Raw genomic sequence first — 99,459 nt, forward strand, 5'->3', positions numbered from 1 at the left:
GTTGCCGCGTTGTTCATGCGGCCGCCGCGCAAGACGGTCGAGGAGACCACGATCGCGCCTATACCCGCGCCAACGCCTGTCCTGCTGCGCGACGCGGCTTAGAAAACAGGGGACCAGGAGAGTAACGCCATGTTCCATCGTCCTTCGCAGCACAAGCATTTCGGGGTCTTTCTGCCGGTCGCCAACGGCGGCTGGATCATATCGAAGACCGCGCCGACCCTGGATGGCCTCTACGCGCAAAACCGCGCCGCGGCGGTGAAGGCCGACGAGGTCGGCATGGACTTCGTGATGTCGATGGGCAAGTTCCGCGGCTTCGGCGGCGAGACCGACCACTGGGGCACAGCGCTGGAGTCCGTCACCATGATGGCGGGCATCGCTGAGGCCACCAAGAACGTGAAGATTTGGGCGACCATCCATCCGCTGCTGCAGAACCCAGCCGTGGCGGCGAAGATGATCGCCACCCTCGACCACATCAGCGGTGGTCGCGCGGGGCTCAACATCGTGGCTGGCGCTTACAAAGGTGAGTTCGATCAGATGGGCGCGTGGGACGACGCCCTGACCCATGACGACCGCTACGCCCTGACCGAGGAATGGACGACGATCGTCAAACGCCTGTGGTCCGAGGACAGCGTCGACTTCCAGGGCAAGTACTTCACGATGAAGGATTGCCAGTCCAAGCCCAAGCCGTTGTCGCGTCCTCGTCCGGACCTCGTTTGCGCCGGAATGAGCGATCGCGGCTTCCAGTTCTCGGTGCGAGAGGCTGACGTCTGCTTTATCGGCGGGCGCACCCCGGACGAGCGTCGCGATGCTTCCCTGCGGGCCAAGAAGGCCGCCGAGGGCATGGGCAAGACGATCAAGACCTTCGCCATGTGCACCGTCGTCCATGGGGACACCGACGCGGACGCCGAGGCCAAGGTCGAGCACTACAAGAGCGGCGCCGACATGGGCGCGATCCTGGCCATGCTGGAGAGCTGGGGCGTGCCGGCCGAGAAGTTGTCCAGCGTCGCGGCGGCGCAGGGCGCCTTTATGACCCAGACCGTGGTCGGTTCGCCCAAGACCTGCGCGGCGCAGATCGAAGAGTTCGTGCGCTACTGCGAGCTGGACGGCCTGATGCTGATCTTCCCGGACTATGTCGAAGGCCTGACGATGTTCGGATCAGAGATCCTACCGGGCCTGAGGGCGGTGTTCTCGTGAACGCGATGACGACGGTGGTTTGCGCAGCCGATGATTTGAAGACCTGGATCGCGCCGTCGCGGACGGCGGTGCTGGTCATCGACATCCAGGTCGACTTCGCCTCGCCCGAGGGCGCTCTGGGCGCCTATGTCGACATGAGCGGGGTCCAGCCAGCGGTCGCGGCGGCGGCGAATCTGGTCGAAACGGCGCGGGCTGCGAATGTTCCCGTTGTCTTCGTTGGCCTGTTCACGACGCCCGAGACGGACTCCCTCAGCTGGCGCGAGCGCACGCGCCGTCGAGGGGGGGATCCCGACAATGAGAACGCCCTGTGCCGCCTCGGTGAGGTTGGCTCCGACTTCTATGGTCCCCAGCCCTTACCTGGCGAACTGGTGGTCAGGAAGACGCGCTACAGCGGCTTTGGCGGCACGGACCTGGATGCGCGACTGAAGACCTTGGGTGTCGACACGCTGGTCGTGGCGGGGGTGACAACCGAATGCTGTGTCGACAGCACTGTCCGCGACGCCTTCAGCCTCGACTATCACGTGTTCGTCGCCGCTGACGCCTGTGCGGCCTACGAAGAAGATCTCCATGTCGCCTCGCTGAAGATGATGGAGCTCAACAGCGCCATCCTGACCGACACGGCGCAGGTCGCGACGGCCTGGAGCGCTTGAGATGGCGGACGGATTTCCCAACCTCGGGGCCGTCGCGCCCTACGCGGTCACCGAGGCCGATCGCGCCGCCATCGCCGCCGCCATCGACGAAGATGAGATCGTCCAGCTGGCCCTGACGCTCGGCAACATCCCCGCGCCGTCTGGCAAGGAGCTGGAGGTTGCCAACTACGTCCATGACTGGATGGCGCGTGAGGGCTTCTCGCCGCGCAAGGTCGGGGCGACGCCCGAGCGGCCGAACATCATCGGGACCTATGGCGGCAAGGGCCCAAACACCATTGGGGGGAAGAACCTGCTGTTCACTGCCCACCTGGACACCGAGGCGCCGACCTGGAACCCGGACCTCGACGCCTATAAGTACGCACCCGAAACCCTGGCCAATCCCGAGTGGGAGAAATGCTGGCTGGAGGACGGAAAGCTCTTTGGCTACCCGATCGCCAACGATCGCGGGCCAATGAGCTGCTTCCTGATCGCGGCCAAGGCGCTGAAGAAGGCCGGCTATGAGTTGGCTGGTAAGATGTACCTGACGGCCTGTCCCGGCGAGATCGGTCCAGAGCCGATCGAGGAGCACCGGGGCGTCGCCTATATGGGCAAGGACATTGGCGCTCACTACCTGTTCCACCATGGCGGCGTCGCGCCGGACTACGCCATCGCGGCCGAGGGCTGCGACTTCGGGCTCACCTGGGTCGGCTGCGGCTATGCGGTGTTCCGGTTCCAGGTGTGGGGTGAGGGGGTCTTCACCCCGCTGCTGGAGCAGCCCGCGACCTCGGCCCAGCATCCGAACCCTATCTACAAGCTGGGGCGCCTGACCGACGCCATCCACGCCTGGAGTGGCGAATGGGAGAAGACCAGCCGCTACGAAAGCTCTGGCGGCGTCGCCCAGCCCAAGTCGCAGATCGCCTCGGTGCGCGGCGGTATCCCCTATGCCTTCGGAGCGGGGACGGAACTGGTGAACCTCTATCTGGAGGTGGGGCTCAGCCCCAAGCAGCGGGTGGCCGACGCCCAGCACTCGCTTGAGAAGATGGTGCGGGATGCAGGCCTTGGCCGAGTCGACATCGAGCCGGTCGTTGTGCGCCACGGCTTCGAGGCGAACGCCGCCGAGGTCGCGCCGCTGGTCGGCGCTGTCGATGTCGCTACTCAGCTGGGTCTTGGCCATCCGGTCGCGCTGGCCAATCCTGTCTATTCCAGCATGTGGCGCGACCACAACGTCTTCAACATGCACCGCATTCCGGCGATCACAACCGGCTTTCGCCGCTGGAGGCCGACGCCGAAGGACCTCGTCGACAGCGCCCTGATCTACGCCCTGACGACCCTGGCCGTCTGCGGTCGTGCTAGCCTGGAAGAGAGCGCTGCGCAGCCGGCGTCGGCGGTCTATCCCGACAATCCATTCGGGAGCGAGCCATGAGCATCGCGACCCAGGTTCAGACGCCCGAGCCGGACGACTTCCGCAGGGCCATGGGCAGCTTCGCGTCAGGCGTGACCGTGGTCACCGCCTGTCACGAGGGGCGGCTGGTGGGCACGACGGTCAGCGCGTTCAGCTCCGTGTCGATGGACCCGCCGTTGGTCCTGGTCTGCCTAAAGCGTGACAGCCGCACGCTGGCGGCCTTGCGACTGGCCGAGCGCTTCTGCGTCAACATCCTGGCGCGTGAGCAGGGCGACCTGGCCTACCGCTTCGCCAAGAGCGGCGCTGACGACCGTTTTGCCCTGACGGCCGTCGAGGCGGGGCTCTGCGGGGCGCCAGTGCTGGCTGGCTGCGTCGCTGCGGTCGAATGCGCCCTTCACGCCGCTTACGACGGCGGCGATCACGAGATTTTCGTCGGCCGCGTGCTGCGGGTCGTCACCGACGAGACCAAGACGCCGCTTGTCTATGCGCGCGGCGGCTTTCTGAACATCTAGTGGAGTTTCGCATGGCCTATGACGTGCTCGACGTGAAGCCCATGACGCGCCGGATCGGCGCGGAGATCTTCGGCGTCGATCTGGGCAAGCCGCTCAGCAACCGCCAGTTCGAGGAGGTCCATCAGGCGCTGCTGCAGCATCAGGTGATCTTCTTCCGCGACCAGGACATGTCGCACGAGGCGCATAAGGACCTGGGCCGCAAGTTCGGGGATCTGGCCATCCATTCTGGCGTGCCCGGACTGCCCGACCATCCCGAGATCGTCGCCATCCACGCCGACGCCAATTCCAAGTTCGTGGCTGGCGAGAACTGGCACTCGGACCTGACCTGCGATCCCGAGCCTCCGCTGGGCAGCATCCTCCACATGAAGGTCTTGCCCGAGGACGGCGGCGACACCTGCTTCGCCAGCATGTACTGGGCCTACGAGACTCTGTCGGACAAGATGAAGGCCTATTTGGAAGACCTGTCGGCGGTGCACGACGCCAATCCGGTCTACAAGGCCATCTTCCCTGATATCGACCGCAAGTATAATTGCTCGACCCACCCGATCGTGCGGACCCACCCGGTCACCGGCCGCAAGAGCCTCTTCGTCAATCCGTCCTATACGACCCATATCGAGGGCCTGCCCAAGGCCGAGAGCGCGGCGATCCTGAACTATCTCTACCAGCACGCCAGCAATCCCGACTTCCAGGTTCGCTTCCGCTGGCGGCCCAATTCAGTGGCCTTCTGGGACAACCGCTGCACCTGGCACCAGGCGATCTGGGACTACTTTCCCGATACTCGCACGGGCTATCGGGTGACCGTCGCGGGCGACAAGCCGTTCTGACGGCCACATGCGCAAAGCGCCGCCATGACGCATGGCGGCGCTCGGGCGTTTGGTAGGCCGCCGCGCTCCTGCAGGCGCGGCGTTCTGCTATTCGCGGGTGAAGCCAGCAGGGACCTGCGGATCCGGCCCGGCCTTGCCCCACAGCACGATCTCGTTGCCCCAAGGGTCGCGGAAGGCGTGGTTGTAGCCGTTGAATTCCTTCCAGTAGTGGTTCCGCCACAGGATCGAGGCGCCCAGGCTTTCGGCGGTTCCCAGGATGCGGTCGGCGCTGTCTTCGTCGCCGATCAGGACCCAGATGCGCGGCTTGCGGCCATCGGCGCTCAGCGTGCGCGGCTCGACGCTGGCGGGCTCGGGATGGGGGCGGGCGTTGGCGGCTTTGAAGATCCCAAGGTGCAGGTTGCCGATTTCGCTGTCGCTTCCGTCGGGCTTCTTGAAGAAGCCGCCGGGGACCATGCGGTGGTAGACGCCTTCGGGGCGCGCGTCGTTCTGCCAGCCGAACACCTGAGCGTAGAAATCCCCAGCGGTGGACGGATCTTCTGAGGCGAGGTCGACGAAGATAAGAGTGTTGGTCACTGAATAATCTCGCGTTTCGGGTCAGTCGTGGAAGCCGACGGAAAGGGAAAGGTCGTTCCAGGCGTCGATGTCGGCGGCCAGGGCTTGAGCGGCGTAGCGGGCGTACTTGAGGGCGTCGGCGCCCAGCAGCAGGTGCATCGGCGGGTTCGGTGCGTCGGCGATCGCCAGGATCGCTTGGGCGGCCTTGGCTGGATCGCCCGGCTCCTGGCCGGCGTGTTCGGCCATGATCCGCTCGGCCTCGCGGGCCAGGCCGTCGTACTCGGCGAGCTTCGTACGGACGATCGCTTTGGAGGCGGCCGCGAAGTTGGTTCTTAGGCCGCCCGGCGCGACGTTGACGACCTTGATCCCGAACTCGGCCACTTCCTGGGCCAGGCTCTGGGTCAGGGCCTCGAGCGCCCATTTGCTGGCGCAATAGACGCCCGTGCCCGCCCAGACCGCCAGCCCCGAGACCGATGTAATGTTGATGATCCGGCCGTCGTGTCGCGCCCGCATGGCGGGTAGGGCGGCCTTCAGAACGGCGAGCGGTGCTAAGATGTTCGTTTCGAACTGGGCGCGGACTTCGTCGAGCGAGGCCTCTTCAATCGCGCCGAACAAGCCGTAGCCAGCATTGTTGACGAGGACGTCGATCTTGCCAGTGACCCCTTCGGCCGCAGCGACCGCCGTGCCCACGGCTGTCATATCGGTGACGTCCAGGATCATGGCGTGGCCGCCCTGGGCCTTGAAGGCTGCGGCCGCCTCGGGGCGTCGCACCGTACCGATCACCACATCGCCACGAGCGATCGCCGCGAGACCGATCTCGCGGCCAAGGCCGCTCGACACGCCCGTGATGAACCAGGTCTTGGACATCGCCGGACTCAGTACGGCTTGTCGCCCTTGACCCACAGCCGCTGCATGGTCCGGAAGTACTTGGTGTCGTCGTACAGGGTGCCGGTGTGCAGGGTGCAGCGGTTGTCCCACATCAGGAGATCGCCGACCCGCCACTTGTGGCGATAAACGAACCGCTCCTGCGTCATGAACTCGACCAGTTCATCCAGCAGCGCCAGGCCCGCGGGGCCGGGCATGCCGATGACCTCGGTCACGGTGCCGGTGGAGGGCCAAAGCGCTTTGCGGCCGTCAGCGGGATGGGTGCGGATCAGCGGGTGTGTGACGTCGGGATTGGCCGCCTCCATCTCGGGCGACAGGGTCTGCTGCTCTCCAAAGGCGCGGGTCGCCATGAAGTGCTTGTAGCTGTGATGCAGCTTCAGGCCTTCCAGCAAGGCCTGCCGCTCGGCGGGCAGGGCGTTCCAGGCGGCGCAGCCGTCGGCCAACAGGGTGTCTGAGCCCTCGTCGGGCACTTCCACCGCATAGAGCATGGTCAGCATCACCGGCTCTGGCTTGTAGCTGTAGTCGGTATGCCAGCCGACGCCGTCGTTGTGGGCGCCGATTGGTTTGCCGTCGACGACGCGGTTCGAGAGGATGAAGATCTTCGGGTAACCCGGCAGCGTGAAACGCGTTTGGGTGTGATCCTCGGGCTCGCCGAACCGATTGATGAAGCGCATCAAGTCGTCGGGCGTCATCTTCTGGTCGCGCAGCGCGATCGCGCCGTGGCGGTGAAAGGTATCGACGACCTGATCGAGGGCCGCATCCGAAGCTGAGGCCAGGTTGATTCCGGAGATCTCGGCTCCGAAGTCAGCCTTCAGAGTCGTGATGGCGATGTCGGTGGCGAGCGTCATGGCGTCTCTCAGCTTGCTGTTCGAAATCCAGCCTATGCCCCCAGGCGCCGACGGTCTTGCCTCATCGCGCCTTCTGGCTTTCCGGTGATCGCGTCTGATGACCGTCGCTTGGGCGCCGAAGGGGGCTGTCGGACGCTATTCGCTCGCAAAGGGGGCGTCTGCGGCCTGGAGGGCGGTCGACGACCAACTCGTCGTGCGCGCTGAGGCAAGACCTCATCAGGATGCGGTCCTAGCGTAACGGTCGACATCCGCTACTCTTGAGCGCTTCACGATGAGCCTGAGCCCGACGAACGGTCTCTTCAGCGACGCCTTCTTCGAGGGGCTCTCGCGCTCGATACAGGGCGTCGAGGCCGCCGAGACCCTGCCCCCCGCCTGCTATACGGACGCCGAATTCTACGCGTTTGAGAAGGAGGCGTTGTTCAATCACGAGTGGCTGTGCGTCGGCCGTGTCGATTGGATCAAGGAGCCCGGCGACTACTTCACCACCCGGATCATCGGCGAGCCGATCATCGTCACGCGCAATCGTGACAACCAGATCAAGGCGATGTCGGCGGTCTGCCAGCATCGCGCCATGCTGGTGGCCGAGGGCAGGGGCAATGCGCGCGGCTTCGTCTGCCCCTATCACCATTGGGTCTATTCGCTGAACGGCGACCTGGTGAACGCGCCAGCCATGGAGCGGACCTGCGACTTCGACAAGAAGGCGGTCAAGCTGCCGACCTTCAAGGTCGAGATCTGGCTGGGCTTCATTTTCATCAACTTCGACGCGGAAGCGCCGCCGCTCGCGCCGCGCCTGGCTGCTGTCGAAACCGCGGTCGCCAATTACGATCTCGAGAGCGCCGATGGCTTGACCCCGCCCATGACCGGCCAGTTCGCTTGGAACTGGAAGGTCATGTTCGAGAACAACAACGACGGCTATCACGCCAGCAAGCTGCACCGCGGACCGCTGCACGACTTCATTCCCAGCGAACTGTGCAGCTTTCCGGAAGCTGGCGAAGGCGACGCTGGCTTTCTCCGCTACAACGCCACCCTGCACGCCGACGCCAGCTTCAACCCGACGCAGAAGGCCGTGCTGCCAGTGTTCCCGAAGCTGTCGGTCGAGGACCGCAACCGCGCGACCTTCGCCAACATCCCGCCGACGTTGTCGCTGGTGATGACCAGCGACATGGTCATCTATCTGATCCTGCGACCCACGGGCCCTGAGACGATGGAGCAAGACACCGGCTTGCTGGTCGCTCCGGGGGCGACCGAGACGCCCGGCTTCGAAGAGCGCCTGGAGATGATCATGACCTCTGCGGGCAAGATCATCGCTCAGGACATGCACGTCGACGAACTGGTGCAGCAGGGGCTGCGCTCGCGCTTCGCCATTCGGGGGCGCTACTCTTGGCAGGAGGGAGCCCAGGTCCAGTTCAACCGCTGGCTCACCCCTCGCTATCAGCGGGCCTGGGCGGCGATGAAGGCTGCCCCCGCGTCGCCTTCCGCCAAGACGGAGGCCGCCGCATGAGCCGTCTACCGGTCATCTTTTTTGGTCACGGCAGCCCGATGATCGCGCTGGAGACCAACGACACCACCCGCGCCTGGAGAGGTATGGGCGACGCCGTCGGCAAACCTAAGGCCATCCTTTGCGTATCGGCGCATTGGCTTACGCGCGGGGTCGCCGTCACGGCCATGGCGCGCCCCAGAACCATTCATGACTTCGGAGCTTCTTTTCCGAAAGCCCTGTTTGATCAGCAATATCCGGCGCTCGGCTCGCCTGGGCTGGCGGCGCGCGTGCGGGAGGTTCTGTCGCCGACGCCGGTCGTTCTGGACGAGCAGGGCTGGGGGCTGGATCACGGAACTTGGTCGGTGCTTTGCAAGGCTTTTCCCGACGCCGACGTTCCGGTCATCCAACTCAGCATGGACGCCACCAAGCCGCCGGCCTGGCACTTCGAGATCGGTCAGCGCCTGGCGAGGCTGCGTGACGAGGGCGTGCTGATCATTGGCACGGGCAACATCGTCCACAATCTGCCGGCCATGGACTGGGGCGACCGCGACTGCGCGCCCTACGACTGGTCCAAGCGCTTCAACGACTACATCAAGGCCGCGATCATTGAGGACGCGCCGCAGCGCGCTATCGACTTCGAGAGCCAGGGGCAGGACGCGAGGCGCTCGGTTCCGACGCCCGATCACTACTGGCCGCTGCTCTATGTGCTGGGCGCGCGCCTGCCTGGCGACGTCCCGACTTTCGCCCCCGACCATATCGAGCACGGCTCGCTCAGCATGACGAGCGTGACCCTGTCCGCCGCGTCCTGATCCGGAGACCCCGATGCCCTTCATCTGCGAACCCGGCCAGACTCGTCCTGATGTCGTCCCCGGCGCGCTGCACTATCTGCCAGCGACGCCGAAGACCGTGCACTGGGGCTATTTCGATCCTGGGATCGCGCCTGCGCTGCGGATCAAGAGCGGCGACCTCGTCCAAGCCGAGGCCATCACCCACCACGCCGGCGATGCGCCGGAGTTGATGATGGACGAAGGTGTCACTCGAATCTTCAAGGAGATCCCCGAGGACGATCGCAACCCCGGCGTCCACATCATGACCGGCCCCATCTATGTCGAGGACGCCAAGCCGGGCGACGTGCTGGAGGTGCGCTACCTGCGCATGGTCCCGCGCAACAACTACGGCTCCAACCTCGCGGCGAACTGGGGCTATCTCTACAAGGAGTTCGGCGAGAAGGAGCGCGTGACGATCTACGAGCTCGACGCCAACACCAACACCGCCAGCGCCCTCTACGCCTACGACTTCGAAGGCAAATATCTGATCCCGGGCACGATCACCCACTGCCCGGAATGCGATCGCCAGCCGGCTCTGAAGGGTGTGCGGGTTCCCGCTCGCCCGCACCTGGGCACCGCCGGGGTCGCGCCGGCCGTCGACGGCCGGGTCAGCACCATCCCGCCTGGCGAGCATGGCGGCAACATCGACAACTGGCGCATCGGGGCCGGGGCGACGATGTACTACACCGTTCAGGTCGATGGCGGTCTGTTCTCGATCGGTGATCCCCACGTCAGTCAGGGCGACGGCGAGCTGTCGGGGACGGCGATCGAGTCCTCGCTGAATGTTCTGATGCAGATCGTGCTGCGCAAAGACATCCAGACGCCCGGACCTTTGCTTGAGACGCCAAAGTGGTGGATTGTTCATGGCTTCGACGAAGATCTTAATGTAGCCATGCGCGACGCCTCGCTGAAGATGCTGAGCCTGCTGCACGACCAGGTGGGTCTTTCGAAAAACGACGCCTATTCGCTCATGAGCGTCGCCGCCGATTTCGGCGTCACCCAGGTGGTGGATGGCCGCCAGGGGTGTCACGTACGCATCCCTCGCGACATCTTCCCGAAAATGGAGGGCTAGCGGCGGTGAAGGCTTGGTCGTTCAGCACCGAAAGCCATCCTCGCGCGGAACGCGCCCAGGCCTGGCGCGAGGCGATGAGCAGGCTGGGTTTGCCGATCGAGGGGCTATCCGACGTCGAGCCTGCGGCGGCCTCGGTCGTATGCCTGACCTCGCCGCTTGGCATCGAGTTCGCTCTGGTGGAGGCTGGCGCCCAGACCATTTCCGGACGCCTCAGCGCCCAGCCGGCCGCCGTCTGGTTGGCGGTCCTTCTTTATGGCGAAGCGACGCTGGTGACCGACGATCTCGCCGTCAGCGTGGCCATGGGCGACATCGCCTTTGGACCGACGGGGCAGGCGGCGGCGTTGCGGTTGGACACCCGTTCGCGCCTTCTGTTCGTTCGCGCGCCGCGGGTGGCCTTAGACCATCGTTTGATCAAGCCCTTCAACCTGAGGGTCGGCTGGCTGGACGGATCCAAGGGCGTGCCCCGCATCCTGTCGGATCTGCTGCGGGCCACTGCCGAGGAATTGGAGAACCTGTCGGTCGACCAGTTGCGGCCGGTGGATCTGGCCCTGACCGAGTTCCTCGCCCAATGCCTGCTGGAACGCGGGGCGGCGGACGCCGACGCCTTCGACGCTTCGACGCCCACGGCGCATTTGCAGCGGCTGTGCCAGACGATCGAGACCTTGCTACCAGATCCGGACCTTTCCTTGCGCCGGGTGGCCAACGAGGAAGGCGTTTCGCCGCGATACGTCCAGAAACTGTTCGCCTCCGCCAACGAGACGTTCAGCCACTATCTGCGGTCTCGCCGCCTGGAGCGCTGTCGGATCGACCTCTCCAGCCCCCAGCATGCGCGTCTGTCGATCTCGGAAATCTGCTTTCGCTGGGGCTTTAACGGCTCGGCGCATTTCAGCCGCGCCTTCCGTGAGCAGTACGGGCTGTCCCCGCGCGAGTTCAGGCAGGGGCGGGAGCCCGTCGGCCTCTCGGCTGAGCGAGCGCTGAGCCAGCCCCGCATGTAGATGGGCCGGCGCGCTTGGCGCCGGCCCTTAGTAGGCTATTTGGCGACGCTGACCTTGAAGATCATCACGTTGCGATAGGTCTGGCCGGGATCGAGGCGCACCGGCGCGAACTGCGGCTTGTTCGGGGCGTCCGGGAAGTGCTGCGGCTCCAGCGCGATGCCGTCGCCTTGGCGGTAGAGCTTGCCGCTCTTGCCGATCAAGGAGCCGTCCAGGAAGTTGCCGGCGTAGAATTGTATACCCGGCTGGTCCGACAGGATCTCCAGCACACGGCCGCTCTTGGGGTCGGCCAGGCGCGCGGCTAGCCGCAGATCGCCACCCGACTTTCCATTCAGAACGTAGTTGTGGTCGTAGCCCTTGCCGACGATCAGCTGCGGATCGCTGGCGTCGCGAATGCGCTCGCCGACGGCCGTGGGCTTCCGGAAGTCGAAAGCCGTGCTGGCGACCGGCGTGGTCGCGCCCGTCGGGATCAGCTCGTTGTCGACGGGGGTGTAGCCGTCGGCGGGGATGGTCAGGACGTTGCCCATCGCGCCGTCGGGCGAGCCTTCGCCAGCGACGTTGAACAGGGCGTGGTTGGTCATGTTGACGATCGTCGGCTTATCGGTCGTCGCACCGTAGGTGATCGTCAGCTGGTTCTGTTCGTCGAGCGCATAGGTCGCCGTGGCGTTCACGGTTCCCGGATAGCCCTCGTCGCCGTCCGGGCTGGCATAGCCCAGCGTGACCGAGGCTGTCGGACCAGACTTCGTGTCGAGGACCTTCCAGACGACCTTGTCGAAGCCCTTCACGCCGCCGTGCAGGGCCGTGACGCCGTTGTTGTTCAGCGCCAGCTGATAGGTCTTGCCGTCGATAACGAAGCGACCCTTGCCGATCCGGTTGGCGAAGCGGCCAACGGTCGCGCCGAAATAGCTCGCGCTCTTCACATAGGCCGCCGCGTCATTGAAACCGAGTACGATATCGGCCTTCTTGCCGGCCTTGTCGGGCGCGATTAGCGACTGCAACGTGGCGCCGTAGGTGATGACTGTGACGCTGACGCCCTTGGCGTTGGTCAGGGTGAAGGCCTCGACCGCCTCGCCCGATGGCGTCTGGCCAAAGGCGCTGCGGGACAATTCGGCGGCCGTCGCCGTCGATGTCGCGACTAGGGCGAACGCGCCACACAGGGCGATCGTCTTGAATGTCATGTTTCCTCTCCGTCTTGTTCTGTTGGCGCGGGCGTTATTCGACGAACGGCGGCGCGACAACCCGCTCGCTGAGCAGGAAGGCGTCGGCCACGTGGCGTAGCGGCGCGACATCGACGTCGCTGGCGCCGTCCGCGATCAGGCGGGCGAATTCGTCGTAGAGGCCGGGATACTCGCGATCTGGGCCTTCGTGCATCAGTTGGCCGTCGATCCAGAGCTTGGCGCCGCCGTTTGTCAGCTTCAGCGCGCCTTCATCTGTATCGACTTCGATGTCCCAGCTTTGCGGGCCTGTCTGCAGAAAGTCGAGCTCGGCCCGGATCGGCGCGCCGCCGGCGTCGCGGAAGTCGAGCTCGGCCTGGATCGGCGACTGCCGATTCTCCGGAACATACAGCACGCCGCGCCATAGGAAGAAGGGTTGGGGCAGGATCCGGGTGACGATCGAGAGGGCGTTGATCGCTGGGTCGAAGACGCCGAGGCCGCCGGCCTCCCAGATCCATTCCTGACCGGGATGCCATACGCGCACGTCTTCCTTCCAGAAGATGCGCGCGGCCTTTACGGTCCGCTCCGCCAGCCAGGCGCGCGCGGGCTCAACCCCGGCGGCGTAGCGCGAGTGCCAGGTGGCCTGAAGCGTCAGGCTGCGGGCGGCGGCGGCCTGGCGCAGGTCCTCGACTTCGCTGAGCGTCGCGCCCGGTGGTTTCTCCAGCATCACGTGCTTGCCGGCCGCCAGCGCCATGTGGGCAAGGGCGTGGCGCGGCTGCGGCGGCGTGCACAGCGCCACGGCGTCCACTGCTACGTCGCTGGCGAGCAGGGCGGCCAGGTCAGTGAAGTGGGCCGCCCCGTCCAGCTCAGCGTTGCGGCTAACGACGGCGACCAGCTCGAAGCGCGAATTGGCGGCGATGGCGGGCAGGTGCTGGTCCCGCGCGATCTTGCCCAGGCCCACGAGCGCCAAGCGGATCGGGGTCACAACGCGCGCACCGCGACAGGCCGTTCGGCCGCTTGGCCCAGGGAATTGCGGACCGGATATAGGAAGGGCGCGGCCTCGATCTCGAACACGTCGCCGACCTTTGTCTGGAAGCCTTCCGAGAACGACAGGGTCGCGGTGCCGAAGAAGTGCACGTGCACGTCGCCTGGGCGGCGGAATAGGTCGTACTTGAAGTGGTGATGCTCGAGGTTGGCGATCGTGTGCGACATGTTCGCCTCGCCCGACAGGAAGGGCTTTTCCCAGGCCACCGACCCGTCCCGCAGTATGCGGCTGGCGCCGCGGACGTCCTCGGGCAGCGGGCCAGTCAGAAGTTCCGGGCCCAGCGCCGCCTGACGCAGCTTCGAGTGGGCCAGCCACAGATAGTTGCCGCGCTCGATCACGTGGTCGGAGAACTCGTTAGCAAGGCAGAAGCCCAGGCGATGCGGCGTTCCGTTCGGACCGATCAGATAGACGCCGGCGATCTCGGGCTCCTCGCCGCCGTCCTTGGCGAAGGCCGGTGAGGTGAGGGGCTGTCCAGGGCCGACCAACTGTTGGCCGTCGCCCTTGTAGAACCATTCCGGCTGGACGCCTTCCTGGCCCGGTGAGGGCTTTCCGCCCTCGACGCCCATGAGGAACATCCGCATCGAGTCGGTCAGCTGCTCACCAGCCTGAGCAGCCTTGTGCATCTTGTCGCGCCCCTCGGCCGAGCCGAGGTGGGTCAGGCCGGTGCCGGTCAGCAGCAGGTGGGCGGTGTCTGGGTGGTCGATCGGCGCCAGGACGCGGCCTTCGGTCAGGGCGGAGAGGATGTTGATGTCTTCGCCTAGCTCGCGCGCCTGCGCCGCCTCGGCCAGAGTGGCGTTCGCGCTGATGGCGGCCTGAGCCAGGTCGTAGAGCGTGTCGGCGACCATGACGCGCCGCGCGTGGCCGCCATCGTCCACCGCCGCCAGCCGCCGTTCGCCGTCGCCGGTCTTCAACTGCACGAATCTGAACACCATGGCGAACGCTCCCAGTTTGTAATAGTCTGACAAATATCGTCGACGGCGCGGCTGTCAAACCTCCTTTGAGGCAGACGCGCAAGGACTGTCGGTTTTGGGCCTTGGCTGTCTCACGCGCGCGGTATTCTAAGGCCTGGATTACCTGCGCTTGGCATGCTTCGTCGGCGCATGTCCTGGTCGAACGCTGCTCGCGATGATTGACGCCTTTCGGAAGCAACGATAGTCAGACAAATATTATAATATCAATCCGCCCTCCGGCTGGAACGCTATTCTGCGTCTGGTCGCGCGGCGGCTAGAGTCGTCAAGGAATGTCATGAGCGCCGACCCCGTCTCCCCCGCGCCCTTCGTTCGCGCGCCTGGTTTGACAATCCGGACAACATCGACATGACGGCGCTTTACCTGGAGCGCTATCTGAACTTTGGCCTGACGCTGGAGGAGCTGCAGTCGGGGCGCCCGATCATCGGGATCGCGCAGACGGGGTCGGACCTGTCGCCGTGCAACCGCCATCACCTCGTTTTGGCCGAGCGGGTTCGCGAGGGGATCCGGTCGGCGGGCGGCATCGTGCTGGAGTTCCCGGTCCATCCGATCCAGGAGACGGGCAAGCGGCCGACGGCGGGCCTGGACCGGAACCTGTCGTACCTGGGTCTCGTGGAGTTGCTGTACGGCTATCCGCTGGACGGTGTGGTGCTGACGATCGGCTGCGACAAGACCACGCCCGCCTGCCTGATGGCGGCGGCGACGGTGAACATCCCGGCTATCGCGCTTTCGGTGGGCCCGATGCTGAACGGCTGGCACAAGGGCCAGCGGACGGGGTCGGGCACGATCGTCTGGAAGGCCCGCGAGCTTCTGGCGGCCGGCGAGATCGACAACGCCGGCTTCATCAAGCTGGTGGCCAGTTCGGCCCCCTCGACGGGCTACTGCAACACCATGGGCACGGCCACGACCATGAACTCGCTGACCGAGGCGCTGGGCATGTCGCTGCCCGGCTCGGCGGCGATCCCCGCGCCCTATCGTGATCGACAAGAGAACGCCTACCGCACGGGTCTGCGCATCGTCGAGATGGTCAACGAGGACCTCAAGCCCTCGGACGTCCTGACCCGCGAGGCGTTCCTGAACGCCATCGTCGTCAACTCGGCGATCGGCGGCTCGACCAACGCCCCAATCCACCTGAACGCCCTGGCCCGCCATGTGGGCGTCGAGCTCTCGATCGACGACTGGCAGGAGAAGGGCGAGGAGGTGCCGCTGCTGGTCAACCTGCAGCCGGCCGGGGAGTATCTGGGCGAAGACTACTACCGCGCTGGCGGCGTGCCGGCCGTCTTTGGCCAGCTGATCGAGCAGGGCCTGATCCACGAGGACGTCAAATGCGTCTCGGGCCAGACCATCGGCGAGCAGTATCGCGGCGTCCAGATCGAGGACGAGGACGTGATCCGCCCGTTCTCGCGGCCGCTGGTCGAGCGGGCGGGGTTCGTGGTCATGCGCGGCAACCTCTTCAACTCGGCGATCATGAAGACCAGCGTGATTAGCCAGGAGTTCCGCGAGCGCTATCTCTCCAACCCCGACGATCCGGATGCCTTTGAGGGCGTTGCGGTCGTGTTCGACGGCCCTGAGGACTATCACCACCGGATCGACGATCCGTCGGTGGGTATCACCGCCAACTCGATCCTGTTCATGCGCGGGGCGGGCCCCGTGGGCTATCCCGGCGCGGCCGAGGTTGTGAACATGCGCGCGCCCAACTACCTGATCAAGCAAGGCGTCCATCAGCTGCCCTGCATCGGCGATGGCCGTCAGTCGGGCACCTCGGGCTCGCCCTCGATCCTCAATGCCTCGCCTGAAGCCGCCGTGGGCGGGGGCCTGGCCTTGCTCAAGACCGGCGACAAGGTTCGCTTTGATCTTCGCAAGTCGCGGGTCGACGTGCTGGTCTCGCCCGGCGAGATCGTCGAGCGGCGCAAGGCGCTCGAGGCGGCCGGCGGCTATCCCTATCCGGAAAGCCAAACCCCCTGGCAGGAGATCCAGCGCGCCGTCGTTGGGCAGCTCGAAACCGGCGCGGTCCTCGAGCCCGCCGTGAAATACCAGCGCATCGCCCAGACCAAGGGCCTGCCAAGGGATAACCACTAGCGCATAAGCCGCCGGCTCTCCCAAGAGCCGGCGGTTCTTTTATGTCCGAGAGGCGATGCCTGTTGGAACGTTATTGTACGACAAAATAACCGCTGCTATGCACGCGGTGAGAACAAGGCGGAGCCCTGAAGCATCCGCGCGTAACGGAGAGGGACAAGTAGATGGCGATGGCTAAAACGTTTCTAGGCGCGGCGGTTGCGCTGCTGGCGATGGCGGCGAGCGCCCAGGCCGGAGAGATTTCCGCGACGGCCACCTTGAAGGCCGACAAGCCCGGCGCGCCGATTTCGCGCTATATTTACGGCCAATTCTCGGAGCATTTGGGCGCGGGCATCTACGATGGCGTCTGGGTTGGTACCGACTCCAAGATTCCCAACGTTCGGGGCATCCGAACCGACGTGGTCACGGCGCTGAAGGACATCAAGGTTCCGGTGATCCGTTGGCCGGGCGGCTGTTTCGCGGACGAGTATCGTTGGCGCGATGGCATCGGCCCGCGCGACAAGCGGCCCTCGCGGAAGAACAACTGGTGGGGCGGCTCGCCCGAGAGCAACGCCTTCGGCACCCACGAGTTCATGGACTTCGCCGAACAGGTTGGCGCCGACGCTTACGTCTCCATCAATGTCGGTTCGTCCAATCCGACCGAAATGCGCGAGTGGATCGAGTACATGACCTCGCCGGGTGAAGACACCTTGGCGCAGGAACGCCGCGCCAATGGCCGCGAAAAGCCTTTCAAGGTCCCGTTCATCGGCATTGGCAACGAGAGCTGGGGTTGCGGCGGCGAGATGACGCCGGAGTACTACGCTAATGAATACCGCCGCTTCTCGGCCTTCTTCCACAAGAACGCCGATAATCCCGCCGTGCGCGTCGGCTCGGGCGCCAATTCGTTCGACGTGAACTGGACAGACGTGGTCACCAAGAACGCTGGCCGGTTTATGGACGCCATCTCACTGCACTACTACACGTTGCCGACCGGCAACTGGGACAAGAAGGGCGCGGCAACCGGATTCGACAAGGCTGCCTGGGGGCAGACCTTCTCGCGCACCCTGAAAATGGATGAGCTCCTCCAGAAGCACATCGCGGTCATGGACAAGAACGATCCCAAGAAGCGGATCGGACTCTATGTCGATGAATGGGGCACTTGGTACGATGTCGAGCCGGGCACCAATCCGGGGCACCTCTACCAGCTGAACACCCTGCGCGATGGCGTGCTGGCGGCGGCCAACTTCAACATCTTCCACCGCTATACCGACCGGGTGAAGATGACGAACATCGCTCAGACCATCAACGTCCTGCAGGCGATGATCCTGACCCAGGGCGACAAGATCGTCCTGACCCCGACCTATTACGCCTACAAGATGTATGTGCCGTTCCAGGATTCCACTGCGATTCCTCTGGACGTGACCGCGCCCGAGATCGACGTGGCCGGAACCAAGATCGCGGCCTTCAACGCCTCGGCCGCCAAGGGTAAGGACGGCAAGACCTATGTCGCCGTCGCCAACATGTCGCCGGACGATGGCGTCAAGCTGTCGGTGGCTCTGGGCGGTCTCAAGGCCAAGTCGGTTTCGGGTGAGGTCATGACCGCCGAAAAGATGGACGCGATGAACGCCTTCGGGGCCAAGCCGGCCGTGGCGCCCGTTCCGTTCAAGGGCGGCAAGATCTCGGGCGATACCTTGACGCTGTCTATCCCGGCCAAATCGGTCGTGGTCGTCGCGCTGGACTAAGGGGCGCTACGCCCATCTAAGGAGAGCCGGACGTGATCTGAAAAGGCGCGTCCGGCTCTTTGCATGTTAGGAGGCTCGCGCCTCGACCCTGACTGGAGAGCTTCGCAGAGAGGGTATGCTGCCCGCGGATGAGCCGCATAACGTCCGCATGGATGGCGTGGCGGACGACTTTTGGCTAAGACCCGCGCCATGCTGCGTATTTCGGAACTGAAGCTGCCGCTCGGCCATCCGCCAGAGGCCATGGCGCCCGCCATCGTCGCCCGCCTGGGGATCGAGGCCGACGATCTGGTGAGCTTCGCGGTCGCCCGCCGCGCCCATGACGCGCGCCGCAAGTCTGCGATCTTGATGGTCTATTCGGTCGATGTCGTGCTGCGCGACGAGGCGTCCGTTCTGCGCCGCTTCGAGAGCGACCATCAGGTCCGCGTCACGCCAGACACCGACTATCGCTTCGTGGCCAAAGCGTCAGAGGGTTTCGAGGGGCCGCGGCCGGTGGTCATCGGCGCGGGGCCTTGCGGTCTGTTCGCGGGTCTTATCCTGGCGCAGATGGGCCTGAAGCCCATCATCGTGGATCGCGGCAAGGTGGTGCGCGAGCGCACCAAGGACACCTGGGGGCTGTGGCGGCGGGGCGAGCTTAATCCGGAGTCCAACGTCCAGTTCGGCGAGGGCGGGGCAGGGACCTTTTCGGACGGCAAACTCTACAGCCAGATCAAGGACCCGCGCTTCCTGGGGCGCAAGGTGCTGGAGGAGTTCGTCAAGGCCGGCGCGCCGGAAGAGATTCTGACCGAGGCCCATCCGCACATCGGCACCTTCCGCCTGGTCCACATGGTCGAGAACATGCGGGCGCTGATCGAGAGCCTGGGCGGCGAGTACCGCTGGCAGCACAAGGTCGAGGACTTCGACATCGAGGTCGGCGCTGACGGCTCCCGCCGGCTGAAGGGGCTTCATATCGCCGGCGGCGACTACCTGCAGGCCCGCCATGTCGTGATGGCCTTGGGCCACAGCGCGCGCGACACCTTCCAGGTGCTGTACGATCGTGGCGTCCACATCGAGGCTAAGCCCTTCTCGATCGGCGTCCGGATCGAGCATCCTCAGTCCTGGATGGACAGAGCACGGTTTGGCGACTGCGCCGGCCATCCCGACCTGGGCGCGGCCGACTATAGCCTGTCGCACCACTGCAAGAACGGCCGAACCGTCTACAGCTTCTGCATGTGTCCGGGCGGCACGGTGGTGGCCGCGACGTCGGAGGCCGGCCGCGTCGTCACCAACGGCATGAGCCAGTACTCGCGCAACGAGCGGAACGCCAATTCCGGCTTCGTCGTCGACATCAATCCCGAGCAGGACTATCCGGGCCACCCGTTGGCCGGGGTGGAGTTCCAGCGCAAGTGGGAGAGCCTGGCCTTCGAGGCCGGCGGCGGGACCTACAAGGCGCCAGGCCAGCTGGTTGGCGACTTCTTGGCGGGCAAGCCCTCGACCGAGTTCGGCGCTGTAACCCCGTCCTACAAGCCGGGCGTGCACCTGACGGATCTGGCCAAATGCCTGCCGCCGTTCGCCATCGAGGCCATGCGTGAGGCGTTGCCGATCTTTGGCCGCCAGATTCCGGGTTACGATCATCCGGATGTGGTGCTGACTGGCGTCGAAACCCGCACGTCTTCGCCCGTGCGGATCACGCGGGGCAAGAATCTCCAGAGCTTGAACACCGCCGGGCTGTATCCCGCCGGCGAGGGCGCGGGCTATGCTGGCGGCATCCTTTCGGCCGCTGTAGACGGTATCAAGGTCGCCGAGGCCGTGGCCGCGCAATACGTGGCCGGGGGCCTGATCGAAGCCTGCTGACAGGATCTGGCCGAAAGACTGTTCTAAGGCGGGCATGAACTCCGTCCTTGAGCTCCGCCAGTACAAGATCGTCCCTGGTCGCCGCGACGAGATGATCCGCGTCTTTGAGCGCTGGTTCGTCGAAAGCCAGGAGGCCGAGGACATGCGCCTATTTGGCCAGTTCAGAGACCGCGACGATCCCAATCGCTTCACCTGGATCCGTGGCTTTCCGGACATGGAGGCGCGCGAGCGGTCGCTGAACGCATTCTACTTCGGCCCTGTCTGGATGGCGCATCGCGATGAGGCCAACCGGCTGTTGCTGGATAATGACAACGTCCTGCTGCTGAAGCCGCTGGCGCCGCGTCTGGCCTTCGCCGAGCCGGATACGCCCGCGCCAAACGGCGAACTACCAGCGAGCCTCATTGTCGCGACCGTCCTCTACCTATGGAAGGATCCGGCCGAAGGATTTGGGGGCGTTTTCGCCAATCGAATCGCGCCCAAGCTGGAGGCGGCAGGTCTGCCCGTGCTGGGCGCCTATACGGCCGAGACAAGCGAAAACACCTTCCCGCGCTTGCCGGTCCGGCAGCACGAGAAGGTGCTCGTGTGGTTCACGCGGGTCGGGGACGAGGCGATCTGGCGCGAGGCTTGGGGTGACTTGGCCTCGGATCCAGAGTTCGCCGACGCGCAGGAACGCCAGGGCCAGGTGCTACGTCTCGACCCGACGCCTCGTTCGCGTTTGCGCTAGAGCCTTGCGCGTCAAAACGGAATCGTTTTGGCGCGATAACAAGGCTCTAAATCAAACACTTAGAGCGTGACTCGTGCCGAAACCGGTTCCCACTTTCGGCGTCACGCTCTAGGCTGGCTCGCCCAGTGGCGGCGAGGTCGCTGTCGCCCATCGCGTGGCTGTCGGCGCGCGGCGCGAGGTGAACGCCCACGCGGTCGGCGCCCCAGACCGAGATCGCCGCCTCGGATCGCAACCGGAGCTGCTACTGATCTATCTGAAGGCGACGTGGCGTTTCCCTAAAGCGAGGACACGCCGCGTAGCGTCGTGAAGGCCTGATCGAGATCAGCCTTCAGGTCCTCGACGCCTTCCAGACCCGCATGGAAGCGCAGCAATGGCCCTTCCAGGTTCACCGGGATCGAGCGGAACTTCAGCTGCGGATCGCAATGCAGGGCCAGGCTCTCATAGCCGCCCCACGAGAAGCCCAGGCCGAATAGCTTCAGGCTGTCGAGGAACGCCTTGGCCGCGCTCTGGGCGCACGGCTTCAGCACCACGCCGAACAGGCCGCACGCGCCGGTGAAGTCGCGCTTCCAGATCGCATGGCCGGGATCGTCGGGCAGGGCGGGATACAGCACCCGCGACACCTCGGGCCGCGTCTGCAGCCAGCGGGCGACCGCCAGTCCGTTCTCCTGGTGGCGTGGCAGGCGCGTGGCCAGGGTCCGCAGGCCGCGCAGCATGGTGTAGGCGTCGTCAGGCGACACCGACCAGCCGATGTCCCACATGGCCTCGCCCAGCAGCGCCGCGACGGTCTTGTCCGAGGTCGCCACCGAGCCCATGAAGCAGTCGGAGTGGCCGCCGACATATTTGGTCAGGGCCTGGACGCTGAGGGTGACGCCGTGCGCCAGCGGCTTGAAATAGAAGCCGGCCGCCCAGGTGTTGTCGATCAGGGTCATGATCCCGCGCGTGTTCGCGGCCTTGGCGATGGCGGGGATGTCCTGCATCTCGAAGGTCAGGGAGCCCGGCGCCTCCAGCACGATTAGCCGCGTGCGGGGCGTGGTCAGCGCTATCAGGGCGTCGGCGTCGAGGGCGGGGTCGTAATAGGTCGTGCTGACGCCGAAGCGGGCCAGCAGGCGGTCGCAGAAGCGGCGGGTCGGCTTGTAGGCGCTGTCGACCACCAGGACCTCGTCGCCAGCCTTCAGCACCGCCAGAAGCGCGCCAGTGATCGCGGCCAGGCCGGACGGATAGAGCGTGACGTCCTCGGCGCCTTCCAGCTCGGCCAGGGCGGCCTGCAGGGCGCTGGGGGTCGCAAGGCCCGTGATGCCGTAGGTCAGCTGGTCGTCGTCGTACAGCGAGGCCGCGTCGCGCAACAGCACGGTCGATCCTCGCTGGATCGGCGGATTGACCGTCTTCGCCAGCGTATGATTGGCGGAGCCCTTACGGATCAGGCGCGTTTCTTCGTGCATGTGGGGGCTCTTGCTAGGCTGCGGGACCCGTGACGACGGGGGTGTCGGCGAGGCCGCCCCATTCCGTCCAGGAGCCGTCGTAGACCGCTGAGCGCGGCTTGCCCATGCGAGCCAGAGCTAGGGCGACCACCGAAGCGGTGATGCCCGAGCCGCAGGTCGAGGCAATCGGCTTGTTGATGTCGACGCCGGCCGCCTCGAAGACAGTCTTCAGCTTGTCGGTCGGCAGCATCGTACCGTCCGGCGCCATCATCGCCGCCAGGGGAATGTTACGGGCGCCGGGCATGTGGCCGCCGCGCAGACCGGCGCGCGGCTCGGGATCGCGCGCCTCGAAGCGACCGGCGGGACGGGCGTCGATGATCTGCTCGCGGCCACTGGCGATGATCTCGCGCATCTGCTCCAGCGAGCGATAGATGTCGGCCTGGTAGCGCGGCGTGAAATGGCGCTCCTGCGGGGCGGCGGGGCCGTCCTCGATGGGCCGGCCCTCGGCGATCCACTTGGGCAGACCGCCGTCCAGCACCACGACGTCTTCGTGGCCCATGGCGCGGAAGTGCCACCAGGCGCGGGCGGCGGGCAGGATGCCGGTGGTGTCGTAGACCACGATCCGCGAGCCGTCGCCCAGGCCAAGCTTCTTGACCCGCGAGGCGAACTTCACCGCCGTTGGGATCATGTGCGGCAGGTCGGTGGTCTCGTCAGAGATGTCGTCGATGTCGAAGAACACCGCGCCCGGGATGTGGGCGGCCAGGAATTCCTTGTACGGCTCGCGCTGCGCGGCCGGCATGTGCCATGAGGCGTCGACGACCCGCACGTCCGGCGCGTCAAGGTGCTCGGCCAGCCAGGCGGTGGAGACCAGCGGATCGGACGGAGTGCTCATGTCGACGCCTTTCTGGGGGCTGACTCGCCCCAGTTTCGAGACGCCGGCAACATCGCCGCCGACGCGCTCCGCCGCAAGCTACATCCAGGGCGGCGTCGGCAGGCCCTTTTCCTTAAGGAAGTCGGGGTTGAAGAGCTTGGACTGATAGCGCGAGCCGTGGTCGCAGAGGATGGTCACGATGGTGTGGCCGGGACCGAGTTCCTTCGCGAGTTTGACCGCCCCGGCGATGTTGATCCCCGCCGAGCCGCCCAGGCACAGGCCCTCGTGCATGACGAGGTCATAGAGCACCTCAAGCATCTCTTCGTCCGAGACGCGGAAGGGGTGGTCGATCGTCAGGCCCTCGAGATTACCGGTGACGCGGCCCTGACCGATCCCTTCGCTGATCGAATTTCCCTCGGACTTCAGCTCGCCGTCCCTGTACCAGCTGTAAAGGGCCGCGCCGTGCGGGTCGGCGAGGCCGATCTTCACCTCGGGCTTGCGTTCGCGCAGGGCTGCAGCGACGCCGGCCAGGGTGCCGCCCGAGCCCACGGCGCAGATGAAGCCGTCGACCTTACCCTCGGTTTGCTCGAAGATTTCCGGGCCTGTGGTCAGGTAATGCGCCTGGCGGTTGGCGGTGTTGTCGAACTGGTTGGCCCAGATCACGCCGTTGGATTCCGTTGCGGCAAGTTCCTCGGCTAAGCGCCCGGAATAGCGAACGTAGTTGCCCGGGTTCGAGTACGGGACGGCGTCCACCTCGACCAGTTCAGCGCCCAGCAGACGGATGGCGTCCTTCTTCTCCTGGCTCTGGGTTCGGGGGATGACGATGGTGGTCTTATAGCCGAGCGCCGAAGCGACCATCGCCAGGCCAATACCGGTATTCCCGGCGGTGCCTTCGACGATGCGCCCCCCAGGCTTCAGCAGGCCTTTTGCTTCGGCGTCGCGGATGATGCCCAGGGCCGCGCGGTCCTTGACCGACTGGCCGGGGTTCATGAACTCGGCCTTGCCCAGGATCTCGCAGCCGGTCGCCTCGCTGGCGCGGCGCAGGCGGATCAGCGGCGTGTTTCCGATGGCGTCGAGAACGCTGGGAAGAATGGTCATGATTTCACCTGCGTGGCCGGGCTGGCATGGTAGATCGTGCGCGGGCCGCGCGACGCAAGCCCAGTTTTCCTAAAGGCGAGAGGTTCGGCGTGAGCAATTCGCAAGGCGCTCTGAGGTTGGTGCTCGGCGATCAGCTCTCGGAAAGCCTGTCGGCGTTGGACGACGCCGATCCCGCGCGCGACGTCGTGCTGATGATCGAGAGCATCGCCGAAGCCACGGCTTGGAAGCACCACAAGCAGAAGCTCGTCCTGGTCTGGTCGGCCATGCGCCAATTCGCCGAGCGCCTGGGGGCGAGGGGCCTGCAGGTGCGCTACGTGACGCTGGACGATCCGAATAACAGCCGCACCATCGTCGGCGAGGTGAAGCGCGCCCTGAGCGAAGGCGCCTTCGACCGCGTCGTAAGAACTGCCTGCGGCAAGTGGGGGCTGGAGCAGGCTCTGCTCTCGCTGGAAGTCGGCGTTCCAATCGAGACGCGCGAGGATGACCGCTTCCTCTGTTCGCGGGCCGAGTTCGCCGGCTGGGCCGAAGGGCGACACGAGCTACGGATGGAGTTCTTCTACCGAGAGATGCGCCGCCGGACAGGCCTTCTGATGGACGGCGACAAGCCGGCCGGCGGGCGCTGGAACTTCGATCCAGAGAACCGCAAGAAGCTGCCCAAGGGCGTGCGGCCGCCCAAGCGCCTGAGGACCCCGCCGAACGCGACGACTCGGACGGTGATCGAGGTGGTGTCGACCGGCTTCGAGGATCATTTCGGAACGCTTGAGGCCTTCGGCTGGCCGACCAACGCCGAAGAGGCGGAGGTGGCGCTGCAGCACTTCCTGGACCACATGCTGCCCGAGTTTGGCGACTGGCAGGACGCCATGGCCTGGGAGCAGCCGTTCCTATGGCACGGTCTGATCTCGCCGGCCCTGAACATCGGCCTGCTCGACCCGCTGGACGTCTGCCGGCGCGCCGAAGCCGTTTGGCGCGAGGGCCGTGCGCCATTGAACGCCGTTGAAGGCTTCATCCGCCAGATCATCGGCTGGCGAGAGTTCGTGCGCGGTGTCTATTGGCTGAAGATGCCGGAATACGGCCGCCGCAACGCCCTGGAAGCGGAAGGCAAGCTGCCCTGGTTCTACTGGAGCGGCGATACCGACATGGCCTGCGTCGCCGACGCGGTGCGCTCGGCTCGGGACCACGCCTACGCCCACCATATCCAGCGGCTGATGGTCACCGGCAACCTCGCCATGCTGCTGGGCGTGCATCCGGACGCGGTCGACGACTGGTATATGGTTGTATTCGCCGACGCCTATGAGTGGGTCGAGATGCCCAACACGCGCGGCATGGCCACCTTCGCCGACGGAGGCATCGTCGGCTCCAAGCCCTACGCGGCCAGCGGCGCCTATATCGACCGGATGAGCGACTACTGCAAAGGTTGTCGCTACGACGTCAAACAGCGGCTGGGCGACGACGCCTGTCCGTTCAACGCCCTCTATTGGGACTTTATCGACCGCCACGCCCAGCGCCTGGCCGGCAACGGGCGGATGATGATGCCGCTGAAGACGCTGAAGGGGATGGACGAGGCCGAGCGCCGCGCTTTCCGGGAAAAGGCGGCGGCGCTCCGCAGCGCTATGGGTGTCTAGGTGCGGCTAAGGCCTAGCTGGATGACGTTGGTCCGTTCGGTGCGGAACCCAGCCTCGCAGTAGCTGAGATAGAACCGCCATAGGCGCCGGAACCGCTCATCGAAACCGTCCTTGCGGATCTCGTGCCAGGCCGCCTCGAACTGCCGGCCCCATTCAGCGAGAGTGTCGGCATAATTTTGGCCGAAGCGCTTGAGATCGCTCCATTCTAGCCCGGCGCGCTCAGTCTCTTCCTTAAGACGCGCCTCGCTGGGCAGCATGCCGCCCGGGAAGATGTAGCGCTGGATGAAGTCGGTGCGGCTGCGATAGTCGCTGAATAGCTCGTCGCGGATGGTGATGATCTGCAGGCCCGCGCGACCGCCGGGGACTAGCACCTCGCGAATCTTGCCGAAATAGGCGGGCCAGTATGCCTCGCCCACCGCCTCGAACATCTCGATCGAGGCCACAGCGTCGAAACGGCCCTCGACATCGCGATAGTCGACCAGGCGGATGTCGGCCTTTTCGGAAAGTCCCTGTTCGAACAAGCGCTTGCGGGCGAAATCGTGCTGCGCCTGGGAGATGGTGATGCCGGTGACCTTGGCGCCGACCTCCTTGGCGGCGAACTCGGCGAAGCCGCCCCATCCGCAGCCGATCTCCAGCACGTGTTTGCCGGGCGCCAGGTCGATGGTCTTGGCCAGCGCCGCGTACTTGGCGCGCTGGGCGTCGGGCAGCGGCTGATCGGGGTGCTCGTACAGCGCCGACGAATAGGTCATCGTCGGGTCCAGCCAGCGCGAATAGAAGGTGTTGCCCAGGTCGTAGTGGGCGTGGATGTTCCGTTTGGAGCCAGAGCGGCTGTTGCGGTTGAATAGGTGATAGATCGCGTTCAGCGCCCGCATGATCGGGTTGCCCGAGGCCAGACCCGCCAGGCGGTCGAAGTTCAGCGAGAACGCCTCCAACACCGTCGACAAATCGGGCGTGTCCCATTCGCCGGCCATGAAGCCTTCGGCAAAGCCGATATCGCCCGAGAGCAGGGCGCGGCGCACGAAGTTATAGTCGCGGATACGGATCGTCGCGTCGGGACCATCCTTGCGGCCCTTTACCGTCAGAACCTTGCCGGTTGGCAGGATGAAAGTCAGCGATCCGGCCTCCCAATTCTCGGCCGCGATGCGGACGGCGGAACGGAAGGCGGCCGGAGCGGCCTTCAGGTCGGGATCATTCCAGAGCGCAGTTTCCAAGGCGGTGCCTAGCTTCCGGTGACGCGTTACTTAACGCCGTTGCCCACCGCCTCGTAAAGCCCTCGCTCATCTAGAGGCTGTGGTAGGCCTCAAGGGCGCGCTCGCGCGCCTTAGCGTGGTCAACGATCGGTTTAGCGTAGATACGCCGCGCCGCCGGAGACAGATGGAGCGGGCGCTCCCATGGCTTGTGGATAACATCGTCTGGAACAGCTTTTAGTTCCGGAACCCAGCGCCTAACATAGTCGCCGCGCGGATCAAACTTCTCGCCCTGGCTGATCGGATTGAAGATCCGGAAGTACGGCGCGGCGTCTGCCCCGCTGCCTGCGGTCCACTGCCAATTGCCGACATTGTTGGCCAGATCGGCGTCGACCAGGGTGTCCCAGAACCATGCCTCGCCTTCTCGCCAGTCGATCATCAGGTGCTTGATCAGGAACGAGGCGACGATCATCCGCACGCGATTATGCATAAAGCCGGTGGCCCAAAGCTCGCGCATACCGGCGTCGACGATCGGATAGCCGGTCTCGCCTCGGGTCCAGGCTTCGAAGGCCGGCTGATCCTTGGTCCAGGGGAAGCTGTCGAACTCGGGCTTGAAGTTGCAATCTGGCAGCGTTGGCCAGTGGAAGAGGATCGAGTGGTTGAACTCGCGCCAGCCAAGCTCCGACAAGAACTTGTCGGCCTGGGCCATGGGGATGTCCCCAGCGTCGGCGGCGCCGCGCGCGGCTAGCCAGACCTGCCGCGGGCCGATCTCGCCAAAGTGCAGGTGGGGCGATAGAGCCGACGTCGCGGGCTTGGATGGGATGTCGCGGTTTTCGCCGTAGCTTGCGACTGGTCCGGCCAGGAAGGCTTGCAGCCGCTTGTTCGCGCTGGCTTCGCCCGGGGTCCAGATGTCGAAGCCCTTTGACCAGTCCGGCTGGGTTGGATGTAGCCCCCAAGCGGCGAGGCCGTCGCTGCGAACGCTCTTATCGAGCGCTCTTAGGCTATTGGGCGTACGGGCCACCGTCACGTTGTCCAGATGGGTCCGGGCCGCGCGCCAATAGGGCGTGAACACCTTGTAGGGCTGCCCGGAGCCGTTCTGGACCGTCCAGGGTTCATTCAGCAGGCCGGCGTTGAAGCTCTGGCCATCGACACCGGCGTCCTTCAGGCGCGCTTTGATGTCTTTGTCGCGATCGACGCTGGCCTTGTCGTATAGGCGGTTCCAGACCACGCTGGTCGCGCCGGTCTCCTCGATCAGAGCGGCGAGCGCCTCGGCGGCGACGTCTCGGCGGAACACCAGTCGATTGCCAAGCTTTTCAAGGTCTTGCGCGAGGCTCTTTAGCGACTTGTCCAGCCACCAGAGCGAGGCCGCGCCCATGGGACGGACGCCCGGCGTCTCGTCGAGGATGTAAAGGCAGACCACCGGCCGGCCGCTGTCGGCGGCATGGCGCAGCGCGGGATTGTCGGCTATGCGCAGGTCCTTGCGGAACCAAACGATGACGGCGCCGGGGCTCGCCTCGCTGTCGCCAGAGTCTTTCCGCACTTGCACCGTCCCGCCCGAAGGGTCACCTCTTGGGCGCCCAAAGCCTCTAATACGCTGGAAGTCTCGCCTTGGATCAGCCGCAAGCCGTCGCCCCCAACGCCGTCGTCGAGATCAAGACTCCGACCGGCGCGCCCGTTCGTATCGGCAATCGCGAGCGGCTGTCGATCATCGCCGGGCCGTGCCAGATCGAGAGCCGTCAGCACGCCCTGGAAACCGCCCATGCGCTCAAGGAGATGGCGCAACGTCTTGGCGTGGGGATGATCTACAAGACCTCGTATGACAAGGCCAACCGCACCTCGGCCAACGCCCAGCGCGGCATCGGCCTGAGGGACAGCCTGCCGATCTTCCAGGAAATCCGCGAGGCCACCGGCCTGCCGACCCTGACCGACGTGCATGAGACCAGCCATTGCGAGATCGTGGCCCAGGCCGTCGACGTGATCCAAATCCCGGCGTTCTTGTGCCGCCAGACGGACCTTCTGTTGGCCGCCGCCGCGACCGGTCGGGCGATCAACATCAAGAAGGGTCAGTTCCTGGCGCCCTGGGACATGAAGAACGTCATCGCCAAGGTAACGGGCGCGGGCAATCCCAACGTCATGGCCTGCGAGCGCGGCGTCTCGTTCGGCTACAACACCCTCGTCAGCGACATGCGCTCGCTGCCGATCATGAAGGAGATCGGCTGTCCGGTGGTGTTCGACGCCACCCATAGCGTCCAGCAGCCGGGCGGGCAGGGAACCTCGTCAGGCGGCCAGCGCGAGTTCGTGCCGGTGCTGGCCCGCGCGGCCGTGGCCGTGGGCGTGGCCTGCGTCTTCATGGAAACCCACCCCGATCCTGACAAGGCGCCGTCGGACGGTCCGAACATGGTGCCGATGAGCCAGTTCGAGGCGCTGATCGCCAACCTGCTGGAATACGACTCCCTGACCAAGCGCGCGGCCTAAGCCATGAGCCGGCGTATCGTTCTCGTCACCGGCGGGGCCGGCTTCATCGGCTCCAACATCGTCGCGCGCCTTTGCGAGGATCCGGCGCTGGACGTCGTGGTCTGCGATCGCCTGCGAGATGCGGCCAGCGGCAAGTGGCGCAACATCGCCAAGCACCCGATCGCCGACTTCGTCGCGCCCGAGCAGCTGTTCGACTGGCTGGCCCGGCGCGGGTCCGAAGTCGAACTGATCGTCCACATGGGCGCGGTCTCTTCGACCACCGAGACAGACGCCGACAAGATCGTGCAGTCCAACTTCGTGCTGTCGCGCGACCTGTGGGACTGGTGCGTGGAGCACGGCAAGCGCCTGATCTACGCCTCGTCGGCGGCGACCTACGGCGATGGTGTGCTGGGTTTCGACGGCAAGGACGACCTGGCCTCGCTGAAGGCCCTGCGCCCGCTGAACGCCTACGGCTGGTCCAAGGCCCTGTTCGACATCCACGCGGCTCGCGAGGCGGCTCGTGGTCGTGCGCCGACCCAGTGGGTCGGCCTTAAGTTCTTCAACGTCTATGGCCCCAACGAGGACCACAAGGGCGGCATGAAGTCGGTGGTGGCCCAGATCTGGCCGCGCATCGCCGCGGGCGAGGGGGTGAAGCTCTTCAAGTCTCACAATCCGGACTACGAGGATGGCGGGCAACTGCGCGACTTCGTCTATGTCCGCGACGTGGTCGACGTGGTCGGCTGGCTGGCCAAGAGCCCAGCCGTAAACGGCGTCTTTAACCTGGGCTCAGGCCAGGCGCGCTCATTCCGCGATCTGGCCGTGGCGACGTTCGAGGCGGTCAGCCGCCAGCCGGACATCACCTATATCGACATGCCCGAAGTGCTGCGCGGCAAGTACCAGTACTACACCCAGGCCGACATGAGCCGCCTGCGGGCTGCCGGGTACAATGCGCCGATGACCTCGCTGGAGGACGGCGTCGCCGACTATGTGGCGGGCTATCTGAACACCGACGACCCCTATCGCTGAGACGTGTCCCCGGTGACCCCGGGGAACACTTGTCCTTGCCTGACGCGGGCGTAAGCTGAACGCCGATAAGTCGAGAGTGAACTCGATGGCAGGGAGCAAAGCATGGTCGGCATCGCCGCCTGGGGCGCCTATGCGCCGCGTCTTCGTCTGAGCCGCAAGGCCGTGACCGAGGCTAACGCCTGGGTCGCGCCGAACCTCAAGGCCAAGGGCAAGGGCGAACGGTCCATGGCCAATTGGGACGAGGACGCTCTGACCATGGCGGTCGAGGCGGCGCGCGACGCGCTGGGCCCCGACGATAACCGCTCCCAGATCGACGCCCTCTACTTCGCCTCGACCACGGCGCCGTTTGCCGACCGGCTGAACGCGGGAGTCGTCTCTGCGGCGCTGACGCTGGAGAAGACGATCGCGGCCAGCGACGTCACCGGCTCGCAGCGCTGCGGCCTGACGGCCTTGGCCCAGGCCCTTTCTGCGGTTGCCGGCGGCGGGGCAAAGACTGCGCTGGTCGCCACCGGAGAGCATCGCAAGGCCCGCGCGGCCTCGGCCCAGGAGCTGGACTTCGGCGATGGCGCGGCAGCCTTCGTGATCACTGAAAATCCGGGCGCGGCGGAGTTGCTGGGGCGCGGCAGCGTCACGGACGACTTCGTCGACCACTTCCGCGGCGACGATGGCGGCTTCGATTACTACTGGGAAGAGCGCTGGATCCGCGACGAGGGCATCGTCAAGCTGGTCCCGCCAGCGATCAAGAGGGCGCTTGAGGTTGCTGGTTTAAGTGCTTCTAAAGTAGATCATTTTTGCTTTCCATCGACCTTCTCGGGTATGGCCGCGAGCGTAGCCAAGGCCGTAGGGATCAAGCCGGAGGCCGTCCGAGACAATCTCGCCGCTGTCATGGGCGAGGCGGGCTGTGCGCATGGTCCGATCATGTTGGCGCACGCGCTTGAAAATGCTCGTGAAAACGAGGTGATCCTCGTGGCCCAGTTCGGGCAGGGCGCTGAGGCCCTTGTGTTCCGCGTCACGGGTCAGGGGCAACGCCCCCAGCGCGGTGTTACGGGTTCGCTCGCCGACCGAAAAGAAGAAACCAACTATCTGAAATTCCTAACCTTCAATGGCCTCGTCGAATGGGACAAGGGGATGCGGGCCGAGAAGGACAACAAGACGGCGCTGACGACCCTCTACCGTAACGAGGACATGATCCTGGGTTTGGTCGGCGGCCGCTGCCGCGAGACCGGCGTCGTTCAGTTCCCGCGCACACGCATTTCCGTCGCGCCGAACAATCCCGCCGTCGACACCCAGGAGCCGTACAGGTTCGCCGAAAGGCGCGCGAGCATTCTCAGCTACTCGGCTGATTATCTGACCTTTTCCATGGCGCCGCCGAACCACTACGGCATGGTCGTCTTCGAAGGCGGCGGGCGGATCATGATGGACATCACCGATGTCGCGCCGGGCGATGTCGAGACCGGTCTGCCGGTGCGGATGGTTTTCCGCATCAAGGAGGTCGACGAGAAGCGCGGCTTCGTCCGCTATTTCTGGAAGGCGACGCCCGACCGCGCCGCCGTCGCCGCACACTCCGCTCAAGCCGCCGAATAGGGAGACCGCACATGCCACAGGGTATCCGCGACAAGGTCGCCATCCTCGGGATGGGCTGTAGCAAGTTCGGCGAGCGCTGGGACTGCGGGCCCGACGACCTGATGGTCGAGGCCTATATCGAGGCCATGGCCGACGCCGGCATCGAGCCTAGTCAGCTGGACGCGGCCTGGTTCTCGACCCATGTCGACGAGATGGGCACAGGCAAGGGCGGCACGCCCATGTCGATCGCCTTGCGCCTGCCCAATATCGCGGTCACCCGTGTCGAGAACTTCTGCGCCTCGGGCTCAGAGGCCTTCCGGGGCGCGGTCTACGCCGTCGCTTCGGGCGCGGCCGACATCGCCATCGCCCTGGGCGTCGAGAAGCTGAAGGACACAGGCTATGGCGGTCTGCCGGTCGCCAATCCTGGCACTCTGACGCCCCAGGTCATGCCCAATGGCTCTGCTCCGGGCAACTTCGCCCAACTGGCCAGCGCCTACCGGGCCAAGCATGGGGTCTCGAAGGACGACCTCAAGCGGGCCATCGCCCATGTCTCGGTCAAGAGCCACGCCAACGGAGCCAAGAACGCCAAGGCCCACCTGCGCAAGGCGATCACGGTCGACCAGGTTCTGAACGCGCCGATGATCGCTGAGCCGCTGGGCCTATTCGACTGCTGCGGCGTCTCGGATGGCGCGGCGGCGGCCATTGTCACGACGCCCGAGATCGCCAAGGCGCTGGGCAAGAAGAACCTGACCATGGTCAAGGCCATCCAACTATCGGTCTCGAACGGCTACGAGAGCCAGTACAACGGCTGGGACGGCAGCCACTTCCACACCGCCCGCATCGCCGCCGGCAAGGCCTACAAGGAGGCCGGCATCGAGCGGCCTCGCGAGCAGATCTCGATGATGGAGGTGCACGACTGCTTCTCGATCACCGAACTGGTGACGATGGAGGACCTCTTCATCTCGCCGGAAGGCCAGGGATGGCGCGATGTGCTGGACGGCTTCTACGATGCCGACGGCGGCGTGCCGTGCCAGATCGACGGCGGCCTGAAGTGTTTCGGTCACCCGATCGGCGCCTCGGGCCTGCGCATGCTCTATGAGATGTACCTGCAGCTGCAGGGACGCGCGGGCGAGCGGCAGTTGTCCAATCCCGTCTTCGGCATGACCCACAACCTGGGCGGCGCGCCGGCGAGCAATGTCTGCTCGGTTGCGATCATCGGCCAAGAGGGGGCTTAAATCCTTCCGACGCTTGCTGTACCGAGAGGTCATGGCTCTCAAAGGCTTCAAGCGCTGGATTTTCGCGGGCGTCGTCCTGGTCTTGGCGCTGATACTGTCGGCGGCTTTCTTTTGGCGCTATGACATCCTCAGCAACGCCTTGGATCCCAAGGTTCCGTTCCTGACCTATCATCCGCCGCCCGCGCCGGACTACGGCAAGCGGGCGTCGTGGGCGTTGCTGCCGCGCAATCCCGATAGCGTTCCTCCCGTCGACCAGCCGGTGGATATCTTTTTCGTACATCCGACCACCTTCGACGGCGGGCGCGACTGGAATGGCGGCATCGACCAGCCCAAGGCGATGCGGTTCCTGTCTCGGGTGGTGCTGCCCAACTATGCGGGCCCCTTCGACCGGGTTGGCCGCCTCTTCGCGCCGCGCTATCGCCAGGCCAGCCTCTATACCTACCTGACCCTGCGCGACGATGCCCGCGAGGCGCGGCGCTTCGCCTACGGCGACGTGCTGCAGGCCTTCCGCGCCTATCGGGTCCGCTACGGCCAGGACCGGCCGTTCATCGTCGTCGGGGTGGAGCAGGGTGGCTCTCTCGCCGCGCGCCTGCTGAGCGAAGAGATCGCCGCCAAGCCAGAGCTCAAGCGCCGCCTGGTTGGGGCCTATCTGATCGAGACTCCGGTTCCCGCCGACGAATACGGCCAGAACGCGCCGTTGGCGGCCTGCGAGCGTAAGGGGCAGACTGGCTGCGTCGCCGCCTGGATTTCCGCGCCAGAAGGCGATTTCCAGCGTGTCCAGGAGCTGATCGGCCGCTCGCTAATCTGGGACCCGTCGGATCAGCTGGTGAACCTGGAGGGGCGCACGCCGCTGTGCTTCAACCCTCTGTTCGGCGGAACCTCGCTGGAGCGCGCGCCGGCGAAGCTGAACTTGGGCGCGGCCAACGCCACGGGGCTCGACTGGGGCGCTCGGCCGCCGTTCTTGCAGCGCCAGGTGTCGGCGCGCTGCGAGAACGGGATCCTGCGCACCAGCAAGCCGAAGTCGAGTTCGCTGCGCGACAGCGGTTCTTGGGCCGACCGCCGCAAGGTCGACGCCTTCAATCTGTTTTACGCCGATTTGGAGGCCGATGCGCTGGAGCGCAGCAGGCCGGCCGCCACGAAGGCTCAGTCGGAGGCCAATAGCGCCTCCAGCCCGCCATAGCTCGGTTGGTCGATGCGGATTTGACCGATCGCGGTCGCCCGCAGATGGGCGAGCAGCGCCGGATCGCGCGTGGACATGCCGCCGCTGCGCAGCGCCTCGCACAGGTCCGCATTCAGCTTGGTGAAATCGCCCTCGCATCCGAGCAACGCCTTGAGGCGCTCGATAGCCTCAGTCTCCAGTTGTGCGCCTTGCTCGGCCTCGCGCGCCACTGTGGCGCGGGCGTTGTCGGCGACGCGGGCCAGGAAGGCATGGCGGGCGTCGCCTGGGGCGGGGGCTTCCGCGTCGAAGGCCGCGATCGCCTCGGAAAGCTCGGTTAGGGTCGGATGGCTGATCATGCGGCCTCCATCAGGGCGACGAGGTCGATCTCGGTCTCGCTGGTCCGCCGACCGATCATGGCGCGCTCGATCGAGCGATCCGCGCCGGCGGCGAAGCTCTGGTACATCATCAGGCACATAACACCCCATTTCAGCGAGCCCAGGGCCTGCCAGAACTTCACCCGCTCCAGGGTGATGTCGCCCCCGTGGCCGGCCAGCAGGTCGGCATAGTCCCCGAACCCGCCAACGGGTCTGCGCCACTCGCCGAAGCGCCAGGAATTGACGCACATCCAGCCAAGATCCTCGGCGGGGTCGCCCAGGTGGGCCAACTCCCAATCCAGCACGCCAACCAGGCCGTGGCCCGGATGGATCATCAGGTTGCCATTGCGAAAGTCGCCGTGGACCAGGACGGGGCGTTGGGGCGCCGGCGGCGCGATGCTCCCCAGCCAGCGAAAGGCGGCTTCCAGGATCGGCCTTTGCGCGTCCATCTGCCGATAGAGCCGCTCGTAACGCGCCAGTTCGCCCTTTGCGTCGGAGGTCGCCAGCGGCGGCAAATCGTCGATCGGAACGGCGTGGATTCGCGCCAGCACCTCGCCGCAGCGGCGGGCGAGACCCGGCCGGACGCGTGCGAAGGCTTCATCGCGGACGATCCGACGGCCGAGCGTCTCGCCCTCCAAGCGGTGCATGACATAGGCCTCGCCAAGGTCATCGCCTGGCTCACAGACGTGGACGACGCTGGGTGCGGGCGCGCCGGCCGTGTCAGCGGCGCGGATCAGGGCCGCTTCGCTGCTGAGCGGCAAGGCGGTGTCGCGCGGCAAGGCGCCGTCGGGCCGGCGACGCAGGATCAACGGCGATCCGTCGTCCAGGTCAAAGGCCCAGGTTTCCAGGCTGGCGCCGCCCGACAGACGGCGGGCGTTACGGGCCACGGTCGCCGTCGGCGACAGGCGAGGAGCGAGGCGGTCCAGGGCGGCGGCGACATCCATGGCGGTAAGGTTCCCGCCTTGACCCGGCGTCACGCAAGAGGTCCTCATCTTTACGGCGAGCCCGGCGCGCCTTAGGCACGGGGCAACGTTCGCCTTTCCAGGATTTTCCATGCCCTCCGGTCTCGCCGCGCTGCTCGATGACGTCGCCGGCATCACCAAGCTTGCCGCCGCCTCGCTGGACGATGTGACTGGCGCCGCCGGCAAGGCGGGCTCCAAGGCCGTGGGCGTCGTGGTCGACGACACGGCCGTGACGCCGGGCTACGCCATGGGCTTCACGCCCGACCGCGAGCTGCCGATCGTCTGGAAAATCGCGCTGGGCTCGCTACGCAACAAGCTCCTGTTCCTGCTGCCTGGCGCCATGCTGTTGTCGGCCTTCGCGCCCTGGGCGGTGACGCCGATCCTGATGTGCGGCGGCGCCTATCTGGCCTTCGAGGCGACAGAGAAGATCCTGGAGGCCTTCACCCCTCAGCATGAGGGCGAGGCGATCGAGGAACTGGCGCTCAGCGGGCCCGAACTGGAGAAGCAGAAGGTCGCAGGCGCGATCCGCACCGACTTTATCCTGTCGGCCGAGATCATGGCGATCGCCCTGGCCGACGTTTCCGACCTGCCGCTGGCGACGCAGGCGGCCGCCTTGGCTCTGGTCGGGGTGCTGCTGACCATCGGCGTCTATGGCGTCGTGGCGCTGATCGTGAAGATGGACGACATCGGCCTGCACCTGTCGCGTGGACAGTCGCGCGGTTTGAGAGGACTCGGCCGTGGCCTGGTCAAGGCCATGCCCTGGACGATGGAGGCCCTGACCGTGATCGGCACGGCCGCCATGCTTTGGGTCGGCGGCGGCATCATCGTCCATGGTCTGGAGAAGTTCCATCTGACGCCCGTGCCCCATTGGGTCGAAGGCTTCTCGCACTGGGCGGGGCAGGCGCCGGGCGTTGGGGCGCTGACGGGCTGGCTGGCCTTCGCGCTAGGCTCGGCTGTGGTCGGTCTCGTGATCGGCGGCGCCCTGGCGGGCGTGATGCACCTTTGGCATCACCGCAAGAGCGCGGCGGCCCACTAGCCCGCTTCGTTCAGCGACGAGGCCGGCTTCCAGTCGAACAGTTCCTGCAGCATCCGTAGCGCCTGGCCGCGCGGGGAGATGAGCTCGGGATCGCGCGCCAGGATCAGGCGGGCGTCGTCGGCGGCCACGGCGATCAGGTCGCGGTGCGCCACCGGATCGGCCAGGCGATAGGCGGGGAAACCGCTCTGCTTCAGGCCTAGCGGGTCGCCGCCACCGCGCAGCTCCAGATCCTTCTCGGCGATCTCGAAGCCGTCGTCGCTGCGGCGCAGGATGTCGAGGCGCTTCTGGGCCACCTCCGACAGCGGCGGATCGTAAAGCAGCACGCACGAGCTCTCACGCGTGCCCCGGCCGACGCGGCCGCGCAGCTGGTGCAACTGCGCCAGGCCAAAGCGGTCGGCGTGCTCGATGACCATGATGCTGGCGTTGGGGACGTTGACGCCGACCTCGACCACGGTGGTGGCGACCAGCACGCTGACTTCGCCATCGACGAAGCGCTGCATGACGGCGTCCTTCTCGGCCGGCGGCATCTGGCCGTGGACCAGGCCAACGCCGGGCAGTTGGCGGGCCAGGTCGGCGGCGCGGTCCTCGGCCGCGCGCAGATCGACCTTGTCGGACTCCGAGACCAGCGGGCAGATCCAGAAGGCCTGGGCGCCGCCGGCGATCGCCGCGCGCAGGCGTTCGATGATTTCGGGCACGCGCGGGGTCGGCGCGGCGCGGGTGGCGACCGGCGTGCGCCCCGGCGGCTTCTCGTCGATCCGCGAGACGTCGAGGTCCCCGAACACAGTCAGCTCCAGGGTGCGGGGGATCGGCGTGGCCGACATCGCCAGCAGGTGGACGCCCCAGTCGACGTCGGGCGGGCCCTTGTCCTGCAGCCGACGGCGCTCGTTGACGCCAAAGCGGTGCTGCTCGTCGATGATGGTCAGGGCCAGGGCTTTGAAGGCGACGTCGTCCTGGAAGAGCGCGTGGGTGCCGACCGCGATGTGGTGCGTTCCATCGGCCAGGCCGGCCAGCTTGGTCGCGCGGCCCGCGCCCTTGTCGCGGCCGGTCAGCAGGACCACCGACAGACCCAGGGCCTCCAGCGGCGCAGCGATGGTCTCGAAGTGCTGGCGCGCCAGGATCTCGGTTGGAGCCATCAGGGCTGATTGCAGGCCGGCGCTGGCGGCGTCGGCCATGGCCAGCATGGCGACCACCGTCTTGCCCGAGCCAACATCGCCTTGCAGCAGACGGCTCATTCGCTCGCCGGAGACGAGGTCGCCACGAATCTCCGACAGCGATCGGATTTGGGCGCCGGTCAGCTTGAAGGGCAGGGCCTTTTCGGCGACTTCCGACAGCGGTCCTGAGGGTATCGGCGGACCGGGATGCGAGCGGCGTGCGGCATTGCGCTGGGCCAGCGCGAGTTGGTGGGCCAAAAGCTCGTCATAGGCCAAGCGGCGGCGGGGCCGGGCGAGGGGCGACAGGTCCGCTTCGCCGGCGGGCGCGTGAAGGGCCGCCAAGGCCTCGCGCCACGCCGGCAGGCGCTCACGCTCGCGCCAGGCGGCGTCTTGCCATTCTGGAAGCTCCGGCGCGCGCCCCAGCGCCTCTAGGGCGAACTTGCGGAAGGTGCGCGAGGGCAGGCCGGCTGTGGCCGGATAGACCGTCTCGACCTCAGGGATATCGCCAGCGCGCTCCTCGGCGACGATGTAGTCGGGATGGGCGATCTGCAGTTCGGAGGCGAAAACCTCAGGGCGCTCGACCTTGCCGCTGACCGCCCGTCGCGCGCCCTTGGGATGCTGTCGCTCCAGATGCGGGCCGTGGCCCTTGAACCAGACCAATGTCAGGAAGCCCGTCCCGTCCCAGGCGCGGATTTTCCACGGGTGCCCCAGGCGGCTCGGCGGCTGGTGGGCGTCGATCGTGACGATGAAGGTCTGGACCTGTCCCTCTACCGCCTGGTCCACCATCGTGACGCTTCGCCGGATCAGGCCGGTTGGGGCGGTGAACAGCACGTCGCGCACGATCGGCCCCGCCAGCTTCTCGACCAGCGGCGCGACGCGCGGGCCCACGCCCTTGAGCGTGGACACCGAGGTGAACAGGGGGAAGAGAATCTCCGGGCGCATCTTTCGCGACCTTAGCCGCGTCTGCGCCCGTCCGCAGCTACCGGCCTCAGTCGGCCTTGTTCATCACCGGCTGCAGGGCGATCACGATGTCGGAATATTCGTCCGCGCGCGAGGCGCCCGAGACGTTCAGGCGGGTGTAGAGCCAGGTCGCGCCGTGACGGGCATAGGCCTCCGACCAGCGATTCTTGGCGTCGACGAGGTTGTTGGCCTCGCCCGCGAAGACCACGGTCCCCTTGGAGTCCAGATAGACGTAGTTGCCGGCGATCGTGGTCGCCGGTTCGCCGTTGTCGGCGAGCTTGTAACGGTAGACGGCGCCCGAGGCGCCCTTGAGTTCGATGTAAGGCTTCACGCTGTCCTCGCCATGGAAACACTCGGCGTAGACGCAAACGTCGTGAAGCGTCCCGTGGGCCAAATTATGGCTACCAAAGAACTACTGCAACACGCCCGATCTGGCCAGAAAGCGCCGAGTCCGCTCCTCGCGCGGCGAGGCGAGGAGCTGGCGGGAAGGTCCTTGCTCTACGATGACGCCGCCGTCCATGAAAATCGTACGGTCTGCGACATCGCGCGCGAAATCCATCTGGTGGGTGACGATAACCATCGTCCGGCGCTCGACCGCCAAGTCGCGGATTACCGCCAGCACTTCGCCGACCAGTTCGGGGTCGAGGGCCGAGGTCGGCTCGTCGAACAGGATGACTTCTGGGTCCATGGCGAGCGCCCGGGCGATGGCGCAGCGCTGTTGCTGGCCCCCGGAGAGGGCTGCTGGATAGGCGTCCGTGCGATCGCCAAGTCCGACCTTCTCCAGCAGCGCCAGGCCCTTAGCGCGCGCTTCGGCGGCGGGTGTCTTGCGGACGACGATAGGGCCCTCGATGACGTTTTCCAGCGCGGTGCGGTGCGGGAACAGGTTGAAGCCCTGGAAGACGAAGCCGACCCGGCCGTTCAGGGTCTTGGCCAGCGACGCCTTACCGCCGGCCGTAACGCCCGCGATCGTCAGGTCGCCGCCGTTCAGGGGCTCCAGGCCCGCCAGGCAGCGCAGCAGGGTGCTCTTGCCCGAGCCGCTGGGACCGATGATCGCCACCACCTCGCCTGGGGAGACGGTCAGGTCTACGCCGGCCAGCACGGGCGTGTCGCCGAAGTTCTTTTTCAGGCCCTTGGCGTCGATGGCGCTCATCGACGCCCCTCCGAGGCGCGGCGCTCCAGGCGGTTCTGACCCGCCGCAAGCACGGTCGAGACGACCCAGTAGATGGCGGCCGCGGCCAGGTACATCGTGAAGATCTCGTAGGTGCGCGCGGTGATCAGCTGGGTCTGGCGGAACAGCTCCGGCACCTGGATGGTGGCGGCCAGCGAGGTGTCCTTGACCAGGCTGATAAAGCTGTTCGACAGCGGCGCGACGGCGGTGCGGGCGGCCTGCGGCAGGATCACGCGCCGCAGCGCCTGGCTCCGGCTCATGCCCAGGACCGTTGCGGCTTCCCACTGGCCCTTGTCGACGGCCGCGATCGCGCTGCGAAGGATCTCGCAGGCGTAGGCGGCTACATTGAGCGAGAAGCCGATGCCGGCGGCCACCAGGGCGGGCATCTCGATCCCGAACTGCGGCAGGCCATAGTAGATCAGAAATAGCTGCACCAGGAGCGGCGTGCCCCGGAACGCCGAGACATAGACACCGGCGGGCCAGCGCAGCAGCGGCGTCCGCGACAGCCGCATCAGCGCCAGGCCAAAGCCCAGTACGACGCCCACGCCCATGCCGATCACGCTCAGCAGAACTGTGTAGCCGGCGCCCTTCAGAAGCAGCGGCGCGGACTGGCGCAGAAGATCAAGGCCGGTGTCCATGCCTACTGGGTGACGTCCATGCCGAACCACTGCTGCGACACGGCCGAGAGCTTGCCGCTGGCGCGCAGGGCGTTGATCGCCTGGTCGATGATGACCTTCAGCGCCGCGTCCTTCTTCATGGCCACGCCCGCGCCCTGAGCGGCGAAAGGCGGACCGGAGGCGACGAATTCGGGCGATGTCTTGACGAAGTCGGCGGCGACCAGGCGATCGTTCAGCACCGCGTCGATGCGGCCGGCCTTCAGGTCCTGGTACTTGGTGGGATCATCGTCATAGGTGCGCACGTCGGCCGTTGGCACGTTGGCGCGTAGCCACTGCTCGTAGTTGGTGCCGAGACCCACGCCGACCTTCTTACCGGCCAACTCGTCAGGGGTGCTGGGACCGGGCTTGGCCTTCAGCGTGATGATCTGGATGCCCGAGATCGTATAGGGTTCGGAGAAGTCGTACTTGGCCTTGCGGTCCGGGGTGATGGTGATCTGGTTGATCACCACGTCGACACGGCCGGACTCCAGCGCCCCCAGCAGGCCCGCGAAGGGGGCGGGGCGGAAGTCCGGCTTCAGGCCCAGTTGCGCGGCCAGCGCCTTGGCGAAGTCGACCTCGAAGCCGGTCAGCTGACCGTCGGCGCCCTGGAAGTTGAACGGCGGGTAGGTGCCTTCCAGGCCGATGCGCAGGGTTCCTGAGGCCTTGATGCGCTCCCAACCGCTGGCGCCGCTGTCCGGCTTTTTGGCGCAGGCGGCCAAAAGGGCGAGGCCGAGGCCGGAAACGACGGCGCGGCGGGAGGGGAATCGCATCGAACGGACCCTTGGGCGGAACAACTCTCGCGCAGTTCTATACAGGCGCGCGCTGTTCGCCAGTCCGAACCCACGCCGCGACATCGCGAGCGCTCAAACGGCTAGCGCTTACGCACGAACACCGTGCCGGCCGAGTAGCCCGCGCCGAAGCTGCAGATCAGGCCCGTCTCGCCCGGCTGGAAGTCGTCATTGGCCGTATGGAAGGCGATGATCGAGCCGGCCGAGCTGGTGTTGGCGTATTCGTCCAGGATGATGACGTTCTCGCCCGGCGCCGGGTCACGGCCCAGCACCTTGCGGCCGATCATCTCGTTCATGTTGATGTTGGCCTGGTGCAGCCACAGGCGCTTCAGCGTCGACGGATCAAGGCCCAGGTCCTGGGCGTGTTCGACGATCATCTCGCTGACCATCGGCACCACCTCGCGAAACACCTTGCGGCCCTCCTGGACGAACAACTTGTCCTTGGCGTCGATCCCTTCGGGCGCGGCGCGGTTCAGGAAGCCGAAGTTGTTGCGGATGTTGTTCGAGAACTGGGTCTTCAGGCGAGAGCCCAGTATCTCCCAGCCGTCCTTGGCCTGGTCGGCGTCCTCGATGATCACGGCGGTCGCCACGTCGCCGAAGATGAAGTGGCTGTCGCGATCCTTGAAGTTCAGGTGACCCGAGCAGATCTCGGGATTGACCATCAGCACCGCCTTGGCGCTGCCGGTCGTGACGAAATCGGCGGCGGTCTTGATGCCGAAGGTGGCCGACGAGCAGGCGACGTTCATGTCGAACGCGAAGCCCTCGATGCCAAGCGCCTGCTGGATCTCGATGGCCATGGCCGGGTAGGGGCGCTGCATATTCGAGGCGGCGCAGATCACCGCGCCGATCTCAGAGACGGGCTTGCCCCAGCGCTCGATCGCCTCCTTGGCGGCCTCGACGGCCATCTCGGCCAGGATCGAGAGTTCCTCGTTCGGTCGCTCGGGGAGGATCGGGCGCATGATCTCGGGATCGACGATCCCGGCCTTGTCCATCACGAAGCGCGACTTGATGCCCGAGGCCTTCTCGATGAACTCGGGCGAGGACGGGGCGAGGGCGGCGACCTCGCCGACCGCTATGGCCAGCGCGTTGGTGGCGTTGAAGCGCTCGACATAGGTGTTGAAGGCTTCGACCAGCTCAGTGTTGGAGATGCTGTGGGGCGGGGTGAACAGCCCCGTGGCGGCGATGACGGCTTGCGGCAAGACGGCGGTCCCGATGATGCGCGCGGACCTCATCCTGGCATAAGGGCGGGCCCGCGTTCTGACGTTTGTTTGAACCGTAGATAGCATGGATGACGGCCTCGTCATCCAGCGCCTTTTGCGCTTGGCCACGCAATGGCCCCAAACGCGACCGTGAACCGCCGCATGGCCGCCGCGTTGTCCGCTTAGCCCTAGGCCGGCTGAGGGAGCAAAGACTACGCGTAGAATAGGAGTACAAAAATGAAGACTCTCATCGCCGCCACCCTGGTCGCTGGTTCGGTTCTTGCGGCCCCTATGTTCGTTCAAGCTCAGACTTCGACCGAGGTTTATGGCTCTATCAACTACGGCCAAACTCGGACCAAGGGCGCCGATACCGGCGCTATTCAAGGGCGCGTGGGCGCCAAGTTTACGCCTAATTTCGGCGTCGAGGGTGAGCTGGCCGGCGGCGTCGACGGCGACACCACCTACGCGCCGGGCGCGGCTAAGGTAAAGATGCAGCATCAGGCCGCCGCCTACGCGGTCGGCTATCTGCCCGTGACCCCTAATCTCGACCTTCTGGCCCGCGTCGGTTACGGCACGACGAAGTTCGACACCAAGAACCCAGCGGCGACAGATTTCGACGGCAGCCGTGAAAGCTGGAACTACGGCGTTGGCGCCGAGTACAAGTTCGACGGCAAGAACGGCATTCGCGCCGACTGGACCAAGTCCGAATACACCAAGAGCGACCTCAGCTCGAACACGGTGTCGGTCGGTTACGTCCGCCACTTCTAAGCGCTGATCGCACGATCCTTGGAGAACGGCGCGTCCTTTGGGCGCGCCGTTTTCGTTTTGGAGCGTTGAACCTGGCGCTTGACGCTGGCCGTTCGCACCCTCCAATCTGAACAACAATAAGATAAGGGGAGGCGCGTCGGTCTTGGACAAGGCGCTGTTGATTCAGCTGGGTGGCTCGGTCGTGGCCGTCGCCTTGCTGGTGGCGTTCGCGGCCTGGCTGGGCGTCGCGCGACCCACGCCGCCGCTGGACGCGCAGGCGGCTCGCGATCTCCTGGCCGTGGAGTTCCCCGACCATACGCCCAGCGCCGTCTGGATCGCTGCCGATGGCGTGGGCCTGATCGCGCGCGCGAAGAACCAGGCCCTGGTGATCTGGCGACGCGGTGACAGCTATGTCGCGCGCGAGGCGGCTTGGAGTGAGGTCTCGGGTCTTCAGCCCCGCAGGGGACGCATTTCCATTCGGCTGGGCGATGGCCGCCCCGTCTTCGCCGTCGCCGACGATGTCTGGCCGCCCAAGGAGCTCGTCTGATGCTGACCGCGCCGTTTGATCCCGTTCAGCTGGCGATCCCGTTCTTCGTGCTGGCGATCGTTCTTGAGATCCTGCTGGGGCGCTTTGGCAAGGCCAAGGCCAACTACGAGACCCGCGACACGGCTATGTCCCTGACCATGGGGCTGGGCAGCACCGTGGCCGGAATCCTACTCGGCGGCGTGGTCTTCGCCGCCACGGTCTGGGTCTGGAACCATCGGATCTTCACGATCCCAATGACCGCGGTCTGGGCCTGGGTCGCGCTCTTCCTGCTGGAGGACCTGACCTACTACTGGTTCCACCGCATTGCCCACGAGCGTCGGTTCTGGTGGGCCAGCCACGTCAACCACCACACCTCGACCCACTACAATCTCTCAACCGCGCTGCGGCAGACCTGGACCGGCGGCGTGGCGGGGACCTGGCTCTTATGGCTGCCGCTGTCGTTCATCGGCTTCCCACCAGCCATGGTGGCGATCCAGAAGGGCGTCAGCCTCGTCTACCAGTTCTGGATTCATACCGAAGCGATCAAACGCATGCCGGCCTGGTTCGAGGCGGTGTTCAACACGCCCTCGCACCACCGCGTGCACCACGCTCGCAACGCCCGCTACCTAGACGCCAACTACGCGGGCATCCTGATCATCTGGGACCGGCTGTTCGGCACCTTCATCCCGGAGACCGACGAAGAGCCCTGCCGCTATGGCACGGTCAAGAACCTCGGCAACTTCAACCTGCTGCACAATGTCTTCCACGAGTGGGCCGGGATCGGCCGAGACGTTGCCGCCGCCAAGTCGCCGCGCGAGGTCATCGGCTACGTGTTCGGCCCGCCCGGCTGGAGCCCGGACGGCTCACGCGACACCTCGCAGATGCTCAAGGCCAAGTGGCGGGCGCGGGAGGCGGCGGCTAGTCGCGCAGCAGCGGCAGCGAAAGCCCCGTTGCCTGGCGGGTCGCCAGCATCTCACGCCGGAACCTGAACAGCTCGGCGGGACGGCCGCCGGTCTCGGCGTCGAGGCGTCCCAGGCCCTCGACCAATTCCTCGCGCTCGACCACGCGGCGGAAGTTCTGCTTGTGCAGTGGCACGCCGGCGATCGCCTCGACGGTGCGCTGGAGCGTCGAGAGCGTGAACTCCTCCGGCGTCAGTTCGAAGACGACGGGGCGGTACTTGATCTTGCCGCGCAGGCGCGAGAGTCCCGTCGCCAGAATTCGCCGGTGGTCGGAGATCATCGGCTCACCCAGCGCCGCCGACAGGGCTTCGGGCTCGGCCGGGTCCTGGCCGTCGGCGCGGGCGCGGTCGCGAGCGGCCTCCGGCGCGAGGCCCGCCTCGTAGAGCAGCTCGTAGCGCTCCAGCACGCGTTCTTCGTTCCAGGGCGCGCCGTCGAGGGCGAAGGCCAGGCGGGCGCGTGACCATTTGCCCGTGTCGTCGCCGGCCCAGCGGCGCAGGGCCGGAGCGATGGCCTCGTCCAGAAGGCCAGGGCGGCCGGCGCGCCAGTCTTCCCAGGGGAAGAAACGGCTCCAGGGCGCCCAGGCGGTGTCTGGGGCGTCGGTGTCGACCGCCTTAGGCGTCAGGCCCAGATAGCCGACCGAGACCACGCGCGCCGCGCCAGCCCCGACCTCGGCGCGCGGGGCGTCGCGGCCCTTGTCGCCGAAGGTGTAGAGCTGCTCGACATAGCCAAGTTGGAACCGCGTCTGAGCCGTCACGAAGGCGCGCAGGCCCAGCTCGAAGGTGCGATGCGCCTCGGGATCGAACGGGCCGAAAGGTAGGCCTGAAAGCGGAGAGGGGACGTCTGTGACGGCGTCGTGGGGCCGCACGGTCAGGACGACGGCTTCCCCGTCGCGGATCGCGACGACCACCGCCGAGAGACCGATGACGACCGAGATGCTCATGGGGCGGCGCTCATTCGGTTTCGAACGCCTCCCCGGGCGCGGACTCGTAGCCCGCCGCGCGCGATAGAACATGGAAGCGCTGGACGTAGCGCGCTTGGGCCTCGAAGGGCGGTAGCGGCGTGATCCGTAGGTCGTAGCCAACCGGCGGGGCGCCGAAGATCGCCAGCGACTCTTCTTGATTGAACCCCGCCAACTGGGTGGCTTCGAAAAAGGCGCAGGCGCGGTCGGCCTGCTTGATCAGCTTCTTGATCGGGGCGGGGGTCTTCACGGGCAGGCCGAAGCGGATGTGGATCGCGTCCTCCAGCCTGGCCTCGAAATCCTTGTAGCTGACGCCCAGCGCCGCCTTGAAAGGGCTGATCATGTCGCCGATCACATATTCGGAGGCGTCGTGCAGCAGGGCGGCCAGCCGCCAGCGGGGTTCAAGGCCTGGCTTGATATGCGCGGCGATCTCCTCGACCACGAGGCTGTGCTGGGCGACCGAGAAACCGTGCTCGCCGATCGTCTGGCCGTTCCAGCGCGCGACGCGGGCCAGGCCATGGGCGATATCCTCGATCTCGATGTCCATCGGCGACGGATCGAGTAGGTCGAGCCGTCGTCCCGACAGCATCCGCTGCCATGCGCGGGGCTGTTTGCCGTTATGCAGCCCTTTGGCCACGAGATCGTTCCTTACGGTGAAGGTGGTTGACTGACCCATCGGTTGAGAAAGATCAATGTGTTGGTCGCCGTCATCTGTGGAAATACCCCTAAAGGGAGTTCGATCATGAGCTGGGCGAGAATAATGGTTCCCCTCGCGGGAACTCCGCACGACCAAGGCGTCGTGCAATCGGCCGCCAAGCTGGCCGCCGCTTTTCAGGCCGAACTGGCTTGCATACATGCGCCGGCCGATATGGCCGACCTCATGCCCTGGATGGGCGAGGGCTTCATGGGGGGCGTGCAGGTCACGGCGCTGGAGAGCCTGAAAGAGGCGGCCCAGGAAGGCGCTAAGGCCTGCACGAAGGTCGCCGCCGACGTCGCCTATCCCCACACGCGCGTGGTCAGCCTGGAATCCCCTGTCTGGGCCGGACTGGCCATGGAGGGGCGTCTCTCGGACGTCATCGTCTTCGACGACGCCGCCGCCCGTGGTCGCGGTCCGCTGGCCGAGGCGTTCCAGCAGCTGGTCGCCGATGAGCAGCGGCCGACGCTGGTGGCTCGTCAGGGCTTCAAGGTCGATGGCCTGGCCATGGTCGCCTGGGACGGCGGCAAGGAAGCCAGTCGCGCCCTGCGGACGTCCTTGCCCTTGCTGCAAAAGGCCTCGTCGGTCGTGGTCGTCGGCGCGCCGTCGGCCTCGTCGCGCGCTTTCGAGCTGGAGCGCCTGATCGCCTTCCTGGCGGCTCGGGGCGTCCAGGCGACGGCCAGGGTTCTGGACGGTTCCGGTGACGCCGGCGCGCTGCTTCTCAACGCCGCGCGAGACGTCGGCGCGAGCTTGCTGGTGGCCGGCGCCTTTGGTCACCCACGGCTGCAGGAGTTCATCTTCGGCGGGACGACCCGGACGCTGCTGAACAGCGACGGTCCGTCGCTGTTTCTGTCGCACTGATCTTCGCCCCAACCATAAGACAAAGAAAGGGAGACGAACGCATGTCTCTTTCGCGCATCGTTCTACGCCTCGCGCGCAATCCGGGCACCGAGTTCGCCGGTGGCGACGACCATCGCGGCTACGCCCTGACCGCGCCACTGACCGAGGACGGTCACCTCGACGAGAGCGCCTATTCCAAGGTGAAAGGCGAGTGCAGCGTGCGCCGCTTCGCGCCGGACGAGGACGCCGTGGACGGCCGCCTGAACCGTCGCGGGACGCGCTGGTTCTTCGATTACGACAACACCGACGACGCCGATGATGAGCCGCTGCACCGCCTGGGCGAGCATCGCTTTGCGCTCGGCGAATATGTCACCGTCACCGACGAGGACGGCCGGCCGCTGACCTACAAGGTTATGGAGGTCAGCCCTGTTCAGTAAGGTTGTCAGCCGCCCACGTTGTGGCGGACCAGGGCCTTCATGTCCTTGAACAGGTCATGGTCGTCGGTGTCGCGGGTCTTGGCCTTAACGACGGCGACGGCCAGCGGGCCGCCCTTGGGGCCCCGGGCCTCGTAGCCGGCCAGGCGGAAGCCCTTGGGCGCCTTGTCGTTGGCCAGGATCAGGGTGGAGCGTACGTCGTCGCCACCCTTTTTGGCTCGAACCTCCGCGCCGCTATCAGTGGCTCGGATCGCGACATCGCCTCCGCCATGCTCTTCGTCGGCGGTGATGTTGACGATGCTCTTGCCGCCATCGCTCTTCACGCTGACGTTCTTACTGACCTTCACCTCGGCCGCGCCGCCATCGCTGTTGATGGTCAGGTGGCCGATCCGGATGTCGGCGGTGTCGCCATGCGCGTCGATCGAGACGCCCGGCAGGTGAATGCTGGCGTGGTTCTTGTCACTCTTGGCGTCCTTCGGCGGCGTGGGCGCGGGCGGGAGCGGCATGACGCCCTTCAACTCGGCCTCGATCGGCGACAGCGCCGCTTCGGCGTCGCCGCCGTTCAAGCGCACCAGACGCAGGTCCACCGAGGCCGTGGGAGACTCATAGGCGCAGGATTGGCCGTCCGCCGCCGCTGATACGCGGCGCAGCGCGCCCTGCGTTTCCGGGCAATCCAGGCGGTCGATCACGTGCATCGGATCGCGGTGGCCTAGGCGATGCTCCTGCGGTTCCTCGGTGCGATGGCAGGCCGACAGGGCCGTTGCGCCGACGCCCATGAACAGCGCGGCCGCAAGCCATTTCGAATGACGCATAAGAACCCCCGGGATGCTTCCCTCGTTGCGCGGAAGGTGGTCGCCCGCCCGCCGCGCGTCCAGTGAAATCCGAGTAACGCCGATTTAGGCCCAGGCGACGGGTTTACTGGCCCGGGCGCGCGCCCGAACCCTCGCGACGGGCGAGGAAAGCCAGGCGCTCGAACAGGTGCACGTCCTGCTCGTTCTTCAAAAGAGCGCCGTGCAGCGGCGGGATCAGCTTGGTCGGATCCTTTTCGCGCAGGACCTTCTCGTCGATGTCCTCGACCAGCAGCAGCTTCAGCCAGTCCAGCAGCTCCGACGTCGAGGGCTTTTTCTTCAGGCCCGGCACCTTGCGCATGTCGTAGAAGATCCGCAGCGCCTCGGAGACTAGCTTCTGCTTGATGCCCGGGAAGTGGACGTCGACGATGGCCTGCATCGTCTCTTCCTCTGGGAAGCGGATGTAGTGGAAGAAGCAGCGACGCAGGAAGGCGTCTGGTAGCTCTTTTTCGTTGTTCGAGGTGATGATGATGATCGGTCGGACCTTGGCCTTGATCGTCTCATTGGTCTCGTAGACGTAGAACTCGTTGCGATCGAGCTCCTGCAGGAGGTCGTTCGGGAACTCGATATCGGCCTTGTCGATCTCGTCGATCAGCAGGACGGGGCGGACCTCGCTTTCGAAGGCCTCCCAGAGCTTGCCCTTCTTGATGTAATTCTTGACGTCCTTGACCCGCTCGTCGCCCAGCTGGCTGTCGCGCAGGCGGGTGACGGCGTCGTATTCGTAGAGGCCTTGCTGGGCCTTGGTCGTGGACTTGATGTGCCAGGTGATGAGCGGCGCCCCCATGGCCTTGGCGACCTCGTAGGCCAGCACCGTCTTGCCGGTGCCGGGCTCGCCCTTGATCAGCAGCGGCCGTTCAAGAGCGACTGCAGCGTTGACCGCGACCTTCAGGTCTTCGGTCGCCACATAGTCGGAAGTGCCTTCAAAGCGCTGGCTCATGCCCATCTCCGCCGGAAACGATTCCGGTTCGAACAGTTGTTCAAATCGAGCTGTTCAAACTACCGGCGCCCGCGCGCTTGGCAAGAGGGGGGGAAGCGCTGACGGCGCCATGGAGCTTAGGCCGGGATCTCGTAGCCCTTGCCCCGCAGCCTGGCGGTCATCGCTTCCCGCTTGGCTGGCCAGTCCCGCGCGAGTAGCCCAAGCCCGACCACGTCCACCGACTGACCGTTCTTGATCACATGGTCGCGGAATAGAGCCTCCCTCTGGAATCCGTAGGCCTCGTGCAGTTTCCAGACCGCCTCGTTCGATAGGAGGACCTCGCACCAGAGCTTGTTCAGCCCCAGGCGCTGAAAGACGTACTCGATCGCCCAGAATTCAACATAGGAGCCGACGCCCAATCCGCGGACATTGGGGCTCGCCAGGTAGTAGGCCCAAGCGCAGCGACGATGGGTTTCGTCGATGTCCGCGAGATTGACCAGACCAACAGGCTCGTCATTGACCTCGATGATCCAGTACCGTCGATCGCGTCGGGTCGGGATCGCGTCGAACCATCGGTCGTGTTCGTCGCGAGCGATCGGATGATCGGAATACATGTAGGCCGCGACCTCCGGGCTGTTGCGCCAAGCCAGCAAGCGCTCCCGGTCTTCCTCGGCGACATCGCGCATCCGGACGGTCGCGCTCATTGACGTGGCTCCCGTCATGCGAACTTGGCGGCTTTCTCGCGAAGCGCCGCGGCGATCTCGGCTATCGCGGGATTCCAATCCCCCATGGTGGCGGGAGAGAAGACCCGAGCCTGAGGATACCAAGGATAGTAACCGCTTCCGAGCTGCGTCCAGGCTCCGGGCGAGGTCAGCAGCCAGATCGGCGCGCCGGTCGCCCCAGCCAGGTTCGTCGTCGCGTTCGAGAAGCCCACGATCAGGTCGACTGAGGCGCAAAGGGCGGTCACGTCATCCAGATCCTGCTTGAGGTCGATGCCCGGCAGCTGACAGATCTCGATCCCGAACGCCTCTTTCGCGTGAGCGATCTCTTCGTCGCAATCGCCGTACTGTAAATTGACGAACCTCACGCCGGGGGTCTCCAGCACAGGACGCCATGCCTCGAACGGCGAGAATTGCCGGGCGCGCTCGGCGTTCAGTTTGAGGCTCTTCCAGAGCAGCCCGACCTTGGGCGAGGGCCCCAGTTTATCGAGCTCGGCCTTCCAGTGGGCGACCCGATCCGGATCGGGCTTTAGATAGGAAACGGCTTTCGGGAAGGCTTCCAGCGATCCGCGCAGGCTGCCCAGGAACGCCCCCAGCGGCGCCCAATAGTCGAATCGTTCCCAGTCCTCGATTTCCGGCGCCGCGCGATACACGCGCCCCTCATATTGGAAGGTACGATGTAGCGTGACCTCGATGTTTGGGAATGAACGCTGGAACAGCGGGACTAGACGCCGCTCGACCGACAAGGTGAGGGAGCCGTCCGGGCCCAGCTGATCCAGGATGTCAGGCAGCATGCCCGCTAACATCACCTCGTCGCCCAAGCCCTGCTCGGCGCAGACGAACAACGATTTTCCCTTGAGGTCCTGATCCGACCACAGCGTTCCGGGGATATGGAAATTGGGCGCTTCCGCTAGGTGCGGCGAGAGGCGGCCCTCATAGGCCTTCCAGCCCTCCTCGAGCCGGCCCAGCGACAGGTACATGGTCGAGCGAGCGAAGCGCATGATTGCTTCATCCGCCAGGGAATCTGGCCGCTTCAGTGCGTGGTCGATGTCGGCGATCGCGCCCTCGATGTCGCCCATATCGGTCTTCGCGAAAGCGCGATTGTGCCAAGCCTTGCTGTAGCTCGGTTCAAGGCGCAGGGCTTCGTCGAAGAAGACGATCGAGCCGGTGGGGTCGCCCATGTTGCAGACCGCAGTGCCCAGGGTGTTCCAGAGGGCGGGCGATTCGGGGTGGGCGGCGAGGGCCTCCTTCAGCACCTCGATGGCCTCGGCCTCGCGGTTCAACTCCCGGAGCGCGCAGGCGAGATTGTTCGCTGCTTCGATGTTCTGGGGCTGGGCGACGCGGAAATGGGCGAAGAATCCGACCGCGAATTCCGGCATGTTCATGCGAAAAGCTAGGCGGCCCAGATCGCCGGCGACGGATCCATGGTCGACGAGCAGTTTCAAAGCTGCGTCGTAAGCCCGCAGGGAAGACCCATAGTCACCCAGCTTCTCCCGCGCGATCGCCAGGATATGCCAGGCCAAGCCTAGCATCTGGTCCTTCTTCAGGAGCTTCAGCGCCAGCTTTTGGGCGAGCTCGAACTCGTTGTTGTGGACCGCGTTAATCGCCCGGCTCAGGACCTTGGCGTTCTCAATGTTCTTGATCTGCTGAGTGGCCTGCTTGAGGCGCTCAAGCGACTCCGTTGAACTCGAATCACCGATGGCGCCCGCGATCTGCCCGACATGGAGCGGCGCCGCGCCGACGTCTGGCTGGGCGAGGGCGCTCGCTGACGCTTCTAGAGCGCTTTTTCGGGACATCGGTAAGGACCTCGGACACTGCTGTTAACTATGTTTTGAGGCGTTATGCTTAATCGAGTCCTAAGTACGTGTTTATGGCCTTTAAGGATGCCGGCAAGACCGCGTTAACCGATCCGCGTCTAGCTTTGGCGGGTTACATCGTGATTGATGGTCGGGCGAAGCGGCTTAGACGAAGGAGCGAGTTTAGGTGCCTTTGAAGCTGTCGCTGAAGCCCGGCGAAAAATTCGTGCTGAACGGCGCCGTGGTCCAGAACGGAGACCGGCGCGGCGTTCTGGTGCTCCAGAACAAGGCTTCCGTTCTCCGCGAGAAGGACATCATGCAGCCGGATCAGGTCACGTCGCCCGCGCGACGGATCTATTTCCCGGTCATGATGATGTATCTCGACGAGGGCGGTGCGGAGAAATTCTATGACGAATTCGCCGCTCGTCTGACGGAGTTCATGGGAGTGGTCCGCAATCCTGGTATCCTTCAGGATTGCATAGCTATCTCGAAGCACGTGATGGCTCGGGAATACTACAAGGCTCTAATGTTGAGCCGTAAGTTGATTGAATACGAAGACGAGAGGTTGGGGCATGTCTCTTCGGGCGTATCAGCAGGCGGCGACGCGGGCTGAGAATCCCCGTGAAATGGAGTACCGCCTGTTCGGGCAGGTGACGCGCGCCCTGATGGAAGCGTCACAGGCTCCGGCGGATGACTTCGCGAAGCGGATCGACGCGTTGGATTGGAATCGCAAGGTCTGGTCGGCCTTGGCGACGGATTGCTCTTTGCCTGACAACCAGCTTCCGATGGAGCTGCGCGCCAGCATCATTTCGCTGAGCCTCTGGGTCAGCCGTCACTCCAGCGCGGTCATGCGCAAGGAGGAGGACTTCGAGCCTCTGATCGAGATCAATCGCATCATCATGCAGGGACTCGCGGGCCGCGCCGACGCGGCCTGATTTCGAAATTCCGCAAGGCTGAACGTCTTGCCTACCACCCCTGGAAAAACCTGCCGCCCGGCGAATTCTGCATTCGCCGGGCGGTTTCGTTTCTGGCCTGGTGAGCCAAAATAATCCATACAAAACAATATTCTAGGCATTTTTGCCGGATTGGCCGCGACTGGCCCGCCGTTTGCGATGGTTCGCGCGGGCAAAACGCTCTCCCCGGCAATACGCCGGATGAATCCCGCCAAAATGGTAGGTCGCAATGCTGAACTCGATCAACACCAATCCTGGTGCGCTTCTCGCGCTCCAAAATCTGAACGCAACTAACACGGAGCTCGCCACCACCCAGAGCCGTATCAACACTGGCAAGAAGGTCGCTAACGCCAAGGACAACGGCGCGATCTGGTCGATGGCCAAGATGCAGAGCGCGAGCTCATCGTCGTTGAATGCCGTGAAGGATTCTCTCCAGCGCGGTCAGTCCACGATTGATGTTGGTCTCGCGGCCGGCGACACCATCACCGATCTGCTCATGAAGATGAAGGAAAAGGCTCTGGCCGCTTCCGACACTTCGCTGAACAGCACGTCGCTCAAGGCGCTTAAGACGGACTTCGACTCTCTTCGCGACCAAATCACCAAGGCCGCGCAGAATGCGATGTTCAATGGTGTCAGCCTCGTGGCGGCCACCGTCAAGCCGCTGGTCTTCCTGGCCAATGCGGACGGCGGCAGCTTCACGGTCATGGCCCAAACCATGAGTCTTGAGGGTCTCGGCCTGACGGGGACCTCGACGTTCAATACGGCGACCGAAGCCGCCACGATGATCGCCGATATGACGACTGCGCTGCTGACGGCCACCAACAAGCTGTCTGCGCTCGGCACGGCCTCGGTTGGTCTCGATACGCACCTGACCTTCATTGGGAAGTTGCAGGACAGCCTGGACGCCGGCGTGGGCAACCTGGTCGATGCGGATCTGGCGAAGGAAAGCGCCAAGCTCCAGTCGCTGCAAACCAAGCAGCAACTGGGTGTGCAGGCTCTTTCGATCGCCAATCAGACCCCGCAGACGATCCTGTCGCTGTTCCAGGGGTGATCTCCGATACGCCGGACGGCCGTCAAAAGCCGTCCGGCGCCTCTTTCCTGCTGGGTGCGCAAATAGTGCCCGGCAATAATTGCCTGCACCAAAAGGCCCTCGGCAGAAATTGCCGGGGGCCTTTGTGGTTAATGGACCTATAACTCATATTTTTCAGCAGCTTATCGCGGCATTGCCGGTGGGAATTTTTGGCCCGGCAATTGCTACAGGTCTTCCTGAGCAAAATGCTCCCGGCAGCCAAAATGGCGTCGGATACCTTGAAAAGGAACCATTCGTATGGCGCTGAATAGCATCAACACGAACGCGGGCGCGATGATCGCCCTGCAGAACCTGAACACCACGAACACCGAGCTGGGCGTTACCCAGCAACGCATCAATACCGGCAAGAAGATTGCCAATGCCAAGGACAACGGCGCCATCTGGGCCATGTCCAAGACGCAATCTGCCACAGCCCAATCGCTGAACGCCGTGAAGGACTCGCTGCAACGCGGCCAGTCGACCATCGACGTGGCCCTGGCTGCTGGCGATACCATTACCGACCTGCTGATGAAGATGAAGGAAAAGGCCTTGGCCGCTTCCGACACTTCGCTGAACAGCGCCTCGTTTAAGGCGCTGAATGCCGACTTCGAGTCCCTGCGCTCTCAAATCACCAAGGCCGCAGAAAACTCCAAGTTCAACGGTGTCAGCCTCGTTGGCGAAAGCGCCCAGGCGCTCGTCTTCCTGGCCAACGCTGACGGCACCGGCTTCACGGTGAGCGCTCAGAGGCTGAGCCTGGCTGGTCTGGGTCTCGACAGCGCGACTCCGGGCTTCGCAACGGCCTCTGCGGCTAAGACGATGATCGCCGAGATCGACACCGCCATCGGCACCGCCACCAACAAGCTGGCCGCCCTGGGCACTAGCTCTGTCGGTCTCGACACCCACCTGACCTTCATCGGCAAGCTGCAAGACAGCCTGGACGCAGGTGTCGGCAATCTGGTGGACGCTGACCTGGCCAAGGAAAGCGCCAAGCTGCAGTCGCTGCAAACCAAGCAACAGCTTGGCGTGCAAGCGCTGTCGATCGCGAACCAATCTACGTCGTCGATCCTGAGCCTGTTCCGTTAAGGAGCTGGGAGGAGGCGGGCTCGTCTGAGCCCGCCTCCATCTTTTCTGAGGGTTGAAGACAGGGAGAAAAAGAGAGGAGGGCCGACCAGCAAGTCGGCAGACAGATATGGAACCCAAGGCCGCATTGTCGGCGATCAGAGATTTTATCGCCCCCGTGAACGCCCCGGACCCGTCCGAGGGCGCAAGAGCCGTTCAGGGCCAGCTTAGGGCCGCGCTCGGGCAGGCTCAGCCTGTCGAAGGCGAGCCCACCGCGCCCGCGGCGGAAGCCAAGCCTGAAGCGCCCGTCGACAAGGGACCCCAGCCGGGCGATCTGCGACTGGTGATCGAGCAGTCCGGAGACACCGGTGACTACGTCTACAAGACGGTGGACCGGCGCACCGGCGAGACGCTGAATCAGTTCCCCCGCGAGGAGATCCTGAAGTTGCGTGAAGCCTCGCGCTACCACAGCGGGGATGTCTACGACGGCAAGGCCTGAGCTCCGGCTGACGCCTTAGCGAGGAGGATGTGCGACGGCAGGTCGCAGACCTTAATGGACATGGTTTATAAGCGTTAACCATGTTCTTACTTTCTGACCCCAATCTCGGCGGCGATTAGATCGCACGCCGAATCGCGCGCGATCGCAACCACGGCAAAAACGCCGATCGGAGGCCGCGCATGACGCTGAGCGTCAACACGAACCAGCCCGCGCTGATCGCGCTGCAGAACCTGAACCGCACCAACGACGACATGCAGTCGGTGCAAACCAGGATCAACACGGGCCTGTCGATCTCCACCGCCAAGGACAACGCCGCCGTCTGGTCGATCGCCCAGGAGCAGCGCGCCGACATGAGCGCGCTCGGGGCGGTCAAGATGAGTCTGGATCGCGCGACCTCGATCGCCGACGTGGCTCTCGCCGCGGGCGAGTCGGTTTCGGACCTTCTCAAGCTGATGCGCGAGAAGGTTGTCGCGGCCAAGGACACCTCGCTGACCACGACGTCTCGGCAGTCCATGAACGCGGACTTCCAAGCTCAGCTCAAGAACCTCAGCCAGGTCCTCACGAGCGCGGTGTTCGACGGCGCGAACCTGCTGGACGGCAGCCAGACCGCCGACATGACCTTCCTGGCCGACGCCGACGCGGGCCAGGCGATTACGCTAAGCCTCCAGAACCTGTCGCTGGGCGGGACGATCAACACGCTTACGGCGACCGACGATATTCTGACGCCGACGAACGCGACTGCGGTTCTGGCTCGCCTGGACTCCACGATGGTCGCGGTCAATCAGGCCGTGGGCAATATCGGTAGCCAGGCCAAGCAGATCGACGCTCACAGCACCTTTGTCGCCAGGCTGACGGACGTGCTTGAGACCGGGGTGGGAAATCTGGTCGACGCGGACCTCGCCAAGGAAAGCGCGCGGCTTCAGGCCCTCCAGGTCAAGCAGCAGCTCGGGGCTCAGGCGCTTTCGATCGCCAATAGCGCGCCGCAGATCATCCTCTCGCTGTTCAACGGGCAGTAACCCTAGGTTAAGTGGCGGTGCGGGGCTAAGCTCCAGGCGTGCGAAACGGGGATTCGGCGGCGGGCATGATCGACTTGCGCGACTTGCGGGACGAGGACGAGGCGACCCTCTTTCAGTGGCGCTCGGAGCCCGAGGTCGACCGCTGGATGTCCGACGCCGATCTGCCCAGTCGGGAGGCGCACGCGGTCTGGTTCCAGGCTTTGCGCTCCGATCCGGACATGCGCGGCTGGATGATCACGCGCACCGGCGCGCCCATGGGACTTCTGACGCTGACGGGTCTAACCAGCCATCACCGCCGGGCCAGCTGGAACTGGTTCCTGGGCTCGGCCGAAGCGCGGGGGCGGGGCGTCGGCCGCGCCGCCCAGGTGCTGGGTCTGGATCGGGCCTTCGGCGAGCTGAGCCTCCACAAGGTTTTCGCCGAGGTCATGGCCGACAATGACGCGGCGCTGAAGGCGCAGTCGGCCGCCGGTTTCCGGCGCGAAGGCTATCTTCGCGGCCATGTGCTCAAGGACGGTCGTCCGCGCGACGTCGTGCTACTCGGAATTCTGGCTTCGGAATGGGCCGAGCTGCGCGACGACGCGCGCCGAGCGCTTTCGGAGGCGCATCTAATCGCCGCTTAACGCCGAGCCTTGAGGGCGCGTTAACGGTGCGTGGACGAATGTATCAGCGGGGGACTCCGGGTCCCCGTCAGGACAAGCCGTGATCACGTTCGATACCAGTACGCTGCTCAGCTACTATCAGGCCCGTAGCGGCCTGACGGCCGCGAACGCGTCTGGAACGGCTGGTGTGTCCACGACGAGGTCGACGGCCGTGGTTCCGACCGCGCCGTGGTCCTCCGGAAGCGTGCCGGCCGCCAGCGAGCTTGTCCGCTCGGCGCTCAATGGCCGCAAGTTCGTGGATGAGGGCGCGAACACCTCCTCTTTGAAGGGGGCAAGTCCCGACTACGCCAAGCTTTTCGCCACTTATCAGGCGCTTAGCACCCTGTCGGCCGTCGCTAGTCGCGCGGGCGAGAAAAGGGTCACGAACGACGAAATCACCCGCTTGCAGACCGCCATGACCCGGGGTCTGGTCGAGGTCAGCAGCTACGTGCAGGGGCTCACGCTGGACCAGTTGCGCCTGACGACGGGCACGGTCATGACCAGCGACAAGGCCCAGGTCGGTGTCCCTAAGGCCGACTACAATTACACCACGGATACGATCTACAGCGGTCAGATCGACGACCCGGTGGCGAAGTTTCAGGGTAACGTTTCGTTCGACGTCGCGGTCAAAGCCTTCGGCGTCACAAAGACGGTGACGATGAACCTGAGCGACATGGGCTCCACGCCGCGGACTATGTCGAACGTCGTCGAGTACATGAACGGCAAGATGAAGGCGGCGGGCTACAATACCGCCTTTGCGGTTCAGCGGACGGCGGGGCAGGAGCGCACCGTTCAGGTCAATGGCAAGCCCGTCACGTTGCCGGCGACGGGCGACGATTTCGCGCTGAGGGTCAAGGGCGACTCCGCCGAACAGATCACCTTCACGGCGCCTACCGCAGCGCCGGCCGTCTATGTCACGACCAAGTCTGGGGACCCGGACCCCGACAAGAACAGCCTGACCGACGACGGCGTCTACGAGACCTCCCTGACCAAGTACAGCGCCTCCGGGACCGGTGGCGGGGCGGGCGCTGGCGCGCCGGGCGGCAAGGTGTTCACCGAAACCCTCCAGGGCACGATCTCCAGCGTCCGCAAGTCGGTGACGGGCGCGGACGGTTCGGTCTACATGCTGGCCGACGTGTCCACGCAGGTCGACGGCAAGCTCGACATCGACGGTCAGCCGATCAAGGGCGAAAGCGATGTCGCCCTGCTGAAGTACGACAGCGCCGGCCACTTGTTGTTCGCTCAGAGCCTGGGAGCGACAGACAACGCCAGTGGGCTTTCGCTTGCGGTCGCGGATGACGGCAGCATCGCGGTGGCGGGGTCGGTGAGCGGTCGATTGCAGGGCGCGGTCAATGGGCCGCTCAACAGCAGCGACACCTCGACCACCACCGACAGCTTCGTGACCCGCTACAGCGCCAATGGAGACGAGCAGTGGACGGTGCGTCGCGGTGGCTTGCAGGAGGACGAGGCCACGGCCTTGGCCTTTGGCGCTGACGGCGTTCTCTACGTCGGCGGCCGCAGCAAGTCGGACCTCCCAGGCTCGGTCGGAACGGATCCCAGCGGCGGTTGGGACGCCTATCTTTCGGCTTTCGCCACCGACGGCGCCGGTAAGCCAAACGCGCTGTTCACCCAGAAGTTCGGCACAGCCGCTAACGACTCCGTATCGGATATCGTCGTCAACGGCTCGCAGGTCATCGTCGGGTCCAAGGAAGACGGCAAGGCGATGCTGCGAAGCTTCGACGTGACCGCCAGCGTGGTCACCGAGAATGTTACCCAGCTCAATCAGTATGGCGCCTACGAGACCGTGCCAGTCACCTACACTAAGACGGCGACCCTGTCGGCGGGCGCGACCCGCGATCTCGGATCGCTGAGGGGGGGCGATTTGGTCGGCCTGCGGATCGACGGCGGGCAGCTCTATGTCGGCGGCTCCACCGCCAATAGCAGCATGGCGATCAACGCCGTCACAACGGGCGCGTCCGGCGGCATGGACGCTTTTGTCGGTCGCATGTCCCTGAACATCGCCGACACCAGCGCCGACGCCATGACCTACTACGGCGGCGCGGGCGACGACACGGTGACCGGCTTCGACGTCAAGAACGGAACGGCCTGGTTTGTCGGGTCGGCGGGCGCCAATCTGGATGGCCAGTCGACCATCGGCGCCAAGGACGGTTATGTCGCCCAGGTCAATGTCGGGACGGGTGCGGTGGACTGGAGCCAGCGGCTGACCGGCAAGGATGGTTACGCCACGCCGACCTCGGTGGCGGTCTCGGCCTCTGGCGCTTCGGCCCTGGACCTCTTCGGTCTGCCCTCCGGGACCATGACGTTCAAGCAGTCCGAACGCATCACGACGGGCACCGCGGCGCGGGCCGGCGACACCTTCCAGATCCGCACGCGCGAGCGCGGTCCGCTGACCACGATCACGATCGACGCCAACGACACGCTCGAGACCCTCTCGGACAAGATCAAGCGCGCTTCGGGTTTCCGCGCCAAGGTCGAAACCGTCACCAACGGCGACAACCGGGTCCTGAAGATCAGTCCAGCCTCCAACACCGCGACGCTTGAGATCGTCGCCGGCAAGGGCGGCACCGACGTGCTGACCGCGCTGGGCCTGGCCGGGGGCGTGGTCCGGGCGACCAAGACCGATAACGACAAGACGGTGTCGGCCGACGGCAAAGGCCCCGTCTATGGACTGCAGCTGCCGCCGGAATTGGATCTGACCACCGAGGCTGGGCGTAAAAACGCCAACGCCGTCATCACCCGCGCCATGTCCCAGATCCGGACCGCCTATCGTGAGGCCGCTGACGCCGCGAACGGCGTGACCAGCGACGGTTCGAAGAAGGCGGGTAAGACCGACGGGACAGTGCCCAAATACCTGACCGACCAGCTTTCCAACTATCAGGCCGCGTTGAACCGCCTGACGGGCGGCGGCTAACGCGTCGTCCAACGCGCTCCGAACATGACGGGCGGGGGCGCTTTCCATGGCGGTCGCGCTTGAAAGCGTCATCGACGCGTCGTAGCCAGTGGGCATGGACTTTCTGAAAGATCGACGGATCGTCGTGCTCGGCGGTGGCGCGGCGCTGGCGCTGCTGGCGGGGCTTGGCATTGCCGCAGCCTTGTTGGCCGGCCACGACCAGAAGCAGACCGAGGCTCCGCCGGCTTCGCGCGCGGGCCTGATTGTCGAAACGGGCCGCGAGGACGACACCAAGCTCGATCCCGCCAGGCCGCTGCGCTGCTTTGTCGGTGGGGCCTTCGTCGGCGAGATCACCCTGGCCGAATGCGCCAAGAAGAACGGCGTGGCGACGGGCGCTCTGGATGTGGGCGTCGACGAGACGGGCGCCCTTGCGGCCGCCGATCAGGCCGGCACGGTGTTGACGCCTTTGCCGCCCGCGCCGACCGTCGATGCGCCAGCCGTTGGGCAGGGCGCGACCCCTATGACTCCCGCCACCCCGGCCATGGCGTCGGCCAATGCGCCGCTTGCCGCCTGTTGGCGTTACGCCGCCGGCGAGTGGCGTCGGCTGCCGGGCGACATCACCCTGAACGCCTGCGCTCAGCAGCTGTTCGGCGGCCGCTGCGAGAAGACCAACGCCGTCGCCTACGGCCGCTGGGGCGAGGAAACCCTGCGTCTGTTGCAAGGCCGTATCGAGGCGTCTCCCGACAACCGCAGCTTCCACACCGTGCTCGACCAGGCGCCAAACTGCCCTAGCCCGAACGCCGGATAGGTTTATAAGTGTAATCCATGAGCAAGACCGTCCTCGCCGCCGCCGTCGTTCTCGCCGCCACGGGCTTCGCGCTCGCCGGTTGCCAGGAGCAGATCAAGCCGCCCTTCGAGCGGGGGGTCTGTTTCCACGTGGCGACCAATAAAGACAAGAGCCTGCGCTACAATCCTGTGGCCCGGAACGTGGCGACGATGGAGGAATGCGCCGCGACGCTGGAAGGCATGCGCATCCGCTTTGTCCGCCTGGGGCAGTCCAACAGCCAGAGCATGATCGGCGCCTATCAGGGATCCTTCATCTTCATCGAGAAGGAAGGCATCTATCTGGGCCAGACCTATGACGGCGCGCGCTTCATGTCGCTAGTGCGCACCGGCGACGGACGCCTGGCCGTGCCCGGCGCCATCCGGCACGTTCCGGCCCCGTAGGCGAGGGGGGCGAGTTCGTCCGTCCACAGCCGTCTTTCTCGTCCACAAGAACATATTGAGAACAAAACTTGCGCGACGTTTAGCGCCTCGTTAACGTGCGCTCTCAGATTCCGGCGCATGGGTCGCCGGGCGAGAGCAAGGTCAAACGATGGCGGGCAGCGTCAACAAGGTCATTCTGGTAGGCAATCTCGGCGCCGATCCCGAGATCCGCAGCCTGGGTTCAGGCGACCGCGTCGCCAATCTCCGCATCGCCACGTCCGAGACCTGGCGCGACCGCAACAGCGGCGAGCGCAAGGAAAAGACCGAATGGCACCGCGTGGTCATCTTCAACGATAACCTGGTGAAGGTGGCCGAGCAGTACCTCAAGAAGGGCTCGACTGTTTACATCGAGGGTGCGCTGCAGACCCGCAAGTGGACCGACAACACCGGTCAGGAAAAGTATTCCACCGAGATCGTGCTGCAGAAGTTCCGCGGCGAGCTGACCATGCTGGGCGGTCGTGGCGACAACGCCGGGGCGTCTTCGGGCGGCGGCGACGAGTACGGCGGCGGCTATTCCGGCGGCGGCTCCAGCTTCAGCGGCGGCCAGCGCAGCCAGCCCAGCGGCCCGCGCGAGAGCTTCTCGGCGGACCTGGATGATGAGATCCCGTTCTAGTTTTCCTCTCCGACTTAGTTGTCAACAAGTGGCCGGTTCTCATTGGAATCGGCCACTTTTTTATTGCATCTGCCACTTCGAGACCGGCCGCGATAGAGTGGGTAAAGCCCACTAGGACCGACCGTAAATGGATGGCGCGACGACCATTCGAGTGCTCATACTCAAAGGTGGGGAGCGGCTTCCCGTCCTCCTCGATCGGACGAGCAAGCATCCACCCGTGAACGCGGACCTCCTCAAATTTGGCCGAAGGGTGCGCTTGCTGCGCTCCGCCGCGGGGTAGTTGGCCGACCGGTCTGGCCTTCACCGCAATTATATCGGCGGAGTTGAGCGAGGCGAGAGGAACGCGGGCTTAAACGCGGTTTATGCCCTGGCGCGAGGGCTGGGCGTCGAGCCTGCAGAGCTGTTTCGAACCTAGCGCTCGGAGCAAGACTGCTCCTCTGACTTCGGCTAAAACGTCCTCGGGATCGAGGCAGTCATGGTTCTGCTAACAACAACGCGAGATCAAATGCGCGTGGGCGCCGCCGCCAAAAGGGCGGGCGCGCACCTTACCGCAAAAGGCGGCGTGACCAGTCCCGAGACTTTGGTCGCCATTGGGTGAAAATTTAGGCGCGGATCACCAGGCCTGCAAGGTGATCACCAGTTTCTGCGGTTGCTGCGGAAGGCTGACATAGCTCGAGAATGAGCCCTGGTCGTCATAGGGCATGCCGTAGGAAAAGCCGTTGATGGTGACGCTGAGCTGATGGAGATAAGCGGCGTACCAGTTCGCCGCCTGCCCTGGAGCGTTCATGACAAACGGCGGCGGCGTCGTGGGGGTTGTTTTTCCCTTGTCGGTGTAGGTGATGGCCTCGCCCGACACGGTTTTGATCAGTTGCAGCGCGTCGGACTTCGTTCCCCGATAGATATTGAAGTTGGCGAAGGTGATCGCTCCCGTATTGGGAATGGTCAGAGTCACGGCGTCGCCGGCGGCAACATCTACGGTGACGATATTGCCGGGGATCGTTTCGCCGTCCGGACTGCCCTTCAGACCAGCGCCCGTGATGGCGTAGTAATAGGTGCCGGCTTGCAGAGCCGCGCCCGCCATGCTCGTCGCGGTAGCGGTCAGCGGGAAGATGGCCGCCTGCGCCCAGTAGTCGGGCGCCAGAACGTTGGTCCAGTCTCCTCCGGTCGCCGAGCGCGGGGTCAGGCCGCGATTGAAGGCGGCGTTTATGGGATTGAACACGTCCTTGACGATGCCAAGCGGAGGGGCTTTTTTATTGCCGTCTGACAGGCCGAACACGCCGTCGGCGCCGAACACCATCGCCGCCGGGGACGCATATTGGTTGGTCGGCAGCCATTGGGGCGGCGCTGGGTTATCTGGGCCGCGATTGGTGCTGAAGAAGGGCTGATAGAAATTGACGACTTTGCCTGCATAGTCGCCTGACTGGCCGGTGAGCTGCAGAACGGTATAGGTCTCCGCGTCGACTGTGAGGGTCACCGTTCCTCCGCTCCAGGTGGTATTCACGGAGCCGGTCAGGGTAAGATTGAACGTATTGTTTTCGTAATAGCTGAAGAAATCCGCGATCGCGTCCGTGAAATACTGGTTGAGCGGCTCATAATTGTAATTGTTGAGCGGCGGGGTTGCCACCGTGCCCACTGAGGTTCCGTCATCGGTGAAGTTGGGCAGCAGCGACGCGCTTACTCCGTTCGAGAAATTGACGGTGCCGATAAGGCTTCCGGTGAGGGTCGAGCCATTCCAGGACGCGTATTGGAAATAGCCTGCGGCCCCGTCCTGAGAAAGCAGTAGCGTTCCGGTCTGCGGCGGGCCCTTTGGAGTCGCCTGAAGCTGAACAGGAGAATAAGGGGCGCTGTTCAGCCGAACCGCCTCGGACATCCCCGGTTGTTCGGAACGATAGATATTGTAAGCCGACGCGTTAGGATAAGGGAGCCAGTTCAGGACGGCCACCGTCCCGACATTGATCTGGCCCAGCTGAGGGGCGCCAGCCATGGACTCGACGAAAGAGACCGAGGCCGTGGCCTGGGCGCTCGCACCGCCGCCCGAAAAGGTTACGGACGGCGGTGAGCTGTAACCGCTTCCAGGATTGGTGATATAGACACCCATCACCTTGTCGGCCTCACCCAGATAGGCGACGCCTTCCATTCCAGTGCCTCCGCCGCCCGAGAAGACGACCGTCGGCGGCGAACTGTACTCGGTTCCCGCATCGGTGATGGTCACAGCCGCTCGCAAGGCTGTGATCGCGTAGTAGAATTGCTGGGGGGCAAGCCCGATCGCTGCCGCGGCGCCGCTGCCGCCACCGCCCGAAACCGTGATCGTCGGCGCTGTCGTGTATCCGCTTCCCGCAGTTGTGACGGTGATGTCGGTGAGCTCCCCTTTGGCCACTGTTGCCGTGCCTGCGGCGGTAACGCCCTCCTTGGGCGCCGAGAAGGTCAGGGAAGGGGGCGTGGTGTAGCCGCTGCCGCCACATTGCACGACCACGCTGGTCGGGTTGACACTGTAGGTGAAGCTGTTGGCCTGCTCGGGTGTCTGGATCGGCTCGAAACCGGAAGCGGCGGATGACGCGAAGGCCGGGCCGGCGCCGAGGACTCCTGTCAGAAAATCCTGCGGCGCCGTCAGTCTCTGGGCCCCCAGGCTATAATCGGGCGCCAAGCTGGCGAATGGGAATGCGTTCGAGCTGGCGGGTAAATTCTGCAGATAGGGGATAAAGCCTTCAAACAGCGTCTTGCGGTCTTGAAGGAAGCCGACGCCGTTATTGAAAGGCTGCGGCGGGTTCGGGCCGGCGGGGGCGCTGAGCACAGCGGTCGCCGTGAAAGGGAAGCCCACCTGATCCACGGTGGAGACGTCATAGCCGCAGGATGTCGCCGCTAAGCCGAACTCGTAGAGGGCGAAGGTATCGTTCGGGTTGGAGGTCGGAGTCGGGACGGCCAACTCCTGACTAGCGTTCGGCGTGAGGCCGCTGTTCGGGCCGACGAACATGACCAATTCGCCAGCGGCTATCGAATTGGTGGCTGGGGGCGGCAGCGTGATCGAGGTGGTCTGCTGGCCGGAATAACTGCCTGGGGCGAACAGGGTCAGCAGAGGGACCTGGGGGGTGTCGAGCGAACTAGTGTACTCCCAGCTCCAAATGTTTTGGGATGCGTTCAGGTAGACTTGCGCCCCCCCGTTGAGGTCGCCGAAGATCGCGGCATAAACGCCCTTCCCAGCGACATCAGCAGGCGCGAAAAACTCGATCTGCAGCGGCGTTGTGGAGGAGACTTGATCGGCCGCCGCCGGGGCTGAGGCCGATGCTGTGAGCGTGAGATCGTCCATCTGTCGTTTCCCTCCCGAAATATCGCTGAAAAATGCATCTCAAAGATAAGTGATCCAATATATACAACTTTTACTAGATTGTGGCTCGGTTTTAGATTTGTCAAGCCAGTTGATCACCTAGGCCTTCAGAGGCGCGCGTGGCGCGCGCGAGCGGAAGAGCTCACGCCGCGCAACAAAACCGGTGGAAAACCGATAACTTGTTGCTCTTTTCGACTTGCTGTCCCGCCAGCAAGCACCAAAATCAATGACTTAAGCGGTGTTACATGACACCCAGTCTGCATACCCGTTCTAGAGCCGAACAAGGCTAGAAACGTAAATAGCGGCCGGTTCTCTTGGGAGCCGGCCGTTTTTGTATTGGGTCCCTTTTGGCGCTATGCCAGGGGGCCTTGGCGCTTTCTGCCCGAGATAGCTTCCGGTCGCTGATGCTCAAGGGGGGGGCAGGGGGGACCTTGTCGCCAGAGGGCGCGTCAGGGATTTGGATTTCGATCGCCCTGAGGGTCACGCCATAACTACCTCGGGTGTTGACTTGTTGTGATGCATCTTAAAGTGTTCTCTTCCTGGGGTTGATTTTTCGGGGCGAGAACATTCATGGCGACCATCACCGGCGCGGCGGCGGATGACATTCTGATCGGAACGGCGGCTGCGGACGTTATCTATGGGCTGGCTGGAGACGATACGCTCCTTGGTTATGCCGGGGATGACACCTTGGTCGGTGGCGCGGGCGCGGATGCGCTGTTTGGCGGGGATGGCGTTGATGTGGCCAGCTACGCCAGCGCCAGCGTCGGAGTGACGATCAATCTCGCCACCGGCGCGCATACGGGCGACGCAGCGGGAGATACGTTCGACGGGATCGAGATTATTCAAGGCTCGAACCTGAATGATCTGTTCGTAGCCAATGCCGCCGCCAATCGTCTCGACGGTTCGGGCGGGTGGACCGACACGATCAGCTACGAGGCCTCTTCCTCGGCCGTGAACGTCAATCTCACGACCAATGCGGTGTCCGGAGGAGACGCCCAGGGCGACACGATCAGCAGTTTCGAAAAGGTGATCGGCTCGGCCTACGGTGATGTTTTGGCCTCAAGCTCGCCGGGACACATCCTTCAAGGCGGCGCCGGAGACGATCTTTATCTCGTTTCCGGGCCGGTCATCTCTATCATTGAGGCGGCCGACGAGGGGGAGGACTCGGTCGTCGCTGATGTGAGCAGCTTTAGGCTCGCCGCCAATGTCGAGACTTTGATGTATGTTGGAACCTCGACCTTCACGGGCTACGGCAATGCTTTAGCGAACATCATCATCGGCGGCGTCCTAGGCGACAGTCTCTTTGGTCTTGAGGGCGACGACACCCTGCTCGGCGGTGATGGGAACGACACGCTGAACGGTGGTTCTGGCTCCGACAATCTAGTGGGAGCCGGCGGGGACGATACCCTCTACTTCTACGGAGATGGGCAAGGTCGCGGTGGCGAGGGTGGCGATCTCTACTACATTGCGAGCCTTTACAGCGTTTCCATATGGGAGGCCGACGACGCTGCGACGGATGTCGTGCGCTTCGCGAGCTTCTGGAGCGTCAGCGATATTCGGGTTGCATGGGATGGTGACGACCTTCTGATCGCCAGTATCACGGACACGGATTTCAACTCCGCCGTGCGGCTCGTGGACTATGGCGACGACCGCTACATCGAGACGTTCGAATTTGCAGACGGTACGGCTTTCGACCCCCTTGGACTTGTCTAGCCAGCCCGAAGTTGGCCCTGTTGACCTAAACTGCGATTAGCTCTGGCGGCGCCTTGCCGCCAGCCCGCGCGCCCCCCGCTATTTGCAAGCGGCGGCCGCCTTGGCGGAGTCCTTCCCAAGCGATACGCCCTTTTCCGCGCCGCGAGAGGGGGGGCGGAATGACCCGTCTCGTTCAAGGTTTTGGATTCTTCGTCCGTTTGGCCGAAACTTGGCCACATGCATCGCTCGGACAGCGTTGTCATTGGAAATATTTGCCAAATTCTCAGTATGGGGCGCGGAGCGGTAAGCGCCAGTGGACGTGTTCTTGACCGAAGTGCTACTGAAACCCCGGATATTGCACTGCGGGATCACGACGAAGCAGTGCTGTTCCAAGGTGAGACGTTCCCAACAGAGGGGCGCGGCCTTTTCACTTATCGCAGGGTGAATTTCATATGCCGGTTGAGACGCTGACCAAGGCCCGTTGGGTTTACGCTTTTGGCGGAGGCGGCGCGGACGGCGACGCTTCCATGAAAAATCTTCTCGGAGGCAAGGGCGCCAACCTCGCCGAGATGTCGTCGCTGGGTCTGCCGGTGCCGCCGGGCTTCACGATCACAACTGAGGCGTGTGTCCATTACTACGCCAACGGCAGACAGTACCCGGCCGAACTGGCTGAACAGGTCAAGGTTGGCCTGGCCAAGGTCGAGGAGATTACCGGCAAGCGCTTCGGCGATGTCGCCAACCCGCTGCTGGTTTCGGTGCGTTCAGGCGCCCGGGCTTCGATGCCGGGCATGATGGACACGGTGCTGAACCTGGGTCTGAACGACGAGACCGTCGAGGGCCTGGCCAAGCTGTCGGGCGACCGGCGCTTTGCCTATGACAGCTACCGCCGCTTCATCCAGATGTACTCGAACGTCGTGCTGAACCTTGAGCACCACATGTTCGAAGAGATCCTGGACGACCATAAGGATCGTTTGGACGTCACCGTCGACACCGGCCTGACCGCAGACGACTGGGCCGAGGTCATCAAGGACTACAAGGCCGCCGTCCGCGATAGTCTGGGTAAACCCTTCCCGCAGGACGCTCAGGAGCAGCTGTGGGGCGCCGTGGGCGCCGTGTTCGCCAGCTGGATGAACGACCGGGCCAAGTTCTATCGCCGCATGCACGACATCCCCGAAAGCTGGGGCACGGCCGTGAACATCCAGTCCATGGTGTTCGGCAACATGGGCGACACCTCGGCGACGGGCGTGGCCTTCACCCGCAACCCGTCGAACGGCGACAACCGCCTCTATGGCGAGTTCCTGATCAACGCCCAGGGCGAGGACGTGGTCGCGGGCATCCGCACGCCGCAGTCCCTGACCAAGGCCGCCCGCGAGGAGATGGGTGACACCGCCCCCTCGATGGAAGAGGCGATGCCGACGGTGTTCGGCCAGTTCAAGACCGTGGTCGAGACGCTGGAGCGCCACTACCGCGACATGCAGGACATCGAGTTCACGGTGGAGCAGGGTAAGCTCTACATGCTGCAGACCCGCAACGGAAAGCGCACGGCCAAGGCCGCGCTGAAGATCGCGGTCGATATGGCGGCCGAGGGCGTGATCACGAAGGAAGAGGCCATCGGCCGTGTCGAGCCCGCCTCGCTGGACCAACTGCTGCACCCGACCATCGACCCCACGGCGCATCGCGACGTGATCACCACGGGCCTGCCGGCCTCGCCCGGTGCGGCGACCGGCAAGATCGTCTTCGACAGCGACGCCGCCGAAAAGGCCGCCGCCGCCGGCGAGGCCGTGATCCTGGTCCGCGAAGAGACCTCGCCGGAGGACATCCACGGCATGCACGCCGCGCGCGGCATCATCACGGCGCGGGGCGGCATGACCAGCCACGCCGCCGTCGTGGCGCGCGGCATGGGCCGGGCTTGCGTCTCGGGCGCCGGCGACGTCGCCATCTTCCCGAAGGAAGGCCTGTTCCGCGTCCGTGGCCGCGAGTTCAAGGCCGGCGAGATCATCACGATCGACGGCTCGACCGGGGAAATCCTGGCCGGCTCGCCCAAGATGATCGAGCCCGAGCTGACCGGCGACTTCGCCACCCTGATGGGCTGGGCCGACCAGGTCCGTCGTCTGAAGGTGCGGGCTAACGCCGAGACGCCGCTGGACGCCAAGACCGCCCGCCAGTTCGGCGCGGAAGGCATCGGCCTGTGCCGCACCGAGCACATGTTCTTCGACGACACCCGGATCGCCGCCGTGCGCGAAATGATCCTGGCCGACGACGAGAAGGGCCGCCGCGCGGCGCTGGCCAAGATCGCGCCGTTCCAGAAGGCCGACTTCGTCGAGCTCTTCACGATCATGGAAGGCCTGCCGGTCACGATCCGCCTGCTGGATCCGCCGCTGCACGAGTTCCTGCCGCACACCGAGGAAGACGTCGAAGCCGTGGCCAAGGCCACCGGCCTAGACGCCGCCAAGCTGCTGCGCCGCGCCAAGGAGCTGCATGAGACCAACCCCATGCTGGGCCATCGCGGCTGCCGCCTGGGCGTCTCGTATCCCGAGATCTACGAGATGCAGGTCCGCGCCATCCTGGAAGCCGCCTGCGAGATCGCCAAGTCGGGCAAGGCCGCTCCGGTCCCTGAGATCATGCACCCGCTGGTCGCCAAGGGCGAGGAGATGAAGTACCTGCGCGACCTGACCGACCGCGTCGCCAAGGCGGTGCTGGAAGAGCAGGGCGTCGATGTGAAGTACACCGTCGGCACCATGATCGAGCTGCCCCGCGCGGCCCTTCGCGCCGGGGACCTCGCCGCCAACGCCGAGTTCTTCAGCTTCGGCACCAACGACCTGACCCAGACGACGTTCGGCATCAGCCGCGACGACGCCGGCAAGTTCCTGGGCGCCTATATCGACAAGGGCATCTTCGAAAAGGACCCCTTTGTCAGCCTCGATCAAGAAGGCGTGGGCGACCTGATCCGTATCGCCGCCGAACGCGGCCGCGCGGCCCGGCCGGACGTCAAATTGGGCATCTGCGGCGAGCACGGCGGCGACCCGGCCTCGATCGGCTTCTGCGAGACGGTCGGCCTCGACTACGTGTCGTGCTCGCCCTATCGCGTGCCGATTGCTCGCCTGGCGGCCGCCCAGGCTGCGCTGGCGGCCAAGAGCTGAGGCTCTCGCTTCAAGCCTGAACGCACTTAGAGGGCCTCGGACTGGACAGTCCGGGGCCCTTTCCCTATCCGGGTCTCAGGATTTCGGGGGGAAGTCATGGCCTATCTGCGCTGGCGCCGGTTCACGGAGCTGCTGTCGCTGGACAATCCGGCGCTGGGCGAGCTGTTCATGCGCAAGCGCCACAAGCCGATCGTCGCCGCGCCGGTCGAGAAGTGGGACGCCGAGTACCAGGCTGGGATCTATGACCGCCTGAGCCGCTCCGAGCAGCGCCATCACCATCGTCTGCTGGCGGCCATGATCGCCGACCGCTGGCCCAATCCGCGCGTACTGGAGATCGGGGCGGGCGAGGGCGTGTTCTACGAGGCCCTGCGCGCTTACCGGCCCGCCCGCTATGTCGGCGTCGACTTCTCCAAGCCTGCGATCGAGCGCGGCGCACTGCGCCTGGCGCCCGAGATCGCGATCGGCGAGGTGAAGATGGTGCTGGGCGACGGCCGGACCTTCGAGACCGACGAGACGTTCGACGTCGTGGTGTTCTCCGAATGCATCGAGCACCTGGGCGAGGTCGAGGCCCTGGTCGCCCACTACGCCCCGAACCTGAAGCCCGATGGCGCCGTGGGCTTGACCATGTGGCTGGCGCTGAAGCCGCTGCGCTTGTGGCATCGCCTGAAGGCGATGGGCGAGGTGCTGGACGAGGCGGTGATCAACACCCCCTGGGGCGGCGGTTGGCTGGTGGCCGTGGTGCGGCCGAAGGGTTGATAGGGAATAGGTTGCGCCCCCTCCGTCACGATGCGTATCCGCATCGCGCCACCTCCCCCGCACGCTTCGCTACGGGTGAGGAGGGGTGTTGTCTTCCTCCTCACCCGTGAAACGGGGGAGGTGGCGCGGCGCCGATAGGCGACGTGACGGAGGGGGCGCTCATCCCAAACGCGAAACCGCCGCGAGGCTGGAGGGGGCCTCGGGGCGGTCGCTGGGTCGTCCGCCGGGAGCCCTTTAGCTTTGGATGCGAACATCCAAAGCGTTCAAAAGGGCTCCAAATGTTTGATTCTAGAGCCTGCTCACCCTGGTTAGATGAGCCATCTAACCAGGGCAGGCTCTAGGGGGAGGGATGCGGACGGCCGCTGACGACCGAGCGTTAGCCGTGCAGCTTGATGGCGGTTTCGGCGATCTTGCGGCCCTGGTAGCGGGCGCCGACCAGCTCGTTCTCGCTGGGCTGACGCGAGCCGTCGCCGCCGGCGATCGTGGTGGCGCCGTAGGGGCTGCCGCCGGTGACTTCGTCCAGGGTCATCTGGCCGGCGTGGCCGTAGTCCATGCCCACGATCACCATGCCGAAGTGCAGCAGGTTGGTGATGATCGAGAACAGCGTGGTCTCCTGGCCGCCATGTTGGGTCGCCGTCGAGGTGAAGGCGCCGCCGACCTTGCCGTGCAGGGCGCCGCGGGCCCACAGGCCGCCGGCCTGGTCGAGGAACGCCGCCAACTGCGAGCTCATGCGGCCAAAGCGCGTGCCCGTGCCGACGATGATGGCGTCGTAGTTGGCCAGGTCCTCGACCGTAGCGACCGGGGCCTCTTGGTCGAGCTTGAAGTGGGCGCGTTGGGCGACTTCCAGCGGCGCGGTTTCCGGCACGCGCTTGATGTCGACCTGGGCGCCAGCTTCGCGAGCGCCTTCGGCGACGGCCTTGGCCATCGTCTCGATGTGGCCATACGACGAGTAGTAGAGAACGAGAACCTTGGCCATGACGGCCTCCTTTGAAACGGGTTGGGGGAGGAAGGTCGGGCGCGAGCTTGCGGTTTCCTCGCGCCCGGTTCTTGAAGAAAAACCTAGTCCAGGGCGGCGTCGACGAGCACCAGTTCGGCGTCTTCCAGGGCGGTGACGGTGATGACGTCCTCGTCCTTGATGCCGGCGCCGTCGCGGGCGTTCAGCCTGACGCCGTTGATCTCGACCGAGCCAACGGCCGGGACCAGGTAACCGCTACGATCCTTGCCCAGGGCGTAGGTGGTGCTTTCGCCCGCCTTCAGCGTCGCGCCCAGGACGCGGGCGTCGGTGCGGATCGGCAGGGCGTCGGCGTCTTCGGAAAAACCCGAGGCCAGGGTCACGAACTTGCCCGAGCGGTCGCCCTTGGGGAAAGGCTTGGCGCCCCACGACGGCGCGGCGCCGAAGGTCTTGGGCTCGATCCAGATTTGGAAGATCCGGGTCGTTTCCGGCTCGAGATTGTATTCCGAGTGACGGATGCCCGTGCCTGCGCTCATCACCTGGACGTCACCGGCCACGGTGCGGCCCTTGTTGCCCAGGCTGTCTTGGTGGGTAATCGCGCCGTCGCGGACATAGGTGATGATCTCCATGTCGCTGTGCGGATGCGGCGGGAAACCGGTGTTGGAAGCGATCTCGTCGTCGTTCCAGACCCGCAAGGCGCCCCAGTTCATGTTGCGGGGGTCGTAGTAGCTGGCGAACGAGAAGTGGTGCTTGGCCTTCAGCCAACCGTGGTCGGCGCCGCCAAGTTTGTCGAACGGTCTGCGGTCGATCATGGCTCTAACCTTTCTGTCTCTTTCGGAGCGGCGCCGCGTCGGCGCGTCCTGTTGAGGAGAAGATAGGGGACCTGGCGGGAACCGAAATGGAAACTGTTGAAACACATAGTTTCCAAAACTAAGCTACCGGCATGTCCAAGCTTCCCGATCTCGAAGGCCTTGCCGTGTTCGCCAAGGTGGTGGAGCTGCGCTCGTTCGCCGCCGCCGCCGATGAGCTGGCCATGTCCAAGGCCACCGTCTCCAAGGCCGTGACCCGACTGGAAACGCGTCTGGGCGCGCGCCTGTTCAATCGCACCTCGCGGCGCCTGGCCCTGACCGACGCCGGCCAGTCCCTGGTCGAGCGCGCCACCCGCGTCCTGGCCGAGGCTCAGGCGGCGGAGGACGAGGCGTCCAGCCAATCCTCCGCGCCACGCGGCCTAGTCCGGATGGCCGTGCCGATGTCGCTGGGCATCACGACGCTTGGACCGGTGCTGCCGGCGTTCCTGGAGGCCTATCCTGAGGTCTCGATCGACCTGCACCTGTCGGACGCGACGATCGACCTGGTCGGCATGGGCTTCGATCTAGCCCTTCGCGTCGCGGCTCTGCCCGACAGCTCGCTGGTGGCGCGCCGCCTGCGAACGGTGAAGCGCCACCTGGTCGCCTCGCCGGCCTATTGGGATCAGCACGGCCGGCCTCATCATCCCGCCGATCTGGCCCAACATCGAGGCCTGACCTACGGCCACCAGTCCGTGCCCGAGACCTGGCGCTTCCAGAAGGGAAGCGAGGAGGCGGCGGTGCGACCCCGCTCGGTGATCCGCGCCAACAACGGCGACGCCCTGCTGCCCGCGCTGCTGGCTGGGACGGGCGTTGCGATGCTGCCTGACTTTATCGTGGGGCCGGCCTTGGCCGATGGGCGATTGGAAGAGGTGCTGACCGACTGGCAGGGCGCGCCGATCGCCCTGCATCTGGTCATGCCGCCGGGCGGGCCCAGGCCCGCGCGGGTCGAGGCGTTGGCGACCTATCTGGCCAAGACCCTGAGCGCTTCTGGGCGGTAAGGGCGCGCGCTCCTGTCCGGCGCGGCTTTAAAGGCTCGCGACCTGGGTCGGCGTGAGGGCGGACAACTGCAGCGGCGACATGGCCGCGATATTGGTCGTTGAGAGCGCGGCCAGCTGAGCCAGGGTCAGTCCTGGGATCTGCAAGGGCGTCAGATAGCCGATCTGGGTGGTGGTGAGGCTGGCGATCACGGTCGTGGCCAGAGACCCCAGTTGGGTCCCGGTGAGGCCTTGGACCTGGGTGGCGCTGAACTGGGCGAAAGAGGCCGGCGTCAAGCTGCGCATCTGATAGGGCGACAATCCCCTCAGAGCGGTCGTCGTCAGCGGCGCCACCTGGGTTGGCGTCAGGCTCGCCAGGTTCGTCACCGAAATCCCACCCATTTGCCCAGGCGAAAGCGCCGCCAGCTGGGTATTGGTGAACTCGGCGATGTCGCTGGACGTGAGCGCGCCGAACTGGGTCGCCGTCAGTCCGCCCAGCTGTGTGGTCGACAGGGCCTGAACCGCAGTAGCGTCCAAGCTGACAATGTTGGTGGCCGAGAGGCCGCCCAGCTGAGTGGAAGTCAGGCGCAGGATCTGGGTGCTGGAGAGCTCGGCGAAGTCCGTGGTCGTCAGGCCGCCCATCTGGGTGCTGGTCAGGGCCGCCAACTGGGTCGCGGTCAGAGCCGCGACCTGGGTGGCGTCCAGGGCGCTAAGGTTGGTCGTCGACAGGGCCGCTATCTGGGTGGCGGTAAAGCCGGCCACCTGGGTCGTGGTTAGTTTCGAGAAGTCGGTCGCGGTCAAACCGGCCAGCTGGGTGGGCGTCAAGCTGGCGAGCTGCGTGGATTTCAGCGTGGACACCTGGGTCGCCGACAGGCCGCCGAAGCCTTCCGCGCTCAGTCCCGCAAGCTGGGTCGCGTTCAGCCCCGCGACCTGGGTATCGGAGAAGGTGCTGGTCTGCGTGCGTGACAGGCCGCTCAGCTGGGTCGCCGAAAGAAGGGCCAGGTCGGTATCGAGGTCGGCGATCTGGGTCGTCGACAGGGCGCTCACCTGGGTTTGGGTCAGGCCCTGCAGCTGCGTGGCGGTCAAGCCGGCGAACTGGGTCGCGTCCAGGGCCGGGATAAGCGTTGAGGCCAACGCGCCGATCTGCGAGGCCGAAAGGGCCTGAAGCTGGTTGGCCGACAGCTCGCCGAGATCGCCGGCGCTCATCGCCTGAATCTGCGCGCTGGTCAGGTTCTTCAGCTGGGTCGGGTCCAGGGCGCCGATCTGGGTGGAGTCCAGCGCGATGAAGTGCGTGGTGTCGAGCGCGCCGATCTGGGTGGCGCTCAGAGAGTCCATGCGGTCGGCGTCCAGCTTGGCCAACTGGGTGGAGGTCAGGGCGTTGAGCTGGGCGCCGCTAAAGGCGGCCAGTTGCTCGGCGTCGAAGATCAGGGTGGGCGCGAAGGCCGGGATTTGGGCCGCCGTCAGTCCCTTGACGGCCGTGTTCGACAAGGCCGAGACCTGGGTGGCGGTGAGCCCCGCCAGGGTGGTGTTGGAGAGGACCGCGACCTGGGTGGAGACCAGGCCTTCCAGATTGGTCGTCGTCAGGCCCTGAATTGTCGTCGCCGACAGGGCCGAGATCTGCGACGTGGACAGGTACGAAATCGGCACTGGACTCGCTCTCTCCAAAGGTCGCGACGCGAATCGTTCGCGTCAACCTTAGGGCAAAGCGGCGATAGCGGCCATGCGACCAAACCGTCGGGCGGTCAGCCGACCCGCATGGTCCAGAGGTCCAGGTCAGCTTCACGGCCGATCAGGGCCAGTCCTGAAGCGATCGACTCGAACTCGCCGCCGCTCTCGATCTTGCTAGCCCCAAACCGGCGCAGGAAGATGTCGCGCACCGCCGGCACGAACGAGCTGCCGCCGGTCAGGAACACGCGATCAACGCCGTTTTCCGACAAGCCGGCGCGCTCCAACGCCTCGGCCACGGCGCCTTCTATGGCGGCCAGCTCGGGCGCGATCCAGCCCTCGAACTCGCTCCGCGCGACCTGTTTTTCGATCCGGACAGAGCCCGCCTCGAAATGGAACGTCGCCTCGTCGTGGCTGGACAGCGCCTCCTTCAGCGCAGAAACGGAGCGGTAGAGCGCATAGCCGTGATTGCCGTCCAGCACCTCGATCAGGGCGGCGATCTTGTCCGGCTCGACGGCGGTGCGTTCCAGCGCCCTGATGTCGCGCATATCCTTGGACGCGCGCAGCAGCGCCAGCTGGTCCCAGCGGGCGAAGGCGGCGTAGTAGCGCTGCGGGATCGGCAGTCTGTTCGAGAACGAGCGGTACTCCGACCCCTTGCCCAGCTCGGGCGAGACCAACTGGTCGATGATGCGGTAGTCGAAAGCGTCGCCGGCCAGGCCAACGCCCGAGCGCGACAGCGGCGTCGAACGCAGCGTCCCGTCCGCCGCGCGCTCGAACCGCACCAGCGAGAAGTCCGAGGTGCCGCCGCCGAAATCGGCGACCAGCACCGTGGCGTCCTGCTTGAGCTGACGGGCGAAGAAGAACGCCGCGCCGACCGGCTCATAGGCGTAGCGGATGTCGGTGAAGCCGAGCCGCTCGAACGCCGCCTCATAGCGGGTCAGGGCCAGGTTCTCGTTCGGCGAGCTTCCGGCGAAGGTCACGGGACGGCCGACGATGATCCTGGGCGGCAAGTCGCCCATCTGCGCGCCGGCGTGCTCGCGCAGACGCAGCAGGAACGCCGCCAGCAGGTCCTCGAACTGGTAGCGCTTGTCCAGGATCCGCGTCTCGGTGAAGGCGGCGGAAGCGGCGAAGGTTTTGAACGACTGGATGAAGCGCGTCTCCAGCGGTTCCTCCAGATAGGCCTCGATGGCCCAGGGGCCGGCCTCGACTACGCGCTCGCCCTGAACGCTGTGAAAGCTCAGCGCCGAGCGAAAGGCGAAGAGATCGCGGTTGTCGATTGTGAAACGGACGAGGCGCGCGTGATCGTCGCCATGCGTCATCGAGACGACGGTGTTGGTGGTGCCAAAGTCGACGCCGATGGTCGGCTCTGTCGCGGCCGTCATGGAGGGCTCGATCGGTTTGGGGCGGAAGGGCCGTGCGTCGTAGCGTCTTCCGCTGCCGCGTCAAGATCGGCCGGTTGACTAAAGCTCGGGCGTCGGCTCGAAGAGGCGCGAACAAGCAGCGGGCGAGCCTTGGAAAATTTCGACGTCTTGGTGATCGGCGCGGGCGCGGCCGGCATGATGTGCGCCATCGAAGCGGGCAAGCGCGGGCGCTCGGTGCTCGTTATCGACCACGCCAAGGCGCCGGGCGAGAAGATCCGCATCAGCGGCGGCGGGCGGTGCAACTTCACCAACACTGGCGCGTCGATTCATAACTTCCTGTCGGCGAACCCGAAGTTCGCCTTGTCAGCCCTTCGTCGCTATCGCCCCAAGGACTTCATCGCCTTGGTCGAGCAGTACGGCATCGCCTATCACGAAAAGACCCTGGGCCAGCTCTTCTGCGACGGCTCGGCCAAGCAGATCATCACGATGCTGCTGACCGAGATGAAGGCCGCCGGCGTGGCCTTGCGGCTCGAGACCGGCGTGCAGAGTGTGGCCAAGACCGAGGGCGGCTTCGAGGTCGCGCTGTCGTCCGGTCCGGTTCGCTGCGCCTCGCTGGTCATCGCCAGCGGCGGCAAGTCGATCCCGAAGATGGGCGCCACGGGCCTCGGCTACGACATCGCCAAACAGTTTGGGCTGAACATCGTCGAGACGCGGCCCGCGCTCGTGCCCCTGACCTTCGAGGCCGGCATGCTGGCGCGGCTGACGCCGCTGTCGGGCGTGGCGCTGGACGCCGTGGTCGCCCACGGCAAGACCAAGTTCCGCGAAGGGATGTTGTTCACCCATCGGGGTCTCTCGGGCCCCTCGATCCTGCAGATTTCGTCCTACTGGCGCGAGGGCGACGAGGTCCGGGTCGATATGGCCCCCGGCGTCGACGCCCTGGCCGCGCTGAAGACGGCCCGCACCGCTACGCCGCGCCAGGCGGTGGCGACGGTGCTGGCGACCCTGCTGCCCAAGCGCGTCGCCCAGGCGATCGCCGAAGAAGAGGCCTCCGATAAGGGTAATATCGCCGACTGTTCGGACAAGGTGCTGGGCCGGCTGGCCGGAGCGGTCAACGCCTGGACCTTCAAGCCGGTGGGCTCGGAAGGCTATCGCACGGCGGAAGTGACTCTGGGTGGGGTCGACACCGACGACCTGGATTCCAGGTCGCTCGAGGCCAAGGCCGTTCCGGGGCTCTATTTCATCGGCGAGGTGGTCGATGTCACCGGCTGGCTGGGCGGGTATAACTTCCAGTGGGCCTGGGCGTCGGGCTGGAGCGCCGGGCAGGCGGTTTAGTCACTTGCCCCCTCCGCGCTTCGCGCTCCTCCCCCATAGGGGGAAGAAGGATCGCGCGCACCTTCCGCCCCCTATGGGGGCCGGACGACCTGCGAAGCAGGTCAGGTGGGGGCAAGTGACCGCTCTAACTACTTCTTCTTGAACGGCTTGCCCGCAGGCTTGGCGTCGAAGCTCTTGGCCTTGAAGGGCTTGGGGCCCTTGAACGGCTTGGCCGGGCCATCGCCGTCGCGCTTGCGGGCGTAGGGCTTCGAATAGGGCTTCGGGCCAGCGGCGTTGTCGCTGAAGCTCTTTTTGAACGGCTTCTTGGGGCCGTCGCCGTCCGCGCGCGGAGCGCGGGGCTTGTACTCGCGCGGCGCGTCGGCGCCGGCCTCGTGGCGCGGCTTGAAGGCGCGCTTGGGAGCGCCTTCCGAGTCCTGGGGCGAGTAGGGGCGGGGCGCGTCATTGTCGCGCGGGGCGCGGCGGGGCTTGTAGTCGCCCTTGGGCTCCTCGCCACGGCCATAGGGCTTGGCGTTGCTGAAGCCGTCGGCGCCGAAGTTGGACGGACGCGGCGTGTGATCGCGCGAGCCCGGCGCATTGGCGCGCGGCGGACGCGGGCCATCCTCACGGGGCGCGCGCGGCTTGTACTCGCGCGGACCATCGTTGTCGCCGCGAGGGGCGCGCGGCGCATATTCCCGGCGCGGACCGGCTTCACGCGGCGCGGGCGCCGTGGTCGGGGTGATCGAGACGTCCTCGCGCACGGTGGTCTGCACCGCCGCGCCGAACTTGGTCGCCGCCTCGGCCGAGATCTCGAACTTGGTGTCGTAGTCGAAGATCCGGATCGCGCCGATGTCCTTCTTGGTGATGTGGCCCAGGCGGCAGATCATCGGGATCAGCCACTTGGGATCGGCGTTGCCGCGACGGCCGACGCTGATGCGGAACCACTCCGAACCGTCCATGCTGACGCGCGGCTCGCGCTCGGGGCGCTCGGGGCGCTCGCCCGGCTCGCCGGTGCGCGAGCGCGGACCCGGATCGGCGCCGTGACGCGGATCGTCATAGATGTCTTCCGGCGAGGGCAGCTTGGCGCGGCGCGTGCGGATCAGGGCGGCGGCGATCTCGACCGGCGTGCGCTTGGCTAGCATGGCCTCGGCCAGGGCGATGTCCTCTTCGGTCGAGGTCTCGGCGAAGATCGGGTCCTCGAGCAGGCGCTCCTGGTCCTTCTCACGGATCGAGTCGGCGCTGGGCGCGCCGCCCCATTCGGCCTCGACGCCGGCGGCGTACAGCAGTTGCTCGGCCTTGCGGCGGCGGGTGTAGGGAACGACCAGGGCGCTGACGCCCTTCTTGCCCGCGCGGCCGGTGCGGCCCGAACGGTGCAGGAGCGTGGCCTTGTTGATCGGCAGTTCGGCGTGAATCACCAGGCCCAGGTCGGGAAGGTCCAGACCGCGCGCGGCGACGTCGGTGGCGACGCAGACGCGGGCGTGGCCGTCGCGAAGCGCCTGCAGGGCGTCGGCGCGTTCACGCTGCGACAGCTCGCCCGACAGGCCGACGACGGCGAAGCCGCGCTCGCGCAGCTTAGCGTGCATCGAGCGGACGCTTTCGCGGGTGTTGGCGAACACCAGGGCCCCGGGAGCCTCGAAGAAGCGCAGCAGGTTGACGACGGCGTGCTCGACCTCGTTGGGGGCCACGCGCACGGCGCGATATTCGATGTCGCGGTGCGGCTCATTGCGGCCGATGGTGTCGATGCGAACGGCGTCGTTCTGATAGCGCTTGGCCAGCTCGACGATGTCGCGGGCCAGGGTGGCCGAGAACAGCAGGGTGCGACGCTCGGCCGGGGCGGCGTCGAGGATGAACTCCAGGTCTTCGCGGAAGCCCATGTCCAGCATCTCGTCGGCCTCGTCGAGGACGGCGACTTGCAGCTTGGACAGGTCTAGGTGGCCGCGCTCGATGTGGTCGCGCAGGCGCCCCGGCGTGCCGACGACGATGTGGGCGCCGTAGTTCAGCGCGCGTTGTTCACGACGGGCGTCCATGCCGCCGACGCAATTGACGACGACGGCCTTGGCCTCGGCGTAGAGCCAAGTCAGCTCGCGATTGACCTGCATGGCCAGTTCGCGGGTCGGGGCGATGACCAGGGCCAGGGGCTCGGCGGCCTGGCCGAAGGTCTCGGCCTCGCCTAGCAGGGTCGGAGCGGCCGCGAGGCCGAAGGCGACGGTCTTGCCCGAGCCGGTCTGGGCGCTGACCAGAAGGTCGCGATCGGTGGCGTCGGCGGCCAGCACGGCGGCTTGGACGGGGGTGGGCTCGGCGTAACCCTGAGCAGAGAGGGCCCGCTCAAGAGCGGGGTGGGAGGCGGGGAAGGGCATATGGGTCCAATTCACGTCTGCGGCCGCGCACACACAACACGCGCGGCTCGCGCCATGACCAAATCGGGCCCCTTTGAAGCCTTGAACGCTTCCCTCGGACCGCTGCTTGGTCGAATTCCAACAAAAATAGCCCCCTTCCGCCGCCGAAGCGACACGAAGGGGGCTCGATGAGCGGCCTTATGCGCTTGTTGCGGTGCAAAAAGCAAGGGCGGCGCGATAGAAGGGCGTTTGCCGCCGTTCAGGCGATGCTGGCGTCTTCCCGGCGGCGGGCCGTCAGCTCGCCGGCCAAGCGCGCGACGCCGGCGGTCAGCAGGCCCAGCATCGCCATCATCAGGGCCTCGGCCAGGCCGGGCGCCAGCACCGGCAGGCTGGGCGTTACGCCAAGGTTGGCCACGCCGACGGCGCCGGCCAGCAGGGTGTAGGCCGCCGCCGCGAAGCCCAAAGGAAGGGCGCTGCGGGCGATCGCGTTCAACCACTTCGTGTCGCGTCTGGCGAGAGCGAGGCCGGGTCCTGCGACGAGACCTGCCAACAGGATGATGGCGATCAGCTTCACGGGGACAGCGGCGTTGGAGAAGACGGAGACCAGGGTGAGCGACTTCTCCGTCGCGGCCTGGGCCGGCGTGTCGAGAAATAGCGCGCCGAGCGCGGCGAAGGTGACGTGAGACAGACGCATGGCGATCTCCTTTTGAATGATTACGGATGTAAATCAAGCAAAGGGTTACGCGTGTAAATTTTTGAGTCAATCCTGATTGCGACCCCAATTGGCCAACGCCGCAGGCCCCCACCTGACCCCGCTCCGCGTGGTCGTCCGCCCCGGAGGGGGCAGAAGGGAGCTCCGTCTTCTTCCCCCTCCGGGGGAGGAGCGCCGCAGGCGCGGAGGGGGCAAGTACGGGGATAGAAGCGCTTGTATGCTCGGCGTATCCGGAATCGAACCAAACGATTTCAATCACTTCTCACTTTTACACGCCGCTGTGTGATCCGCGTTGAAACCGCCTCCATACTCATAGCCATCCCCGTCGCGGGGGAGGGCGTATGGATCCGGCCCAATACGGCGGCGGGGCTAGGTTGAGCGGGGCCGCTTTTGGTCCCCGTCTGTCTGGTTAGGCCACGTGGCTTACTCTTTAGGAGCGCACGCGGGTGACGGGACGGTTCGGGATCAGGCCAGAAGCGGAGCGACAGGGCGGTGATCGTATAAGCCGCCTATCGTGGATCGTCGGGCTGGAGACGGAGGAGCCGATCCAGTTGGTCCATGCCCGTCCGGGGGGAACGGAGTCCCGAGCAGATAACGCTCACGCCCGCCGTCCTCATGGAAACAACAGCCTGGCGGAGCGGACGATCGAGCCGAAACGCAAACAAACCTTACGGTCACCGGGTTCGCCCGGCCGCTCCGTCGCCTCCCCACACCTTCAGCGAGTGATCGCGTGAAGTTGAGATGTCGTGTCCCAAATCCTCCCCCCGTGGGGGAGGCGGCCGAAGGCCGGAGGGGGAGGGGCAAGGTCAGCAGGACTTCCCCCTCCGTCGGCTGCGCCGACACCTCCCCCGCTGGGGGAGGATTTCTAATCTTCTACAGCATCAACCCATAGAGCCGCCGGTCGCGGCGCTCGCCGCCCCGATGAACCGAACCCTTCAGATAGCCTTCGGGCTTGAACCCCAGTTTCTCAAGCAGCTTTTCGCCGTGGTCGCCGATGTGGACGCTTGCGACCAGGCTTTTCAGGCCTTCGCTGGCGGCGTGGGCGAGGAGGGCGGTGACGGCCTCGTAGCCGAAGCCGCGACCCCAGTTGTCGCGGGCGATCACGAAGCGAATCTCGGCGCGGCCGTAGCGACGCTCGAAGTCTATGAACTCGCAATAGCCCAGGAACAGGTCGCTATTGGTGTGGCGGATGGACCAATAGGCGGCCTCGCCCGCAGCCATCTGTTCGACCTGGTAGGCAACGCGCCGAGCGACCTCGTCGGGATCTTCGACAGGGTCCTGGTCGAGGTTCGACATCACCTCGGCGTCGCTCAGGAAGGGATAAACCCGCGGGGTGTCTTCGACCGTCAGGGGGGAGAGGGTCAGGCGGGCGGTCTCGAGAATCATGCGGTCCAATATCGGGGGCTGGAAGGCTTATGGAAACGGGACTTTGGGACTTGCGTCGCGGCGCGCGCTTCCCAGCTATGGCGCGGAGCCGTCTCTAGTGGTAGAGGGGCCGCTTCGTTTTTCGCGCGGCTTTTGACCGCGCCCGGATCGAGATTACATTCGTCATGCTTATCGGCGTCCTGCTGGCCATCAACATCGTCGTCTGCCTCGGCCTGATCGGGGTGGTCCTGCTGCAACGCTCCGAAGGCGGCGCGCTGGGCATGGGCGGCGGTTCGTCCAGCTTCATGACCGCCCGCGGCGCCGGCGACCTCTTGACCCGGATCACCTGGATCCTGTTCTCGATCTTCCTGCTGATCAGCCTGGCGCTGACGATCCTGACGGGTCGCCTGAACAGCGGCGGTTCGGTTGTGGATCGCCTGGACATGCAGAACCTCGATTCCAAGACGCTGAACGCCCCGGCGGCTGCGCCGGCTCCCGCCGACGTCACGCCGTCGACCGCCCAGCCGGGCGCCATCCAGGCTCCGACGCCGCAGCTGAACACGCCGGCCCCGACCCCGGCGCCGTCGGCCCCGCCGGCTCAGCAGCCCAAGCCCTAACCGCTTCCTTCGGAAGCTTTCGTCCGACCCCCGAGGGCAACCCCGGGGGTCGAAACTTGTTGATGAACGCAGGTCTTTTCACCGGCGTCGTCGAATCACGAGTAATCTGATCGCCCATGACGCGGTACATATTCATCACCGGCGGCGTGGTTTCCTCGCTTGGCAAAGGTTTGGCCTCGGCGGCGCTTGGCGCGCTGCTGCAAGCGCGCGGCTACACGGTCCGTCTTCGGAAGCTCGACCCCTATCTGAACGTCGATCCGGGCACGATGAGCCCGTATCAGCACGGCGAGGTCTTCGTGACCGACGACGGGGCGGAAACCGACCTGGACCTTGGCCACTACGAGCGCTTCACCGGCGTCTCGGCCAACAAGGCCGACAACATCACGACCGGCCAAATCTATAAGACGATCATCGAGAAGGAGCGCCGCGGCGACTATCTGGGCGCGACCGTCCAGGTCATTCCGCACGTCACCAACGAGATCAAGGACTTCGTGCTGTCGCCCGCCATGGACGAGAGCGGCCAGAAGGCGGTCGACTTCGTGCTGGTCGAGATCGGCGGCACGGTCGGCGACATCGAGGGCCTGCCGTTCTTCGAGGCCATCCGCCAGCTGCGCCAGGACCTGCCGCGCGGCCAGAGCTGCTACGTGCACCTGACCTTGCTGCCGTTCATCAAGACGGCCGGCGAGATGAAGACCAAGCCGACCCAGCACTCGGTCAAGGAACTGCGCTCGATCGGCATCCAGCCGGACATCCTGCTGTGCCGCTGCGAGCAGGAGATCCCGCCCGAGGAAAAGCGCAAGATCGCCCAGTTCTGCAACGTGCGGCCCAGCGCGGTCATCCAGGCGATGGACTCATCGTCCATCTACGCCGTGCCGATCGACTATCACGAGCAGGGCCTGGACGCGGAAGTCCTGGATGTCTTTGGCATCCACGACGCCCCGGCGCCGAACCTGTCGCGTTGGAAGGCGATCGACGACACCGTCCAGCATCCCGATGGCGAGGTCACCATCGCCGTCGTCGGCAAGTACACGGTCCTGAAAGACGCCTACAAGTCGCTGATCGAAGCTCTGCACCACGGCGGCCTGGCCAACAAGGTCAAGGTCAACCTGGATTGGGTCGAGAGCGAGACCTTTGAGGGCGACGAGGGCGCGGCCGCGGCCCGTCTCGAGAACGCTCACGCCATCATGGTGCCCGGCGGCTTCGGCGAGCGGGGCGCGGAGGGCAAGATCCGCGCGGCCCAGTTCGCTCGCGAACGCAAGGTGCCGTACTTCGGCATCTGCTTTGGCATGCAGATGGCCGTGATCGAGACCCTTCGGAACGTCGCGGGCGTCAAGGACGCCAGCTCCAGCGAGTTCGGGCCCACGGAGCGCCCGGTGGTCGGCATCATGACCGAGTGGATCAAGGGCAACGAGACGGTCCAGCGCCGCTCCAACGACGACCTGGGCGGCACCATGCGTCTAGGCGCCTACGAGGCCGTCCTGACGCCGGGATCGAAGGTCGCCGACATCTATGGCGCGACCGAGATCAGCGAGCGCCACCGCCACCGCTACGAGGTCAACATCGGCTATGTCCACCTGATGGAGGACGCGGGCCTGAAACTGACCGGCCGCTCGCCCAATGGCGTGCTGCCCGAGATCGTCGAGCGGGACGACCATCCGTGGTTCATCGGGGTGCAATATCACCCTGAACTGAAGAGCCGTCCGTTCGCGCCGCACCCGCTTTTCGCCAGCTTCATCGCCGCCGCGAAGGAGCATGGACGCCTCGTTTAGAGGCGTTCTACCCAGGTCTTGCATCTGGGGAGAGATTCGGGCATAAGCCCGCCCTCACGCGGCGGCTCGGGCGTTCCCAGGCCGCCGCTCTCGATTTTCACGCTCAGCGAGCAGAGTCACTTCGATGGCCGTTCCTAAAAGAAAAACTTCGCCTTCTCGCCGGAACATGCGCCGGTCGCACCACGCCCTGGGCGCCAACTCGTTCATCGAGGACAAGGACACCGGCGAGCTGCGCCGTCCGCACCATGTCGATCTGAAGACCGGCATGTACAACGGCAAGCAGATCCTGACGCCGAAGGAAGACTAAGGTCTTCTTTCCGTCTTTGACGGCTTGAAAGCGCCGCCCGGCTCAGCTGGGCGGCGTTTTTCGTCATGGGCGCTTAAAAAAGGTGCTAGCCTCCGCCTTGGGAGGAACGCCCATGCTCACGCGCCGGACCATAACGGCGGGACTGGGTCTGTCGATCGCCGCGCCGCCCGCGCTGGCGAGCGCCGTCACGCCGGTTTCGCCGCCGCAGTTGCCGCCCTCCGCTGCGCCGATCCCGCCGGATCAGCCGCTGCTGATGCTCGACGCCAGCCTCGACCAGGACGACCGCCTGACCGTCGAGGTCACGATCAACGGGCAAGGGCCCTTCCATTTCGTGGTCGACACCGGCGCGGATCGCAGCGTGCTGACCCCGGCCGTGGTTCAGCGTCTCACGCTGCCTCCAGGGCCCGAGATCATCGTCCATGGCGTCTCGGGTACAGTGATCGCGTCCACCGCGCGCATCGCCAATCTGCGCGCTGGCGACTCGAAGCTCAACGATGTGGAACTGCCCGTGCTGCCCTACGACCGGGTGGGCGCAGATGGACTTCTGGGCGTCGATATCCTGGAAGGCCGTAACATCGTCATGGACTTCCCGAGGAAGCGGCTAGAGATCAGGCGCACTCGCAGCATGTCACAGATCACGCGCCTCTCGAGCGAGGTTTCGGTCGCTGCGAACGAACGGCTCGGGCGGCTGACCTTGGCGGACTCCCGGATCGGCGGCGTCCGCTCTTTGGCCTTCATCGATTCCGGCGGCGGGATCAGCATCGGCAACATGGCCCTGGCGCGCGCCATCGCCTCTCGGCGCCGCCGTTCGCCCGACTTCGTAAGGCCGGCGCGCTTGCTGACCGCCGCTGGCGAGATGCAGTTGGGCGAGTTCCGGCTCGTGCCGACGATGCAGATGGGCGATCTGCGGATAACCAATGTGCCGATGGCTTTCGCAGACCTGCACATCTTCGACCTCTGGTCGCTGAACGACCGCCCCACCGCCCTGATCGGCGTCGACATTCTGCATCTGTTCGCGCGGGTCGAGCTGGACTTTGGGGCGGGGCGCGTGCTGTTCCGGCTGGGCGACGGTGGCCTGGCGCCCCGGACTTGGAACGCCTGACTACTGCGAGCGACCGCGGTCCATGACTTGGCGGCGTCGGGCCTCAACCTTCTCTGGCGTGACCTCGCGGTTGTGGGCGCTTGAGCGCTCATGCTCCAGGGCCAGAGCCTCGCTGAAAGGACGCGCATAGCCGTCGTCGATAAGGCCTTTGTAAAAAGCCAGGGTCTCGACGGGAATCGACGCCATGTCTTCGGCAAGCTTCAGCGCCGTCGGCAGGAGATCCTCGGGCGCGGTGACGCGATTGACCAGACCCCAATCCGCCGCGGTCCGCGCGTCAAGGAAGTTCCCGGTCAGAGAGAGCTCCTTGGCGCGATAGGGGCCGATCAGGCGCGACAACTTCTGGGACAGGCCCCAGCCAGGCATGATCCCGACCCGAGCGTGCGTATCGGCGAAGCGGGCGGCCTCGGAGGCGATCAGGACGTCGCAAGCCAAGGCCAGTTCGAAACCGCCCGTGATCGCCACGCCATTAATCGCGCCGATCACAGGCTTGCGGCATCGTTCGACGGCCCGGACCGGATTGGAACGCGCGTCCTGATCGTTCGCCGCGCCCATGGCTGAGGTGTCGCCGCCAAGCTCCTTGAGGTCCAACCCCGCTGTGAAAGCGCGCTCGCCTGCTCCGGTCAGGATCACCACGCTGACGTCCGGATCGGCATCCAGCGTCACCATGGCGTCATAGAGCGCCAGCCTGAGCGCCTTGGAGAGCGCGTTCATGGACGCGGGGCGATTAAGGGTGACGATAGCGATAGTTCCGCGTCGTTCGACGTCCAACATGCTGTTTCTCCCATACGGCGCGGATGTTCGGCGACCCTCCCGAAGGGAAGTCAAGTTGCGCGAAAGTCGCTTGGCGGCTAAAGCCTGCCGCGCCTTTTGGCCTTGAGGAGCAGTCATGACCGAGATCGTCGACATCATCGCCCGTGAAATTCTCGACAGCCGGGGCAACCCGACCGTCGAAGTCGACGTGATCCTGGAGGACGGCGCCTTTGGTCGCGCCGCCGTGCCGTCGGGCGCCTCGACTGGCGCTCACGAAGCCAACGAAAAGCGCGACGGCGATAAGACCCGCTACCTGGGCAAAGGCGTCCTGCAGGCCGTCGACGCCGTCAATGGCGAGATCTTCGACGCGCTGTCGGGTGTCGACGCCGAGGACCAGCGCCGCCTCGACAACCTGCTGATCGAGCTGGACGGCACCCCGAACAAGGCCCGCCTGGGCGCCAACGCCATCCTCGGCGTCTCGCTGGCCGTCGCCAAGGCCGCTGCGGAATCGGCTGGCCTGCCGCTCTACAAGTACGTCGGCGGCGTCAACGCCCGCGTCCTGCCGACCCCGATGATGAACATCATCAACGGCGGCGCCCACGCCGACAATCCGATCGACATCCAGGAGTTCATGATCCTGCCGACCGGCGCCAAGGACTTCCGCGAAGGCCTGCGCATGGGCGCCGAGATCTTCCACGCCCTGAAGAAGGCCCTGAAGGACGCCGGCCACAACACCAACGTCGGCGACGAGGGCGGTTTCGCCCCGAACCTGGCGTCGGCGGAAGCTGCGCTCGACTTCATCGTCAAGGCTGGCGAGAAGGCCGGCTACAAGGCTGGCGACGACTTCGTCCTGGGCCTGGACGTGGCCTCGACCGAGTTCTTCAAGAACGGCAAGTATGAGCTGGAAGGCGAGGGCAAGTCGCTCGACCCGGCCCAGATGGTCGACTATCTGGCCGGCCTCGTCTCCAAGTTCCCGATCCTCAGCATCGAGGACGGTATGGCCGAGGATGATTTCGACGGCTGGAAGCTGCTGACTGACACCCTGGGCAAGAAGGTCCAGCTGGTCGGCGACGACCTGTTCGTGACGAACCCCAAGCGCCTGCAGATCGGTCTCGACAAGGGCCTCGCCAATTCGATCCTCGTCAAGGTCAACCAGATCGGCACGCTGTCGGAAACCATCGACGCGGTCGAGCTGGCCCACCGCCACGGCTACACCAGCGTCATGAGCCATCGCTCTGGCGAGACCGAGGACAGCACGATCGCCGATCTGGCCGTCGCCTTGAACTGCGGTCAGATCAAGACCGGCTCGCTGGCCCGTTCGGATCGGACGGCCAAGTACAACCAACTGCTGCGCATCGAGGAGATGCTGGACGACCAGGGCGTCTATGCCGGCCGGGCGGCGTTGAAGGGCCGCTAGGCCTCTCCACAGCGTTGGCTCTTGAGGGCGCGGCTTCGCAGGAGGCCGCGCCCCTTTTTGTTTGGCGCAGTCGGAGTTTCGAAAGCCAAACTCAGGCCGCCGATTCCGTTCAACAATGGCGTTTCGGTCGCTGACGAGGGTAGGTCGGCAATGCTTAACCCACAAATTTTCTAAAAGGGGAGAGTTGGTTTCACGAGAGACCAGTTTCCTTGCCTTCGCTGCCGCGAAATAGCTTCGGCGATGCGGCATCTAGATGCGGCTGAAACTATCTCATCTGAAAGCATCAAGGTGAACGGCCTCGGACCAGTGACCGGCGTTCGCAACGCCCAGATTTAGAAGGCGTTAAGCTGGGTCGGCGATCCTGCGAATCCCTCTTTGGGACGCTCAGATGTTCGCCCGACTGCAACCTTTCCTGCCGACTGCGGCGATCTTCTTCCTGATTTTTTACTTCGCCTTTCACGCTTTGACCGGTGATCGAGGGCTGTTGTCCATTTCGCAGCGCAATGCGGACCTCGCAGCAAAAACGAAGGAACTCAGGAAGATACGCGCGGAGAGGATGGACCTGGAGGCCCGCGCTCGTCTATTACGCAGCGGCAGTCTGTCGGCCGACCTGCTGGAAGAGCGCGCGCGCTCGCTCCTAGGCTATGCCGACCCGAGAGACTATGTGATCCGGGTCAAGCGTTCGAGCTGACCGATCCCATAGTCTTTTGGAATCGATTGCCGACCAGCGCGGCGCCATCTGGCTCCGCACGGCTTGAATGGTGCATTAGGGTGTTTCCTTCGCGGAACCGACGACTTTTTCGGCGGGAAATGCTCTCAGGACGAAGGCCGCGATGAAGATTGGCCAGGGAGATTTGAATGGCGCGTACGCGCAAGGCTGAGGCCTCAGAGGGGAAGGCGGCTGACACCGGTGTCAACGCCTTCGTCGGAAAAGACGAACTCCTGAAATTCTATCAGGACATGCTGCTGATCCGTCGCTTCGAGGAGCGCGCTGGCCAGCTGTATGGCATGGGCCTGATCGGCGGCTTCTGCCACCTGTACATCGGTCAGGAAGCCATCGCGGTCGGCATGCAGTCGATCTCGCAGAAGGGCGACCAGATCATCACGGGTTACCGCGACCACGGCCACATGCTGGCTGCTGGCATGGACCCGCGTGAGGTCATGGCCGAGCTGACCGGCCGCGCCGGCGGTTCGTCCAAGGGCAAGGGTGGGTCGATGCACATGTTCGACATCGCCACCGGCTTCTACGGCGGCCACGGCATCGTAGGCGCCCAGGTGGCGCTCGGCACCGGCCTGGCGCTGGCCAACCACTACAAGGGCAATGGCAACGTCTCCTACGCCTACATGGGCGATGGCGCGGCCAACCAGGGCCAGGTGTACGAGAGCTTCAACATGGCCCAGCTGTGGAAGCTGCCGGTCGTGTACGTGATCGAAAACAACCAGTACGCCATGGGCACCAGCGTCGAGCGCGCCGCCTCGGAAACCGCGTTCCACAAGCGGGGCGTCTCGTTCCGCATCCCGGGCGAGGAAGTCGACGGCATGGACGTCGTCGCCGTCCGTGAGGCTGGCGCCCGCGCCACCGAACACGCCCGCAGCGGCCAAGGCCCCTACATCCTTGAGATGAAGACCTACCGCTATCGCGGTCACTCCATGTCGGACCCGGCCAAGTACCGGACGAAGGAAGAGGTCGACGAGGTCAAGACGACCCGCGATCCGATCGACCACATCAAAGAACGCCTGGCCAAGGCCGGCGTGACTGAAGACGACCTGAAGGGCGTCGACGCGGAGGTTAAGCGCATCGTCGCCGAGGCCGCCGAGTTCGCCCGCACGAGCCCCGAGCCGGATCCCTCGGAACTGTACACTGACGTCTACCTGGAGGCCGCCGAGTGACGGACATCCTGATGCCCGCGCTTTCCCCGACGATGGAGGAAGGCACCCTGGCCAAGTGGCTGGTCAAGGAAGGCGACACCATCAAGGCCGGCGACGTCATCGCCGAGATCGAGACCGACAAGGCGACGATGGAAGTCGAAGCCGTCGACGAAGGCGTGGTGGAAGCCATCCTGGTTCCGGCCGGCAGCGAGAACGTCAAGGTCAACACCTTGATCGCCCGTCTGAAGGGCGAGGGCGAAGCCGCCTCGGCGCCCGCCGCTGCGCCGGCTCCGGCCGCTGAAGTCGCTTCGGCCCCTGTCACCACGGCGCCGGCTGCTGGCCCGATCTCGGCCGCTTCGACCTTCGCCGATCCGGAAATCCCGGCCGGTACGCCGACGAAGAAGATCACGGTCCGCGACGCCCTGCGCGACGCCATGGCCGAAGAGATGCGTCGCGACGACCGCGTGTTCCTGATGGGCGAGGAAGTCGCCCAGTACCAGGGCGCCTACAAGGTCAGCCGTGACCTCCTGCAGGAGTTCGGCGACAAGCGCGTCATCGACACCCCGATCACCGAGCACGGCTTCGCCGGCATGGGCGTCGGCGCGGCGATGGCCGGCCTGAAGCCGATCGTCGAGTTCATGACCTGGAACTTCGCCATGCAGGCGATCGACCACATCATCAACTCCGCCGCCAAGACGCTCTACATGTCGGGCGGTCAGATCAAGTCGTCGATCGTGTTCCGTGGCCCCAACGGCGCGGCCTCGCGCGTCGGCGCTCAGCACAGCCAGGACTACGCAGCCTGGTATGGCAACGTCCCGGGCTTGAAGGTCATCGCGCCCTATGATGCCGCTGACGCCAAGGGCCTGTTGAAGGCCGCGATCCGCGATCCGAACCCGGTCGTCTTCCTCGAACACGAGATGATGTACGGCCACGAGTTCGACATCCCGGACGTCGAGGACTGGGTCGTTCCGATCGGCAAGGCCAAGGTCCGTCGCGAAGGCTCGGACGTGACCCTGGTGGCTTACAGCCGCATGGTCGGCTTCGCGCTGAAGGCGGCCGAGGAACTGGAGAAGGAAGGCATCCAGGCGGAGGTCGTCGACCTGCGCACGATCCGTCCGATGGACCACGCCACCATCCTGGAAAGCGTCAAGAAGACAAACCGACTGGTCACGGTCGAGGAAGGCTGGGGCCCGATGGGCGTCGGCGCCGAGATCGTCGCCCGTATCACCGAGCACGGCTTCGACTACCTGGACGCCCCGCCGCTGCGGGTCTGCCAGGAAGACGTGCCGCTGCCCTACGCGGCGAACCTGGAAGTCCTGTCGCTGCCTTCGGTCGAGAAGATCGTGAAGGCCGCGAAGGCGGTTAGCTACCGCTAAGACCGGCGCGGCCCTCGCCCTAGACGGGCGGGGGCCGCATCGTCTTGGCCAACGAATTCATCCCGCCGCGAGGCGGGGTATCGCGGACGAGGGCCCCCTAGGTCATCCTGGGCCGAAACCGTCCCGAACGCTTGAGGAAGAAGCTCAATGTCGATCGACATCCTGATGCCCGCCCTGTCGCCCACCATGGAGGAGGGGACCCTCGCCAAGTGGCACGTCAAGGTCGGTGACACCGTCAAGGCCGGCGACGTGATCGCCGAGATCGAAACCGACAAGGCCACCATGGAAGTCGAGGCCGTCGACGAGGGCGTGGTCGAGGCCATCCTGGTCGACGCCGGGACCGAAAACGTGAAGGTCAACGCCTTGATCGCCAAGCTGGCGGGCGAGGGCGAAAGCCCCGCGCCGGCGCCTAAGGCCGAAGCGCCCAAGGCCGCTGCCGCTGCGGCTACTGTCGCTGCTGCCCCTGCCGCCGCTCCGACTGCGCCCGCGCCGGCCGCTCCGGTCGCCGCCGACGGCTCGCGCGTCTTCGCCTCGCCGCTGGCCCGCCGTCTGGCGTCCGCCGCAGGCCTGGACCTGAAGAGCATCAAGGGCACCGGCCCGCACGGCCGTGTCATCAAGTCGGACGTCGAAGCCGCCAAGTCGGGCGCGCCCGCCGCCAAGGCCGCTCCGGCCTCGACCAGCGCCGCTCCGGCCGCCGCCGAGCCCCGCAAGGCTCTGTCGCTGGAGCAGATGGGCATCCCGGCCGGCTCGTATGACCTCGTGCCGCTGGACGGCATGCGCAAGACGATCGCGCGCCGCCTGACTGACAGCTTCCGCGACGTGCCGCACTTCCCGCTGCAGATCGATCTGGAGCTTGATGCGCTGCTGGCCGCCCGCGCCAAGATCAACAGCCTGCTCGAAAAGCAAGGCGTGAAAGTCTCGGTCAACGACATCGTCATCAAGGCCGCCGCCGTAGCCCTGAAGCAGGTGCCGGAAGCCAACGCCAGCTACACGCCGGAAGGCATCGCCATGCACCACCACGCCGACATCGCCGTCGCTGTGGCGATAGACGGCGGCCTGATCACCCCGATCATCCGCAAGGCTGAAACGAAGGGCTTGGCCCAGATCTCCGCCGAGATGAAGGACCTGGCCCAGCGCGCCAAGGACAAGAAGCTGAAGCCCGAGGAATTCCAGGGCGGCACCTTCTCGATCTCGAACCTCGGCATGTTCGGCATCAAGTCGTTCTCGTCGATCATCAACGAGCCGCAAGGCGCGATCATGAGTGTCGGCGCTGGTGAGCAGCGTCCAGTCGTCAAGAACGGCGAGCTCAAGGTCGCCACGGTCATGACAGTGACTCTGACCTGCGATCACCGCGTGGTTGACGGCGCGGTCGGCGCCAAGTTCCTGGCGGCCTTCAAACCGCTGATCGAAGAGCCGCTGACTCTGATCGTCTAAGCGGCGGGAGAAGGCCTGATGTCTGTCTATGACTACTCGGCCAAGACGCTGGACGGCCAGGACGCAAGCCTGGCCGACTACCGCGGCCAGGTGTTGCTGATCGTGAACACGGCCAGCAAGTGCGGCTTCACCCCCCAGTACGAGGGACTGGAGCAGCTGTGGCGGACCTACAAGGATCGCGGCTTCGCGATCGTGGCCTTCCCCTGTAACCAGTTCGGCGCTCAGGAGCCGGGCGATGCGTCCGAGATCGCGAACTTCTGCTCGCTGACCTACGACGTCACGTTCCCGGTGATGTCGAAGATCAACGTCAACGGCGCCGACGCCCATCCGCTCTACATGTTCCTCAAGAAGGAACAAAAGGGTCTGCTGGGCACCGAGGCGATCAAGTGGAACTTCACCAAGTTCCTGATCGGCCGCGACGGCGAGGTGGTTGAGCGCTTTGCGCCGACGACCAAGCCTGAAGACCTGAAGGCGGCGATCGAAGCGCTGCTGTGAATTTCCCCGGGCCGGTCTCTTGGATCGGTCGACCGTCGCGCCGCTCTCCCGGCCGGCGTCCAAGCTAGGGTTGAGAAGACTATGTCCACGGAATTCGATGTCGTCGTCATCGGCGCCGGTCCTGGCGGCTACGTGGCCGCGATCCGCGCCAGCCAGCTGGGCCTGAAGACGGCCATCGTCGAGCGTGAGAACCTGGGCGGCATCTGCTTGAACTGGGGCTGTATCCCGACCAAGGCCCTGCTGAAGTCCGGCGAGATCTACGAACAGCTGTCGCATCTCGGCGGCTATGGCCTGTCGGTCGAGAAGGCCTCGTTCGACTTCAACAAGATCATCGAGCGCTCGCGCGGCGTGGCCAAGACCATGTCGGGCGGCATCGCCTTCCTGATGAAGAAGCACAAGGTCGAGGTCATCGAGGGCGAGGCCAAGCTTGAGAAGGGCAATCCCGCGCCCAAGCTCGTCATCGCTCTAAAGGCCGGCGGCAGCCGCACCGTCCAGGCCAAGAACGTGATCCTGGCCAGCGGCGCCCGCGCTCGCGAGATTCCGGCGATCGGCGCGGTCTCGGACGGCGATAAGATCTGGACCTACCGCGACGCCCTGGCGCCGAAGTCGATGCCCAAGTCGCTGGTCGTGATCGGCTCGGGCGCCATCGGCATCGAGTTCGCCAGCTTCTACCGTGCCCTGGGCGCTGAGGTGACCGTCGTCGAAGCCATCGACCGCATCATGCCGGTCGAGGACGAAGAGGTCTCCAAAGCCGCCCAGAAGGCGTTCGAGAAGCGCGGTATCAAGTTCCGCATCGGCGCCAAGGTCGGCAAGATCGAGAAGACCAAGGACGGCGTGGCCGTCACCGTCGAGGCTAGCGGCAAGATCGAGCAGCTGACCGCCGAGAAGTGCATCGTCGCCGTTGGCATCGCGCCAAACAACGATGGCCTGGAGGCGCTGGGCGTCAGCCTGGATCGCGGTCACGTCGTCACAGACAAGCACTGCCGCACCAACGTGCCGGGCCTCTACGCCATCGGCGATATCGCCGGCGGTCCTTGGCTCGCCCACAAGGCCAGCCACGAGGGCATTCACGCTGCGGAGGCGATCGCCAACTACAAGACCCCGAACGTCCACTCGCCGATCCCGGGCTGCACCTACGCCAATCCGCAAGTCGCTTCGGTCGGGTACACCGAGGCTGGCGCCAAGGCCGCTGGCATCGAGGTGAAGGCGGGCCGCTTCCCGTTCCGCGTCAACGGCAAGGCCGTGGCCGCTGGCGAAGTCGAGGGCTTCGTGAAGACCGTGTTCGACGCCAAGACCGGCGCCCTGATCGGCGCCCACATGATCGGCCACGAGGTGACCGAGATGATCCAGGGCTTCGTCACCGCGATCACCCTTGAAGCGACCGAAGAAGACCTGCACGGCATCGTCTATGCTCACCCGACTATGTCGGAAGCGATGCACGAAGCCGCGCTGGACGCCTACGGCCGAGTCCTGCACATCTAGGTCCGCTAGGGAGACTGGATGGCGCGCAAGGCAGCCGCTACGAGTGAAAAGCCGGCCAAGGCCAGGAAAGGGTCCAAGACGACCCTTTCCGAAGCCAATCTTGCCGACCTTGGGTCTGAGCGCCTTGCCGCCATCCTGCTCGACCTCTCCAGCGACAGCCACGTCAAGCGCGTGCTGCGGCTGGAGTTGTTCGCGGAGTCTAGCGCCGAGGGCTTGGCGCTCGAGATTTCCAAGCGCCTGGCGACGATCGGCAAGTCCTCGTCGCGCATCCACTGGCGCAAACGTGCCGCGTTCGCCAAGGATCTAGACCTGCATCGCCGCATGATCGAGCGGCTGGCGGAGGACGACGCGAACGCCGCGCTCGATCTGATGCTCGACCTCCTCGATCTGGCGACGCCCACACTTGATCGTCTCAGCCAGGCGGAAGGGCCGATCGGCGAGGTCTTTCTGGCCGCCCGCGACGGCGTCGGCGCGATCGCCGCCAAGGCCATGCCCGAACCGCTGGCGCTTGCGGACCGGATCGCTAGGCTCCTGCGCCGCGACGACTACGCCCAGTTCGGTCCGCTGGTGAACGCCGTGACGCCGGCGCTCGGCGCCAAGGGGCAGGCGCATCTGCGCGAGACGCTTGAGAAGATGCTCGCCGCGCGCTCGACCCGCTCGGCCCACCTCTTCGACGCCCAAGGCGCGATCTACAAGGACGCGCTGCGTCGCCTGGCGGACGCCAGCGGCGACGTTGACGCCTTCGAGGCGACCTTCTCGCCGGAGCTGCGTCGCACGCCGCTGGTCTCAGCCGAGATTGCGCGGCGGCTGCTGGCGGCGGGCAGGGCGGAAGACGCCTTGGCGACCCTGCAGGCGGGCTCGCCCGGCGAACAGCGCGGACGCCACCAGAGCGCGGTCGAGGAGCGCGCCGCCTGGGAAGACGTGATGCTGGAGGCGCTGGAGGCGACCGGACACCACGATCAAGCTCAGAAACGTCGTTGGGCGGACTTCGAGGCGACTTTGTCGATCAGCCGCCTGCGGGCTTATCTGAAGGGCCTGCCCGACTTCGACGATGTCGAGGCGGAAGATCAGGCCAAGGCGGTCGCTAAGCGCTTCCCGCGCTTCGACACGGCTTTGGCCTTCCTGGTCTCCTGGCCCGACCTGCCGGCGGCGGCGCGGTTGGTGCTGTCGCGCTCGGGCGAGGTCAATGGCGCGGACGACACCCTGATCGGCGAGGCCGCACGTCGGCTGGAAGGAACCCATCCCCTGGCGGCCACGCTGTTGTTGCGGGCGTCGATCCAGTACATCCTTACCTATGGCGTCGCGGCCCGATATGCCGAGGCCGCCCGCCAATTGCTGGAGGCTGAATCGCTGGCGGCGATGATCGGCGACTACGGCGAGTATCCCGACCACGCGGCTTTCGTGGCCGACCTGCGGGCATTGCATAGCCGCAAGCAGGGCTTCCGCGCAGAGCTGGAAGCCCTGGGCGGGACCTTCTAGGCCGCCCGGCTGTCGGTCTCGGCCATGCGCTGGATCGCGACATAGTCCGTCTTGCCGCTGCCCAGCACGGGTACTTCGGTGACCTTCAGGATCTTGCGCGGCACGGCCAGCTCAGGCGCGCCGATCGTTTGGGCGTGGGCGACCAGCGGAGCGACGTCGGCGTCTTGACGGTCGGTCACCAGGATCAGCTTCTCGCCCTTCTTCTTGTCTGGCAGGGAGATAACCGCGTGCCGCCCGTCAGGCCACACCGCCGATGCGAGGTCTTCGGCCGCCGTCAGCGACACCATCTCGCCGCCGATCTTGGCGAAGCGCTTCACCCGGCCCTTGATGGTGATCCACAGGTCGTCGGTCATGGTGACGACGTCGCCGGTATCGTGCCAGCCGCCTTCCGGAGCCTCGACGCCGCCATCCTCGCGCAGATAGCCGGCCATGATGTTGGGGCCGCGAACGAAGAATCGGCCGCCCTCAGCGATGCCTTCGACGGGGTCGATCCGCACCTCTTGCCCGGGCAACAGACCACCAACCGTGCCCGGCCGGTTGTCAGTCGGCTTGTTCACCGCGATGACCGGCGAGGCCTCGGTGGCGCCGTAGCCTTCCAGGACCGGCACACCGCCGAAGCGCTCCTTGATCAGGGCGTGGGTCTCGTCACGCACCTTCTCGGCGCCACAGACGATAAACTCCAGGCCTGCTAGCTCGTCAGCGTCCGAGGCGCGCGCGTACTGGTTCACGAACGTGTCGGTCGCCAGCAGGATCGAGGCCTTCGAGTCTTTGATCAGCGGGGGAATCTGCTTGGTGTGCAGCGGCGAGGGGTACTGGAACGCCTTCATGCCGGTCAGGATCGGCAGGATCACCCCGCCGGTCAGTCCAAAGCAGTGGAACACCGGCAGCGGGTTGAACATCACCCAGTTCGGATTGAGCTCGATGTGCGCGGCCACCTGCATGGCGTTCTGGACGAGATTCTCCTGGGTCAGCACCACGCCGCGCGGCGCGCCGAAGCTGCCCGAGGTGAACAGCACCACGCCCTTATCAGATGGTTTGGCGGGCGCGCGGAACTGGCGCGGGAACAGGCCGGCGGCGGCGGCGAATAGCTTGTCGCTAAGGCCGATCGTGGCGCGGACATCCTCTAGATAGGTGATCTCGGCCTGGACGCTGACCGCATCGACGATGTCGTGCAGCTTGCCCAATTCGATAAACTTGTGCGCGGTAAGGACTCGCTTGATCCCAGCCAACTGGCAGGCGGCCTTGATGTTCCGCAGGCCGGCCGTGAAGTTGAGCATGGTCGGTACGCGGCCGAAGGCGTGCAGCGCAAAGAAGGTCACCACTGATCCGGCGCCCGACGGCAGCAACACGCCGACGTTCTCGCCGGGGCGAGTCATGGCCGCGATCTTGCGTCCCAGCGCGAAGCTGGCGCGGATCAGATCCGTATAGCTCAGCGGATTGCGATCCTGGTCCTCCAGGATCAGCTTCTTGGCGCCATACTTGTCGCGGGCGTCGATAAGGGCGTCGAAGATGGCCTTTTGGCCGTTTCGCGCATCGTAAGCTACCGGCATCCCGCCGAAACCTCCCCGAAAAGCGATGACCGCTCTCGTTCGTTAAGCGCGGAGTCTGCCGGGGAAGGTTTCGCTTTGCAAGAATGAGTCACAAAGCGTGAGCCCCGGCCTTTGCGGCGTAAGGGCTTGAGCAACGCCTTTGCCTCCACCTTCGCCCTCTGTCGGCCCAGGAGTGATTCCGTCACGAATGGGCTGTTAAGCTGGATCAAGCGCTTGATCCGGAAGCCAAGAAGACCGATTTAGGCGCCATGGCAACGGTGATCGACACCCTCAAGGCTCGCAACCCGGAAGACCGGGCTGTGCGCCACCCCGAAAAGCAGAACCGTCCGGACACGCCTGTGCTCCGCAAACCGGAATGGCTGCGCGTGCGCGCTCCGGGTTCGGGTCAGTACAACGAGACCCGCAGCATCGTGCGCGAGCACAAGCTGCACACGGTCTGTGAAGAGGCGGCCTGCCCGAACATCGGCGAGTGCTGGAGCCAGAAGCACGCGACCATGATGATCATGGGCGAGATCTGCACCCGCGCCTGCGCCTTTTGCAATGTCACCACCGGTCTGCCGACCCAGCTTGATCCCGACGAGCCGCGCCGCGTGGCCGAGGCCGTGGCCAAGATGGGCCTAAAGCATGTGGTCATCACCTCGGTCGACCGCGACGACCTGCTCGACGGCGGCGCGCGCCACTTCGCCGAAGTGGTCACGGCCATCCGCGCCGCCGCGCCGGGGACGACTATCGAGATCCTCACCCCCGACTTCCTGCGCAAGGAAGGGGCCGAGAACGTGGTGATCGACTCCAAGCCGGACGTCTTCAACCACAATCTCGAGACCGTTCCGCGGCTCTATCTGAAGATTCGTCCAGGCGCGCGCTACTACAACTCGCTGCGCCTGCTGGACCGCGTGAAGCAGCGCGATCCCTCCCAGTTCACCAAGTCCGGCCTGATGGTCGGTCTCGGCGAGACCAAGGAGGAGGTCATGCAGGTGATGGACGACATGCGTTCGGCCGGCGTCGACTTCATCACCATCGGCCAGTACCTGCAGCCGACTCGCAAGCACGCGGCCGTCGAACGCTTTGTCACGCCCGAGGAGTTCAAGACCTACGAGGCGATCGCCCGGGCCAAGGGCTTCCTGATGGTCTCGTCCAGCCCGCTGACGCGTTCGTCGCACCACGCCGGCGACGACTTCGCCAAGCTGCAGGCCGCGCGCCGCGCGCTCGACGCCCGCAAGGCCTGACGCCTTGCATCGTCACGTGGTCACGCGCGTGC

General features: G+C 65.4%; 91 protein-coding genes (1 of these 91 cut by a window edge). 56 read left to right on the forward strand and 35 right to left on the reverse strand.

Annotated elements, in window-relative coordinates; all coding sequences use genetic code 11:
* The 6 genes in view from CSW59_RS08250 to CSW59_RS08275 are tightly spaced (at most 27 nt apart) and all read left to right on the forward strand, a layout consistent with a single transcriptional unit that may run on beyond the window.
* Positions 1-102, forward strand: the end of a protein-coding gene (locus CSW59_RS08250) for a CynX/NimT family MFS transporter (RefSeq protein WP_099443671.1). It extends 1,203 nt beyond the left edge of the window; only the last 102 of its 1,305 coding nucleotides appear in the window; its start codon lies off the left edge, out of view; its stop codon occupies positions 100-102.
* Between the two features lie 27 nt (positions 103-129).
* Positions 130-1,194 (forward strand): LLM class flavin-dependent oxidoreductase, encoded by a 1,065-nt coding sequence (locus CSW59_RS08255; RefSeq protein WP_099443580.1) that lies wholly within the window; start codon positions 130-132, stop codon positions 1,192-1,194.
* A gap of 5 nt (positions 1,195-1,199) precedes the next feature.
* Complete coding sequence (locus tag CSW59_RS08260) at positions 1,200-1,844, forward strand: cysteine hydrolase family protein (protein ID WP_099443672.1); 645 nt, start codon at positions 1,200-1,202, stop codon at positions 1,842-1,844.
* A 1-nt stretch (position 1,845) separates the two neighbouring features.
* Positions 1,846-3,246, forward strand: coding sequence for a peptidase M20 (locus CSW59_RS08265; protein WP_099443581.1), 1,401 nt, complete (start codon positions 1,846-1,848; stop codon positions 3,244-3,246).
* Entirely contained in the window at positions 3,243-3,737 is a 495-nt protein-coding gene (locus tag CSW59_RS08270) for a flavin reductase family protein (protein WP_099443582.1), read from the forward strand. Before CSW59_RS08265 ends, CSW59_RS08270 begins: the two co-directional genes overlap by 4 nt.
* 11 nt (positions 3,738-3,748) lie before the next feature.
* Complete coding sequence (locus CSW59_RS08275; RefSeq protein ID WP_099443673.1) at positions 3,749-4,561, forward strand: TauD/TfdA family dioxygenase; 813 nt, start codon at positions 3,749-3,751, stop codon at positions 4,559-4,561.
* Between the two features lie 87 nt (positions 4,562-4,648).
* Here the strand turns inward: CSW59_RS08275 and CSW59_RS08280 are convergent, their stop codons facing one another.
* The 3 genes from CSW59_RS08280 to CSW59_RS08290 are packed head-to-tail and all read right to left on the reverse strand — an operon-like array spanning position 4,649 to position 6,846.
* Entirely contained in the window at positions 4,649-5,134 is a 486-nt protein-coding gene (locus CSW59_RS08280) for a VOC family protein (protein ID WP_099443583.1), read from the reverse strand.
* A 21-nt stretch (positions 5,135-5,155) separates the two neighbouring features.
* The gene (locus tag CSW59_RS08285; protein WP_099443584.1) at positions 5,156-5,980 is read right to left on the reverse strand and encodes an oxidoreductase; all 825 of its coding nucleotides are present in this window, start codon (positions 5,978-5,980) and stop codon (positions 5,156-5,158) included.
* A gap of 8 nt (positions 5,981-5,988) precedes the next feature.
* On the reverse strand, positions 5,989-6,846 hold the full coding sequence (locus tag CSW59_RS08290) for a TauD/TfdA family dioxygenase (protein ID WP_099443585.1): 858 nt from the start codon (positions 6,844-6,846) through the stop codon (positions 5,989-5,991).
* A 271-nt stretch (positions 6,847-7,117) separates the two neighbouring features.
* Between CSW59_RS08290 and CSW59_RS08295 the strand changes: the two genes are divergently transcribed.
* From CSW59_RS08295 to CSW59_RS08310, 4 genes are read left to right on the forward strand one after another with little or no spacing between them, the layout of a single operon-like run.
* Entirely contained in the window at positions 7,118-8,347 is a 1,230-nt protein-coding gene (locus CSW59_RS08295) for an aromatic ring-hydroxylating dioxygenase subunit alpha (RefSeq protein ID WP_201722750.1), read from the forward strand.
* The gene (ygiD, locus tag CSW59_RS08300) at positions 8,344-9,135 is read left to right on the forward strand and encodes a 4,5-DOPA dioxygenase extradiol (RefSeq protein WP_099443586.1); all 792 of its coding nucleotides are present in this window, start codon (positions 8,344-8,346) and stop codon (positions 9,133-9,135) included. Before CSW59_RS08295 ends, ygiD begins: the two co-directional genes overlap by 4 nt.
* A gap of 13 nt (positions 9,136-9,148) precedes the next feature.
* Entirely contained in the window at positions 9,149-10,225 is a 1,077-nt protein-coding gene (locus CSW59_RS08305; protein WP_099443587.1) for an acetamidase/formamidase family protein, read from the forward strand.
* A gap of 5 nt (positions 10,226-10,230) precedes the next feature.
* Positions 10,231-11,220 carry a helix-turn-helix domain-containing protein gene (locus CSW59_RS08310; protein WP_099443588.1) on the forward strand — a complete coding sequence of 330 codons (990 nt, stop codon included), beginning with the start codon at positions 10,231-10,233 and terminating at the stop codon, positions 11,218-11,220.
* A 35-nt stretch (positions 11,221-11,255) separates the two neighbouring features.
* On the opposite strand, the gene CSW59_RS08315 is transcribed toward CSW59_RS08310, so the two are convergent.
* Genes CSW59_RS08315 through araD1 form a run of 3 tightly spaced genes read right to left on the reverse strand, consistent with a single transcriptional unit; the run spans position 11,256 to position 14,348 of the window.
* Positions 11,256-12,395 carry an aldose epimerase family protein gene (locus CSW59_RS08315; protein WP_099443589.1) on the reverse strand — a complete coding sequence of 380 codons (1,140 nt, stop codon included), beginning with the start codon at positions 12,393-12,395 and terminating at the stop codon, positions 11,256-11,258.
* Positions 12,396-12,429: 34 nt separating this feature from the next.
* Positions 12,430-13,356 (reverse strand): Gfo/Idh/MocA family protein, encoded by a 927-nt coding sequence (locus CSW59_RS08320; RefSeq protein ID WP_099443590.1) that lies wholly within the window; start codon positions 13,354-13,356, stop codon positions 12,430-12,432.
* Positions 13,353-14,348, reverse strand: coding sequence for an AraD1 family protein (gene araD1, locus CSW59_RS08325; RefSeq protein ID WP_099443591.1), 996 nt, complete (start codon positions 14,346-14,348; stop codon positions 13,353-13,355). The genes CSW59_RS08320 and araD1 overlap by 4 nt, the downstream gene beginning before the upstream one ends.
* Positions 14,349-14,732: 384 nt before the next feature.
* On the opposite strand from araD1, the gene CSW59_RS08330 reads away from it, so the two are divergent.
* From CSW59_RS08330 to CSW59_RS08345, 4 genes are all read left to right on the forward strand, one after another.
* A complete protein-coding gene (locus tag CSW59_RS08330) occupies positions 14,733-16,463 on the forward strand; it encodes an IlvD/Edd family dehydratase (RefSeq protein ID WP_236632185.1) in 1,731 nt (576 codons plus the stop codon).
* A 167-nt stretch (positions 16,464-16,630) separates the two neighbouring features.
* A complete protein-coding gene (locus tag CSW59_RS08335; protein WP_099443675.1) occupies positions 16,631-18,181 on the forward strand; it encodes an alpha-N-arabinofuranosidase in 1,551 nt (516 codons plus the stop codon).
* Between the two features lie 189 nt (positions 18,182-18,370).
* Complete coding sequence (locus CSW59_RS08340; RefSeq protein WP_099443593.1) at positions 18,371-20,011, forward strand: NAD(P)/FAD-dependent oxidoreductase; 1,641 nt, start codon at positions 18,371-18,373, stop codon at positions 20,009-20,011.
* Between the two features lie 34 nt (positions 20,012-20,045).
* On the forward strand, positions 20,046-20,735 hold the full coding sequence (locus CSW59_RS08345; protein WP_099443594.1) for an NIPSNAP family protein: 690 nt from the start codon (positions 20,046-20,048) through the stop codon (positions 20,733-20,735).
* Between the two features lie 275 nt (positions 20,736-21,010).
* Here the strand turns inward: CSW59_RS08345 and metC are convergent, their stop codons facing one another.
* The 3 genes from metC to CSW59_RS08365 form a co-directional block, all read right to left on the reverse strand.
* Positions 21,011-22,174, reverse strand: coding sequence for a cystathionine beta-lyase (metC, locus tag CSW59_RS08355; RefSeq protein WP_099443596.1), 1,164 nt, complete (start codon positions 22,172-22,174; stop codon positions 21,011-21,013).
* A 13-nt stretch (positions 22,175-22,187) separates the two neighbouring features.
* The gene (gene sseA, locus CSW59_RS08360) at positions 22,188-23,045 is read right to left on the reverse strand and encodes a 3-mercaptopyruvate sulfurtransferase (RefSeq protein ID WP_099443597.1); all 858 of its coding nucleotides are present in this window, start codon (positions 23,043-23,045) and stop codon (positions 22,188-22,190) included.
* 78 nt (positions 23,046-23,123) lie between these two features.
* Positions 23,124-24,122 carry a cysteine synthase A gene (locus tag CSW59_RS08365; protein ID WP_099443598.1) on the reverse strand — a complete coding sequence of 333 codons (999 nt, stop codon included), beginning with the start codon at positions 24,120-24,122 and terminating at the stop codon, positions 23,124-23,126.
* 89 nt (positions 24,123-24,211) lie between these two features.
* On the opposite strand from CSW59_RS08365, the gene CSW59_RS08370 reads away from it, so the two are divergent.
* Positions 24,212-25,744, forward strand: a complete 1,533-nt coding sequence (locus CSW59_RS08370; protein WP_099443599.1) for a cryptochrome/photolyase family protein — start codon at positions 24,212-24,214, stop codon at positions 25,742-25,744.
* Here CSW59_RS08370 and CSW59_RS08375 read toward each other — a convergent pair.
* Both CSW59_RS08375 and CSW59_RS08380 read right to left on the reverse strand, forming a co-directional pair.
* A complete protein-coding gene (locus CSW59_RS08375; protein ID WP_099443600.1) occupies positions 25,741-26,955 on the reverse strand; it encodes a cyclopropane-fatty-acyl-phospholipid synthase family protein in 1,215 nt (404 codons plus the stop codon). The genes CSW59_RS08370 and CSW59_RS08375 overlap by 4 nt on opposite strands.
* 70 nt (positions 26,956-27,025) lie before the next feature.
* Entirely contained in the window at positions 27,026-28,477 is a 1,452-nt protein-coding gene (locus tag CSW59_RS08380) for a deoxyribodipyrimidine photo-lyase (protein ID WP_099443601.1), read from the reverse strand.
* 62 nt (positions 28,478-28,539) lie between these two features.
* Here CSW59_RS08380 and kdsA point away from each other — a divergent pair, with 62 nt between their 5' ends.
* From kdsA to CSW59_RS08405, 5 genes are all read left to right on the forward strand, one after another.
* The gene (gene kdsA, locus CSW59_RS08385; RefSeq protein ID WP_099443602.1) at positions 28,540-29,406 is read left to right on the forward strand and encodes a 3-deoxy-8-phosphooctulonate synthase; all 867 of its coding nucleotides are present in this window, start codon (positions 28,540-28,542) and stop codon (positions 29,404-29,406) included.
* Between the two features lie 3 nt (positions 29,407-29,409).
* Positions 29,410-30,411 (forward strand): ADP-glyceromanno-heptose 6-epimerase, encoded by a 1,002-nt coding sequence (gene rfaD, locus CSW59_RS08390; protein WP_099443603.1) that lies wholly within the window; start codon positions 29,410-29,412, stop codon positions 30,409-30,411.
* A 102-nt stretch (positions 30,412-30,513) separates the two neighbouring features.
* Positions 30,514-31,995, forward strand: a complete 1,482-nt coding sequence (locus CSW59_RS08395) for a hydroxymethylglutaryl-CoA synthase family protein (RefSeq protein WP_099443604.1) — start codon at positions 30,514-30,516, stop codon at positions 31,993-31,995.
* Between the two features lie 11 nt (positions 31,996-32,006).
* On the forward strand, positions 32,007-33,209 hold the full coding sequence (locus CSW59_RS08400; protein WP_099443605.1) for an acetyl-CoA acetyltransferase: 1,203 nt from the start codon (positions 32,007-32,009) through the stop codon (positions 33,207-33,209).
* Between the two features lie 31 nt (positions 33,210-33,240).
* Positions 33,241-34,389 (forward strand): DUF3089 domain-containing protein, encoded by a 1,149-nt coding sequence (locus CSW59_RS08405; protein ID WP_099443606.1) that lies wholly within the window; start codon positions 33,241-33,243, stop codon positions 34,387-34,389.
* On the opposite strand, the gene CSW59_RS08410 is transcribed toward CSW59_RS08405, so the two are convergent.
* Together CSW59_RS08410 and CSW59_RS08415 are read right to left on the reverse strand one after the other, a co-directional pair.
* Positions 34,353-34,724, reverse strand: coding sequence for a DUF6285 domain-containing protein (locus CSW59_RS08410; protein ID WP_099443607.1), 372 nt, complete (start codon positions 34,722-34,724; stop codon positions 34,353-34,355). The two genes, CSW59_RS08405 and CSW59_RS08410, sit on opposite strands and share 37 nt — an antisense overlap.
* Positions 34,721-35,686, reverse strand: a complete 966-nt coding sequence (locus tag CSW59_RS08415) for a phosphotransferase family protein (protein ID WP_369825754.1) — start codon at positions 35,684-35,686, stop codon at positions 34,721-34,723. The genes CSW59_RS08410 and CSW59_RS08415 overlap by 4 nt, the downstream gene beginning before the upstream one ends.
* A 109-nt stretch (positions 35,687-35,795) precedes the next feature.
* On the opposite strand from CSW59_RS08415, the gene CSW59_RS08420 reads away from it, so the two are divergent.
* Positions 35,796-36,740: a DUF808 domain-containing protein gene (locus CSW59_RS08420; protein ID WP_099443609.1), complete on the forward strand. Its 945-nt coding sequence runs from the start codon at positions 35,796-35,798 to the stop codon at positions 36,738-36,740.
* Here CSW59_RS08420 and recG read toward each other — a convergent pair.
* The 6 genes from recG to CSW59_RS08450 form a co-directional block, all read right to left on the reverse strand.
* Positions 36,737-38,833 (reverse strand): ATP-dependent DNA helicase RecG, encoded by a 2,097-nt coding sequence (recG, locus tag CSW59_RS08425; RefSeq protein ID WP_099443610.1) that lies wholly within the window; start codon positions 38,831-38,833, stop codon positions 36,737-36,739. The two genes, CSW59_RS08420 and recG, sit on opposite strands and share 4 nt — an antisense overlap.
* 46 nt (positions 38,834-38,879) lie before the next feature.
* Positions 38,880-39,182 (reverse strand): hypothetical protein, encoded by a 303-nt coding sequence (locus CSW59_RS08430; RefSeq protein WP_099443611.1) that lies wholly within the window; start codon positions 39,180-39,182, stop codon positions 38,880-38,882.
* 81 nt (positions 39,183-39,263) lie between these two features.
* Entirely contained in the window at positions 39,264-40,001 is a 738-nt protein-coding gene (locus CSW59_RS08435; RefSeq protein WP_099443612.1) for an amino acid ABC transporter ATP-binding protein, read from the reverse strand.
* Positions 39,998-40,657 (reverse strand): cystine ABC transporter permease, encoded by a 660-nt coding sequence (tcyL, locus tag CSW59_RS08440; protein ID WP_099443613.1) that lies wholly within the window; start codon positions 40,655-40,657, stop codon positions 39,998-40,000. Before tcyL ends, CSW59_RS08435 begins: the two co-directional genes overlap by 4 nt.
* Positions 40,658-40,659: 2 nt before the next feature.
* Positions 40,660-41,445 (reverse strand): cystine ABC transporter substrate-binding protein, encoded by a 786-nt coding sequence (gene tcyJ / locus CSW59_RS08445; protein WP_099443614.1) that lies wholly within the window; start codon positions 41,443-41,445, stop codon positions 40,660-40,662.
* A 101-nt stretch (positions 41,446-41,546) separates the two neighbouring features.
* Positions 41,547-42,662, reverse strand: coding sequence for a beta-ketoacyl-ACP synthase III (locus CSW59_RS08450; protein ID WP_099443676.1), 1,116 nt, complete (start codon positions 42,660-42,662; stop codon positions 41,547-41,549).
* Between the two features lie 237 nt (positions 42,663-42,899).
* Between CSW59_RS08450 and CSW59_RS08455 the strand changes: the two genes are divergently transcribed.
* The 3 genes from CSW59_RS08455 (at position 42,900) to CSW59_RS08465 (ending at position 44,924) form a co-directional block, all read left to right on the forward strand.
* Positions 42,900-43,430 carry a porin family protein gene (locus CSW59_RS08455; protein ID WP_099443615.1) on the forward strand — a complete coding sequence of 177 codons (531 nt, stop codon included), beginning with the start codon at positions 42,900-42,902 and terminating at the stop codon, positions 43,428-43,430.
* A 142-nt stretch (positions 43,431-43,572) separates the two neighbouring features.
* On the forward strand, positions 43,573-43,956 hold the full coding sequence (locus tag CSW59_RS08460) for a hypothetical protein (protein ID WP_099443616.1): 384 nt from the start codon (positions 43,573-43,575) through the stop codon (positions 43,954-43,956).
* Entirely contained in the window at positions 43,956-44,924 is a 969-nt protein-coding gene (locus CSW59_RS08465; protein ID WP_099443617.1) for a sterol desaturase family protein, read from the forward strand. Before CSW59_RS08460 ends, CSW59_RS08465 begins: the two co-directional genes overlap by 1 nt.
* Here CSW59_RS08465 and CSW59_RS08470 read toward each other — a convergent pair.
* Positions 44,854-45,906, reverse strand: a complete 1,053-nt coding sequence (locus tag CSW59_RS08470) for an NAD regulator (RefSeq protein ID WP_099443618.1) — start codon at positions 45,904-45,906, stop codon at positions 44,854-44,856. The genes CSW59_RS08465 and CSW59_RS08470 overlap by 71 nt on opposite strands.
* On the reverse strand, positions 45,845-46,489 hold the full coding sequence (locus CSW59_RS08475) for a YfbR-like 5'-deoxynucleotidase (protein ID WP_099443677.1): 645 nt from the start codon (positions 46,487-46,489) through the stop codon (positions 45,845-45,847). The genes CSW59_RS08470 and CSW59_RS08475 overlap by 62 nt, the downstream gene beginning before the upstream one ends.
* 105 nt (positions 46,490-46,594) lie before the next feature.
* On the opposite strand from CSW59_RS08475, the gene CSW59_RS08480 reads away from it, so the two are divergent.
* Together CSW59_RS08480 and CSW59_RS08485 are read left to right on the forward strand one after the other, a co-directional pair.
* Positions 46,595-47,407, forward strand: coding sequence for a universal stress protein (locus CSW59_RS08480; RefSeq protein ID WP_099443619.1), 813 nt, complete (start codon positions 46,595-46,597; stop codon positions 47,405-47,407).
* 41 nt (positions 47,408-47,448) lie between these two features.
* Positions 47,449-47,823: a hypothetical protein gene (locus CSW59_RS08485; protein ID WP_099443620.1), complete on the forward strand. Its 375-nt coding sequence runs from the start codon at positions 47,449-47,451 to the stop codon at positions 47,821-47,823.
* A 5-nt stretch (positions 47,824-47,828) separates the two neighbouring features.
* Here CSW59_RS08485 and CSW59_RS08490 read toward each other — a convergent pair whose 3' ends face one another.
* The 4 genes from CSW59_RS08490 to CSW59_RS08505 form a co-directional block, all read right to left on the reverse strand.
* Positions 47,829-48,632 (reverse strand): hypothetical protein, encoded by an 804-nt coding sequence (locus CSW59_RS08490; RefSeq protein WP_099443621.1) that lies wholly within the window; start codon positions 48,630-48,632, stop codon positions 47,829-47,831.
* 103 nt (positions 48,633-48,735) lie between these two features.
* Positions 48,736-49,605 (reverse strand): MoxR family ATPase, encoded by an 870-nt coding sequence (locus tag CSW59_RS08495; protein ID WP_099443622.1) that lies wholly within the window; start codon positions 49,603-49,605, stop codon positions 48,736-48,738.
* Between the two features lie 116 nt (positions 49,606-49,721).
* Complete coding sequence (gene pseH / locus CSW59_RS08500) at positions 49,722-50,288, reverse strand: UDP-4-amino-4,6-dideoxy-N-acetyl-beta-L-altrosamine N-acetyltransferase (protein WP_099443623.1); 567 nt, start codon at positions 50,286-50,288, stop codon at positions 49,722-49,724.
* Positions 50,289-50,302: 14 nt separating this feature from the next.
* Complete coding sequence (locus CSW59_RS08505; protein WP_099443624.1) at positions 50,303-52,099, reverse strand: tetratricopeptide repeat protein; 1,797 nt, start codon at positions 52,097-52,099, stop codon at positions 50,303-50,305.
* A gap of 187 nt (positions 52,100-52,286) precedes the next feature.
* On the opposite strand from CSW59_RS08505, the gene flbT reads away from it, so the two are divergent.
* The 12 genes from flbT to CSW59_RS20930 all read left to right on the forward strand — a co-directional run bounded on the left by flbT (position 52,287) and on the right by CSW59_RS20930 (position 62,538).
* Positions 52,287-52,712, forward strand: coding sequence for a flagellar biosynthesis repressor FlbT (gene flbT / locus CSW59_RS08510; protein ID WP_099443625.1), 426 nt, complete (start codon positions 52,287-52,289; stop codon positions 52,710-52,712).
* Positions 52,672-53,034, forward strand: coding sequence for a flagellar biosynthesis regulator FlaF (gene flaF, locus CSW59_RS08515; RefSeq protein WP_099443626.1), 363 nt, complete (start codon positions 52,672-52,674; stop codon positions 53,032-53,034). Before flbT ends, flaF begins: the two co-directional genes overlap by 41 nt.
* Before the next feature lie 247 nt (positions 53,035-53,281).
* Positions 53,282-54,103 carry a flagellin gene (locus CSW59_RS08520; RefSeq protein WP_099443627.1) on the forward strand — a complete coding sequence of 274 codons (822 nt, stop codon included), beginning with the start codon at positions 53,282-53,284 and terminating at the stop codon, positions 54,101-54,103.
* Positions 54,104-54,379: 276 nt separating this feature from the next.
* On the forward strand, positions 54,380-55,204 hold the full coding sequence (locus tag CSW59_RS08525) for a flagellin (protein ID WP_099443628.1): 825 nt from the start codon (positions 54,380-54,382) through the stop codon (positions 55,202-55,204).
* 106 nt (positions 55,205-55,310) lie between these two features.
* A complete protein-coding gene (locus CSW59_RS08530; protein WP_099443629.1) occupies positions 55,311-55,679 on the forward strand; it encodes a hypothetical protein in 369 nt (122 codons plus the stop codon).
* 179 nt (positions 55,680-55,858) lie between these two features.
* A complete protein-coding gene (locus tag CSW59_RS08535) occupies positions 55,859-56,695 on the forward strand; it encodes a flagellin (protein WP_099443630.1) in 837 nt (278 codons plus the stop codon).
* A gap of 65 nt (positions 56,696-56,760) precedes the next feature.
* Complete coding sequence (gene pseH, locus CSW59_RS08540; RefSeq protein WP_099443631.1) at positions 56,761-57,315, forward strand: UDP-4-amino-4,6-dideoxy-N-acetyl-beta-L-altrosamine N-acetyltransferase; 555 nt, start codon at positions 56,761-56,763, stop codon at positions 57,313-57,315.
* 79 nt (positions 57,316-57,394) lie between these two features.
* On the forward strand, positions 57,395-60,265 hold the full coding sequence (locus CSW59_RS08545; RefSeq protein WP_099443632.1) for a hypothetical protein: 2,871 nt from the start codon (positions 57,395-57,397) through the stop codon (positions 60,263-60,265).
* Positions 60,266-60,359: 94 nt separating this feature from the next.
* Entirely contained in the window at positions 60,360-61,052 is a 693-nt protein-coding gene (locus CSW59_RS08550; RefSeq protein WP_099443633.1) for a hypothetical protein, read from the forward strand.
* Between the two features lie 17 nt (positions 61,053-61,069).
* On the forward strand, positions 61,070-61,471 hold the full coding sequence (locus CSW59_RS08555; RefSeq protein WP_099443634.1) for a hypothetical protein: 402 nt from the start codon (positions 61,070-61,072) through the stop codon (positions 61,469-61,471).
* A gap of 148 nt (positions 61,472-61,619) precedes the next feature.
* Positions 61,620-62,123 carry a single-stranded DNA-binding protein gene (locus CSW59_RS08560; RefSeq protein ID WP_099443635.1) on the forward strand — a complete coding sequence of 168 codons (504 nt, stop codon included), beginning with the start codon at positions 61,620-61,622 and terminating at the stop codon, positions 62,121-62,123.
* A gap of 280 nt (positions 62,124-62,403) precedes the next feature.
* The gene (locus CSW59_RS20930; RefSeq protein WP_201722752.1) at positions 62,404-62,538 is read left to right on the forward strand and encodes a helix-turn-helix domain-containing protein; all 135 of its coding nucleotides are present in this window, start codon (positions 62,404-62,406) and stop codon (positions 62,536-62,538) included.
* 198 nt (positions 62,539-62,736) lie between these two features.
* On the opposite strand, the gene CSW59_RS08570 is transcribed toward CSW59_RS20930, so the two are convergent.
* Positions 62,737-65,427 carry a hypothetical protein gene (locus CSW59_RS08570; protein WP_099443636.1) on the reverse strand — a complete coding sequence of 897 codons (2,691 nt, stop codon included), beginning with the start codon at positions 65,425-65,427 and terminating at the stop codon, positions 62,737-62,739.
* A gap of 588 nt (positions 65,428-66,015) precedes the next feature.
* Here CSW59_RS08570 and CSW59_RS20590 point away from each other — a divergent pair.
* The 3 genes from CSW59_RS20590 (at position 66,016) to CSW59_RS08585 (ending at position 71,033) form a co-directional block, all read left to right on the forward strand.
* Positions 66,016-67,158: a calcium-binding protein gene (locus CSW59_RS20590; RefSeq protein ID WP_143754977.1), complete on the forward strand. Its 1,143-nt coding sequence runs from the start codon at positions 66,016-66,018 to the stop codon at positions 67,156-67,158.
* A gap of 431 nt (positions 67,159-67,589) precedes the next feature.
* On the forward strand, positions 67,590-70,277 hold the full coding sequence (gene ppdK, locus CSW59_RS08580) for a pyruvate, phosphate dikinase (RefSeq protein WP_099443638.1): 2,688 nt from the start codon (positions 67,590-67,592) through the stop codon (positions 70,275-70,277).
* Between the two features lie 96 nt (positions 70,278-70,373).
* Positions 70,374-71,033 (forward strand): trans-aconitate 2-methyltransferase, encoded by a 660-nt coding sequence (locus CSW59_RS08585; RefSeq protein ID WP_099443639.1) that lies wholly within the window; start codon positions 70,374-70,376, stop codon positions 71,031-71,033.
* 376 nt (positions 71,034-71,409) lie between these two features.
* Here the strand turns inward: CSW59_RS08585 and wrbA are convergent, their stop codons facing one another.
* Together wrbA and CSW59_RS08595 are read right to left on the reverse strand one after the other, a co-directional pair.
* On the reverse strand, positions 71,410-72,009 hold the full coding sequence (wrbA, locus tag CSW59_RS08590) for an NAD(P)H:quinone oxidoreductase (protein WP_099443640.1): 600 nt from the start codon (positions 72,007-72,009) through the stop codon (positions 71,410-71,412).
* A gap of 83 nt (positions 72,010-72,092) precedes the next feature.
* Positions 72,093-72,797 carry a pirin family protein gene (locus CSW59_RS08595; protein ID WP_099443641.1) on the reverse strand — a complete coding sequence of 235 codons (705 nt, stop codon included), beginning with the start codon at positions 72,795-72,797 and terminating at the stop codon, positions 72,093-72,095.
* Positions 72,798-72,928: 131 nt separating this feature from the next.
* Here CSW59_RS08595 and CSW59_RS08600 point away from each other — a divergent pair, with 131 nt between their 5' ends.
* Positions 72,929-73,831: a LysR family transcriptional regulator gene (locus CSW59_RS08600; RefSeq protein WP_099443642.1), complete on the forward strand. Its 903-nt coding sequence runs from the start codon at positions 72,929-72,931 to the stop codon at positions 73,829-73,831.
* 27 nt (positions 73,832-73,858) lie between these two features.
* Here the strand turns inward: CSW59_RS08600 and CSW59_RS08605 are convergent, their stop codons facing one another.
* The gene (locus CSW59_RS08605) at positions 73,859-75,454 is read right to left on the reverse strand and encodes an ice nucleation protein (protein ID WP_099443643.1); all 1,596 of its coding nucleotides are present in this window, start codon (positions 75,452-75,454) and stop codon (positions 73,859-73,861) included.
* A gap of 95 nt (positions 75,455-75,549) precedes the next feature.
* Positions 75,550-76,854 (reverse strand): Hsp70 family protein, encoded by a 1,305-nt coding sequence (locus tag CSW59_RS08610; protein ID WP_099443644.1) that lies wholly within the window; start codon positions 76,852-76,854, stop codon positions 75,550-75,552.
* Between the two features lie 129 nt (positions 76,855-76,983).
* Here CSW59_RS08610 and CSW59_RS08615 point away from each other — a divergent pair, with 129 nt between their 5' ends.
* Entirely contained in the window at positions 76,984-78,165 is a 1,182-nt protein-coding gene (locus CSW59_RS08615; protein WP_099443645.1) for an NAD(P)/FAD-dependent oxidoreductase, read from the forward strand.
* Between the two features lie 128 nt (positions 78,166-78,293).
* On the opposite strand, the gene CSW59_RS08620 is transcribed toward CSW59_RS08615, so the two are convergent.
* The 3 genes from CSW59_RS08620 to CSW59_RS08630 form a co-directional block, all read right to left on the reverse strand.
* Positions 78,294-80,498, reverse strand: a complete 2,205-nt coding sequence (locus CSW59_RS08620; RefSeq protein WP_099443646.1) for a DEAD/DEAH box helicase — start codon at positions 80,496-80,498, stop codon at positions 78,294-78,296.
* Between the two features lie 238 nt (positions 80,499-80,736).
* Positions 80,737-81,171, reverse strand: a complete 435-nt coding sequence (locus tag CSW59_RS08625) for a hypothetical protein (RefSeq protein ID WP_099443647.1) — start codon at positions 81,169-81,171, stop codon at positions 80,737-80,739.
* Positions 81,172-82,062: 891 nt separating this feature from the next.
* Positions 82,063-82,575 carry a GNAT family N-acetyltransferase gene (locus CSW59_RS08630; RefSeq protein ID WP_099443648.1) on the reverse strand — a complete coding sequence of 171 codons (513 nt, stop codon included), beginning with the start codon at positions 82,573-82,575 and terminating at the stop codon, positions 82,063-82,065.
* Positions 82,576-82,739: 164 nt separating this feature from the next.
* On the opposite strand from CSW59_RS08630, the gene secG reads away from it, so the two are divergent.
* The 4 genes from secG (at position 82,740) to CSW59_RS08650 (ending at position 86,349) form a co-directional block, all read left to right on the forward strand.
* A complete protein-coding gene (gene secG / locus CSW59_RS08635; RefSeq protein WP_099443649.1) occupies positions 82,740-83,171 on the forward strand; it encodes a preprotein translocase subunit SecG in 432 nt (143 codons plus the stop codon).
* Positions 83,172-83,287: 116 nt separating this feature from the next.
* Entirely contained in the window at positions 83,288-84,940 is a 1,653-nt protein-coding gene (locus tag CSW59_RS08640; protein ID WP_099443650.1) for a CTP synthase, read from the forward strand.
* Positions 84,941-85,064: 124 nt separating this feature from the next.
* Complete coding sequence (rpmF, locus tag CSW59_RS08645) at positions 85,065-85,247, forward strand: 50S ribosomal protein L32 (protein WP_010919589.1); 183 nt, start codon at positions 85,065-85,067, stop codon at positions 85,245-85,247.
* Between the two features lie 112 nt (positions 85,248-85,359).
* Entirely contained in the window at positions 85,360-86,349 is a 990-nt protein-coding gene (locus CSW59_RS08650; protein ID WP_099443651.1) for a retropepsin-like aspartic protease, read from the forward strand.
* On the opposite strand, the gene CSW59_RS08655 is transcribed toward CSW59_RS08650, so the two are convergent.
* Positions 86,350-87,120: an enoyl-CoA hydratase gene (locus CSW59_RS08655; protein ID WP_099443652.1), complete on the reverse strand. Its 771-nt coding sequence runs from the start codon at positions 87,118-87,120 to the stop codon at positions 86,350-86,352. It abuts the gene before it with no gap.
* Positions 87,121-87,235: 115 nt separating this feature from the next.
* Here CSW59_RS08655 and eno point away from each other — a divergent pair, with 115 nt between their 5' ends.
* The 8 genes from eno (at position 87,236) to CSW59_RS08695 (ending at position 96,651) form a co-directional block, all read left to right on the forward strand.
* Positions 87,236-88,516 carry a phosphopyruvate hydratase gene (gene eno, locus CSW59_RS08660; protein WP_099443653.1) on the forward strand — a complete coding sequence of 427 codons (1,281 nt, stop codon included), beginning with the start codon at positions 87,236-87,238 and terminating at the stop codon, positions 88,514-88,516.
* A gap of 388 nt (positions 88,517-88,904) precedes the next feature.
* Positions 88,905-89,207, forward strand: a complete 303-nt coding sequence (locus tag CSW59_RS08665; RefSeq protein WP_013079094.1) for a septum formation initiator family protein — start codon at positions 88,905-88,907, stop codon at positions 89,205-89,207.
* 167 nt (positions 89,208-89,374) lie between these two features.
* A complete protein-coding gene (gene pdhA / locus CSW59_RS08670; protein WP_099443654.1) occupies positions 89,375-90,406 on the forward strand; it encodes a pyruvate dehydrogenase (acetyl-transferring) E1 component subunit alpha in 1,032 nt (343 codons plus the stop codon).
* A complete protein-coding gene (locus CSW59_RS08675; protein ID WP_099443655.1) occupies positions 90,403-91,761 on the forward strand; it encodes a pyruvate dehydrogenase complex E1 component subunit beta in 1,359 nt (452 codons plus the stop codon). Before pdhA ends, CSW59_RS08675 begins: the two co-directional genes overlap by 4 nt.
* 147 nt (positions 91,762-91,908) lie before the next feature.
* Positions 91,909-93,195, forward strand: a complete 1,287-nt coding sequence (locus tag CSW59_RS08680; RefSeq protein ID WP_099443656.1) for a pyruvate dehydrogenase complex dihydrolipoamide acetyltransferase — start codon at positions 91,909-91,911, stop codon at positions 93,193-93,195.
* A gap of 18 nt (positions 93,196-93,213) precedes the next feature.
* Complete coding sequence (locus CSW59_RS08685; protein WP_099443657.1) at positions 93,214-93,690, forward strand: glutathione peroxidase; 477 nt, start codon at positions 93,214-93,216, stop codon at positions 93,688-93,690.
* Positions 93,691-93,771: 81 nt separating this feature from the next.
* Entirely contained in the window at positions 93,772-95,172 is a 1,401-nt protein-coding gene (lpdA, locus tag CSW59_RS08690) for a dihydrolipoyl dehydrogenase (RefSeq protein WP_099443658.1), read from the forward strand.
* Positions 95,173-95,190: 18 nt separating this feature from the next.
* Positions 95,191-96,651, forward strand: a complete 1,461-nt coding sequence (locus CSW59_RS08695) for a DUF6880 family protein (protein WP_099443659.1) — start codon at positions 95,191-95,193, stop codon at positions 96,649-96,651.
* Here CSW59_RS08695 and CSW59_RS08700 read toward each other — a convergent pair.
* Complete coding sequence (locus CSW59_RS08700) at positions 96,648-98,201, reverse strand: AMP-binding protein (protein WP_099443660.1); 1,554 nt, start codon at positions 98,199-98,201, stop codon at positions 96,648-96,650. The two genes, CSW59_RS08695 and CSW59_RS08700, sit on opposite strands and share 4 nt — an antisense overlap.
* A 248-nt stretch (positions 98,202-98,449) precedes the next feature.
* On the opposite strand from CSW59_RS08700, the gene lipA reads away from it, so the two are divergent.
* Positions 98,450-99,427, forward strand: a complete 978-nt coding sequence (gene lipA / locus CSW59_RS08705) for a lipoyl synthase (protein ID WP_099443661.1) — start codon at positions 98,450-98,452, stop codon at positions 99,425-99,427.
* The last annotated feature ends 32 nt before the right edge of the window (positions 99,428-99,459 follow it).

It is taken from the genome of Caulobacter sp. BP25, assembly GCF_002737755.1.
Lineage (GTDB): Bacteria > Pseudomonadota > Alphaproteobacteria > Caulobacterales > Caulobacteraceae > Caulobacter.

Bases quoted from the DNA above. Each gene is read 5' to 3' on its own strand.
- CSW59_RS08255 (WP_099443580.1), top strand. From the start codon at position 130: ATGTTCCATCGTCCTTCGCAGCACAAGCATTTCGGGGTCTTTCTGCCG.
- CSW59_RS08260 (WP_099443672.1), top strand. From the start codon at position 1,200: ATGACGACGGTGGTTTGCGCAGCCGATGATTTGAAGACCTGGATCGCG.
- CSW59_RS08265 (WP_099443581.1), top strand. From the start codon at position 1,846: ATGGCGGACGGATTTCCCAACCTCGGGGCCGTCGCGCCCTACGCGGTC.
- CSW59_RS08270 (WP_099443582.1), top strand. From the start codon at position 3,243: ATGAGCATCGCGACCCAGGTTCAGACGCCCGAGCCGGACGACTTCCGC.
- CSW59_RS08275 (WP_099443673.1), top strand. From the start codon at position 3,749: ATGGCCTATGACGTGCTCGACGTGAAGCCCATGACGCGCCGGATCGGC.
- CSW59_RS08285 (WP_099443584.1), bottom strand. From the start codon at position 5,980: ATGTCCAAGACCTGGTTCATCACGGGCGTGTCGAGCGGCCTTGGCCGC.
- CSW59_RS08290 (WP_099443585.1), bottom strand. From the start codon at position 6,846: ATGACGCTCGCCACCGACATCGCCATCACGACTCTGAAGGCTGACTTC.
- CSW59_RS08295 (WP_201722750.1), top strand. From the start codon at position 7,118: ATGAGCCTGAGCCCGACGAACGGTCTCTTCAGCGACGCCTTCTTCGAG.
- ygiD (WP_099443586.1), top strand. From the start codon at position 8,344: ATGAGCCGTCTACCGGTCATCTTTTTTGGTCACGGCAGCCCGATGATC.
- CSW59_RS08305 (WP_099443587.1), top strand. From the start codon at position 9,149: ATGCCCTTCATCTGCGAACCCGGCCAGACTCGTCCTGATGTCGTCCCC.
- CSW59_RS08315 (WP_099443589.1), bottom strand. From the start codon at position 12,395: ATGACATTCAAGACGATCGCCCTGTGTGGCGCGTTCGCCCTAGTCGCG.
- araD1 (WP_099443591.1), bottom strand. From the start codon at position 14,348: ATGGTGTTCAGATTCGTGCAGTTGAAGACCGGCGACGGCGAACGGCGG.
- CSW59_RS08330 (WP_236632185.1), top strand. From the start codon at position 14,733: ATGACGGCGCTTTACCTGGAGCGCTATCTGAACTTTGGCCTGACGCTG.
- CSW59_RS08335 (WP_099443675.1), top strand. From the start codon at position 16,631: ATGGCTAAAACGTTTCTAGGCGCGGCGGTTGCGCTGCTGGCGATGGCG.
- CSW59_RS08340 (WP_099443593.1), top strand. From the start codon at position 18,371: ATGCTGCGTATTTCGGAACTGAAGCTGCCGCTCGGCCATCCGCCAGAG.
- CSW59_RS08345 (WP_099443594.1), top strand. From the start codon at position 20,046: ATGAACTCCGTCCTTGAGCTCCGCCAGTACAAGATCGTCCCTGGTCGC.
- metC (WP_099443596.1), bottom strand. From the start codon at position 22,174: ATGCACGAAGAAACGCGCCTGATCCGTAAGGGCTCCGCCAATCATACG.
- sseA (WP_099443597.1), bottom strand. From the start codon at position 23,045: ATGAGCACTCCGTCCGATCCGCTGGTCTCCACCGCCTGGCTGGCCGAG.
- CSW59_RS08365 (WP_099443598.1), bottom strand. From the start codon at position 24,122: ATGACCATTCTTCCCAGCGTTCTCGACGCCATCGGAAACACGCCGCTG.
- rfaD (WP_099443603.1), top strand. From the start codon at position 29,410: ATGAGCCGGCGTATCGTTCTCGTCACCGGCGGGGCCGGCTTCATCGGC.
- CSW59_RS08395 (WP_099443604.1), top strand. From the start codon at position 30,514: ATGGTCGGCATCGCCGCCTGGGGCGCCTATGCGCCGCGTCTTCGTCTG.
- CSW59_RS08400 (WP_099443605.1), top strand. From the start codon at position 32,007: ATGCCACAGGGTATCCGCGACAAGGTCGCCATCCTCGGGATGGGCTGT.
- CSW59_RS08405 (WP_099443606.1), top strand. From the start codon at position 33,241: ATGGCTCTCAAAGGCTTCAAGCGCTGGATTTTCGCGGGCGTCGTCCTG.
- CSW59_RS08410 (WP_099443607.1), bottom strand. From the start codon at position 34,724: ATGATCAGCCATCCGACCCTAACCGAGCTTTCCGAGGCGATCGCGGCC.
- CSW59_RS08415 (WP_369825754.1), bottom strand. From the start codon at position 35,686: ATGGATGTCGCCGCCGCCCTGGACCGCCTCGCTCCTCGCCTGTCGCCG.
- CSW59_RS08420 (WP_099443609.1), top strand. From the start codon at position 35,796: ATGCCCTCCGGTCTCGCCGCGCTGCTCGATGACGTCGCCGGCATCACC.
- recG (WP_099443610.1), bottom strand. From the start codon at position 38,833: ATGCGCCCGGAGATTCTCTTCCCCCTGTTCACCTCGGTGTCCACGCTC.
- CSW59_RS08435 (WP_099443612.1), bottom strand. From the start codon at position 40,001: ATGAGCGCCATCGACGCCAAGGGCCTGAAAAAGAACTTCGGCGACACG.
- tcyL (WP_099443613.1), bottom strand. From the start codon at position 40,657: ATGGACACCGGCCTTGATCTTCTGCGCCAGTCCGCGCCGCTGCTTCTG.
- tcyJ (WP_099443614.1), bottom strand. From the start codon at position 41,445: ATGCGATTCCCCTCCCGCCGCGCCGTCGTTTCCGGCCTCGGCCTCGCC.
- CSW59_RS08455 (WP_099443615.1), top strand. From the start codon at position 42,900: ATGAAGACTCTCATCGCCGCCACCCTGGTCGCTGGTTCGGTTCTTGCG.
- CSW59_RS08465 (WP_099443617.1), top strand. From the start codon at position 43,956: ATGCTGACCGCGCCGTTTGATCCCGTTCAGCTGGCGATCCCGTTCTTC.
- CSW59_RS08470 (WP_099443618.1), bottom strand. From the start codon at position 45,906: ATGTTCTATCGCGCGCGGCGGGCTACGAGTCCGCGCCCGGGGAGGCGT.
- CSW59_RS08480 (WP_099443619.1), top strand. From the start codon at position 46,595: ATGAGCTGGGCGAGAATAATGGTTCCCCTCGCGGGAACTCCGCACGAC.
- CSW59_RS08485 (WP_099443620.1), top strand. From the start codon at position 47,449: ATGTCTCTTTCGCGCATCGTTCTACGCCTCGCGCGCAATCCGGGCACC.
- CSW59_RS08490 (WP_099443621.1), bottom strand. From the start codon at position 48,632: ATGCGTCATTCGAAATGGCTTGCGGCCGCGCTGTTCATGGGCGTCGGC.
- CSW59_RS08495 (WP_099443622.1), bottom strand. From the start codon at position 49,605: ATGAGCCAGCGCTTTGAAGGCACTTCCGACTATGTGGCGACCGAAGAC.
- pseH (WP_099443623.1), bottom strand. From the start codon at position 50,288: ATGAGCGCGACCGTCCGGATGCGCGATGTCGCCGAGGAAGACCGGGAG.
- CSW59_RS08505 (WP_099443624.1), bottom strand. From the start codon at position 52,099: ATGTCCCGAAAAAGCGCTCTAGAAGCGTCAGCGAGCGCCCTCGCCCAG.
- flaF (WP_099443626.1), top strand. From the start codon at position 52,672: ATGTCTCTTCGGGCGTATCAGCAGGCGGCGACGCGGGCTGAGAATCCC.
- CSW59_RS08520 (WP_099443627.1), top strand. From the start codon at position 53,282: ATGCTGAACTCGATCAACACCAATCCTGGTGCGCTTCTCGCGCTCCAA.
- CSW59_RS08525 (WP_099443628.1), top strand. From the start codon at position 54,380: ATGGCGCTGAATAGCATCAACACGAACGCGGGCGCGATGATCGCCCTG.
- CSW59_RS08530 (WP_099443629.1), top strand. From the start codon at position 55,311: ATGGAACCCAAGGCCGCATTGTCGGCGATCAGAGATTTTATCGCCCCC.
- CSW59_RS08535 (WP_099443630.1), top strand. From the start codon at position 55,859: ATGACGCTGAGCGTCAACACGAACCAGCCCGCGCTGATCGCGCTGCAG.
- pseH (WP_099443631.1), top strand. From the start codon at position 56,761: ATGATCGACTTGCGCGACTTGCGGGACGAGGACGAGGCGACCCTCTTT.
- CSW59_RS08550 (WP_099443633.1), top strand. From the start codon at position 60,360: ATGGACTTTCTGAAAGATCGACGGATCGTCGTGCTCGGCGGTGGCGCG.
- CSW59_RS08555 (WP_099443634.1), top strand. From the start codon at position 61,070: ATGAGCAAGACCGTCCTCGCCGCCGCCGTCGTTCTCGCCGCCACGGGC.
- CSW59_RS08560 (WP_099443635.1), top strand. From the start codon at position 61,620: ATGGCGGGCAGCGTCAACAAGGTCATTCTGGTAGGCAATCTCGGCGCC.
- CSW59_RS08570 (WP_099443636.1), bottom strand. From the start codon at position 65,427: ATGGACGATCTCACGCTCACAGCATCGGCCTCAGCCCCGGCGGCGGCC.
- CSW59_RS20590 (WP_143754977.1), top strand. From the start codon at position 66,016: ATGGCGACCATCACCGGCGCGGCGGCGGATGACATTCTGATCGGAACG.
- ppdK (WP_099443638.1), top strand. From the start codon at position 67,590: ATGCCGGTTGAGACGCTGACCAAGGCCCGTTGGGTTTACGCTTTTGGC.
- CSW59_RS08585 (WP_099443639.1), top strand. From the start codon at position 70,374: ATGGCCTATCTGCGCTGGCGCCGGTTCACGGAGCTGCTGTCGCTGGAC.
- wrbA (WP_099443640.1), bottom strand. From the start codon at position 72,009: ATGGCCAAGGTTCTCGTTCTCTACTACTCGTCGTATGGCCACATCGAG.
- CSW59_RS08595 (WP_099443641.1), bottom strand. From the start codon at position 72,797: ATGATCGACCGCAGACCGTTCGACAAACTTGGCGGCGCCGACCACGGT.
- CSW59_RS08600 (WP_099443642.1), top strand. From the start codon at position 72,929: ATGTCCAAGCTTCCCGATCTCGAAGGCCTTGCCGTGTTCGCCAAGGTG.
- CSW59_RS08610 (WP_099443644.1), bottom strand. From the start codon at position 76,854: ATGACGGCCGCGACAGAGCCGACCATCGGCGTCGACTTTGGCACCACC.
- CSW59_RS08620 (WP_099443646.1), bottom strand. From the start codon at position 80,498: ATGCCCTTCCCCGCCTCCCACCCCGCTCTTGAGCGGGCCCTCTCTGCT.
- CSW59_RS08625 (WP_099443647.1), bottom strand. From the start codon at position 81,171: ATGCGTCTGTCTCACGTCACCTTCGCCGCGCTCGGCGCGCTATTTCTC.
- CSW59_RS08630 (WP_099443648.1), bottom strand. From the start codon at position 82,575: ATGATTCTCGAGACCGCCCGCCTGACCCTCTCCCCCCTGACGGTCGAA.
- secG (WP_099443649.1), top strand. From the start codon at position 82,740: ATGCTTATCGGCGTCCTGCTGGCCATCAACATCGTCGTCTGCCTCGGC.
- CSW59_RS08640 (WP_099443650.1), top strand. From the start codon at position 83,288: ATGACGCGGTACATATTCATCACCGGCGGCGTGGTTTCCTCGCTTGGC.
- rpmF (WP_010919589.1), top strand. From the start codon at position 85,065: ATGGCCGTTCCTAAAAGAAAAACTTCGCCTTCTCGCCGGAACATGCGC.
- CSW59_RS08650 (WP_099443651.1), top strand. From the start codon at position 85,360: ATGCTCACGCGCCGGACCATAACGGCGGGACTGGGTCTGTCGATCGCC.
- CSW59_RS08655 (WP_099443652.1), bottom strand. From the start codon at position 87,120: ATGTTGGACGTCGAACGACGCGGAACTATCGCTATCGTCACCCTTAAT.
- eno (WP_099443653.1), top strand. From the start codon at position 87,236: ATGACCGAGATCGTCGACATCATCGCCCGTGAAATTCTCGACAGCCGG.
- CSW59_RS08665 (WP_013079094.1), top strand. From the start codon at position 88,905: ATGTTCGCCCGACTGCAACCTTTCCTGCCGACTGCGGCGATCTTCTTC.
- pdhA (WP_099443654.1), top strand. From the start codon at position 89,375: ATGGCGCGTACGCGCAAGGCTGAGGCCTCAGAGGGGAAGGCGGCTGAC.
- CSW59_RS08680 (WP_099443656.1), top strand. From the start codon at position 91,909: ATGTCGATCGACATCCTGATGCCCGCCCTGTCGCCCACCATGGAGGAG.
- CSW59_RS08685 (WP_099443657.1), top strand. From the start codon at position 93,214: ATGTCTGTCTATGACTACTCGGCCAAGACGCTGGACGGCCAGGACGCA.
- lpdA (WP_099443658.1), top strand. From the start codon at position 93,772: ATGTCCACGGAATTCGATGTCGTCGTCATCGGCGCCGGTCCTGGCGGC.
- CSW59_RS08695 (WP_099443659.1), top strand. From the start codon at position 95,191: ATGGCGCGCAAGGCAGCCGCTACGAGTGAAAAGCCGGCCAAGGCCAGG.
- CSW59_RS08700 (WP_099443660.1), bottom strand. From the start codon at position 98,201: ATGCCGGTAGCTTACGATGCGCGAAACGGCCAAAAGGCCATCTTCGAC.
- lipA (WP_099443661.1), top strand. From the start codon at position 98,450: ATGGCAACGGTGATCGACACCCTCAAGGCTCGCAACCCGGAAGACCGG.